The 113,467-nt window shown below is 74.1% G+C and carries 90 protein-coding genes and 1 pseudogene (1 of these 91 only partly in view); 46 read left to right on the top strand and 45 right to left on the bottom strand.

The features are described from left to right. Positions 1 to 98 precede the first annotated feature (98 nt). Together IF01_RS0128050 and IF01_RS0128045 are read right to left on the bottom strand one after the other, a co-directional pair. Complete coding sequence (locus IF01_RS0128050; RefSeq protein WP_030396348.1) at positions 99 to 494, bottom strand: aggregation-promoting factor C-terminal-like domain-containing protein; 396 nt, start codon at positions 492 to 494, stop codon at positions 99 to 101. Between the two features lie 519 nt (positions 495 to 1,013). Next, positions 1,014 to 2,528 carry a carboxyl transferase domain-containing protein gene (locus tag IF01_RS0128045; RefSeq protein ID WP_030396347.1) on the bottom strand — a complete coding sequence of 505 codons (1,515 nt, stop codon included), beginning with the start codon at positions 2,526 to 2,528 and terminating at the stop codon, positions 1,014 to 1,016. Between the two features lie 215 nt (positions 2,529 to 2,743). Between IF01_RS0128045 and IF01_RS0128040 the strand changes: the two genes are divergently transcribed. Beyond that, positions 2,744 to 3,292 (top strand): hypothetical protein, encoded by a 549-nt coding sequence (locus IF01_RS0128040; RefSeq protein ID WP_030396346.1) that lies wholly within the window; start codon positions 2,744 to 2,746, stop codon positions 3,290 to 3,292. A gap of 33 nt (positions 3,293 to 3,325) precedes the next feature. Here IF01_RS0128040 and IF01_RS0128035 read toward each other — a convergent pair whose 3' ends face one another. Next, complete coding sequence (locus IF01_RS0128035; protein ID WP_030396345.1) at positions 3,326 to 4,063, bottom strand: CbiX/SirB N-terminal domain-containing protein; 738 nt, start codon at positions 4,061 to 4,063, stop codon at positions 3,326 to 3,328. Positions 4,064 to 4,083: 20 nt separating this feature from the next. After that, positions 4,084 to 5,229 carry a uroporphyrinogen-III synthase gene (locus tag IF01_RS0128030; RefSeq protein ID WP_030396344.1) on the bottom strand — a complete coding sequence of 382 codons (1,146 nt, stop codon included), beginning with the start codon at positions 5,227 to 5,229 and terminating at the stop codon, positions 4,084 to 4,086. A gap of 343 nt (positions 5,230 to 5,572) precedes the next feature. On the opposite strand from IF01_RS0128030, the gene nirB reads away from it, so the two are divergent. Genes nirB through IF01_RS0128015 form a run of 3 tightly spaced genes read left to right on the top strand, consistent with a single transcriptional unit; the run spans position 5,573 to position 9,965 of the window. Next, entirely contained in the window at positions 5,573 to 8,191 is a 2,619-nt protein-coding gene (gene nirB / locus IF01_RS0128025) for a nitrite reductase large subunit NirB (RefSeq protein ID WP_030396343.1), read from the top strand. Next, entirely contained in the window at positions 8,188 to 8,598 is a 411-nt protein-coding gene (gene nirD, locus IF01_RS0128020) for a nitrite reductase small subunit NirD (RefSeq protein WP_063764313.1), read from the top strand. The genes nirB and nirD overlap by 4 nt, the downstream gene beginning before the upstream one ends. Next, the gene (locus IF01_RS0128015; protein ID WP_030396341.1) at positions 8,595 to 9,965 is read left to right on the top strand and encodes an MFS transporter; all 1,371 of its coding nucleotides are present in this window, start codon (positions 8,595 to 8,597) and stop codon (positions 9,963 to 9,965) included. Before nirD ends, IF01_RS0128015 begins: the two co-directional genes overlap by 4 nt. Positions 9,966 to 10,021: 56 nt before the next feature. Here IF01_RS0128015 and IF01_RS0128010 read toward each other — a convergent pair whose 3' ends face one another. After that, positions 10,022 to 11,107, bottom strand: a complete 1,086-nt coding sequence (locus tag IF01_RS0128010; protein ID WP_030396340.1) for a type 2 periplasmic-binding domain-containing protein — start codon at positions 11,105 to 11,107, stop codon at positions 10,022 to 10,024. Positions 11,108 to 11,326: 219 nt separating this feature from the next. On the opposite strand from IF01_RS0128010, the gene IF01_RS0128005 reads away from it, so the two are divergent. The 4 genes from IF01_RS0128005 (at position 11,327) to IF01_RS0127990 (ending at position 17,994) form a co-directional block, all read left to right on the top strand. Continuing rightward, positions 11,327 to 12,067, top strand: coding sequence for a TetR/AcrR family transcriptional regulator (locus IF01_RS0128005; RefSeq protein WP_063764312.1), 741 nt, complete (start codon positions 11,327 to 11,329; stop codon positions 12,065 to 12,067). A 151-nt stretch (positions 12,068 to 12,218) separates the two neighbouring features. After that, positions 12,219 to 12,773, top strand: a complete 555-nt coding sequence (locus tag IF01_RS0128000) for a universal stress protein (RefSeq protein ID WP_051756342.1) — start codon at positions 12,219 to 12,221, stop codon at positions 12,771 to 12,773. Further along, positions 12,770 to 13,132, top strand: a complete 363-nt coding sequence (locus IF01_RS44355; RefSeq protein ID WP_051756340.1) for a hypothetical protein — start codon at positions 12,770 to 12,772, stop codon at positions 13,130 to 13,132. Before IF01_RS0128000 ends, IF01_RS44355 begins: the two co-directional genes overlap by 4 nt. A 137-nt stretch (positions 13,133 to 13,269) precedes the next feature. Then, positions 13,270 to 17,994, top strand: coding sequence for a caspase family protein (locus tag IF01_RS0127990; RefSeq protein ID WP_030396336.1), 4,725 nt, complete (start codon positions 13,270 to 13,272; stop codon positions 17,992 to 17,994). Positions 17,995 to 18,242: 248 nt separating this feature from the next. Here the strand turns inward: IF01_RS0127990 and IF01_RS0127985 are convergent, their stop codons facing one another. The 3 genes from IF01_RS0127985 to IF01_RS0127975 all read right to left on the bottom strand — a co-directional run bounded on the left by IF01_RS0127985 (position 18,243) and on the right by IF01_RS0127975 (position 21,783). After that, positions 18,243 to 19,901, bottom strand: a complete 1,659-nt coding sequence (locus IF01_RS0127985; protein WP_051756366.1) for an alpha/beta hydrolase — start codon at positions 19,899 to 19,901, stop codon at positions 18,243 to 18,245. A gap of 52 nt (positions 19,902 to 19,953) precedes the next feature. After that, positions 19,954 to 20,814: an alpha/beta hydrolase family protein gene (locus IF01_RS44350; protein WP_051756338.1), complete on the bottom strand. Its 861-nt coding sequence runs from the start codon at positions 20,812 to 20,814 to the stop codon at positions 19,954 to 19,956. A gap of 75 nt (positions 20,815 to 20,889) precedes the next feature. Next, positions 20,890 to 21,783: an IclR family transcriptional regulator gene (locus IF01_RS0127975; protein ID WP_051756336.1), complete on the bottom strand. Its 894-nt coding sequence runs from the start codon at positions 21,781 to 21,783 to the stop codon at positions 20,890 to 20,892. A 320-nt stretch (positions 21,784 to 22,103) separates the two neighbouring features. Between IF01_RS0127975 and IF01_RS0127970 the strand changes: the two genes are divergently transcribed. From IF01_RS0127970 to IF01_RS0127955, 4 genes are all read left to right on the top strand, one after another. Then, the gene (locus IF01_RS0127970; RefSeq protein WP_030396332.1) at positions 22,104 to 23,414 is read left to right on the top strand and encodes an extracellular solute-binding protein; all 1,311 of its coding nucleotides are present in this window, start codon (positions 22,104 to 22,106) and stop codon (positions 23,412 to 23,414) included. A 37-nt stretch (positions 23,415 to 23,451) separates the two neighbouring features. Next, positions 23,452 to 24,429 (top strand): carbohydrate ABC transporter permease, encoded by a 978-nt coding sequence (locus IF01_RS0127965; RefSeq protein ID WP_030396331.1) that lies wholly within the window; start codon positions 23,452 to 23,454, stop codon positions 24,427 to 24,429. Then, entirely contained in the window at positions 24,426 to 25,274 is an 849-nt protein-coding gene (locus IF01_RS0127960) for a carbohydrate ABC transporter permease (protein ID WP_030396330.1), read from the top strand. Before IF01_RS0127965 ends, IF01_RS0127960 begins: the two co-directional genes overlap by 4 nt. A gap of 241 nt (positions 25,275 to 25,515) precedes the next feature. Then, positions 25,516 to 26,052, top strand: a complete 537-nt coding sequence (locus IF01_RS0127955; RefSeq protein ID WP_030396329.1) for a nucleotidyltransferase domain-containing protein — start codon at positions 25,516 to 25,518, stop codon at positions 26,050 to 26,052. 50 nt (positions 26,053 to 26,102) lie between these two features. Here the strand turns inward: IF01_RS0127955 and IF01_RS0127950 are convergent, their stop codons facing one another. Further along, positions 26,103 to 26,750: an alpha-ketoglutarate-dependent dioxygenase AlkB gene (locus tag IF01_RS0127950; RefSeq protein WP_030396328.1), complete on the bottom strand. Its 648-nt coding sequence runs from the start codon at positions 26,748 to 26,750 to the stop codon at positions 26,103 to 26,105. A gap of 669 nt (positions 26,751 to 27,419) precedes the next feature. On the opposite strand from IF01_RS0127950, the gene IF01_RS0127945 reads away from it, so the two are divergent. The 4 genes from IF01_RS0127945 to IF01_RS0127930 all read left to right on the top strand — a co-directional run bounded on the left by IF01_RS0127945 (position 27,420) and on the right by IF01_RS0127930 (position 29,977). Next, positions 27,420 to 27,803 carry a hypothetical protein gene (locus IF01_RS0127945; protein ID WP_030396327.1) on the top strand — a complete coding sequence of 128 codons (384 nt, stop codon included), beginning with the start codon at positions 27,420 to 27,422 and terminating at the stop codon, positions 27,801 to 27,803. Beyond that, positions 27,800 to 28,936, top strand: coding sequence for a hypothetical protein (locus tag IF01_RS0127940; protein ID WP_051756334.1), 1,137 nt, complete (start codon positions 27,800 to 27,802; stop codon positions 28,934 to 28,936). Before IF01_RS0127945 ends, IF01_RS0127940 begins: the two co-directional genes overlap by 4 nt. A gap of 82 nt (positions 28,937 to 29,018) precedes the next feature. Beyond that, the gene (locus IF01_RS0127935) at positions 29,019 to 29,411 is read left to right on the top strand and encodes a roadblock/LC7 domain-containing protein (protein WP_369826319.1); all 393 of its coding nucleotides are present in this window, start codon (positions 29,019 to 29,021) and stop codon (positions 29,409 to 29,411) included. A gap of 191 nt (positions 29,412 to 29,602) precedes the next feature. After that, positions 29,603 to 29,977: a hypothetical protein gene (locus IF01_RS0127930; RefSeq protein WP_030396324.1), complete on the top strand. Its 375-nt coding sequence runs from the start codon at positions 29,603 to 29,605 to the stop codon at positions 29,975 to 29,977. A gap of 157 nt (positions 29,978 to 30,134) precedes the next feature. Here the strand turns inward: IF01_RS0127930 and IF01_RS45980 are convergent, their stop codons facing one another. From IF01_RS45980 to IF01_RS48540, 7 genes are all read right to left on the bottom strand, one after another. Further along, complete coding sequence (locus IF01_RS45980) at positions 30,135 to 31,262, bottom strand: NUDIX hydrolase (protein WP_078880364.1); 1,128 nt, start codon at positions 31,260 to 31,262, stop codon at positions 30,135 to 30,137. A 90-nt stretch (positions 31,263 to 31,352) separates the two neighbouring features. Then, positions 31,353 to 32,168 carry a hypothetical protein gene (locus IF01_RS45975; RefSeq protein ID WP_244215648.1) on the bottom strand — a complete coding sequence of 272 codons (816 nt, stop codon included), beginning with the start codon at positions 32,166 to 32,168 and terminating at the stop codon, positions 31,353 to 31,355. A gap of 13 nt (positions 32,169 to 32,181) precedes the next feature. Then, positions 32,182 to 33,162, bottom strand: coding sequence for an SGNH/GDSL hydrolase family protein (locus tag IF01_RS0127915; protein ID WP_078880363.1), 981 nt, complete (start codon positions 33,160 to 33,162; stop codon positions 32,182 to 32,184). A gap of 185 nt (positions 33,163 to 33,347) precedes the next feature. Then, the gene (locus tag IF01_RS0127910; protein WP_030396320.1) at positions 33,348 to 34,538 is read right to left on the bottom strand and encodes a glycosyltransferase; all 1,191 of its coding nucleotides are present in this window, start codon (positions 34,536 to 34,538) and stop codon (positions 33,348 to 33,350) included. Next, positions 34,535 to 35,848, bottom strand: a complete 1,314-nt coding sequence (locus IF01_RS0127905; protein WP_030396319.1) for a glycosyltransferase family 4 protein — start codon at positions 35,846 to 35,848, stop codon at positions 34,535 to 34,537. The genes IF01_RS0127910 and IF01_RS0127905 overlap by 4 nt, the downstream gene beginning before the upstream one ends. 133 nt (positions 35,849 to 35,981) lie before the next feature. Beyond that, the gene (locus IF01_RS0127900) at positions 35,982 to 36,185 is read right to left on the bottom strand and encodes a YegP family protein (protein ID WP_030396318.1); all 204 of its coding nucleotides are present in this window, start codon (positions 36,183 to 36,185) and stop codon (positions 35,982 to 35,984) included. A 151-nt stretch (positions 36,186 to 36,336) separates the two neighbouring features. Then, complete coding sequence (locus IF01_RS48540; protein WP_030396317.1) at positions 36,337 to 36,519, bottom strand: hypothetical protein; 183 nt, start codon at positions 36,517 to 36,519, stop codon at positions 36,337 to 36,339. 255 nt (positions 36,520 to 36,774) lie between these two features. Here IF01_RS48540 and IF01_RS0127890 point away from each other — a divergent pair, with 255 nt between their 5' ends. The 3 genes from IF01_RS0127890 (at position 36,775) to IF01_RS0127880 (ending at position 42,022) form a co-directional block, all read left to right on the top strand. After that, entirely contained in the window at positions 36,775 to 38,412 is a 1,638-nt protein-coding gene (locus IF01_RS0127890; RefSeq protein ID WP_030396316.1) for an FAD-dependent monooxygenase, read from the top strand. A gap of 125 nt (positions 38,413 to 38,537) precedes the next feature. Beyond that, positions 38,538 to 41,774, top strand: coding sequence for a DEAD/DEAH box helicase (locus IF01_RS0127885; RefSeq protein ID WP_030396315.1), 3,237 nt, complete (start codon positions 38,538 to 38,540; stop codon positions 41,772 to 41,774). A 5-nt stretch (positions 41,775 to 41,779) separates the two neighbouring features. Beyond that, complete coding sequence (locus IF01_RS0127880; RefSeq protein ID WP_030396314.1) at positions 41,780 to 42,022, top strand: hypothetical protein; 243 nt, start codon at positions 41,780 to 41,782, stop codon at positions 42,020 to 42,022. Positions 42,023 to 42,053: 31 nt separating this feature from the next. On the opposite strand, the gene sph is transcribed toward IF01_RS0127880, so the two are convergent. Continuing rightward, positions 42,054 to 43,091, bottom strand: a complete 1,038-nt coding sequence (gene sph / locus IF01_RS0127875; RefSeq protein ID WP_051756330.1) for a sphingomyelin phosphodiesterase — start codon at positions 43,089 to 43,091, stop codon at positions 42,054 to 42,056. A 72-nt stretch (positions 43,092 to 43,163) separates the two neighbouring features. Beyond that, positions 43,164 to 45,260, bottom strand: coding sequence for an MMPL family transporter (locus tag IF01_RS0127870; protein ID WP_037781315.1), 2,097 nt, complete (start codon positions 45,258 to 45,260; stop codon positions 43,164 to 43,166). Between the two features lie 329 nt (positions 45,261 to 45,589). Here IF01_RS0127870 and IF01_RS0127865 point away from each other — a divergent pair, with 329 nt between their 5' ends. Continuing rightward, entirely contained in the window at positions 45,590 to 47,008 is a 1,419-nt protein-coding gene (locus IF01_RS0127865; RefSeq protein WP_030396311.1) for a lamin tail domain-containing protein, read from the top strand. 76 nt (positions 47,009 to 47,084) lie between these two features. Here the strand turns inward: IF01_RS0127865 and IF01_RS0127860 are convergent, their stop codons facing one another. After that, the gene (locus tag IF01_RS0127860; RefSeq protein WP_030396310.1) at positions 47,085 to 48,071 is read right to left on the bottom strand and encodes a deoxyribonuclease IV; all 987 of its coding nucleotides are present in this window, start codon (positions 48,069 to 48,071) and stop codon (positions 47,085 to 47,087) included. A 235-nt stretch (positions 48,072 to 48,306) separates the two neighbouring features. On the opposite strand from IF01_RS0127860, the gene IF01_RS0127855 reads away from it, so the two are divergent. Both IF01_RS0127855 and IF01_RS0127850 read left to right on the top strand, forming a co-directional pair. Further along, positions 48,307 to 49,404 carry a right-handed parallel beta-helix repeat-containing protein gene (locus IF01_RS0127855; protein WP_030396309.1) on the top strand — a complete coding sequence of 366 codons (1,098 nt, stop codon included), beginning with the start codon at positions 48,307 to 48,309 and terminating at the stop codon, positions 49,402 to 49,404. A 74-nt stretch (positions 49,405 to 49,478) separates the two neighbouring features. Further along, positions 49,479 to 50,510, top strand: a complete 1,032-nt coding sequence (locus IF01_RS0127850) for a methyltransferase (protein WP_030396308.1) — start codon at positions 49,479 to 49,481, stop codon at positions 50,508 to 50,510. A 98-nt stretch (positions 50,511 to 50,608) separates the two neighbouring features. Here IF01_RS0127850 and IF01_RS0127845 read toward each other — a convergent pair whose 3' ends face one another. Together IF01_RS0127845 and IF01_RS0127840 are read right to left on the bottom strand one after the other, a co-directional pair. Beyond that, positions 50,609 to 51,349 (bottom strand): class F sortase, encoded by a 741-nt coding sequence (locus IF01_RS0127845; RefSeq protein ID WP_030396307.1) that lies wholly within the window; start codon positions 51,347 to 51,349, stop codon positions 50,609 to 50,611. A gap of 139 nt (positions 51,350 to 51,488) precedes the next feature. Beyond that, on the bottom strand, positions 51,489 to 51,914 hold the full coding sequence (locus tag IF01_RS0127840; RefSeq protein ID WP_030396306.1) for a hypothetical protein: 426 nt from the start codon (positions 51,912 to 51,914) through the stop codon (positions 51,489 to 51,491). 251 nt (positions 51,915 to 52,165) lie between these two features. On the opposite strand from IF01_RS0127840, the gene IF01_RS0127835 reads away from it, so the two are divergent. From IF01_RS0127835 to IF01_RS0127795, 9 genes are all read left to right on the top strand, one after another. Continuing rightward, positions 52,166 to 52,618 carry a PPOX class F420-dependent oxidoreductase gene (locus tag IF01_RS0127835; protein WP_030396305.1) on the top strand — a complete coding sequence of 151 codons (453 nt, stop codon included), beginning with the start codon at positions 52,166 to 52,168 and terminating at the stop codon, positions 52,616 to 52,618. A 136-nt stretch (positions 52,619 to 52,754) separates the two neighbouring features. Further along, the gene (locus IF01_RS44335) at positions 52,755 to 53,711 is read left to right on the top strand and encodes a hypothetical protein (RefSeq protein WP_030396304.1); all 957 of its coding nucleotides are present in this window, start codon (positions 52,755 to 52,757) and stop codon (positions 53,709 to 53,711) included. A gap of 382 nt (positions 53,712 to 54,093) precedes the next feature. Next, complete coding sequence (locus IF01_RS0127825; RefSeq protein ID WP_030396303.1) at positions 54,094 to 55,461, top strand: MFS transporter; 1,368 nt, start codon at positions 54,094 to 54,096, stop codon at positions 55,459 to 55,461. Between the two features lie 71 nt (positions 55,462 to 55,532). After that, entirely contained in the window at positions 55,533 to 56,903 is a 1,371-nt protein-coding gene (locus tag IF01_RS0127820) for a hypothetical protein (RefSeq protein ID WP_030396302.1), read from the top strand. Positions 56,904 to 57,161: 258 nt separating this feature from the next. Next, positions 57,162 to 60,356 carry a non-ribosomal peptide synthetase gene (locus tag IF01_RS0127815; RefSeq protein WP_030396301.1) on the top strand — a complete coding sequence of 1,065 codons (3,195 nt, stop codon included), beginning with the start codon at positions 57,162 to 57,164 and terminating at the stop codon, positions 60,354 to 60,356. Further along, on the top strand, positions 60,353 to 61,600 hold the full coding sequence (locus IF01_RS0127810; protein ID WP_244215647.1) for an acyl-CoA dehydrogenase family protein: 1,248 nt from the start codon (positions 60,353 to 60,355) through the stop codon (positions 61,598 to 61,600). The genes IF01_RS0127815 and IF01_RS0127810 overlap by 4 nt, the downstream gene beginning before the upstream one ends. A 39-nt stretch (positions 61,601 to 61,639) precedes the next feature. Next, positions 61,640 to 63,541 (top strand): non-ribosomal peptide synthetase, encoded by a 1,902-nt coding sequence (locus tag IF01_RS0127805; protein ID WP_030396299.1) that lies wholly within the window; start codon positions 61,640 to 61,642, stop codon positions 63,539 to 63,541. A gap of 77 nt (positions 63,542 to 63,618) precedes the next feature. Then, a complete protein-coding gene (locus IF01_RS0127800) occupies positions 63,619 to 65,559 on the top strand; it encodes a non-ribosomal peptide synthetase (protein ID WP_063764311.1) in 1,941 nt (646 codons plus the stop codon). Then, positions 65,556 to 68,438, top strand: a complete 2,883-nt coding sequence (locus IF01_RS0127795) for a condensation domain-containing protein (protein ID WP_030396297.1) — start codon at positions 65,556 to 65,558, stop codon at positions 68,436 to 68,438. The genes IF01_RS0127800 and IF01_RS0127795 overlap by 4 nt, the downstream gene beginning before the upstream one ends. A gap of 166 nt (positions 68,439 to 68,604) precedes the next feature. On the opposite strand, the gene IF01_RS0127785 is transcribed toward IF01_RS0127795, so the two are convergent. The 7 genes from IF01_RS0127785 to IF01_RS0127755 all read right to left on the bottom strand — a co-directional run bounded on the left by IF01_RS0127785 (position 68,605) and on the right by IF01_RS0127755 (position 74,040). Beyond that, positions 68,605 to 68,934 (bottom strand): TcmI family type II polyketide cyclase, encoded by a 330-nt coding sequence (locus IF01_RS0127785; RefSeq protein WP_030396296.1) that lies wholly within the window; start codon positions 68,932 to 68,934, stop codon positions 68,605 to 68,607. Positions 68,935 to 68,973: 39 nt separating this feature from the next. Continuing rightward, positions 68,974 to 69,429 carry an SRPBCC family protein gene (locus IF01_RS0127780; protein ID WP_030396295.1) on the bottom strand — a complete coding sequence of 152 codons (456 nt, stop codon included), beginning with the start codon at positions 69,427 to 69,429 and terminating at the stop codon, positions 68,974 to 68,976. A 1-nt stretch (position 69,430) separates the two neighbouring features. Then, complete coding sequence (locus IF01_RS0127775; RefSeq protein WP_030396294.1) at positions 69,431 to 69,691, bottom strand: acyl carrier protein; 261 nt, start codon at positions 69,689 to 69,691, stop codon at positions 69,431 to 69,433. An 80-nt stretch (positions 69,692 to 69,771) separates the two neighbouring features. Continuing rightward, entirely contained in the window at positions 69,772 to 71,013 is a 1,242-nt protein-coding gene (locus IF01_RS0127770) for a beta-ketoacyl synthase N-terminal-like domain-containing protein (RefSeq protein WP_030396293.1), read from the bottom strand. Between the two features lie 5 nt (positions 71,014 to 71,018). Next, positions 71,019 to 72,278 (bottom strand): beta-ketoacyl-[acyl-carrier-protein] synthase family protein, encoded by a 1,260-nt coding sequence (locus IF01_RS0127765; protein ID WP_030396292.1) that lies wholly within the window; start codon positions 72,276 to 72,278, stop codon positions 71,019 to 71,021. Beyond that, positions 72,275 to 72,709, bottom strand: coding sequence for a cupin domain-containing protein (locus IF01_RS0127760; RefSeq protein WP_030396291.1), 435 nt, complete (start codon positions 72,707 to 72,709; stop codon positions 72,275 to 72,277). Before IF01_RS0127760 ends, IF01_RS0127765 begins: the two co-directional genes overlap by 4 nt. Positions 72,710 to 72,873: 164 nt before the next feature. After that, positions 72,874 to 74,040, bottom strand: coding sequence for a SchA/CurD-like domain-containing protein (locus IF01_RS0127755; protein WP_030396290.1), 1,167 nt, complete (start codon positions 74,038 to 74,040; stop codon positions 72,874 to 72,876). Positions 74,041 to 74,343: 303 nt separating this feature from the next. Between IF01_RS0127755 and IF01_RS0127750 the strand changes: the two genes are divergently transcribed. Further along, a complete protein-coding gene (locus IF01_RS0127750) occupies positions 74,344 to 75,969 on the top strand; it encodes an FAD-dependent oxidoreductase (protein ID WP_030396289.1) in 1,626 nt (541 codons plus the stop codon). A gap of 108 nt (positions 75,970 to 76,077) precedes the next feature. On the opposite strand, the gene IF01_RS0127745 is transcribed toward IF01_RS0127750, so the two are convergent. Further along, a complete protein-coding gene (locus IF01_RS0127745; protein WP_369826326.1) occupies positions 76,078 to 77,637 on the bottom strand; it encodes an APC family permease in 1,560 nt (519 codons plus the stop codon). Positions 77,638 to 78,065: 428 nt separating this feature from the next. On the opposite strand from IF01_RS0127745, the gene IF01_RS0127740 reads away from it, so the two are divergent. After that, positions 78,066 to 79,382 (top strand): DUF2254 domain-containing protein, encoded by a 1,317-nt coding sequence (locus IF01_RS0127740; RefSeq protein ID WP_030396287.1) that lies wholly within the window; start codon positions 78,066 to 78,068, stop codon positions 79,380 to 79,382. 88 nt (positions 79,383 to 79,470) lie between these two features. Here the strand turns inward: IF01_RS0127740 and IF01_RS0127735 are convergent, their stop codons facing one another. Together IF01_RS0127735 and IF01_RS42355 are read right to left on the bottom strand one after the other, a co-directional pair. After that, a complete protein-coding gene (locus IF01_RS0127735) occupies positions 79,471 to 79,782 on the bottom strand; it encodes a hypothetical protein (protein ID WP_030396286.1) in 312 nt (103 codons plus the stop codon). Beyond that, positions 79,779 to 80,147, bottom strand: a complete 369-nt coding sequence (locus IF01_RS42355) for an SAV_915 family protein (RefSeq protein WP_037781310.1) — start codon at positions 80,145 to 80,147, stop codon at positions 79,779 to 79,781. Before IF01_RS42355 ends, IF01_RS0127735 begins: the two co-directional genes overlap by 4 nt. 235 nt (positions 80,148 to 80,382) lie before the next feature. On the opposite strand from IF01_RS42355, the gene IF01_RS0127725 reads away from it, so the two are divergent. The 3 genes from IF01_RS0127725 (at position 80,383) to IF01_RS0127715 (ending at position 83,663) form a co-directional block, all read left to right on the top strand. Continuing rightward, the gene (locus tag IF01_RS0127725; RefSeq protein ID WP_030396284.1) at positions 80,383 to 80,865 is read left to right on the top strand and encodes a helix-turn-helix domain-containing protein; all 483 of its coding nucleotides are present in this window, start codon (positions 80,383 to 80,385) and stop codon (positions 80,863 to 80,865) included. Beyond that, positions 80,858 to 81,310: a DUF4180 domain-containing protein gene (locus IF01_RS0127720; RefSeq protein WP_078880361.1), complete on the top strand. Its 453-nt coding sequence runs from the start codon at positions 80,858 to 80,860 to the stop codon at positions 81,308 to 81,310. The genes IF01_RS0127725 and IF01_RS0127720 overlap by 8 nt, the downstream gene beginning before the upstream one ends. Positions 81,311 to 81,440: 130 nt before the next feature. After that, positions 81,441 to 83,663, top strand: a complete 2,223-nt coding sequence (locus tag IF01_RS0127715) for an NADP-dependent isocitrate dehydrogenase (RefSeq protein WP_030396282.1) — start codon at positions 81,441 to 81,443, stop codon at positions 83,661 to 83,663. A 99-nt stretch (positions 83,664 to 83,762) separates the two neighbouring features. Here the strand turns inward: IF01_RS0127715 and IF01_RS0127710 are convergent, their stop codons facing one another. Beyond that, positions 83,763 to 85,241 (bottom strand): MFS transporter, encoded by a 1,479-nt coding sequence (locus IF01_RS0127710; protein ID WP_030396281.1) that lies wholly within the window; start codon positions 85,239 to 85,241, stop codon positions 83,763 to 83,765. Between the two features lie 142 nt (positions 85,242 to 85,383). On the opposite strand from IF01_RS0127710, the gene IF01_RS0127705 reads away from it, so the two are divergent. Next, on the top strand, positions 85,384 to 86,091 hold the full coding sequence (locus tag IF01_RS0127705; RefSeq protein ID WP_037781307.1) for a TetR/AcrR family transcriptional regulator: 708 nt from the start codon (positions 85,384 to 85,386) through the stop codon (positions 86,089 to 86,091). Positions 86,092 to 86,190: 99 nt separating this feature from the next. Here the strand turns inward: IF01_RS0127705 and IF01_RS0127700 are convergent, their stop codons facing one another. The 4 genes from IF01_RS0127700 to IF01_RS0127685 all read right to left on the bottom strand — a co-directional run bounded on the left by IF01_RS0127700 (position 86,191) and on the right by IF01_RS0127685 (position 88,848). Beyond that, positions 86,191 to 87,159: a cytochrome c oxidase assembly protein gene (locus tag IF01_RS0127700; protein WP_030396279.1), complete on the bottom strand. Its 969-nt coding sequence runs from the start codon at positions 87,157 to 87,159 to the stop codon at positions 86,191 to 86,193. 261 nt (positions 87,160 to 87,420) lie between these two features. Further along, the gene (locus IF01_RS0127695; protein WP_375341004.1) at positions 87,421 to 87,663 is read right to left on the bottom strand and encodes a hypothetical protein; all 243 of its coding nucleotides are present in this window, start codon (positions 87,661 to 87,663) and stop codon (positions 87,421 to 87,423) included. A 58-nt stretch (positions 87,664 to 87,721) separates the two neighbouring features. Further along, positions 87,722 to 88,642, bottom strand: a complete 921-nt coding sequence (locus tag IF01_RS0127690) for an oxygenase MpaB family protein (protein ID WP_078880359.1) — start codon at positions 88,640 to 88,642, stop codon at positions 87,722 to 87,724. After that, positions 88,636 to 88,848 carry a hypothetical protein gene (locus IF01_RS0127685; RefSeq protein ID WP_157855369.1) on the bottom strand — a complete coding sequence of 71 codons (213 nt, stop codon included), beginning with the start codon at positions 88,846 to 88,848 and terminating at the stop codon, positions 88,636 to 88,638. The genes IF01_RS0127690 and IF01_RS0127685 overlap by 7 nt, the downstream gene beginning before the upstream one ends. A 398-nt stretch (positions 88,849 to 89,246) precedes the next feature. On the opposite strand from IF01_RS0127685, the gene IF01_RS0127680 reads away from it, so the two are divergent. The 3 genes from IF01_RS0127680 (at position 89,247) to IF01_RS0127670 (ending at position 92,240) form a co-directional block, all read left to right on the top strand. Beyond that, the gene (locus IF01_RS0127680) at positions 89,247 to 89,678 is read left to right on the top strand and encodes an SRPBCC family protein (RefSeq protein ID WP_030396275.1); all 432 of its coding nucleotides are present in this window, start codon (positions 89,247 to 89,249) and stop codon (positions 89,676 to 89,678) included. A 68-nt stretch (positions 89,679 to 89,746) separates the two neighbouring features. After that, positions 89,747 to 90,475: an SDR family NAD(P)-dependent oxidoreductase gene (locus IF01_RS0127675; protein ID WP_051756329.1), complete on the top strand. Its 729-nt coding sequence runs from the start codon at positions 89,747 to 89,749 to the stop codon at positions 90,473 to 90,475. A gap of 250 nt (positions 90,476 to 90,725) precedes the next feature. Further along, complete coding sequence (locus tag IF01_RS0127670; protein WP_030396273.1) at positions 90,726 to 92,240, top strand: cryptochrome/photolyase family protein; 1,515 nt, start codon at positions 90,726 to 90,728, stop codon at positions 92,238 to 92,240. A gap of 148 nt (positions 92,241 to 92,388) precedes the next feature. Here IF01_RS0127670 and IF01_RS45970 read toward each other — a convergent pair. Next, a pseudogene (locus IF01_RS45970) lies at positions 92,389 to 92,599 on the bottom strand (NAD(P)-dependent oxidoreductase); the annotation flags it as partial. Positions 92,600 to 92,667: 68 nt separating this feature from the next. Here IF01_RS45970 and IF01_RS50295 point away from each other — a divergent pair. Then, positions 92,668 to 97,458: a hypothetical protein gene (locus IF01_RS50295; protein WP_244215646.1), complete on the top strand. Its 4,791-nt coding sequence runs from the start codon at positions 92,668 to 92,670 to the stop codon at positions 97,456 to 97,458. Positions 97,459 to 97,477: 19 nt separating this feature from the next. Beyond that, complete coding sequence (locus tag IF01_RS0127660) at positions 97,478 to 98,311, top strand: hypothetical protein (RefSeq protein ID WP_157855368.1); 834 nt, start codon at positions 97,478 to 97,480, stop codon at positions 98,309 to 98,311. Positions 98,312 to 98,432: 121 nt separating this feature from the next. On the opposite strand, the gene IF01_RS45960 is transcribed toward IF01_RS0127660, so the two are convergent. Then, the gene (locus IF01_RS45960; RefSeq protein ID WP_078880357.1) at positions 98,433 to 99,818 is read right to left on the bottom strand and encodes an NAD(P)-dependent oxidoreductase; all 1,386 of its coding nucleotides are present in this window, start codon (positions 99,816 to 99,818) and stop codon (positions 98,433 to 98,435) included. A gap of 350 nt (positions 99,819 to 100,168) precedes the next feature. Here IF01_RS45960 and melC1 point away from each other — a divergent pair, with 350 nt between their 5' ends. Together melC1 and melC2 are read left to right on the top strand one after the other, a co-directional pair. After that, positions 100,169 to 100,579 carry an apotyrosinase chaperone MelC1 gene (gene melC1, locus IF01_RS0127650; protein WP_030396269.1) on the top strand — a complete coding sequence of 137 codons (411 nt, stop codon included), beginning with the start codon at positions 100,169 to 100,171 and terminating at the stop codon, positions 100,577 to 100,579. 82 nt (positions 100,580 to 100,661) lie between these two features. Then, a complete protein-coding gene (gene melC2 / locus IF01_RS0127645; RefSeq protein WP_030396268.1) occupies positions 100,662 to 101,489 on the top strand; it encodes a tyrosinase MelC2 in 828 nt (275 codons plus the stop codon). Positions 101,490 to 101,630: 141 nt separating this feature from the next. Here melC2 and IF01_RS0127640 read toward each other — a convergent pair whose 3' ends face one another. The 7 genes from IF01_RS0127640 to asnB form a co-directional block, all read right to left on the bottom strand. Then, positions 101,631 to 102,656 (bottom strand): 6-phosphofructokinase, encoded by a 1,026-nt coding sequence (locus IF01_RS0127640; RefSeq protein WP_030396267.1) that lies wholly within the window; start codon positions 102,654 to 102,656, stop codon positions 101,631 to 101,633. A gap of 368 nt (positions 102,657 to 103,024) precedes the next feature. Then, positions 103,025 to 103,753 carry a type 1 glutamine amidotransferase gene (locus IF01_RS0127635; protein WP_030396266.1) on the bottom strand — a complete coding sequence of 243 codons (729 nt, stop codon included), beginning with the start codon at positions 103,751 to 103,753 and terminating at the stop codon, positions 103,025 to 103,027. Positions 103,754 to 103,817: 64 nt separating this feature from the next. Further along, positions 103,818 to 105,080, bottom strand: a complete 1,263-nt coding sequence (locus IF01_RS0127630) for a MurT ligase domain-containing protein (protein ID WP_030396265.1) — start codon at positions 105,078 to 105,080, stop codon at positions 103,818 to 103,820. Between the two features lie 425 nt (positions 105,081 to 105,505). Beyond that, positions 105,506 to 106,918 (bottom strand): GNAT family N-acetyltransferase, encoded by a 1,413-nt coding sequence (locus IF01_RS0127625; protein ID WP_051756325.1) that lies wholly within the window; start codon positions 106,916 to 106,918, stop codon positions 105,506 to 105,508. 89 nt (positions 106,919 to 107,007) lie between these two features. Further along, positions 107,008 to 108,444 carry a pyridoxal phosphate-dependent decarboxylase family protein gene (locus tag IF01_RS0127620; protein ID WP_037781304.1) on the bottom strand — a complete coding sequence of 479 codons (1,437 nt, stop codon included), beginning with the start codon at positions 108,442 to 108,444 and terminating at the stop codon, positions 107,008 to 107,010. Positions 108,445 to 108,621: 177 nt separating this feature from the next. Continuing rightward, positions 108,622 to 109,764, bottom strand: coding sequence for a hypothetical protein (locus tag IF01_RS42350; protein ID WP_149030576.1), 1,143 nt, complete (start codon positions 109,762 to 109,764; stop codon positions 108,622 to 108,624). A 209-nt stretch (positions 109,765 to 109,973) separates the two neighbouring features. Further along, entirely contained in the window at positions 109,974 to 111,824 is a 1,851-nt protein-coding gene (asnB, locus tag IF01_RS0127610) for an asparagine synthase (glutamine-hydrolyzing) (RefSeq protein ID WP_030396261.1), read from the bottom strand. A gap of 211 nt (positions 111,825 to 112,035) precedes the next feature. Between asnB and IF01_RS0127605 the strand changes: the two genes are divergently transcribed. Next, entirely contained in the window at positions 112,036 to 112,320 is a 285-nt protein-coding gene (locus tag IF01_RS0127605) for a hypothetical protein (protein ID WP_030396260.1), read from the top strand. 42 nt (positions 112,321 to 112,362) lie between these two features. Continuing rightward, a protein-coding gene (gene glmS / locus IF01_RS0127600) for a glutamine--fructose-6-phosphate transaminase (isomerizing) (protein ID WP_030396259.1) crosses the window boundary here: on the top strand, positions 112,363 to 113,467 show its 5' portion. Its footprint extends 722 nt past the window's final position; 1,105 of the gene's 1,827 nt are visible here — the first part of the coding sequence; the start codon lies at positions 112,363 to 112,365; the stop codon falls past the right edge of the window.

Raw genomic sequence — 113,467 nt, 5'->3', positions numbered from 1 at the left:
CGGCTTCGCCAACTCCCACAACCCGTCCGGAACGATCCAACTCCACGTACCCCGCCCCATGCCTCGATCAACGAGCCTTCACCACATAGGACACGGTCTTAGTACCAGTGGTGGTTCTGCCAGAAGGTCCAGGCGGCGTTCGGGCTGCCGTAGCGGCTGTTCATGTAGTCCAGCGCCCAGCGGATCTGGGTGGTGGCGTTGGTCTTCCAGTCCGAGCCGTGGGTGGCCATCTTGGAACCCGGCAGCGCCTGCGCCAGGCCGTACGCACCCGAGCTCGGGTTGGTCGCGGTCACGTTCCAGCTGGACTCGTGGGAGATGATCTGGCTGAACGAGGAGAGCTGGTTCGCCGGCACGATCTGCGCGGCGATGGCCTGCGGGGAGGCGGTCGCGGCGGACGCGGTGGCCGGCATGACACCGGCGCCGATGGCGGTCAGACCGGCGGCACCGGCGAGAAGAGCAGCCGAGGTACGCATACGAAGCTTGAAAGTGGGCATGAAGAACAAGACCTCAATCAGGTTGGGCCGGTGCTCGCCCCGCCCGGACCGTGGCCGGACAGGGGCCGTAACGGTCGCGGGGCGCGCATCGGCAGTAGTTCGTGAAGAGCCGTACTCCGGTGGGACAGGTACCGGGTACGGCTGGCGACGAGAGCCATTGTTGGCAGACGGGATCGGCCATCGCCAAGACCCCTCCGCTACGACGCCGCGTCGTAGCGGTCTCGCGCGCCGTCGATTCGAAGGCCGCTCGCGGGCGCTTCTGACCTGCGCCGATCCCGCGTCCGCACCGCACCGGCCGTGAGCACTACCGGCCGTCGTGCCGACGGATTCCTTGTGAGCGCACTCACCGTTTGAACGCCGCCCCCGTCACCCAGGGCCGTGCCGTCGGCACGCCACGTCGCCGTTGATCTGAGACCGGGACCACAGGGCCACGGTTCGAAGCCTGCGTTCCTCGAAGCCCGCCGCCTTCGGAGCCCGTCCTCCTCGGAGCCCGCCGCCTCCGGAGCCCGGCCTCGGTCCTCAGACGACGAGGTCGCCCAGGCGGCGGTGGCGGGTGGTGCGGGCGGCGAGGCGCTCGGAGGTGGGGGTGGCCGTGAGGGTCGCGAGGGCGGTGGAGACGGCGTGGCCGAGGCGGGCGCAGAAGGCGGCGGGCTCGTCGGCGGCGTCGGGAAGTTCGGGGATCACGGTGTCGACCAGGCCGACGGCGGCGAGGTCGTGGGCGCCGATGCCCTGGGCGCGGGCCAGCTCGGGGGCGTGCGAGCCGTCCCGGTGGACGATCGCGGAGGCGCCCTCCGGGGGGAGCGGGGCGAGCCAGGCGTTGTCCGCGGCGAGGACGCGGTCGGCGGGGAGGAGGGCGAGCGCGCCGCCGCCGGAGCCCTGGCCGAGCAGCACGGCGAGAACGGGCGTGCGCAGGGAGAGGAGGGTGGTGAGGCAGTGGGCGATCTCCACGGCCACGCCGTCCAGCTCCGCCTGGACGGAGAGTTCGGCGCCCGCCGTGTCGACGACGGTGACGAGGGGGAGACCGAGCTGTTCGGCGAACCGGGCGGTGCGGCGGACGGAGCGCAGGTCGGCGGCGGTGAAGGGGCGTTCCTGGGCGCCGGCCCGGCGCTGCTGGCCGACGACCACGGCGGGTTGGCCGTCCAGCACGGCGAGGGCCCGGACCAGGGCTCCGTCGCGGCCGCCCGGGGAGTCGAGGAGGACGAGTTCCTCGGTGGTGCGGCGCAGCAGTTCGCGGGTGCCGGGGCGGTCAGGGTGCCGGGTGCGGAGGACGGCCTCCCAGGCGTCGGGCCGTTCGGCGGGGGTCGGGGGGACGGGAGCCGGAGGAACGGAGGAAGAGGAAGGAGAAGGGGAGGGCAGGGCGCGGCGGGTGAGTACGGACAGCGAGCGGCGCAGTACCTCCCGCAGTTCCTCGGGCGCGACCACCGCGTCCACCAGGCCGCGTTCGGCGAGCGTCTCGGCGCGCTGCACGTCGGCCGGCAGCTGGACGCCCCGCAGTTCCTCGTACACGCGCGGGCCGAGGAAGCCCAGGCGGGCCCCCGGCTGGGCGAACACCAGGTGCCCGAGGGTGCCCCAGGAGGCGAAAACCCCGCCCATGGTGGGGTTGCGCAGATAGGTGAGGTACGGCAGTCCGGCCGCCCGGTGGGCCTGGACGGCCGCGGTGATCCGCAGCATGCACAGGAACGCCGCCGACCCCTCCTGCATCCGGGTGCCACCGGAGACCGGGAGGGCGATCAGCGGGAGCCGGGCGGCGGTGGCCTGTTCGACGGCCCGGGTGATCCGTTCGGCCGTGGCCACGCCGATCGACCCGCCGAGGAAGCCGAACTCGGAGGCGATCAGGGCCGCTTGTCCCCCGCCGATCCGGCCGATGCCGGTGACGACCGCCTCGTCGATGCCGGTCCGCTCCCGGGCGCGGGTCAGACTCGCCCGGTACTCGGCGTCGCGAGGCTCGGTGGTCACCGGATCGTCCCAGCTCACGAAGGAGCCGGGGTCGACCAGCAGTCCGATCAGCTGATGTGCCGTGAGGGACATGCTCATCTGCTCCACCCCATCGTCCGGTCCGAGTCCGTGCCGAGTCCGTGCCGAGGAAGATCACCCTAGGGGGCGGGGAGAGCGCGGTGGGGGATTGGGCGCCGGGTGTGAGGAGGTCGACAGCCCGGGGGAGGCCGGGGGACGGGCCTCCCCCTGGCGGGGGAGGGGGATCGGGCCCGCGCACGATCCCGGGGGGACCGGCAGGGGCGGAGGGTGGGGACATGACCACGACGGACATGACCACCAGCGCGACGGCCCCGAGTGCGACGACCCCGAGTACGGCGACCACGGGTGCGGCGAACCCGACCACCGAACGGCCCGTCCCCGTCTGGGCGCTGCGCACCGCACGGGCGCTGCCCCTGCTCGCCCTGCCGGTGTGCCTGTGGAGGCTGCCGTTCGGGTTCGGGTTCCAGATGGGGATGGACATGCCGCGCGAGGACCTCCCGCTCTGGGTGACGGTGCCCTACGTCCTCACGCTGAGCCTGCTCTCCGAGGCCTTCGCGCTGCTCTGCGCCGGGCTGGTCCGGCCGTGGGGCGAGCGGGCGCCCGCCTGGCTCGTGGTTGCCGCCGGGACGGTGGCGGGCGGCGCGTTCACGGCGTTGACCGTGCAGTGGGTCCTCACCACCTTCGAGCTCGCGGGTTTCCACGAGGTCGGGTTCGTCAACGGCTGGTGGCGGGCGCTGGCCACGGTGGTGAGCGGGCTGTTCGTGCTCTGGGGGCCGCTGATCCTCGCGCTGACGTACGCGTACCACCGGCGGCGGCGCGCCTGACGGTTCCCCGACGGCCGACCGCCAGCCGGACGGTCAGCGGGCGACGGCGAGTGGTTCGACCCGGGCCCGGGCCTCGTCGTAGCGCAGGGCGACCAGCCGGGCGAGCGCCTCGTGGATGCCGAGCGGGGCGCTCGTCCAGCGGGCGCCGGTGGCGGCGGCGCGGTCGGCGAAGAAGCCGGGCGCGAGCAGATGGGTGGCGACGGCGACGTGGCGGTGGCCGGCGGTGTGCAGGGCGGCGACCGCCTCCTGCGGGGTCGGGCGGGCGGCGGACAGGTAGGCGGGGACGACCGGGTTGCCGTCGCCGAGGCGTTCGGCGAGCAGCTCGGCCGTCCGCGCGGTGTCGGCGTTGGCGGCCGGGTCGGAGGAGCCGGCGGCCGCGAGGACCACCGGCCCCGCGCCGGCCGGGCGACCGGCCGCGGCGAGGCGTTCGGCGAGCGCGGCGGCCAGCAGCGGGTGGGGGCCGAGCGCCCGGGCGAGCGGAAGGCGGGTCAGTCCGGCGGCGGCGAGCGCGCCGGGCAGGTCCACCCGCAGGTGGTAGCCGCCGCCGAGCAGCAGCGGGACCAGCACGGCGGCCCGCCCGTCGAGGGCGGCCAGTGCCTCCGGGAGGGAGGGCCGGGCGAGGTCCAGGAAGCAGCAGCGGACGTCGAGGCCCGGGCGCAGCGTCCGGACCCGGCGCAGCAGCGCCCGGTTCGCGGCGACTCCGGCGGCGGAGCGGCTGCCGTGCGCGACCGCGAGCAGGACCGGCCGGCTCCCGTCCGAGGGAGGACGCACCCCTGCAAGCCCCGCCCCCATCAGGCCGCCGCCAGCCGGTAGCCGCGCTTGGGCACGGTGCGGATCAGCTTCCCGTGCGGCCCGAGTGCCGCCCGCAGCCGCCCGACCGCCGCCTCCACGGCGTGCTCGTCGGCGGCCGCGTCCGGCCAGGCCGTGCGCAGCAGGTCGGCGCGGCTGAGCACATGCCCGGGGCGTTCGGCGAGCGCGCGCAGCACGGCGGCGCCGCGCGGGCTGAGCAGCCGGCTCTCCCCGTCGACCAGGGCGGCGTTCCCCTGGAGGGTCAACCGGGTGCTCCCCAGGTCGAGTTCGCGGCGGCCCCGGCTCGGCAGGGTCTCCGCGAGCAGCCGGACCAGCGAGCCGAGCCGGCCGCGCTCGGGGAATTCCACGGGCAGGCCGAGGTCGGCGAACGGCCGGGCGCAGAGCGCGCCGACGCAGACCGGCAGGACGTCACCGCGCAGCGCGTCCAGCAGCGCGTCGCGCAGGCCGTCGGCGGCGGCCGTCTCGACGAACGCGCTGACCGCGGGGGCGCTGGTGAAGGCGAGGGCGTGGACCTGGCGGCGGACGGTCTGTTCGACCAGCCGCCGCACCGGGGCCGGGTCGTCCGGCGGGGCCCAGCGGTAGACCGGGACGGAGATCACCTCCGCGCCGCGTTCGCGCAGCGCGGCCGCGAAGTCGTCGAGCCGCACACCGTGTTCCTGGACGGCGATCCGTCGGCCGGCCAGCGGGCGGGCGAGCAGCCAGGTCAGCAGTTCGTCGGTGGCCTCGGAGCCGGGGGAGAAGCCCTCGCCGAGGCCGCTGGCCCGGACGGCACCGGTGGCCTTGGGGCCCCGGGTGAGGACGACGGCCCGCCGGCACGCGTCGGCGAGGGCGGCACCCCGGCCCCAGCCCTCGGCGGCGCTCATCCAGCCGCGCCAGCCGACGCCGGTGGTGGCGACCACGTAGTCGAGCGGCCCGGTCAGGCAGGACTCGGTGGCCCGGCGCAGTGCGAGGTCGTCGGCGAGCGGCATGATCCGCAGCACCGGCGCCTCGACGACCTGGGCGCCGCGCCGGGTGAGCAGCGCGGTCAGCTCGTCGCGGCGGCGGGCGGCGGTCACCCCGATCGTGAAGCCGGTGAGGGGCCCGGTCCGCGGGGTGGGGCGCGGTCCGGTGAGGGTGGTTGTTGCCATGGCCGAAAGGGTGCGGGCCGCTCGTTACGGGCTGATTGCCCGTCCGTCTCCCCGGAGTTAGCGAAGCGGCCGCTCCCGTTACGGGGGATGTCCGAAGCCGCACGTCGGGCGGTGCCGGGTGTGAGGCAGGCGTACCGCGGGCGCAACACGGCGGACCCGGCGGCGAAACGACCACCGGCGAAATTTCTCGGCACGACCCCGGGGCACCGGTGAGCGGGACCACCGAACCCGAACCCGAACCCGAACCCGAACCCGAACCGGCCCCCGCCCCCCGACCCCGCCTCTGCCTCCACACCCCACAACCAGCCCGCCCCCAGCCCCCGCACCACCCGAGGAGTCACGCATGACGTCCCACCCGGCCGAGCCGCCCGAGCCGCCGCTGGACCTCGTCCTGGTCGGCCACGGCATGGTCGGCCAGCGCTTCCTGGAGGCCTGGACCGAGCAGCCCGGCGCCCGGCGCCGGCGGGTCACCGTGCTCGCCGAGGAGCCCCGCCCCGCCTACGACCGCGTCCACCTCAGCTCCCTCTTCGACGGCCGCACGCCCGAGGACCTCACGCTCTGCCCGCCCGGCTTCCTCGCCGAGCACGGCATCGAGCTGCGCCTCGGCGACCCGGTGACCGCCGTCGACCGCGCCGCCCGCACCGTCACCACCCGCTCCGGCGCCCGACTGCGCTACGACGACCTGGTGCTGGCCACCGGTTCGGCCCCGTTCGTGCCGCCCGTGCCCGGCCGGGACGCCGCCGGCTGCCACGTCTACCGCACCGTCGAGGACCTCGACGCGATCCGCGCCGACGCGACGAGGGCCGTGGTGGCGGGCGGCGGCACCGGCATCGTGGTCGGCGGCGGCCTGCTCGGACTGGAGGCGGCCGGCGCGCTGCGGGCGACGGGACTCACCACCCACGTGGTCGAGTTCGCCCCCCGCCTGATGGCCGTCCAGGTCGACGAGGGCGGCGGCCGACTGCTCCGGCGCAGGATCGAGGAGCTCGGTGTCACCGTCCACACCGCCGCCGCCGCGAGCGGGGTCGCCACCGGCCCGGACGGCGCGGTGCGCGGCCTGCTCCTCTCCGACGGCCGCGAACTCGCCGCCGACCTGGTGGTGTTCTCCGCCGGCGTCCGCCCCCGCGACCGGCTTGCCCGGGACTGCGGCCTGGCGGTCGGCCCGCGCGGCGGCATCGTGGTCGACGAGCACTGCCGCACCGAGGATCCGGCCGTCCTCGCCATCGGCGAGTGCGCCCAGGCCGCCGACGGCCGGGTCTACGGACTGGTCGCCCCCGGCTACCAGATGGCCGAGACGGCCGCCCGCGCACTCGCCGGCCGGCCCGGCCCCGGCTTCACCGGCGCCGACACCTCGACCAGGCTCAAACTGCTCGGCGTCGACGTCGCCAGTTTCGGCGACCCGCACGGCACCGCCGAGGGCGCGCTCGACGTGCTCTACAGCGACGGCCGGCTGGGCGTCTACCGCAAGCTGGTGATCGGCGCCGACGGGGCCCTGCGCGGCGGCGTCCTGGTCGGCGACACCGACGCCTACGGCACCCTGCGCGCGCTGGCGACGGCCGGCCGCCCGCTTACCGTCCCGCCCGAACAGCTGGTGCTGCCCGCCGGGTCCGCCGCCGCCGGCCCGATCGCGCTGCCCGACGACGCGGTGCTCTGCTCCTGCCACAACGTCACCCAGGGCGCCGTGCGCGCCGCCGTCCACGAGCAGGGCTGCGAAAGCGTCGCCGCCGTCAGGAAGTGCACCCGGGCCGGCACCGGCTGCGGCAGCTGCCTCAAGCAGCTCACCACCGTCGTCACCGAGGAACTCGCCGCCACCGGGGCCGAGGTGGGGACCGGCCTGTGCGAGCACTTTCCGCAGAGCCGCGCCGAGTTGTACGAGATCGTCCTGGTCACCGGCATCACCACGTTCTCCGCGCTGGTCGACCGGCACGGCACCGGCGAGGGCTGCGACATCTGCAAGCCGACCGTCGCCTCGATCCTGGCCAGCCTCTCCAACGGCCACATCCTGGACGGCGAACAGGCCGCCCTCCAGGACTCCAACGACCACTTCCTCGCCAACCTCCAGCGCAACGGCTCCTATTCGGTGGTGCCCCGGGTGCCCGGCGGCGAGATCACCCCGGACGGCCTGATCGCGATCGGCGAGGTGGCCCGCGACTTCGGCCTCTACACCAAGATCACCGGCGGCCAGCGGATCGACCTGTTCGGCGCCGGGGTCGACCAGCTCCCCGCCATCTGGGCCAGGTTGGTGGAGGCCGGCTTCGAGTCCGGCCACGCCTACGGCAAGGCGCTGCGCACCGTGAAGTCCTGCGTCGGCGAGACCTGGTGCCGCTACGGCGTCCAGGACTCGGTCGGCCTGGCCATCGAACTGGAGCTGCGCTACCGGGGGTTGCGCTCCCCGCACAAGCTCAAGTCGGCGGTCTCCGGCTGCGCCCGCGAGTGCGCCGAGGCGCGGAGCAAGGACTTCGGCATCATCGCCACCTCCGCCGGCTGGAACCTCTACGTCGGCGGCAACGGCGGCACCACGCCCCGGCACGCCGACCTGCTCGCCGCCGACCTGGACCGCGAGACGCTGATCCGCACCGTCGACCGCTACCTGATGTTCTACATCCGCACCGCCGACCGGCTGGAGCGCACCTCGGTCTGGCTGGAGCGGCTCGACGGCGGCCTCGACCACCTGCGCGCGGTCGTCCTCGACGACGCGCTCGGCATCGCCGCCGAACTCGACGCCCTGATGGCCCGCCACATCGATTCCTACCAGGACGAGTGGGCCGCTACGCTGGCCGACCCGGACCGGCTCCGCCGCTTCGCCTCCTTCGTCAACGCTCCCGGCACCCCCGACCCGGCCGTCACCTTCGTCCCCGAACGCGGCCAGATCCGCCCCGCCCGCCCCGACGAGGACGGCCACGTCCTCCCCGCCCCCGCCCCGGTCCTCGTGGCCGGACCCCGACTGGAGGTGCTCGCCAAGTGACCGTGGAGATCCACGACGGCACCCGCTGGCAGCCCGTCTGCAGCCTCGACGACCTGCAACCCGGCCGCGGCGTCGCCGTCCTGCTGCCCCCCGCCGACACCCAGGTGGCCCTGTTCCTCGACCGCTCCGGCGCGCTGTACGCCGTCGACAACCGCGACCCGTTCAGCGGCGCGCACGTGCTCTCCCGCGGTCTGCTCGGCAGCCGCTCGGGCCGGCCGACGCTCGCCTCGCCGATGTACAAGCAGACCTTCGACCTCATCGACGGCCGCTGCCTGGACGAGGACACCGCCCCCGACGGCACCCCCGCGGTGCTCCGCCGGTGGCCGGTCCGCGCCGCGGCGGCCGACTGCGCCGCGGCGGCCGACTCCCCGAACCCTCGGAACTCCCGGAAGGAGGAGCGGGCATGACCACCGCCCTCGGCACCCGACCGGCCCGGCGGACGGCCGGCGCCCCCACCCTCACCCACTGGGACCCGGAGGACCGCGAGTTCTGGGAGCGCACCGGTGCCCGTACGGCCCGCCGCAACCTGATCCTGTCCGTCCTCTCCGAGCACATAGGCTTCTCGGTCTGGAGCCTGTGGTCCGTCCTGGTGCTCTTCCTCGGCCCGCAGTACCACATCGACCCGGCCGGCAAGTTCACCCTGACCGCGCTCCCCACCGCGCTCGGCGGACTGCTCCGGCTGCCCTACACCTACGCCGTGGCCCGGTTCGGCGGCCGCACCTGGACAGTGGTCAGCGCGCTGCTGCTGCTGGTCCCGACCGGCCTGGCGGCGCTCGTCCTCACCCCCGGCGTCTCCTACGGCACCCTGCTCGCGGTGGCCTGCGTCGCCGGTGTCGGCGGCGGCAACTTCGCCTCCTCGATGGCCAACATCAACTCCTTCTACCCGCACCGCCTCAAGGGCTGGGCCCTCGGCGTCAACGCCGGCGGCGGCAACCTCGGCGTCCCCGCCGTGCAGTTGCTCGGCCTGCTGGTGCTCGCCACCGCCGGCGCCGCCCACCCCCGGCTGCTGCCGCTGATCTACCTGCCGCTGATCCTGGCCGCCGCCGCGCTCGCCTGGCGCCGGATGGACAACCTGCCGACCCCGCCCCGGGAACCCGGCGCCCCCGCCGACCGCTCGCTGCGCGAGGTCGCCCGCGACCCCTACGGCTGGGCCGTCTCCACCCTGTACATCGGCACCTTCGGCTCGTTCATCGGCTTCGGGTTCGCCTTCGGCCAGGTGCTCCAGGTGCAGTTCCACGACCGCTTCGACACCCCGGTCAAGGCCGCCGCGCTCACCTTCCTGGGCCCGCTGCTCGGCTCCCTGCTGCGGCCCGTCGGCGGCAGGCTCGCCGACCGCTGGGGCGGCCCCTGGGTCACCCTGGTCACCTTCGTCGCGATGGGCGCCGGCACCGCCGTCGTCCTGGCCGCCTCCCGGGCCGGCTCGCTGCCGCTCTTCCTCTCCGGCTTCATCGCGCTGTTCGTGCTCAGCGGCATCGGCAACGGCTCGACGTACAAGATGATCCCCGCCCACTACGAGGGCCGGGCCCGCCTGGCCGTCGCTGACGGCGCCGACCCGGCCGCCACCGAGGCCACCGCCCGCCGCCGCACCGCCGCGCTGATCGGCCTGGCCGGCGCGATCGGCGCCTTCGGCGGGGTGCTGGTCAACCTGGCCTTCCGGCAGTCCTTCCTCAGCACCGGTACCGGCGACGACGCCTACCTGGCCTTCCTGGTCGCCTACCTGTGCTGCTCCGCCCTCACCTGGGCCGTCTGGCTCCGCCCGGGCGCCCGGCGCTGAGCGGGACGCCGTCGGCCCCGGGCACGGTGTGCCGTGCCCGGGGCCGACGACGCGCGTCAGTTGTGGATGTTGGAACCGCAGGCACCGGTCGGCAGCGGGAGGAAGCCGCGGCCGCGGAGGGTGGCCGCGCCGTTCCGGCAGATCCACCCGTTCTGGCCGAAGACGGCGCGCAGCGCGGTGCCGTGCGCGTCCGTGCTGTTCCACTCGGTGGCGCGCACCGTGTTCCAGAGAACGTTCCCGTACTTGGTGCTGACGAACACGGACTGGATCCGGCGGTTCACCGGGTCCAGCGCCGAGATCCCGTCGATGCCGCGCACGGTGAGCACACCCGGGTCGTCCCCCGGCCGGGTGTGCCCGTAGTACGCCTGGTCGACGTAGCGGCCGACGGAGTAGGGCACGAGGGCGCCGGGGTCGTGCAGGACCGGGTCGGTGCCCTGCTCGCCGCGCTCGACGACCCGGACGCAGGAGCGGTCCCCGAAGGAACCGAGGTACGAGGGCTGGTAGTTGATGGCGCGGAGGAAGAAGCTGGACGAGTCCATCGGCGCGCCGTCGACACCGTTCCGGTCCACGAGAAGGTGGCCGGCCAGCACCGGGACGATGGGGGCATCGGGCAGCGCCGGGTCGATCTGCCGCCAGTTGGTCTTGTAGCAGTTGTAGATGTCGGACAGCTGGGTCGTGGTCAGGTTGGCCGGCGCGTACCCGCCGGCCGGGGCGGCCCAGCTGATCGCGTCCTTGGCCATGGCCACGAACAGGTCGGAGGTGGGGTCGGAGATCTGCGGCACGCGGGAGCTGCGGGCGAAGTCGACCGTGCGGCTGGTGGTGGAGTTCAGGGCGATGACGCCCGCGTTGCTCCGGTCGGGTCGGCCGATCGTGTCCGCCCCGGTCTTGGGCGTGATCTGCCGGTTCCCGGTCGAGTCCCAGCTGTACAGCCGGGGCGAGGTGGTGTCCCCGGCGGCGGTCAGCGCGGCGTTGTAGTCGGTGGAGAGCTGGTTGAGCACCGCCTCGGAGATTCCCGACCCCACCCCGACGAGGTCGGTCGCGGCCGGCTGCGGCGGGTCGGCGAGGGCGGGGGTGGTGACGGCGAGGGCCAGTGCGGAGGCCAGGGCGAGGGCCGAGGCGGCCCGGGCGGCGAGGCGAAGCATGGGGTGGACTCCCGGTCGGGGGACGGTGCGGTCATCGGCATCCTGGAGCCGCCCGTCCGGCGCCCGAAAGCCCCCAGGACCCTGGGATGCGCGGCGTCACGGCAGGTCGGGCCCGCTCCTCCGGCCCCCTCACCACCACCTGTTCTTCCTCCGGTGGTGCCCAGGCCACCCGTCCGGGGCCGGGCGGGCGGCGGCCTCCCGCGTTGTTAGGGTCGGGGCATGGCAGTGAGCAGGACGGGCCTCGGCGCTCTTGACGGTCCCGGTGGTTCCGGCGCTCCCGGTGGTGGTCCTCGTCCCCCCGCGCGGTTGCGGCTCGACGCGCGGCGCAACCGCGACCTCCTGCTCGCCACCGCCCGCGACCTGTTCGCGCGGCACGGGCTGGAGGTGCCGCTCGACCAGATCGCCAAGGAGGCGGGCGTCGGCAACGCCACCCTCTACCGGCACTTCCCGACCCGCCAGGCCCTGGTCGGCGAGGTCTTCGCGAACGCCGCGAACCTGCTCGCCGAGGCCGTGGACGAGGCGCTGGCCACCGAGGACGCCTGGAGCGCGATCGAGTGCTACTTCGAGCGGATCCTCGAACTGGTCGCCGCGGACCGGGGGATCAACGACCTGGTCACCCGGGCCGTCCCGACCGTCCCGGGGCTGCTCGGGATCAGTCGGCGCAACGCCGCGACGGTCGGCTCGCTGGTCGCCCGCGCGCAGGAGCAGGGCACCATGCGCGCCGACGTCACCACCATGGACCTGCTGTTCGTGTTCGGCGCGCTCTGCCGGGTCCTGCCCGCGGCCACCGAGCTGCGCCCCGACCTGTGGCGCCGCCACCTCGCGCTGCTGCTCGACGGCTTCCGCACCCGGGCCGCCCACCCGCTGCCCGTCCCGCCGGTCGGCGAGGAGCGGTTGGACCGGATGTTCGCCGAACTCTGGGCGGCCGACGCACGGGCGGAGGCGCCACCCACTGCCTGACCGCCCCCGCGTCAGGAACCCGTACGGACCGGCCCCGCCCGCGTCAGAGCTCCGTCAACGAACCGCCCCTCTGCCCTCCGCCGGGCTCGGCTGGCACCGACGACACCGGTCATCAGCGACCGGTGACCGGTTCGGAAGGACGGACAGCGCCATGGTGGACGAGCCGACAGCCCTCCCCAACGGGTCGTGGGCGCCCGAGGACGACGGCCGGGGTCGGATCGTGGTCGGCGTCAGCGGCTCGCTCGGCAGCCTCGCCGCCCTGCACCGCGCCGTCGCCGAGGCCCGCCGGCTCGATGCCGAGGTGCTCGCCGTGCACTGCTGGACCCCGGTCGGGGGCGAGTTCGGCTACCGCCGGTCACCCTGCCCGCCGCTCCTCTCCGCCTGCCGCGACGCGGCCGCGACCCGACTGCGCGAAGCCCTCGACCAGGCCTTCGGCGGCACCCGGCCGGGCGTGCGGCTGCGTAGCGTCGCCGTCCGCGGCGAGACCGGGCAGGCCCTGGTCCGCTGCGCCGACCGACCGGACGACCTGCTCGTCCTCGGCGCCGGCCCCCGCGGCCTGCTCGCCCGCGCCCTGCACCCGTCGATCACCGCCTACTGCGTCCGGCACGCCACGTGCCCGGTGCTCGCTGTCCCGAAACCGCCGCTCCAGCGCGAACTGGAGGCCATGGAGCGCCACCCCCGGACCCGCCTGACGGTGACGGTATGACCGCGCGCCTCGTCCCCTCGATGTCCGCCGCGGTCGCCCTCACCGCGTCCGCCGCCCTGCTGCCGGCCCTCGCGCTCCTCGGCGAGCTCCGCCCCACCTGGGTCGCGCTCGCCGCCTACGCCGCCCTCTGTGCCGCGGTCGGCGGCCGATCCCGTCCCTCCGCCGCCGCGCTGATCGGCCCGGCGGCCTGGCTCTTCCACAACGGCTTCGTCGAACACCGGCACGGCGCCCTCGACCTCGCCGCCCCGGCCGCCGAGGCCGCCCACGTCCTCGTCCTCACCGCGGCCGCCCTCGCCGCCGCCCTCCTCACGGCCCCGCGCCGCCCGCGCCCCGGCAGGCGGTACGACCTCGCCGCATGACGACTCGGCGGCCCCGGCGGAGCGACCTATGATGTGTCATCTCGCTGACAGCCGCCGGGGATGGGGAACGCGTTGTTCGAGCAGGCGAAGCATGCGGTCGTGACGATCGACCCGCCGGCGCGGACGACGAGCGGACGATGAAGGGATCCTTCCGGGCACTGCTGATCGGCGTGCCGAAGTACCGCGACGAGCACATCACCGACCTCCCGTTCGTCCGGGACGACCTCGCCGAGCTGGAGGAGGCGCTGTCCTCGGCCGGCTACGAGGTGGTCGTCCACGAGCCGGACGAGACGGACCGGGAGGGCATCGACGCCGCCGTCGAGACCTTCTTCCAGCAGGCCGCTGCCGGTCAGACGCTGCTGGTCTACCTCAGCGGCCACGGCATCCACCACGACGGCACCGACTACCTGGTCCCCAAGGGGGCGCTCACCAGCGCCCGGGACTTCCGCGGCAAGTGCCTGGCGCTCGACTTCGCCCCCTACGTCGAACAGAGCCTGGCCGGCGATGTGGCCGTCCTCGTCGACGCCTGCCGCGAGGGCATCGTCATGCGGGAGATGGCGCCGAGCAACGCCGTCGGCTGGTCCGAGGCGCAGGTCCGCCGGGTCGGGAAGCGGCACTACTGCCACGTCTACGCCTGTTCGCCCGGCGAACGCGCCCGCTACGCCACGGCGGGCGGGACCACGTTCAGCCTCTTCTCGCGGGCGCTCAGCACCGTGGTGGCGAGCGAGACCGGCCCGCGCACCCTCGCCGACCTCCAGGAGCAGCTGCAGACGGCCGTGGACGCGCTCACCGGCGAACACGAGTGCCCGCGCCAGCAGGTCAGGGTCCGCGCCGAGGGCGGGCTCGACGGCTTCGTCCTGTTCGAGCGGCCGGACCGTGAGCCCGTCGGCGCGGCGGGGGAGCACCCCTGGGTGGTCCGGGCCCGGGAGCACCCGGCCTGGCGGCAGGTGGCCGACGGCCCTGGCGCCGAGGCGATGCACACGGCCGTGACCGCCCTGGTCGAGCGGCTCGCCCCGCTCGCGGCCGTCGACGAACGGGCCCTGGCCGAGGACCCGTGGCGGCTGACCGACCTCGCCGAGCGGATGTCCGGCCGGTTGGGCTGGCTGCTGTCGAAGGTCCTCAACGCCGAGAAGCTGGCGCTCGCCCCGGCCGAGGCGGCGCTGCTGGTGGCCGCGCCCTTCGTCCACGTGGCCTGCGCGAACCGGGTCGCGGTCGAGGCACTGTCCGTCGGGCCCACCGACCTGGCACCGGTCGCCTCCCCTGCCCCGCTCCGGGCCGGCTACGAGCAGTTCGTCACGGGCCGCGCGCGGCTGGTCCGGCGCGCCGCCCAGGCCGAGCGCTGCGGGGACCGGGCGGGGGCGGCGGGCATCGCCTGGTGGCTGTTCCGCCAGTGGCTGGCGGGCAAGCCGGGCGGCCACCACGAGAACGTCCTGACCGCCCTGCGCGGACCTGTCGCCGCGCTCACCGAGCACCTCACGGCACCCGGTGACCGGGACCTGGTCGCCGAACTGTTCGCCCTGGACGCCCTCCCGAGCCTGCTGCGCTCGCTCCGGACCTCCTACGACACCACCGCGAGCCGCCCGGTCCGCCAACTGGCCGGCGCCACCGAGGCGGAGCAGTACGTCCGTGAGGAACTGCTCGGCGCGCTGCTCGCGGTCGCGCACCAGCTGGCCGTCGACCCGCTGCGACTGCCGGACGTCGTGGTCGAGCACCTGGGCATCTCGTACGCGGTCGACCTCGCCGAACTGCACGGGACGATCCAGGGCGCGCGTTGGGACCCGCGCGGCCGGACCAGGGTGCTCACCGCCGCCTGCCACCACCCGGCGGTCGGCCTGGCGCTCCGCCAGCACGCCGCCGGGCTGGACACCCTGCTGGGCGCGATCGACCTCCACGCCGGAACCGACCCCCAGCTCGCCCCGCTCCAGGACCTGCCCGTCCACGCGACCGCCGACCAGGTCCACGCCGCCGCGGACGAGCGGGGCCGGCCCATCTACGAGTCCACCGACCTGCGGTTCCGGCTCGCGGACGACCGGATCCAGGAACTCCTGATGGGGGAGCAGCTCTACGGCGACCAGGCGCTGGCGATCCGCGAGCTGTACCAGAACGCGCTCGACGCCTGCCGCTACCGGGACGCCCGCACCACCTACCTCCGCCGCCGCGACCCGCACGTGCCCGCGTGGACGGGCCGGATCGACTTCCGCCGGGGCGTGGACGAGCGCGGCCAGGCCTACCTGGAGTGCCGGGACAACGGCATCGGCATGGGCGAGCGCGAACTGCGCGAGGTGTTCTCGTACGCGGGCATGCGCTTCGCCGACCTGCCCGAGTTCCTCGACGAGCAGGCGGCCTGGCGGGCCGAAGGTATTGAGTTCCACCCGAACAGCCGTTTCGGCATCGGGGTGCTGAGCTACTTCATGATGGCCGACGACATCTCCGTCACCACCTGCCGCCTGGACCGCGACGGCCACCCCGGCGACCGCCTCCAGGTGGACATCGCGGGCCCGGGCTCGGTCTTCCGCATCCGCAATCTGGGCCGGGGGCACGATGCGGGGACGGTGGTCCGGCTGCACCTGCGGAACCCGGGGACGGCGCCGTCGTGCACGGATCTGCTGGGGCGGCTGCTGTGGATCGCGCCCTACAACGTGACGGCGGAGGACTCGGGGGAGCGGCTGGAGTGGGCGGCGGGGGTGCTGTCGCCGTTCGCGCCGCTGGGCGCGGAGGACCCCTACGGCGACAAGGCCGTGCGGGCGAAGGGCGCGCGGGTGGCCGCCACGGACCGGGCCGACGTGTGGTGGACCGGTTCCTGGGGAGCCGTCCTGGCCGACGGCCTCTGGGCGGGCCTGCGGTTCTACGGGGCCGTGATCGACCTCAGCGGTACGCAGGCGCCCAGGCTGACCGTCGACCGTACCCGGACCCTGGGCTACGACCGGGCCCATGCGCTCCGGTTGCTGCACGAGCAGATCCCAGCGCTGCTGCGCGAGGGCTGCACGATGCTCGACCGCCAGTGGCTGTCCGCGTTGGTCGACCATCACCCGGTTCTCGCCGACGCCGTTCTCGAAGCGGCGGTTGCCGGGAGGTACCGGCCGTGGCTCGTGGGCGGGAACGAGGTGGACATCACCGTCCTCGGCTGCTTCCCCTCGGACTCCCGTCTGTGGGGGGACAGCGGACAGCAGCCGGTGGTGCCGGCCCTGGTCATTGACAGGCCCGGGATGCCGGAGCCCCTGATGAACTGGCGGACGCTCTGCTGGGCCGCCGCCGGTGGTGTCTCCGGGGTGACCGTGGCGGGCGGGAACGTGCCAGTGGTTGCCAGGCCCACCGACGAGGGTCTCCTGCGGTGGAGTCTCCCGGAACCCCGTGAGGATCGGTCCTGGAGCCTGCGGACCGCCGACTGGATGGATCCGGCGGAACCGGTGCCGCTGGGGCACGTGCTCTCGGTCGCCCGGTGGGCGAGCCGCGACCCCGCCGAGGTGGCCGCCAGGTTCGCCGAGCTGGGGTACTCCCTGAGGGAGGGCCAGTCGGTGCCGGACGAGGTTCTTGACGACGACCTCGCGCTGCTGAGCCGCCGCGTCAACGGACGGCCCCCCTGGCTCGATGCCGCCGAGCCGGTGCCGCTCGGGCATGTCCTTTTCGCCGCCAAGCAGTTGAAATGGTCGCCGGAGGCCGTCGTCGGACGGCTCGAAGCGCTTGACGTCGGTCGGACCGACCACCTGGTCCTCCCGCTGCCTCCCGGTGCCGAGAGCCTGCTCGTGCCCGAGTCGGGGCAGGACCCGAGATGGCTGTCGCCCGGGGCACCCGTGCCGCTCTGGAAGGTGCTGGTCGTGGCAGAGGCCACGAGCCGTCGGCCGCAGGAGGTGGTCGACGGTCTGGCCGCACTTGGACACCCCTTCGAGGGAACGGTGGTGCCGGACACCGTCGAGGACGACGACTACATGCTGCTGAGTCGCTATCTCGCGCCGGAAGGGCCGTGGCTGGACACCGGTGAGGCAGTCACGGCCTGGCACGTGCTCGCGGTCGCCTCCGAACTCAATCGGGCACCGGCGGACGTCGTGGCCAGGCTGCGGGAGCTCGGCCACCGAGTGGCGGACGGTGTGCGGATTCCGTCGGTCCTGGACGATGACGACCTCCTCCTGCTCAACGGCTACGAGGACGACGAGCACGACTACGAGCTGAACTCGCTCGGTGCCTTGGCGCCGATGGGCCATGTCCTCTGGTGCGCGGTCGAGTTGGAGTGGTCACCGGCGGCGGTGGCCGAGCGGCTGGCACTGCTCGGGCATCCCCTGTCGGAGGGCGCCGCAGTGCCGGACCGGGTGCTCTCGGACGACCGACTGGTCCTCAGCGCCGACCTCGACTGGCGCGGGCCGTGGCTGCTGCCCGACGAGGCGGTGCCGCTGGGGCACGTCCTCCGGGCCGCGAGCAGGCTGGACTGTTCACCGGCCGAGGTCGCGGCCCGACTGGCGAGCTTCGGCCACTGTCTGCCGGAGGGCGTCGGGCTGCCCGATGCCGTGGATTCCGAGGACCTGCTGATGCTCAGTGAACGGCGGGACGGTCAGGCGCCATGGCTGAAGCCGGACGAACCGGCGGGGATCTGGCATGTCCTCGCTGCTGCTCGTGATCTGGAGGTGCCGCCGAGCGAGGTCGCGGCGCGGTTGGCCGTGCTTGGCCATCCGCTTCCGCCGGGCATGGCGGCGTCACACGGTGCCGAGTCCTTCAACCTGACCAGTAACGACCTCTGGTCTGTTCCCGACCGGCCGTTGTCCCTGGCCGACGTGCTTCGGTTGAGCGGTGAGCGCCACTCCCCGGCCGACGTCGCCCGCCGCCTCCAGGACCTCGGCTTCACGCTCGCCGGCGACGTCGTCTACGAGTGACCCGCAGTCACCCGCCCTTTCCCCGTGGTTCGGACACCCGTTCTGACCTGGTAGTGTTCTTCCTGTCGCGAGGGAAACGAACAGAATCCCCCGTCAGGCGTCAGCGGTGCTACCAGAGCACGTCCCGCTTTCAGCGGGGAGAGTCCGTGCAACCCGGGCCTGGCGCTCCATGGTCGAACGGGCCCGGTACCTTCCCAGGTACCGGGCCCGTTCGCGTTTCCGTCATAGTGCGCCCGTTCGGCGCGCCGTCAGCGGAGCACGCCCCGGACGGCCTCGGGGTCGGTCGGGGAGAGCGGGGCGGCGTCGGGCGAACCGGCCGCCCCGGTCAGGGACTTGGCGGCCGGGGGCGGGGTCACGAAGACCGGGGCGGGCTCGGCGCCGGGGGCGCAGGTCTTGGCGATCCGGCCCTTGCCGCCGGGCAGGCTGCCGTCGCGGAGGTAGGCGGTGAAGGTGTCGTCCAGGCACGCGTTGCCGTGGAACAGGATCTCGTGGAAGCTGCCGCCGTCCTGGACGACGAGCTTGGCGCTGGGCAGCGCGTCGCGCATGGCGAGCCCGCCCTCGTAGGGGGTGGCGCCGTCCTCGGTGGACTGGAACAGCAGCACGGGCGGCAGGCCCTTGCCGGTGATCTTCAGCCGGCCGGCCCGGTTGCCCTCGTACGGCCAGAACATACAGGCGGCGTTGTACCACATGTTGTTGTAGGTGTAGAAGGGCGCGACCGCGTCGACCTCGGCCTGGTCCTTCTTCCAGTACTCCCAGTCGCGCGGCCAGGCGTTCTCGGTGCACTGGACCGCGTTGTACGCGGGGAAGGAGCCGTCGTCGGCGCCGGGGGCCGCGTAGCGGTTGTAGGCGATGGCGAGCGGCCGGGTGTCGTGCTGGGTGACGTACGCGGAGAGCACGGTGGCCATCCGGGGCCAGCGGAGGAAGTTGTAGCCGCCGCCGTAGAAGGTGTCCTCGAACTCGGCCGGTCCGATCTTCCCGACCGCCGGGGCGGCGTCCAGCGGGTCGGTCCGAAGGGCGGCCTCGACCTGGTCGTAGGCGCGCTGGATGTCGGCGGGGTCGGTGCCGAGGTGGTAGACGGAGTCGGCCTTGGCGGTCCAGGCGGTGAACGCCTCGAAGCGGCGCTGGTGCTCCTTGTCCTGGAGCTTGTTGTGCTCGTACCAGGTGGTGGTCGGGCCGACGATGCTGTCGAGCACCATCCGGCGCACCCGGGACGGGAACAGCTGTCCGTAGGTGGAGCCGAGCGAGGTGCCCCAGGAGCCGCCGTAGAAGTTGATCTTCGGCTCGCCGAGTGCGCGCCGGATGCTGTCCATGTCGCGGGCGTTGTCGACGGTGGTCATGTGGGGGAGCAGCCAGGACCAGTCGGCCGCGCAGTCGGAGGCGTAGCCGGCGGCCTTCTTCAGCCAGGCCTTCGCGGTGCCCTGGTCCGGCTGGTAGTCGGGGCGTTCGGCGTCGAAGTAGTCGGGGTCGCAGACGACATGGGGCTCGCTGCCGTTGGTGCCGCGCGGGTCGAAGCCGATCCAGTCGTAGGTGGAGGCGACGTCGGCCGGGATCTGTCCGGAGATGAAGGCGGGCATCCAGAGGCCGGAGTTCCCCGGGCCGCCGGGGTTGAGCAGGATCGGGCCCTGGCGCTTGTCCTTGGGCGCGGTGGCCGGGAGCCGGTTCAGCTTGATCCTGATCTTGCGGCCGCGCGGGTCGGAGTAGTCCACCGGGACGTCGAGCATCGCGCACTGGAGCGTCGGTGCGGCCGGGTCCTCGCAGGAGCTCCAGGCCAGGGTGCCCTGCCCGGTGTCGGACAGCACGCTCCGGTCGTCGAGCCCGTCGGCCCCGGGCTCGACGCCGACGGCGGCGGCGCCGCCGAGGACGGCGATGGCGGTGGCGGCGGACAGTAAGGTGATGACTTTTCTCATGGTGAGCATGATGTGATATGTGCAATGTCACAGCCACTCAGCTGGCATGACGTTATGAAGCTGTGACGGCGCGGCGGTTCGGCGACGGCGGCCGTTCGTGGTCCGGCGCATCCGCTCCGACCTGGTAGTGTTCTTCCTGTCGCGAGGGAAACGAACAGAATCCCCTGTCAGGCGTCAGCGGTGCTACCAGAGCACGTCCCGCTTTCAGCGGGGAGAGTCCGTGCAACCCGGGCCTGGCGCTCCACGGTCGAACGGGCCCGGTACCGGCGACGCAGTGTCCGAGGGCCGGGTCGTACTCGGTCAGGACGACCCCGGCGTGGTCGGTGTCGAGCTGGAGGAACTCGGCCGCCGGCGTCAGCAGGGCGGTGTCCAGGGCCCGGGTGGTGTCGGCCGGGACGAGGTCGTCCCCGGTGCCGTGGACCAGGAACAGCGGGACGGGGGAGGGGCGGTCGGCGAGGGCGGTGAGGGGTGCCTCGCCGGTGGTGACCGCCGGGCGGGCGTAGCTGGAGGCGATCCCGACGGCCGCGGTGGGGCGGCGGTCCTCGGGGAGGTCGCGCCGGGTGGCGACGGCTATCGCCTCCCGGCCGGACATCGACCAGCCGGCCAGGACCAGGCCGAGCGCGGGGTCGCCGCCGTGGTCGGCGGCGTGCCGGTGGGTGTACTCCAGCGAGGCCAGCAGGTCGGCGCGGCCGCTGTCCTCCGCGTCGGAGCGCCAGTCCGGGGTGAGCACCAGCAGGCCGTGCCCGGCCGCCTCCCGGGCCAGCGGGGCGAGTTCGAACCGGGAGTCGGGGGCCTTCCCGTGCCAGAGGAGGAGCACGGGCCGGGGCCCGGCGGGGCCGGCCGGCGGGCGGTGGACGTCCAGGAACCGGCCGGGGGCGTACTCGACGGTCTCGGCCGGGGTGGTGACGGACATGGGTGGTTCTCCTGCGATTCGGGCGGGTGTTCCGGACTGGTACTGTTCTTCCTGTCGCGAGGGAATGATCTCTCGTCAGGCGTCAGCGGTGCTACCAGAGCACGTCCCGCTTTCAGCGGGGAGAGTCCGTGCAACCCGGGCCTGGCGCTCCACGGTCGAACGGGCCCGGTACCCGCGGGAGATCCGCAGACCGACCTGGGCGACCACCGGGCCGAGCGAGCGGACCCGGGCGGCGGTCATCCGGGAGGTGAGGCCGGAGACCGAGAGGGCGGCGGTGACCTCGCCGGTGTGGTCGAAGATCGGGGCGGCGACGCAGCGGACCTCGGGCTCGTTCTCGCGGTCGTCGATGGAGTAGCCGCGGGCGCGGATGCGGGCGAGGTCGGCACGCAGGCGGGGCTCGTCGGAGATGGTCCAGGCGGTGACCGGGCGCAGCCCGGCCGCGACCACCTCGGTGACGGCCTCCTCGGGGAGCCAGGCCAGGATCGCCTTTCCGGTGGCGGTGCAGTAGGCAGGGGCCCGGCTGCCGACCCGGGAGGCCATCCGGACGTTGGTCTCGTCCTCGACCTTGTCCAGGTAGACGATGCCGGGCGCCTGCCAGACGGTGAGGTGGACGGTCTCGCCGGCCTCGCGCTGGAGGCGGCGCAGGTGCTCGGCGGCGACGCTGCGCAGGTCGAGGGTGGAGAGGTAGGCCTGGCCGAGCCGGAGCGAGCCGTGGCCGAGCCGGAACCAGCCGGTCTCCCGGTCGCGGTCGAGCAGGTGCTCGTCGAGCAGCGGGCCGGTCAGCCGCAGCACGGTCGACTTGTTGAGGTCGAGCGCCTCGGCGAGCTGGGCGAGCGGAACGCCGCGCCCGTCGCCGTGGTCGCGGACGTAGCCGAGGACGGACAGTGCGCGGCGCAGCGAGGAGGACTGGTTGCGCTCGCCCGCCGCCTTCCGCGGTTTCCCGGTGGTGGCGGCGGTCTGCTCCGTCATCGGTCCGTTCCCCTCTCGTTCCGCCGTCCGACTGCGGCGGTTGTCGAACCGTACCCCCTACGGGCATGCGGGCCGCGTTTTCGATACAGCGTTGTGCACTGCAAAACTTCCCGAATCGGCTCTTGTTGGTCGTCCGCGCACCCGCCTAACGTCCCTGGCATCGAGCAGGCGACGCCGCCCAGACGAGCGGCCGCACTGCCGTACCCACCCGCGTCACCACCCCCACATCCACCATCGGCCCCGGTCAGGGCCTGCTGCGACGTGCCCGTCCGCGACGGCGCGTCCCGGCGGCAGCTGTCGGGAGGGGAGGCTTCCCACCCATGCGCATCGTCAGACGGACCACCGCGGCCGCCGTTCTCGCCGCCACCTGCCTTGCCGCCGCCGCCTGTTCGCCCGGCACCGCCGTCCCGGCCGGCGAGAAGGCCGCCGACGACAAGAGCGGCACCCTGCAGGTCTGGCTGTACAACGAGGCCGGCAACGCCGCCAAGGAGGCGGTGGTCGCCAAGGCGGTCACCGAGTTCCAGTCGGCCCACCAGGGCGTCACCGTCAACGTCAGCTACATCGACACCGACGCCTCGGCCCGCGCCGCCAAGATGAAGGGCGCGTTCAACGACCCCAGCAGCGCCCCGGACCTGGTCGAGTTCGGCAACACCGACCTGCCCGGCTACGTCGCGGCCGGCGGCCTCGCCGAGATCGGCGCCGACCTCGACAAGTGGGCGGACAAGGGCGACCTGGACCCGGCGATCGCCAAGACCGCCGTGCTCGACGGCAAGACCTACGGCCTGCCGTGGTGGGTCGGCGTGCGCGCGCTGTACTACCGCACCGACCTGTTCACCGAGGCCGGACTGGCCGCGCCGACCTCCTACGACGAGCTGGTCGCCGCCACCCGGAAGATCCACGCCGCGCACTCCGACACCTTCGGCATCGCGATCGGCGGCAAGTACACCTTCGGCGCGCTGCCCTTCGTCTGGGACGCGGGCGGCGACATCGCCGCCAAGGACGGCGACAAGTTCAAGGCGGCGATCAACTCGGCCGCCTCGCAGACCGGGGTGAAGCGCTACACCGACCTCTTCGACGAGGCCGGCTGCCCGGCGCAGCAGTGCGCCGACCTCACCGGCGGCAAGACCGTCGACCTGTTCGCGGCCGGCAAGGCCGCCATGGCGATCCTGCCCAACTCCAGCCGCAGCAAGGTGGACGCGGGCGCGGCCAAGGACAAGTACGCGGTCGTCCCGCTGCCCGGCGCCAAGGCCGGCAGCATCGCCCCGGCCTTCGCCGGCGGCAACAACCTCGGCGTGATGAAGGCGGCCAAGCACCGCACCCTGGCCGTGCAGTTCGCCCAGCTGCTGGCCGGCCCCGGCTACCAGGAGCAGATGTACGACGCGATGGGCAACCTGCCGACCCTGAAGTCGGTCAACGCCAAGGTCGCGGCCAAGGACGCCTTCCTGAAGCCGTTCACCGACACCATCGCGGCCGGCACCCGCTTCGTCCCGCTGGACCAGGCCTGGGCGCAGATCGACGCGCAGGCCGTCATCCCGACCATGCTCCAGCAGGTCGTCACCGGCAAGGCCGACGTGGCGAAGGCCTCGGGCGACGCCGCCACGCAGATCACCTCGGCCTTCGCCGCCCGCTGAGCCCGCCCCCGGGGAATCCAGAGAGCAGGTCCCGCACGTGTCCGCACCCACCACGACCGCCCCGGCGGCGCCGCCCTCCCCGAGCGGGCGGCGCCGGGGCGCCGCGGCGGCCGCGCCCCCGCGCGGCCGCCGCCGTACCCCACTGCTGCTCCTGCTGCCGGCGGCGGTCGTCATGATCCCGCTGGTCGCCTACCCGATCTACCAGCTCGGTCTGCTGTCCGTCCTGAACTTCGGGCAGGCGCAGGCCTCCGGCGGCGTGCCGACGAGCTTCGTCGGCCTCGGCAACTACCGGAAGATCCTGAGCGACGGGCAGTTCTGGTCGGTGCTGTCGCAGACGCTCGGCTTCGCCGCGTTCTGCGTGGTCGCCACCCTGGCCGTCGGCGCCACCCTCGCGGTGCTGCTGACCAGGGTGGGCCGGGTGCCCCGACTGGTGCTGACCACCGCCGCGATGGCGGCCTGGGCGGCGCCGGCGATGACCGGCTCGACGGTGTGGAGCTTCCTGTTCGACACCAACCTCGGTCTGGTCAACAAGACCCTGGTGGGCATCGGCCTGGACGGCTTCCACGAGTTCAACTGGTTCTACGACAAGTGGACGGCCTTCCTGATCGTCGGTGCCGTCGTCGTCTGGCACTCCTTCCCGTTCGTCATGGTGACGCTCTACGCGGGCATCAGGGCGATCCCGGCGGAGGTGCTGGAGGCGGCGGCGCTGGACGGCGCCAACACCTGGACCACCTTCCGCCGGATCACCGCCCCGATGCTCCGGCCGATCCTGACCATCGTGGTGATCCAGTCGGTCATCTGGGACTTCAAGGTCTTCACCCAGATCTACGTGATGACCGAGGGCGGCGGCATCGCCGGCCAGAACCTCGTCCTCAACGTCTACGCCTACCAGAAGGCCTTCGCCTCCTCCCAGTACGGGCTGGGCGCGGCCATCGGCGTGATCATGCTGCTGGTCCTGGTGATCCCGACCGTCCTCTACATCCGCTCGCTGCGCAGGACGGGGAACGAACTGTGAACGCCCGTAGCCGCTGGCGCCTCGGCGCCAACACCACCGCCCTCCTGGTGGCCGTCGTCACCGCCTTCCCGATCTTCTGGATGGTGCTCTCGGCCTTCAAGCCGAAGGGCGAGGTGCAGTCGCTCGACCCCCGGCCGTGGACGGCCCACCCCACCCTGGAGAGCTTCCGCCAGGTGCTGAGCGTGGACGGCTTCGGGCGGTACTTCGTCAACAGCCTGGTGATCGCGCTGTCCGTGGTGGTGCTCTCCGCGCTGGTGGTCTTCCTCGCGGCGGTCGCGGTGACCAGGTTCAGGTTCCGTTTCCGCACCACCATCATGGTGATGTTCCTGATCGCCCAGATGATCCCGGTCGAGGCGCTCACCATCCCGCTGTTCTTCATGTTCCGCGACGCGGGCCGGTTCGCGCCTGGCATCGGCCTCAACACCCTGGCCTCGCTGATCCTGGTGCAGCTGGCCTTCTCGCTGCCGTTCGGGATCTGGATGATGCGGGGCTTCGTCGCCGCGGTGCCGGTGTCGATCGAGGAGGCCGCGCAGATCGACGGCGCGAGCCGGACCAGGATCCTCTGGACGGTGCTGCTGCCGCTGGTCGCCCCCGGGCTGGCCGCGACCAGCGTGTTCTCCTTCATCGCGGCGTGGAACGACTTCGTCTTCGCCAAGACCTTCATCATCAGCGCGACCGAGAACCAGACCCTGCCCTCCGCGCTGCTGGTGTTCTTCAAGCCGGACGAGAACGACTGGGGCGGCATCATGGCGGCCTCGACGCTGATGACCGTGCCGGTGCTGATCTTCTTCATCGCGGTGCAGCGCAAGCTGGTCTCCGGGCTGGCGGGCGCCGTCAAGGACTAGGTCCTCTCTTTCGGATCACGCCAGGCGGTCGCCGCCGGAGCACGCACCTCGCCGGCTTGTCGTCGGTCGCCGATGCTCCGCATGGACTCCCTCCTCCGCACCGCCGATGCACGCACTCCAACGACGCCCGCTCGTCCGACGTGATCCGAAAGAGAGGGCCTAGGTGCTGTTCTTCGGCGGAAATCGCCGCGACGGAGGGGCTGCGGCGGGTGTAGCGTCCGGGCCCGTGGAGGTGGGGTCCATGGACCGGGAACGTGCCGACGGGCAACTCGCGCAGATCGCCGAGACGGTGGGCCTCGCCCGCCGTCTCGGCACCCGTGTCTGGCTGCGGGGCGGCTGGGCGATGGACTTCTTCCTCGGTGGGCCGACCCGCGACCACGAGGACATCGACTGGTTCGCCCCGGCCGCCGACGCCGCCGCGCTCGCCGTCGGCCTCGGCGCCCTCGGGTACACGCCGCTGGAGGGCGTGCCGCCGGAACAGCAGCTGGACTTCGTCAAGGACGGCTTGGAGTCGAGCTTCGCCCTGGTGGACCTCGCGCCGGACGGCCGGGTGCTGGTGGCCGGCGGGCCCTGGGCCGGGACGGCCTGGCCGGCCGGGCTGCTGGACGGGCCGCCGGGGCGGATCGACGGGCTGGTCTGCCCGGTGGTCGCCGCCGAGGCGCAGATCGAGATCAAGCGGATGATGCCGGTCTGGGACCCGCGTCGCCCCCGGCGGGCGAAGGACGCCCAGGACATCGCCCGGCTGCGGGCGGCGCTGGCTGCCCCGGCGCGGGCGTAACGCCCGCAGGGCCCGGCGCCGGACCCCGGCCCCGGACCCCGGCGCCGGTCTCAGGAGACGCCGCGCGGCCGGAACTGGACGCTGATCCGGGGCCCGGCCGGCCGGGCCGTCTTGGGTACCGCGTGCTCCCAGGTCCGCTGGCAGGAGCCGCCCATCACCAGCAGGTCGCCGTGCCCCAGCCGGTGCCGGACCACCGGCCCGCCGCCGCCCCGGGGCCGCAGCAGCAGGGCCCGGGGCTCGCCGACCGAGAGGATCGCCACCATGGTGTCCTCGCGTTCCCCGCGGCCGATCCGGTCGCCGTGCCAGGCCACGCTGTCCCGGCCGTCCCGGTAGTAGCAGAGCCCCAGGGTGCGGAAGGGCTCGCCCAGTTCGGGCCGGTAGTACCCGCTCAGCGCCGCCCGGGCAGCGCCCAGCACCGGGTGCGGCGGCGGGTCGTCCTCCCGGTAGGAGGCGAGCAGCCTGGGGACGTCCACGGTCCGCTCGTACATCTCGCGGCGCTCGGCCCGCCAGGGCACCTCGGCGGCCAGCTGTTCGAACAGCCGGTCGGCGCCGTGCAGCCAGCCCGGCAGCACGTCCACCCAGGCGTCGGCCCCCAGGATCTCCCGGCGCACGCCGGTCAGCGGCCCGAGGGCCGGCCCGGCCGGGCCGGGGTCGTCGAACAGGGACGGCTGGAGGTGGACGGCGGCGGTGGTGCTCATGGCTCCAGCCTACGCCTGGAATCGAACATGCATACGAATAAGAGGGTGGGTGAGGATCGGGGGCGGGGGTCGGTGAACCGATTTCTGACCAGGCGCGATCGCCTGCTAATGTTCATCCCGTCGAAAGGAAACGATCTTCGCGCAGCGGGGATCGGATCGGATCGAGCAGGCGTCAGCGGTGCTACCAGAGCACGCCCTACTTTCAGTAGGGAGAGTCCGTGCGACCCGGGCCTGGCGCTCCAACGGAAGCGGTCGTCCCCCTCGGGGGGCGGCCGCTTCTTCGTGCTGCGCCGGAGTGGCCCCGGCGGCCCGGGTGCCTTCGGTCGGTCCGGACGCCTTCGGTCGGTCCGGACGCCTTCGGTCGGTCCGGACGCCTTCGGTCGGTCCGGACGCCTTCGGTCGGTCCGTGGATCGTTCGTTCGTATCGCGTACGGGCGTCCGGGCAGCGGTAATGGCGGGCCTCCAGGGCTGACGATGCGTCAAAGGATGGCCGAAAACACCGGGTTGTGGTGTGAATATGCCATTGGAATGTTCGTCGTACGAGTTCCGGCAGTAGCCTTCCGTGTCGAACCCGCCACTCGTGGTGGCGGTCCGGTCGGCGTCCGACGGCCACGCCCTGCGCCGTGGCCTGCGCCGCTTCCTCCCCCGAACCCCTCCGAAGGAGCCCGAGTGCCGGGTATCGACGAGTGCCTGTCCCAGGCGATGGCCATCGCCGGGGCCCGCGCCGCCGGTCTGATCGACTGGAGCAGCGGACTCGCCCTTGGCAGCGTCGGAGTCAGTCCGACCGGCGACCACGACACCACGGCGGCGGAGGCGACCGACCTGGTCCGGGCGGCCGTCGAGGGAGCCACCTTCACCGCGGCGGAGGACGGCAAGGCACCGTTGCAGGACATCATCCTGACCGCGGGCCGCAGTTACCACCTCCTTTGCTTCATCGATACCGTCTTCGACAGCCGCCTCGTCCTGCACCTCTGGCTGGACCGGGCCGAGGGCAACCTCGCCGGCGCCCGCTACCGGCTCCAGTCGCTCGCCGAGGAACTGGTGCTCGGATGACGAACCCCGTCACCAGCGACCCGGCCGCCACCGTCGGCACCCAGGTCGGCTTCCGGCCACCGGCCGGCCCGGTCGCGCCCGTGCTCCCGGTCGCCGTCGACCCCGGCTGGACCCCGGGCGCGGCCGTCGAACGGCTCGCCGCCGAACGGGCCACCGGCGCCCTGCGCGGCCCCGCCGGAACCGTCTACCTGGTCGACGGCCTGGTCACCCACGCCGAGTCCCACCGGGCCCCCGACCTCGCCACGCTGCTCACCACCAGCGGACGGCTCGATCCGGACACCTGGCAGGAGGCCGTCCACCGCTTCGGCCCGTACGCCCGGGTCGGCGAGGCCCTGGTCGAACAGGGCCGGCTCACCCGCGGCGAACTCGAACTCTGCCACCTCGGCACCCTCTACGACGCCGCCTGCTTCCTGCTCGACACACCTGCCACCCTCGCCTCCTGGACCTTCGCCCCGGGCATGCGGCACTGGCTCGGCCCGGTGGCCGCGGTCGGCGCCCACCGGCTCCGCCGCGAGGCCGAACGCCGGCGGCACCTGCTCGACCGGATCTGGCCCTCGGCGCAGCTCGACACCGTGCCGCTGCGCCGGACCGCCGCCCAGGCCCCCGCCCCCGGGCGCCACGCCCGCCGGGTGCGTCCGCCGACCCGGCGCCAGTACGAGCTGCTCGACCGCGCGGACGGCCGGAGAACCGTCGCGGAGCTGGCCCGGCTGTTCGGCCGGTCCGCGTTCGCCACCACGGCGGACGTCCGCCGCCTCGCCGCCGCCGGACTGCTCGCCGGTCCCGGGGCCGGCACCGCTCCCGGAGCCGGCACTGGCTCCGGCGTCGGAGCCGGGTGCGCGGCGGGCGTCGCGCCGGGGGTCGGGCCGGGCCCGGGCGTCGGGACGGTCGGCGCGGTGCCGGTGCCGAGGGGGCCCGGCGGTCTGCACCGGCGTGTTCCCGGCGCGGCGCTCGCCGCGCTCACCGGCCGCGCGGCGGCTCCGTCGGCTCCCGCGGCTCCGCCGCTGCCGACGGTTCCGTCCGTACCGGCGCAGGCCGCGTCCGGGCCGCGGACCACCGCCCTCCCGCTCACCGCCGCCGATCCGGACACAGCTCTGCTGATCCGGGTCCGAACCCTTCTGGAGGCCAGACTTTGAACCACTCTCCGCCCGCGACGCCCCCCGCACGGCCATGAGGCGGGCGCTCAAGCAGCGTGTCGGAAGGAGACAACTGATCGCCTTGGAGACCGAGCTGCTGGCCGAACTCCGCGCCATCAAGCACCGGGTACCGCATCTCGCCGGCGGTCTGGTGGCCAGTGTGGACGGCCTGTTGGTCGCCCACGACACCCACGGGACCGAGCCCTCGGGCCTGGCGGCGATGACCGCGGCCTCGCTCAGCCTGGCCCAACGGCTCGCCGACAGCACCGGCCAGGGCGAGTTCCGGGAGTCGCTGGTCCGCGGTGAGCACGGCTATGTCGCCACCTACGCGGCGGGAGGGAGCTGCGTGCTCACCCTCCTCGCCCACCCGGACGCGAACGTCGGCCGCCTGCACCTGGAGGCCCGCCGTTCCGCCCAGCGCATCACCGCGCTCCTGAACGACACCCTCCTGCCCAAGGACGCCCGGGAGTACTGACACCCGCCCCGGGCTCCCGGCGGGCCGATTCGTCGACCTGCCGCCGTACCGACCTGCTGCCCTACCGACCTACCGCTGTACCGACATACCGACGTACTGCCCTACCGACCCATCGACGTAGCGACCCACCGACGTACTGACGTACCGACTTTTTCGGCGTACCGACGCACCGACGAACTGGAGACAGTGACATGACCGACGCCGCAGGCGCGCTCAAGCAGGCCATGACCGTGATCGAGGGCGCCATCGGCGCGGCCCTGGTCGACTACAACAGCGGCATGGCGCTCGCGACCCTCGACGGCCCCGGCGGCTTCGACCTCAACGTCGCCGCCGCCGGCAACACGGACGTGGTCCGGGCCAAGATGCGCACCATGGACATGCTCGGCCTGGGGGACGGGATCGAGGACATCCTCATCACTCTCAGCAGCCAGTACCACCTGATCCGCCCGCTCACCGGCCGCAGCGGCAAGGGCCTCTTCCTCTACCTGGCGCTGGACAAGGGCCGGGCGAACCTGGCGATGGCCCGCCATCAGCTCGTCAAGATCGAGGCCGAGCTGGAGGTCTGACCGGCGTCCGTCCGGCGGCCCTACTCCTCGGTGACCGTACTCCCCGGCGGCCGACCGGACCGAGCAGTGGTCCGGTCGGCCGCCGGGGCGGTGTCGTCCGCGGGCCGCACCCGGGACCGGCGGGACGCCGCCCGCCCCGGGGCCGGACCAGGACGGCTCAGCCGGCCGGGTACCCGCCGACCAGTTCGGCCGGGCCGCCCGGCCGGTTCCGTGCCGCCAGCGCGGCCGCAGTCCGCGCCCAGAGTGCGGGCGCCAGCAGTGCCCGCGCCTCCGCCGGCGCGCAGAGCCGCCACTCGACCAGCTCCTCCGGGGCCAGCACGATCGACGAGAGCAGTTCCTCACCCACCGTGCCCCCGTCGAACAGGTAGACCAGGCGGGCGGTGTCGCTGTCCGCGGCCGGATCGGCCGCCCGCCCCGGCATCCAGTCCAGGGCCAGCAGCCGGCCCGGCTCGCAGGACCAGCCCAGCTCCTCCCGGACCTCCCGCCGGGCCGCCGCCCGGGGCAGCTCCCGGTCCGCCTCGACACCGCCGCCCGGCAGCGTCCAGTGCGGTACTTCGCCGCCCGGAAGGTCCCACGGCCGCAGCCGGACCAGCAGGACCCGGCCCTCCCGGTCGGTGAACACCGTCCGTGCCTTGGCCCGGACCCGGGGGAGGCCGGCGTAGTAGGCGTCCCGGTCCAGCGGTGGCGGCGGGTCATCGGCCGGCGGTCCGCCCGCTGTCGGCGGCCACTGCGCGGACAGCTCCGACAGCCCCGCCGGGCCGGTGTACTCCGGGACCGGGCCGGGCGTCAGCACCTCGAGGACGTGCCCGACCGGGTGACCGTCCTCCAGCTCCAGCGGCCCGGCCGCGCGGGGCGCCCGCAGACAGGCCGTCACCCGCCGGGAGAGCCGCGGCGGCAGCGCGTGGCCCGCCTGCTCCGGCGTCAGCCAGGCCCAGCCGCCCACCTCGGCCCGGTCCGGCGTGAACGCCGCCGCCTGCTCCGGCGTCAGCGGCTCGGCCCAGTACAGGTGGGCGGCGATCGGCGGACGGTGGTCGTCCAGCGTCCAGTCCAGGCAGGCCAGCGGCCCCAGCCGGGGCGTGAAACCCAGCTCCTCCTCGATCTCGCGCACCGCCGTCCGCCGCGGCGAGCCGTCCTGCGGGTCCCAACCCCCGCCCGGCACCGCCACCGGGTGCCTCCGGTTGTACGGCAGCCGCACCACCAGCACCCGCCCCCGCCCGTCCGGGAACAGCACCCCCGCCGCCGCCAGCAACTCCTGCCCCGAAGCCCTCGAAGCCTCCGCCGCCATCCGTACCCCCTTCGTCCGTCCGGTCACGTGTCACGACACCCCGCCCCACCGCCCCGGTTCCCCACCGCCCCGGTTCACCCCTGCCGCGAGTCAGGTCGCGGTGGGGGTGTGGCGTGTTGCCGCGAGTACGGCCATCGTCCGGAGTTTCGCGAAGTAGACGGCGCAGTAGGCCGAGTCGATCAGGGGCACGATCCGGTCGAGGTCTGCGATGCACGCCCAGAGCCTGGCAATGAGACCGTCGTCGAGCCTGCCGTTCAACTCCCGCTGGACCAGGCCGGCCACGTCGGCGTCCAGGAGGGCCAGCTCCACACCCTCGATGTCCACGCCGCGGAAACTGTCGGGGTACGGGGCGCGCAGGTGTTCCTCCCACAGCCGGGCGAGTCGGTCCCCGGGCTGTCCTCGGCCCACATCGGCGGCTGCCGTTTCCGCCGCAGCCGGTGGGCGAAGGAGCAGAGAAACCGCCTCGAAGACGGCACGCACCATGGCGACGGCCATGGCCGGGCGGAGCGCGGCACTGGTCACGGTGCCCTGCGCGAGTCGGTCGCGCAGTTCCTGTCCGCGATCGAGTTCGGCCGCGAGTTCGGCCGGGACGAGCCCTGCGTCGCGGGCCCGCTCGATGAGCACCGGGAGCGGTCCGTCGACGCCCAGGCGCCCGGCAAGCAGGTGCTCCAGGGCGAACAGGGAATGCGTGACGGCGACGGTGGCGAACTCGTACCGGTAGTAGGAGTGCCGGATGAGCTCGCGGGACGTTTCCAGTGCGCTCATGACGTACATCCACGCGTCGGCGGGCAGCACCAGGTCGGCCACCAGGGCGTCCATGCCGGCGAAGTCGAGAACGATGTCGCGGGCACGCGGGTCCGGTGCGGGCAGTGGGAGCGGGCCGGGGAGCGGCGGCAGGGTGTTCACCGGTGCAGTCCTGTCATACGGACGCGCTCGGTGGCAACGGATTTACCCGGGGCGGTTGTTGACCCGGCGGCCCGGGGAGGGCGGCGAGGGCGGTGGTGGTGGCCCGGGTCATGCGGTGGTCCTGGCGGTCGGTCGTGCCGCGCAGGCGGGCGAAGCCCTCGACGGCGGCGAGGGCGAGCAGGCCCGGGAGGAGGTCGGTGCTGCGGTCGAGGACCCAGCGGGTGCCGCGGGTGGCCATCCACCAGAGGTCGGCCAGGGTGCCGGGCGGGGGTTCGGCCGGTGCCGGGGTGGGGGCGGGGCCGAGGGGGTGGTCGGTGGTGGCGAGCAGGTCGTGGAACCCGCGGGCGATCAGGTGGTGGCCCTCGGCGCTCGGGTGCAGGCGGTCGACGCTGAGCAGTCGGCGCTCCGCCGTCCACGGCAGCTCGGCGAGGTGCAGGTGGACGGCGTGGTGGCGGACGGCGAGCGCGTGCACCACGGTGTTGACCGCGCGCATCCGCCGGGCGAGCGGGCGGGCGAGCGGTCTGGGCAGCCGCAGCAGGGTGCCCGGGTCCGGCAGGCAGGCCGTCAGCACCACGGCGCCGCTGTCGGTGAGTCGGCCGAGGACGGTGTCGAGGGCCAGGGTGGTGCGCTCCACGTCGAAGCCGGACCGCAGGGTGTCGTTGCCGCCCGCCACCACGGCCGCGAACTGCGGGCGCAGCGCGAGGGCCGCCGGCAGCTGCTCCGCGGTGAGGTCGGTGGTGAGCGCGCCGCTGCGCGCGAGGTTGGTGAACTCGACCCCGGTCTGCGGCGGGGCCAGCGACCGGGCGAGCAGGGCCGCCCAGCCGCGCCATCCGTCGGCGATCGGGTCGCCGATGCCCTCGGTGAGGGAGTCGCCGAGGGCGACGAACCGCACCGCTTCGCCGGTCGTTCGCCCGCCCGGGCGGGCCGCTCCCCGTGCGGCACCGGGTACGGTGCCGCCTCCGCCGTCCCCGTCCACCGCCGCGATCGTGTTCATCGCACCTCCCACCGTTCCCGGGCCCTCCGGCCCGGCCGTTCCCTGCCGTTGTTGTGCCGACCTGCTGTCGTGCTGTCCCGTTGTCCCGCTGCTCCGTTGTGCGTCGGAGTGGGAAGTCGGCGGGATCGACTTCCCACTCCGCCCGACGCCCGACGCCCGACTCCCGACGCCCCGCGCCCGGTGCCTCAGCCGGCCGTGACCGGGGCCGCGCCGTGGGCGGCGAGGAAGGCCGCGACCGCCGTCGGCCAGCCGTAGCGTTCGGCCCGGTCGCGGGCGGCGGCGCGGCGGGCCGGTTCGGGGCGGGCGAGGAGTTCGCGCACCGCCTCCGCGAAGCCCGCGCCCGTCGGCTCGGCGGCCACGCCGGCAGTGCCGACCAGTTCGGGCAGGGCCGAGCCCCGGTTGACCGCGACCGGGGTGCCGCAGGCGAGCGCCTCGAGCGCGGCCAGGCCGAAGGTCTCCACCGGCCCCGGCGCGAGCACCACGTCGGCGCAGCCGAGCAACCGGGCGACGGCCGCCCGCCCGGACAGGTGGCCGAGGAAGTGCACGGGCAGTCGGCGCCGCGCGGCGGAGGCCGCGAGCCGGGAGCGCAGCGGCCCGGTGCCGGCCACCGCCAGCACGGCCCCGGCCCCGGCCCCGGCCCTGGCACCGGCCCCGATCCCGATCCCCGGCCCCGTGGAGTGGAGTGCTTCCAGGGCGTCGAGCGCGAGCTCGGGGCGTTTCTCGGTGGAGAGCCGGGAGCAGAGCACCAGCAGCACCTGGTCCGGGTCCGCGTACCGGGCGCGTTCGGCGGCCCGGGCGTCGTCGTCCGGCGGGCGCAGGGTGGCCAGGTCCACTCCGAGCGGCGCACGGGCGAGGTTCCGTACGCCCAGGCGGCGGAATTCGGCGGCGGCCCAGTCCGTCGTGCAGATCACCGTGTCGTAGGACCGGGCGGTCCGGCCGTTGAGCCGGTTCGCGGCGGCCCCCGCGACCGGGCCGGGCAGACCCCAGGTGCGCAGCAGTCCGACGGCGCTCTCGTGCGAGACCATCGCGGAGCGCACTCCGTGCCGCCGGGCCCAGGCGCCCGTCCAGCGCAGCGTGGTGCGGTCGGAGACCTCCAGCCGGTCGGGGGCGAGCCGTTCGAGTTCGGCGGCCACCGCCCGGCGGTCGGTGAGCAGCCGGTAGCCGCCGCTGCCGGGGAGCACCGGGCCGGGCAGGGTGACGACCAGCCCCTGCTCGTCCTCCTCGACGGCGCGGCGCTCCCCGGGCACGACGAGTACGGGGGTGTGCCCGGCGGCCCGGTAGCCCGCGCCGAGGTGGCGCAGCGCGGTCCGCAGTCCGCCGGAGACGGGGGTGACGAAGTTGGCCACCCGGACGATCCGGAGCGGGCCGGTGGTCATGCGGGCAGTTCCTCCGTCAGCGGGGCGGTCGGCGGAGCGGTCGACGGCGAGGTCGGCGGTGCAGTCGGCGGCAGCGAGGTCGGGACGACGACCGGTGGCGGGACGGGGCCTGCGGTCGGGGCCGCATCCACCACGTCCGCCCCCGCCACGTCCGCGACCGCCACCCCGCGGTGCTCCGCCAGCACCTCGGCGTAGTGCCGCAGCAGCAGGTCCCCGACCGCCTCCCAGGTGCGCGCCGTCACCTCCGCCCGCCCGGCGCGCCCGTACGCGGCCCGCAGCTCCGCGTCCCCGGCCAGGGCCGTCACCGCCCGGGCCACCGCCGCGCCGTCGCGGGGCGGGACGAGCAACCCGGTGCGGTGGTGCGCCACCAGGTCGAGCGGTCCGCCGGCGGCCGGGCCGATCACCGGGACGCCGCTGGCCATCGCCTCCTGGATGGTCTGGCAGAAGGTCTCCAGCGGACCGGTGTGCACGAACACGTCCAGGGTCGCGAAACATCGGGCCAGTTCCTCGCCGGTGCGCCGGCCGAGGAAGACCGCGCCCGGCATGGCGGCCTTCAGGCCGGGAGCGGAGGGCCCGTCACCGATGACCACCACCCGGACGCCGGGCAGCGTCGCGGTCTCGGCCAGCAGGTCCACCCGCTTCTCCGGCGCGAGCCGCCCGACGTACCCGACCAGCACCTCGCCGCCGGGGGCGAGCGCCCGGTGCAGCGCCTCGTCGCGGTGGCGGGGGTGGAAGCGGGCCGAGTCCACGCCGCGCGGCCACAGCTGGACCCGGGAGACCCCGTGCGCGGTGAGGTCCTGGGCGGCGGGGGTGGACGGCGCGAGGGTCCGGGCGGCGAGGCCGTGGACGGTGCGGATCCGGTGCCAGGCGGCGGCCTCGCCGAGCCCGCGCCCGGCCCGGTAGGCGTGCGCGTACCCGGCCAGGTCGGTCTGGTAGACGGCGACGATCGGCAGGCCGAGCCGGGCGGCGACCTGCGCGCCGCGCGCGCCGAGCACGAACGGGCTGGCCAGGTGGACCAGGTCGGGCCGGTGGCCCTGGATCGCGGCGGCCAGCTGGCGGCTCGGCAGCGCGATCCTGACCTGCGGGTAGCCGGGCAGCGGGACGGAGGGCACACGCACCACCGGCAGCTCGTCCGGCACGCCGCCGGCGCCGAAGGTGTGCGAGGGGCTCTGCGCGCCGCGCGCGGGCGCCGGGGTGACGACGAGCGGCTGGTGTCCCCGGCGGAGCAGGTGCTCGGCGGTCCGCAGCACGCTGTGGGCGACGCCGTTGACCTCGGGGGGAAAGGACTCGGTGACGATGACGACACGCATGCCAGTGTTCTGTCCGGGTCCGGCGTGCAGGCGGCCAAAGGGATCTGTCGTACAAACGAACGCGGGTCGGCGAATTGTGCCACCGACCCGCGTCCCGCCCTCCCGGGGGCATCAGCGCGACGTCACCGAGACGTCAACGAGCCGCTCCGGCCGCTCCGGCGGCCGTCTCCTTCAGCTCCGCGTAGGGCGCGAGCTTGCGGATCGACTCGATGCTCTTGAGGCAGTCGTCCCGGTTCTCCTGCGGGTCGCCGGTCACCACGACCGTGCCGTTGCTCGCCTTGAGTCGGAACCGGTGCATGCCACTGTCGTCGGTGTACAGCTCGAACTTGCCGGCCATGGAGTGTTCGCCTTTCCTTCGGTGACCCCCTCGCAACGCAACGTAGGGGCAAATCCCTTGCCGCGCATGTCAGATGAGGCATCAGGGGGCTACTCCGAACGGGGCCGGGGGCTTCGGCCGGCCGTCGACGGTCCGGCCGGCCCCGGTCCGGTCAGTCGTGGTAGAGGGTGAAGGCGGCCGCCTCGATGGCGTCGGCCGCGGCGTCCCCCAGGAAGAGCCGGCGCAGCAGTCGCACCACGTCGTCCAGGGACACCTCCGCCTCCACCTGCACCCGGATCCGCGAGTCGCTCCGCACCTGGCGAACGATGTCGTTCTTCGACAACTCCCTGCCCATGACTGCTCCCTCGATCGGTCCTCCGTCGCGGTCGGTTCCCCGCGCCGTCGGTGCCGAGCGAACCACCTCACCGGGTGCGGGACTCGGTCAGCTGAGGGAAAGCGCCGGGTCCGGTCGCGACCGTTCGGAACGTGCCGCCGCGGGGCCGTCGCGGGGACGTCGCCGTGCCGTCGCGCCGGTGGCACGACTGGCGGGGCCCCGAACCGTCGGCGCAGGCTGGGAGGGGGACGGCTCGGGGACCGAGGAGCACGGTTCATGGACGACACCGGGACGGAGGTCCTGGTCGTGGGCGCCGGACCGGTCGGGCTTACGGCCGCCGCCGAACTGCGCCGCCGCGGCGTCGGGTGCCGGATCGTCGACCGGCTGGACCGGCCGCAGCCGTACGCCAAGGCCGTCGGCATCCAGCCCCGCACCCTGGAGGTGTGGGAGGCGATGGGGCTGGTCGGCCGGGTCCTCGACGAGGCCGTGCCGCTGCTCGGCCAGCTCGTCTTCGTCGACGGCGAGCCGGGACCGCGGCTGGAGCTGGAGCTGCCCGCCGAGGTGCCGTACCGGTTCGCCGCGCTCCCGCAGGACACCACCGAGCGGCTGCTCACCGAGCACCTGGCCGGCTTCGGGACGCGGGTCGAGCGGGGCACCGAGCTGCTCGGCCTCGACCAGGAGGACGACCACGTCCGCGCCGAACTGGCGACCCCGGACGGTCCGGCCGTGCTGCGCGCGCGGTACGTACTGGGCTGCGACGGCGCGCACAGCCGGGTCCGCCGCGCGATCGGCGTCGACTTCGCGGGCGACGCCTTCCCGGAGCGGTACATGCTCGGGGACGTCGAGGTCGACTGGGACCTGCCCGGGGGCTACGGCGTGCGGTGCCTGCGCCGCACCGGTGACGGCGCGCCCGACGACGTGCTCGTCTGCATCCCGCTGCCGGGGCGCCGCCGCTACCGGGTGTCGATGCTGGTCCCGTCCGGTCCGGAGGACGCGGCGGACGGCGCGGACGCCGGGGAGGTCACCCACGGACTGGCGGGCGGACGGGGGCCCGGAGTGGCGGACATCCAGGCGGTGCTCGACCGGCTCTCGCCCCGGCCCGCCACGGCGGGGGCGCTGCGCTGGTCCTCGGTCTTCCGGATCAGCCACCGGCTGGCCGACCGGTACCGGGTCGGGCGGGTGTTCCTGGCCGGCGACGCCGCGCACATCCACCCGCCCACCGGGGCCCAGGGCATGAACACCGGCGTGCAGGACGCCCACAACCTGGCCTGGAAGCTCGCGCTCGCGCTGCGCGGGGCCGCCGCCGACGGGCTGCTCGACAGCTACCACGCCGAGCGCCACCCGGTCGGCGCGGAGGTGGTCGGCCGCACCGTGCGGCACGCCCGGGGCGAGGCGGACGCCGACGACCTCACCACGGTGCTGCTGCGCCAGGCCCAGCTGCTGGTGAACTACCGGGGCGGACCGCTCGGTGGCGGGGACGACGCGACCGGCGCCGGACCGCGGGCCGGGGACCGCGCGCCCGACTGCACCGGGCTGGAACGGCCGCTCACCGCCTTCCCCCAACGGCTGTTCGACCTGGTGCGGGCCGGCCCGCACCACGCGCTGCTGCTGTACACGGACGCCGGGCCCGGCGGCACGGCGCGGGCGGAACACCTGCACGCGCTCGCCGACGCGGCCCGCGCGGCGGCACACGGCCTGCTGGACGTCCACGCGGTGCTGGCCGGGGACGCCCCGGCGCCGCCCGAGGGGCTGCTGCTGCCGTACGCGCGGGACGCCGCCGGATCCTTCCGCACCGCCTACGCCCCGGCCGACGGCGAGGCGTTCCTCGTCCGCCCGGACGGCTACCTGGCCACCCGGCTGCCCGCCCCGACCCCCGCCGCCCTGACCACCCACCTGCGCCGCACCTTCCGGTAGCCGACAGCCGACAGCCAGGGCGACAACCAGGGCAGCCGCGCCGCAGGTCAGGTGCCCTCAGCGGGCGTTGTCGGAGGCACCGCCTAAGGTGGGAGACCCGTCCCGTCGAGAGGTGCCGCCCGCCGATGTACGCCCTGCACGCGCTCTGGCGAGCCGACGGCCGGCTCGCCGTCTGGGCGGAGGACGCGGCGGTGTACCGGGGTGATGCGTACGAGCCCGGGGACCGGGCCGACCGGGGTGGCACGGCGCACCCGTTCGCCTGCCCGGCCGGGGAGGTGGCGCGGCTGCTGGGGACGGTCGGGCCGGGGCTGGGGTGGCTGGCCGAGCAGGCCGTCGAGCGGTGGACGGGGCTGCTGCTGCCGAGCCTCGGCGGGCGGCCCGCGGCGTCGCCGGACCTGCCGGTCGGGGCCGGCCCGCGCGGGGTGGGGCTGAGTCCGTGGCGGGTGCCCGCGCTGCTCTTCGACCGTTCCCAGGCCGCCCAGCTGCTCGGCGCGCTGCACGATCCGCACTGGCCGGGCGCCACCGTGCAGCTGCCGGACGGCACGCCGGCCGAGCTGGCGTACGGCGCCTCGGTGCGCTGGCTGGCCGCCGTGCACGATCTGGCCTGGCGGCTGGTCGGGCGGGGGCGGCTGCTGCCGGTGCCGGTCGAGGAGGCGGGGGAGTGGTACGCCCGCTGGCGGCCCGCGCCGGACGCGCCGGCCCGCCGGGAGTCGGCCGCGCTGGTCGCGGGCTGCCCGCCGGTGTGCCGGGCCGAGTACCCGGCGCCGGCCTCCACCGACGGCAGGCCCGGCAGGCCCGGCACGGCCGACCGGACCGCGCCGCCGACCGCCGCCGCGCTGTTCACCGGGGTGCTCGACGCCCTGGTCGACCAGGAGGCCCGGGTCGCGCTGGCCGAGCTCGATCCGCCCGCGGAGCCCTTCCTCGCCGCCCTGCACTCGCCCGACGGACGGCTCGGCCAGGAGCCGCCCACCGGACTGCCCGAACGGCTCGCGGCCTGGCAGTCGGCGCGCCCGGCGGACGGGCCGCTGCGGCTCGACTTCCGCCTCACCGAGCCGCTCGGCCACGACGCCGACCCGGACGTCGCCGGCCCGGCGGTCGACGACCGTACGGACCCGGACGCTGCCGACTCCTGGCGGCTCGACCTGCTGGTCCGCGCCGTCGACCGCCCGTCCCTGGTGGTCCCGGCCGCCGCGCTGCGCCCCGGCGCCCGCGACCCGGCCCGGGAGGCGCTGGCGGACGCCGTCCCCGCCGGGGCCGGCGATCCGGTCGAGGCGTTCCACGAGGAGCTGGCCCGCGCCGTCCGGGTCGCCCCGGAGCTGCGCGCCGTGCTCACCGGCACCTTCCCCACCGAGGCCCGGCTCGGCCGGGCCGGCGCCCTGCGCTTCCTGCGCGAGGACGCGCCCGCGCTCACCGCCGCCGGCTTCGGCGTGCTGCTGCCCGCGTGGTGGCAGCGCCGCCCCCGGCTCGGCCTGGTCCTGACGGCGGGTGCGCCCGCCGACGGCCCGGCCGCGGTGCGGCGCGCCGCGCAGGTCGACCGGGACGCGGTGCTGGACTTCGAGTGGCGGCTCGCCCTGGGCGACATCACGCTGACCGAGCGGGAGTTGGCCGACCTCGCCGCCGCCCAGCAGGGCCTGGTCCGGCTGCGGGGCCGCTGGGTCGAGGTGGATCAGGCCCAACTCGCCGTCGCGGTAAGGTTTCTGGCCGAGCACGGCAGCGGGACCATGGCGCCGGTCGAACTGCTGCGGCTGGCCGTGGACGACGGCGCGGTGGTGGACGGCCTGCCGGTCACCGAGGTGCGGGCGGCCGGGCCGATCGGCGATCTGCTGGCCGGCCGGCCGGGCCCGGCGGACCGCGTCCCGGAGCTGCCCGAGGGCTTCACCGGCACCCTCCGCCCGTACCAGCGGCGCGGGTTGGCCTGGCTGGACGCGCTCGGCCGGCTCGGCCTCGGCGCCGTCCTGGCCGACGACATGGGCCTCGGCAAGACGGTGCAGACGCTGGCCCTGCTCGCGCTGGAGCGGGAACGCGGGGCCCGCGGCCCGGTGCTGCTGGTCTGTCCGATGTCGGTGGTCGGCAACTGGCGCCGGGAGGCCGCCGCCTTCGCGCCCGGCCTGCGGGTACACGTCCACCACGGCCCCGACCGCACCGCGCCCGTCCCGGCCGCGCCCGGCGACGGCGCCGGCGCCAGCAGCGGCACCGGCCTGGACGGCTCCGCCGACCCCGCCGACCTCCCCGACCTGGTCATCACCACCTACGGGGTGGTCCAGCGGGACGCCGCCGAGCTGCGCCGGATCCACTGGCGGCGGATCGTCGCCGACGAGGCGCAGCACATCAAGAACCGTTCGGCCCGGCAGTCCAGGGCGCTGCGCTCGCTGCGCTCCGGCCCGCGGATCGCGCTCACCGGCACCCCGGTGGAGAACCGGCTGGCCGATCTGCACGCCGTACTGGACTTCGCCAACCCGGGCCTGTTCGGCAGCCCGGAGTCGTTCCGGGAGCGGTTCGCCAACCCGGTCGAGCAGACCGGCAGCGTGGACGCGGCGGCCCGGCTGCGGCGGGTCACCGGCCCGTTCCTGCTGCGCCGCCGCAAGAGTGATCCGCAGATCGTCCAGGACCTGCCCGCCAAGCAGGAGTTCACCGTCAGCTGCTCGCTGACCGCCGAGCAGGCCGGGCTCTACCGGGCGGTGGTCACCGATCTGCTGGAGCGGCTGGGCGGATTGCGCGGGGTCGAGCGCAAGGGCGCGGTGCTGGCGGCGATCGGGCGGCTCAAGCAGGTCTGCAACCACCCGGCCCAGCTGCTGCACGACGGCACGGCGGTGGCGGGGCGCTCGGGCAAGGTGGAGCGGCTGGTGGAGCTGCTGACGGAGGCGCTGGCCGAGGGGGACCGGGTGCTGGTGTTCACCCAGTACGCCGAGTTCGGTGCGATGCTCCGGCCCTATCTGCGGCGGAAGTTGGGCGAGGAGGTGCTCTATCTGCACGGCGGGGTGCCGCGCGGGCGCCGGGACGCCATGGTCGAGCGCTTCCAGTCGCCGGACGGGCCGCGGGTGTTCCTGCTGTCGCTCCGGGCGGGCGGTACCGGGCTCAATCTGACGGCCGCCAACCAGGTGGTGCACCTGGACCGCTGGTGGAACCCGGCGGTCGAGGACCAGGCCACCGACCGCGCGCACCGGATCGGGCAGCGCCGTGACGTGCAGGTGCGCCGGCTGGTCTGCGCGGGCACGGTCGAGGAGCGGATCGACGAACTCCTCACCGCCAAGCGGACCCTGGCCGAGGCGGCGCTCGGCGCCGACGAGCAGTGGCTGGCCGAGCTCCCGGCCGAGCGGCTGCGCGAGCTGCTCACCCTGTCCGCCGACTCGATCGGAGCGTGACCCCGATGACCCCTGCGACCCCTTCGGAGCGTCCGCCGGAGTACCGCCCGGACCGCGGCGCGGACCGGCCGCTCGCCGAACTGCTCGACGTCTACTGGCACGGCCGGGTGCCGACCCCGGTCGACCCCGGGCGGGACGAAGCGCCCACCGCCCTGGACGCGTTGGGCCCCTCCGGGATCACGGTGCGCGGCCGCCCGCTGGAGGCCGGACTCGCCGCCGCCTACCGGCGGTTCACCGGGGCCGGCTGACCCCGGTGGACCGCCGTGCGGTGCCGACGGCTCAGCCCGCCGTGACCGGGTAGTGGTCGGACAGGTCGTTGTAGGTGTAGCTGGTGCCCCAGCTGCTCACCGTCCAGGGCGCGCTGTGGAAGCGGACCACCGAGTTGGTGTAGGCGGCCGGGCGCGCGTGGTCGGCGCGGTAGAGGACGTAGTCGAGGTCCTCCTTCGGCTCGCCGGGGTAGCGGTAGGCCGCGATCGAGTTGTCCGCGGTGTCGAAGGAGTTGACCCAGCCGTCGCGGGTGGTGGCCGGTGCCACACCCGCGTTGGCCAGCAGCGACGGGTACTCGCTGCCGTGCGAGTCGATGTTGAGGTCTCCGGCGAGCACGATCGGCTCGGCGGCCGGGATGTTCTTGGCGTCGACGAAGGACTTCATCGCCTTGAGCTGGGCGGCCCGGACGGTGGCCGGCTGGCCGGCCGAGCAGCCGGAGTCGGTGGACTGGAGGTGGGTGCCGATCACGTGGGTGCGCACGCCGTTGACGTTCAGCACGGCGTAGACGAAGCCCTTGTTGGACCACCAGTCCGCCCCGCAGGCGTCCTTGAAGATGTACTGCTCCTTACGCAGGACGGGCCACTTGCTGAGCAGGGTGACGCCGCCGTCCTCCGGCGTGGTGGAGCTGTAGCTGCCGTAGGTGGCGTCCCAGCCGCTGGTCGAGCGGCCGACGACCGGGGTGTGGTACGGGTACTGCGCCGAGGCCTGGGCCACCAGGGCGTCGGAGGCGGCGTTGTCGAAGGCCTCCTGGAGCACCACGACGTCCTGGCCCTGGAACACGTCGGCGGCCGGGATGGCCTTGGCCCGGTAGTCCTGGCCCCAGTTGGGGTAGAGGTTCTTGCTCATCAGGAAGATGTTGTACGTCAGCACCTTGAGCGGCGCGACCGTCGGCAGCGCGGCGGTGGCGCCCTGCGAAGCGGCGGTGGTGCTGCCCGCCGCGGGGGCGGCGAGGGCGCTCGGCGCGGCGGCGAGCGGGGCGAGCAGGGCGGCGGCAGCGGTGCACACCGCGGCGAGGCGCGCGCCGGGGCGGCGCGTGGAGGGAGTTGGCATGTGCGCAGTGAAGCGAGACCGGGCCACGCTCGTCCAGACAGTGAACGATAACCATATGAACTCATTGGTAACTTAAAGCTGTCTGGCCAACTCCTTCTCGGGCGGAGGAACTTGTCCGGACAACGCGCTCGGCCACCACATGTGCCGGTCCAGGTCGACGGTCAGCGCGGTCACCAGGACGGAGCGCACCACCAGGGTGTCCAGCAGCACGCCGAGGGCCACCGCGAAGCCGATCTCGGCGAAGCCCACCACCGGCAGGGTGCCCAGTACGGCGAAGGTACTGGCCAGGATCAGGCCGGCCGAGGTGATCACACCGCCGGTCGCGGCCAGTCCGGCCACCGCCCCCCGCCGGGTGCCCTGCTGCACGGCCTCCTCGCGCACCCGGGTCATCAGGAAGATGTTGTAGTCGATCCCCAGCGCCACCAGGAACACGAAGACGAACAGCGGGAAGGAGTTGTCCTGCCCCTCGAAGTGGAAGACGTGCTCGAAGAAGAACGCGCTGATGCCCAGCGCCGCCGCGTAGGAGAGGACGACGGTGGCGATCAGCACCAGCGGCGCGGTGACCGCCCGCAGCAGCAGGGCGAGGATCACCAGCACCACGCCCAGCACCAGCGGGATGATGGTCCGGTTGTCGGAGGTCGCGGCCCGGCCGGCGTCCAGGATCACCGCCGTCGAACCGCCCACCTGGGCGTCCGCGTTCGGCACGGCGTGCACGGCGGTCCGCAGCCGGTCCACGGTGTCCTTGGCGGCCTGGCTGTCCGGCGGGTCGGTGAGCGTCGCCCGGAACAGCGCCCGCCCCTCGTGGAACGTCGGCTCCGTGGTGCTCGCGATCCCGGCCGTGGCCCGGGTCGCCTCGCGGACCGCGCCGCTCTCGGCGGCCGCCGAGACGACGGTCAGCGGCGCGCCGGTGCCGGCCGGGAAGTGCGCCTCCAGGGCCTGCTGACCGACCACCGAGTCCGGTGTCCCGGTGAAGCTGCCGGCCGTGCTGAGCCCGGTGGCGTTCAGCGAGACCAGTCCGACGCAGCAGGCCGCCAGGACGAGCCCGGTGCCGATCCACACCTTGCGCGGCCGCCGCGCGATCCACTCGCCGACGTGCGCCCAGCGTCCGGAGCGGGTCGGCTCCGGCGTGCCGAAGGCGGGCTTCACCGGCCAGAACACCCAGCGACCGAGGATCACCAGCAGTGCGGGCAGCAGGGTCAGCATCGCGACCAGCGCCACCAGGACGCCGATCGCGCAGACCGGGCCGAGGCCGCTGGTCGAGTTCATCTCCGCGACCAGCAGGCAGAGCATCGAGGCGACCACGGTCGCGGAGGAGGCCAGGATCGCCGGACCGGCCCGGTGCAGGGCGAAGGCCATCGCCTCGTGCCGGTCCTCGTGCCGGCGCAGCTCCTCCCGGTAGCGGGCGGTCAGCAGCAGGGCGTAGTCCGTCCCCGCACCGAGCACCAGCACGATGAGGATGCCGGCGCTCTGGGCGTTGACGGTCAGTCCGGCGTGGTCGGCCAGCAGGTAGATCACCGCCTGGGCGACCACCAGCGCCCCGGCCGCCGAGAACAGCGGCAGCATCCACAGCACCGGGCTCCGGTAGGTGAGCAGCAGCAGGACGATCACCACGGCGACGGTGGCGGCGAGCAGGGTGGAGTCGATGCCGGCGAAGGCCTCGGCCTGGTCGGCGCCGACCCCGGCCGGGCCGGTGACATGGGTGGTCATGCCGAGGCTGTTCTCGGCGGCGGTGGCGCGCAGGCTGTCCACCGCCGGGCGGAGGTCCTGCCAGCCGCCGGTGCCGATGTCCACCGACACGATGGTCTGCAGCGCCTGGCCGTCGGCGGACTCCACCGGCCCGGTCACCGGGCCGACCACGTGCGGGGCGGAGGCGAAGGCCCGGGCGTCCTTGACCGCCTCGGCCTTGTCGGCGGGCGTGATGCCGCCCTCCCGGACGTAGACCACCACCGCCTGGGCGGTGTCCACCGGCTGGAAGGCGCGCTGCTCGTCGAGCACCTGGGTGGACTCGGCGTTGCCGGGCAGCCAGCTCGACGCCTGGTTGTCCTCGACGTCGGTGAGCTTGCCCGCCAGCGGGCCCGCCACCACCAGCAGGACCAGCCACAGGGCCAGCACCACCCACTTGCTGCGGCGTCCGCACGGCAGCTCGGCCAGTCTCCGGGTCGGGCTCATCGGGGGACCACCGTTCTCGGGGCTGCGGCGGCGCGGGTCGGCACCACGCGTCGGCATCGTCCGCTCCAGCCTGGCACCGGCCCCCGGACCCGGCAGCCCGAGCGGCACCGGCGGGCCGCCGACCGTGTGGCGACCGGTCCCCGGAGCCGCTCCGGACCCGGGCCCGGTGGGTCGGGTGGGGCGGGGGCGCGCGGACGGTGCGGGGGTGGTCCCGGCGTGCTGTGGTTCTTCCGTCGTTCACACCGCGCTCGCCTCCCGGCGTCGCTGCGTTGGCGGGCCACCGGGACGGTGGTGGCGCCCTGTCAGCCCTTCCCCCCAGGACGGACATCGTGACCGCATCGCGCGCACCGCGTCGACGCCGCAGCCTCGCCCTCCTCCTCGCCACCGCCCTCGGCCCCGTGCTGGCCACCGGCGTGCTCGGGGCGTCCCCGGCCGCCGCCGCGCCGGCCGACGACATCCGGATCAACGAGGTGGTGACCACCGGATCCGTCAACGACTCGATCGAGCTCGTCAACAAGGGCACCGCCGCCGTCGACATCTCGGGCTGGGTCCTCAAGGACGACAACAACAGCTCCAGCTACAAGGTCGCCGCCGGCACCACCCTCGCCGCCGGCGCGTTCAAGGCCTTCGACGTCCACAACGCCTTCGGCCTCGGCTCCGCGGACAAGGCCCGGCTGTACCTGCCGAACGGCAGCACCCTGGTCGACAGCTTCACCTGGAGCACCCACTCCGCGCCGTCCTGGTCGCGCTGTCCCGACGGCACCGGCGCCTTCGCCCAGGCCCAGCTCACCCTGGGCGCGGCCAACAGCTGCGGCTCCGGCGGCGGCACCCCGGTGGCCTGGCCCGGTAGCAGCAGCATCGCCACCGCCGACGCCTCGAACGTCTTCGGGACCGACCTGAGCGGTCTCTACCAGGACGGCGGCGTGCTGTGGGGCGCGCAGAACTCCGGCAAGCTCTGGCGCCTGCTCCCCGACGGCTCCGGCGGCTGGACCCCCGACACGGCCTCCGGCTGGAGCTCCGGCAAGACGCTGCGCTTCCCGGGCGGCACCGGCAGCCCCGACAGTGAGGGCGTGACCGTCACCTCCGCCGGGGCGGCGGGCGGCGTCTTCGTCTCCAGCGAGCGCAACGGCGACGCGTCCGGCACCAGCCGGCTGTCCGTGCTGCGCTACGACGTGAGCGGCACCGGCAGCACGCTGACCGCCACCAAGGAGTGGAACCTCACCGCGAGCCTGCCCGCGGTCGGCTCCAACCTCGGCCTGGAGGGCATCACCTGGGTGCCGGACAGCGCGCTGACCGCCGCCGGCTTCAAGGACGAGTCGACCGGCGCGGCCTACGACCCGGCCGGGTACGCCGCCCACACCGGCGGGGTGTTCTTCGTCGGGGTCGAGGGCACCGGCGCCGTGCACGGCTTCGTCCTCCAGGACAGCGGCAGCTTCACCAAGGTCGCCTCGATCAGCACCGGCCTGGCCGGGGTGATGGAGGTCCAGTGGGAGCCGCAGACCTCGCGCCTGTGGGTGGTCTGCGACGACACCTGCAACGGCCAGCACCGCACCCTGAAGGTCAACGCCTCCGGCGCCTTCGCGACGACCGCCGTCTTCAACCGCCCGACCGGGATGTCCAACCTCAACAACGAGGGCTTCGCGATCGCCGGCGGCGCCGAGTGCGTCGGCGGCAGCAAGCCCGTCTACTGGTCCGACGACAGCAACACCGGGGGCCACGCCCTCCGCAGGGGCACCATCACCTGCTGATCCGGGGACAGCCGTCCGCCCCGCGGCCCCGAGCCACCCGGCTCGGGGCCGCGGCCGTTGCGGTCGTAGCTTGTCCTCACACCGGCAGCGGGCCGGTGGCGGCGCGGGAGCGGAGCCGCTTCAGGGCGGTGATGTCGAGGGTGTGGCCGGCGCCCTCGCCGCCGTGCTTGCGGTCCGGGGTCTCCACGATCAGGGGGACGCCGGCCGTGGCCGGGTGCTCGAAGAGCTCGCGGAACGGTTCGGCGCCGATCAGACCGGCGCCGATGTTGGCGTGCCGGTCCTTGCGGGCGCCGACCGCGTCCTCGGAGTCGTTGGCGTGGATCAGCCGCAGCCGGCCCGGCCCGGCGGCCTCGACCAGCGCGTCCAGGGTCGCCCGGACGCCGCCCGGCGCCGCCAGGTCGTGGCCGGCCGCGAAGGCGTGGCAGGTGTCCAGGCAGACCCCGACCTTCGGGTGCCCGTCCAGTGCCTCCATGTACCCGGCGAGGTCCTCCATCCGCGCGCAGAGCGAGCTGCCCTGGCCGGCCGTGGGCTCCAGCAGCAGCCACGGCGCGTCCTCGCCGAGCGCGTCGAGCTCGTCCAGCAGCCGCCGCACGTCCTCGCGGACCTGGGCCATCGCCTCGGCCCGCCGGGAGCCGCCGCCCGGGGCGGAGCCGACCGCCGACCCGGTGTGCAGCACCACGCCGAGCGCGCCGATCGCGTGCCCGCGCCGCAGCGAGTGGCGCAGCGAGTCGGCCGAACGCTCCCTGGTCACCGGGTTGTCCGAGCCGAAGTTGATCAGGTACGGCGCGTGCACGTACGCGGGGACCGCCCGTTCCGCGCAGGCCGCCCGGAACTCCGCGTCCTGCGCCGGGTTGCCGGTCGGCGTCGCCCAGCCGCGCGGGTTCGCGACGAACACCTGCACCGTCTCGGCGCCCACCCGCCCGGCGTACGCGAGGCCGGTGCCGGCCAGGCCGCGGCCGGCCACCGGCACGTGGGCGCCGATCGGGTTGCGGAGGTCGGCGGCGGTCTCGGCTGCGGCGGTCCCGGCCGCGGGGGTGGCGGCTGCGGCGGTGCTGGTGCTCATGGCCCCGAGCATGGCACGCCGACGGCGGACCGCCGTCGGCCGGGCCGGTGCCCCCGACCGGCCGACGCCCCGTCAGCCCGGCAGCCCAACCCTGGTGGCGGGGCCTCCCGCCCGCCCCTAGCGTCGGTTCGGCCGACACCCACCGGCCGTCACCTCCCGACCACCCCGCGTCATCGTGCCGACGTCCCCGCGAGCGCGCCCCCGCGTCGGCGCGTCAGAAAGCAGGTCACCACTCATGCCCACGCGACGGGTCCACCACCTCGCCGCGGCCACCGCCGCCGCCACGACCGCCCTGACCACCGTGCTCACCGCCGTCGGCGCCGCGCCCGCCCGCGCCGCCGGCGACCTGCACCTGGTCCGGCCCGGCGAATCGATTCAGCAGGCCGTCGACGCGGCCCTGCCCGGCGACACCGTGCAGCTGCTCCCCGGCGAGTACCGGGGCAGCGTCCGGATCACCACACCCGGCCTGACCCTGCGCGGCGCGGGCCGGGACAGCGTGCTGCTGCCCGCCGACGCATCCGCCCCCGTGCCCGCCGACGGCGCCGCCGTCTGCGCGGCCGCCGGCCACGGCCTCTGCGTGGCCGGCACCGACGACCGGCCGCTCGCCGGCGTCACCGTCGAGGCGCTCGCCGTCACCGGCTTCCGCAAGAACGGCATCAGCGCCTCCGGCACCACCGGGCTGACCGTGCGCGCCACCTTCGTGCACGACAACGGCCAGCAGGGCATCAGCCAGGAGAAGTCGACCCGGGGCGTGATCACCGCCAACGAGTCCACCCGCAACGGCCAGTCCGGCGTCTTCCTCGCCAACTCGGTGGACAGCGAGGGCGGCGCCCTCTCCGCGGACGGCACCCTGGTCAGCGCCAACCTGCTGACCGACAACCGGGTCGGCGTCACCGTCCGGCGGCTGCGCGACCTGAGCGTCGAGCGGAACCGGATCCACGGCAACTGCGGCGGGGTGTTCGTCGTCGGCGACGAGGGCGTGCCCCGGGCCGGCGCCCTCACCGTGACCCGCAACCAGGTCGTCGCCAACAACCGCTACTGCCCGCCGAACCCCCGGCTCGACCACATCCAGGGCGCCGGGATCGTGCTCACCGGGGCCGAGGAGACCTCGGTGACGGAGAACGAGGTCCGCGACAACGTCGGCGCCTCGCCGTTCTCCGGCGGCATCGTGCTCGTCCACAGCGTGGTCGGCGTGGCCAACGCCCGCAACACCGTCGCCGACAACCTCGTGCTCGGCAACGGGCCGGCCGACCTGGCCGACCGCGACACCGGCACCGACAACTCCTTCGCCCGCAACCAGTGCGCGGTCTCCGAGCCGGCCGGCCGCTGCTGACCGGCTCCCGGCCCGCGCCCCCGGAGCGCGTCCTCACCTCCACCGACCCCCGCAGAAAGCAGAGACCCGGCCCCATGACCACCGCACCCGCCACCACCCCGCAGGCAGCCATGCGCCTGCGGGAGCTCGTCTTCGGCGCCGCCTGCGCCGCCGCCGTCCGCGCGGCCGCCCGGCTCGGTGTCGCCGACGCGCTCGGCGACACCCCCACCCCCGTCACCGACCTCGCCGCCGAGCTCGGTACCGAGCCCCGCCAGCTGCGCCGCCTGATGCGCGCCCTCACCTGCTACGGCATCTTCGAGGAGCTCGACGGCGACCGCTTCACCCACACCGACATGTCCCGGCTGCTGCGCGAGGACGCGCCGAACAGCCTCCGCTACATCTCCCTGTGGTGCACCGAGCCGTGGACGTGGGAGGCCTGGCCGAAGCTGGACGAGGCGGTGCGCTCCGGCCGCAACGTCTTCCCCGAGCTGTTCGGCAAGGAGTTCTTCGACTACCTGCACAGCGACGCGGGCGAGTCCGCCAGGGTCTTCGACAAGGCGATGACCACCTCCAGCCGGCAGTCCGCGGCCGACTTCGCGGCCTACCTCGACCTCACCGGGATCGACTCGGTGGTCGACATCGGCGGCGGCCAGGGCCATGTCCTCGCCAGCCTGCTGGAGAAGCACCCGGCGCTGCACGGCACCCTGCTGGACCTGCCCAAGGTGGTCGCGGGCGCCGACGCCCGGCTGCGCGAGGGCGGCGCCTTCGCCGACCGGGCCCGGCTGGTCCCCGGTGACTGCCGGGAGGCGATCCCGGTCGTCGCGGACCTCTACATCATCAAGAACATCCTGGAGTGGGACGACGCGAGCACCCGCCGCACGCTGGCGAACGTGGTCGCCGCGGCCCGCCCGGGCGCCCGGGTCGTGGTGGTCGAGAACCTCGTCGACGACAGCCCCTCGATGCGCTTCACCACCGCCATGGACCTCATGCTGATGCTCAACGTCGGCGGCGCCAAGCACTCCGAGGCGAGCATGGTCCGGCTGATGACCGAGGCCGGGCTGGAGGTCCGGGAGGTGCGCGCGGTCAACCCGTACCTGCACGCCTTCGAGGCCGTGGTGCGCGGCTGACCCCGGTCCGCCGGAACGACACGGCCGCCGGTCCCCTTCCGAGGGGGGACCGGCGGCCGTGTCGTGGGTGCGTGCGGGTGGGCGTCGCGGGGCGGGGGTCAGGCCTTGCGGCTGGACTCCAGGTGCGCGAAGACCACCACGTTGTCCAGGTAGTCGCGGCGCTTCTTGTCGTAGGTGCCGCCGCAGGTGATCAGCCGGAGCTGGGCGTCGGGCGTCTTCCCGTAGACCTTCTGGTCGGGGAAGGCGTCCTTGGCGAAGGTCTCCACGGCGTCCACCGAGAACACCGCGACCGTGCCGTCCGCCCGCCGGACCTCCACCTTGTTGCCCGGCAGCATCAGGCTGAGCAGCAGGAACACCGCCGGGCCCTTGGTGGTGTCGACGTGTCCGGCGACCACCGCGGCGCCGCGCTCGCCGGGGGTGACGCCGTCGCGGTACCAGCCGACCAGGTTCTTGTCGTCCGGCGGCGGGGCGTTGAGCTGGCCGGCGGGGTTCAGGGTGAGCTCGGTGAAGGGGGCGTCCACGTTGAGCTGCGGGATCCGCAGCCTGGTCGGCTTGGAGCGCTTCAGCGGGGCCGCCGCCTTGACCGGCGCGGCGGGTGCGGGGGCCGCGGCCCCCGCGGGTGCGGTGGGGGCCGGGGAGGCGGGGCCGGGGGCCGCGGGGGACCCCGTTGCCGGTCCCGGTGCGGCGGACGCGGCGGCGGCCGGGGGAGCGGCCCCGGCGGCCGCCGCGTCGTCCGCCGGGACGCTGTCCACCGAGTTGTAGATCAGCAGCAGACCGACCGCGGCCGCGCCCATCCCCGCGCGCAGCAGCCGGGACGTACCGGGGATCAGACCGGCCATCGTCGTTCGTACTCCTCTCAGCGGCCCGCGCTCGGGTGCCGCGGGCCGGACACGGCGGAGCGCCGCCCCGCACGCCCCCGCCGCGACCGGCGCGCTGGGCGCGGGCCACGACGGGGGAGGCGACGGGAACGGCGCGCGGTCAGATGGCGGCGTCCGCGGTGCGGCGGCCGCGGCGCAGGGCGATCGCGCCCGCCCCGAGGCCGCCGAGCAGCAGCACCGCGCCGGAGGCGAGGCCGCCACCGGAGAGCGCCAGCCCGCCGCCGCCGGTGTGCACGCCGCCGTGCGGGGTCTTCTCCTCGCCCTTGGCCTCGTAGCCCTTGCCCTCGGAACCCTTGCTCTCCGAGCCCTTGCCCTCGGAGCCCTTGCTCTCCTCGGTGCCGGAGGAGCCCTTCTGCTTCTCGTCCCAGGTCTTCTGGCCGTCGGGGGAGGCGGCCTTGTCCTGCTTCTCCTGCCAGGTGAGGTTCTTGCCCTGGTCGGCGGCCCCGTCGGCGTAGGCGAGCGGGGCACCGACGGTGAGGGCGGCGGCGACGGCTGCTCCGGCGAGCAGGGTGCGTGCAGAACGCATGATGATGATCCTTCCGGCGCGGTACCGCGATCGCCGACACATCGTCGGGCGGGGGACTCGCGGAGAGGGCGCCTGATTCACCGTCAACCACCCTGGCGCCCGCTGCCACCGGAGGGCGGCAGCCCCGGCCCGGTGGGTGACCCCTTCGGGTGGAGTCCCGGGCGTGTTCACCCGAGTGCCCTGGGCGATCCGGGTGAGGTGCGTGTACGAGGGGCGCGAGTGGCGCCCGGGCGGCCGGGCAGACTCGGCGCATGGTCGAGATCTCGAAGGACGTCCGTGAGCGGATCGAGGCGGGGCACATCTGGTACGTCGGCACGGTCAACGCCGACGGCTCGCCGCATGTGAGCCCGATGTGGGTGGCGATGGAGGGGGACCTGCTGCTGTTCAACACCTCCGTGGGGCGGGTCAAGGAGCGCAATCTGCGGCGGGACCCGCGGGTCTGCCTGTCGCTCGCCGACCCCCGGGACCCGTACGACCGGGTGCAGATCCGGGGGCGGGCGGTGCGGTTCGTGGAGGGCGAGGAGGCCGTCCGGAACATGGACCGGCTGGCGCGGACGTACCTCGGCGTGGAGCGGTACGGCTGGGGCATCCCGGGGGAGCGGCGGGTGGTGGTGCTGGTCGAGCCGACCAGGATCAGCCGGGTGGTGGGCGTCGAGCCGCTGCCGCCGGGCGCCCCGGGGAGCGGACCGGCCGGTCTCGGCTGAGCCGTCCGCCCTGCTCGCCCTGCAACGCCCTGCCCTGCCCGCCCTGAGCGGCCGTTCCCCGAGGTGGCGGCCCCGGGGAACCGGTCGGCCGGGGCCGCGTCTATCTTGAGGGGCCACGGACACGAGAGGGGCGCACATGGGCACGGCCGGTCGGAAGGTGGCCGCCGCGGCGGCGACGGGCGCGCTGCTGGCGGCGTTGGCCGCCTGCGGTTCCGGGAGCTCCACGAGCTCCGAGAACGCGGCGAAGGGCACGGCGGGCGCGTCGGCGAGCCCCGGGACGACGGCCGGCGCGGCCACCGGGGGCACCGGCACGCCCTCGGCGGCGGCCGGCTCCGGGAGCGCCACGCCGTCGGGCGACGCGGCCGGTGGTGCGGCGGCCGGCGGTACCCCGGCGGCCGGGGCGACCGGTCCGGGCGCGGCCACTCCCGGCGCGGCGACGGCGGGCGGTTCGTCCGCCGGTACGGCGGGTACGGCCGGCACCGGTTCCGGCACCGCCGGGGCCGCCACCGGGGGTGCTTCGGCCGGTGGAGCGGGTGGAGCGGGTGGCACCGGCGGGGCCGGACAGCCGGCCACCGGGCCGGACTCGGACACCGCGCTGCTCGACTCCGCCCTGGTCGCCCTGCTGCTGCCCGACCAGAAGGCGATGACCGGCTGGGAGGAGGAGAAGCGACGGGTCGACACCGCCGACCACGCCACCACCTGCACGGCCGCCGCGCCCTGCAAGGGCAAGCCGCTGAGCGGCACCGCGAGGTTCGCCTCCGGCGAGGTGGTGGTGCGCTTCGGCGTCGACACCCTGCCCGGCCGGGCGCAGGCCCAGGACCGGTACAAGGAGGCGTACGGCGCCTACGCCGACGCCACCAAGTACGGCCCGGCCGACATCGGCCTGCTGGGGACGGAGAGCCGCGCGTACCAGGGCCAGCTCGCGGGCCGGGACGGTGTGGCGATCGTGCTGCGCGCCGGCACGGTGGTCGCCACCGTCACCACCGAGGGCGGTCCGGTGGACCCGGCGGGCACCCGGAGGCTGGCCGCGATGCTGGTCGCCCGGATCGAGCAGGCCCAGGCGGGCCGCACCCCGGACGCCGCCCTCGGCTAGCCCGTCCCTTTCAGCAGGCCCCGCGGCCCCCGGACCGACCCCGGTCCGGGGGCCGCGTGCGTGTGCCGATATCACGGCCGCACCACCGCCAGGTGACGGAAAGTCAGCACTCCCCGGGTTCCGGCCAAGTTGAGGGCGGGCGTCCGCTGGCTGAAATCCATGGTCCGAATAGCGGACACCCGAGTGGACATCCCGAACGGGAAGACCGGTCGGCGCGACGCCGCTGGTCGTGCCTGCGGGTGGCCGTTCCGGCCCCTCGCGACCGGATAAGGAGCAGGTGAGGGAAGGCTCAGCGAGCGGTGGTATCCGGCCGATTCGGGCGGGGGCCGGAATCCGGCCAGCCGGTTGCCCTGTAGCGAATCGGTAACCGAGGGTCGTACTGATGAACGAAACGCCTCACCTGCCCAGTACCGGTCCGTCGGCCCGCCGCGACTTCCGCCTCCTGCTCTCGGGGGCCGTCGCGGCGCAGGCGGGCAGTCAGGTCACCCTGGTCGCACTGCCCCTGGTGGCAGTGGTGGAACTCGATGCCACGCCCTTCCAGGTCGGCCTGCTGACCGCCGCCGAGACCGCCGCCTTCCTCCTGGTCGGCCTGCCCGCCGGCGCCTGGCTGGACCGGATGCGCAAGCTGCCCGTCCTGGTCCGCGCCGACGTGCTGCGCTGCCTCGCCGTCGGCTCGATCCCGCTGGCCGCCGCGCTGGACGTGCTCAGCCTGCTCCAGCTCTACCTGGTGGCCCTGGTCACCGGGGTGGCGACGGTCTTCTTCGACGTCGCCCACCAGTCCTTCCTCCCGGTGCTGCTGCCCGGCGACCGCCTGGTGGCGGGCAACGGGGCGATCGAGACGGTCCGCTCCTCGGCCCAGATCGCCGGACCCGGCCTGGGCGGCGGACTGGTCCAACTGCTCGGCGCCCCGCTGGCGATCGTCGCCGACGCGTTCGGCTTCCTCGTCTCGGCGGCCCTGCTCGCCCGGATCCGGGCCGAGGAGCGGCTGCCCGCGCCCGAGCCCGGGCGTTCGCTGCGCGCCGAGGTCGCCGAGGGCCTGCGGTTCGTGCTGGGCCACCCGCTGCTGCGGGTGATCGCCGCCACCACCGCGGCGTCCAACCTGTTCAGCGCGGTGCTGATGGCCGTGCAGACCGTCTTCTGGGTGCGGGTGCTGGACCTCTCGCCGGCCGCGATCGGGGTGCTGCTCTCGGCCTCGGCGGTCGGCGGGCTCGCCGGTGCGCTGTGCGCGGGCCGGCTCGCCGCGCGGATCGGGCAGGCCCGGCTGATCTGGCTCGCCCCGCTGCTCACCGGCCCGTTCGCGCTGCTCTGGCCGCTGGCCGACGGGGGCGCGGGGGCGGTGCTGTTCGCGATCGGCGGGGTGGCGGTGCTGTTCGGCGCGGTGGTCTACAACGTCGCCCAGGTGAGCTTCCGGCAGAGCCTCTGCCCGCCCCGGCTGCTCGGCCGGATGAACGCCACCATGCGGTTCCTGGTCTGGGGCACCCTGCCGCTCGGTGCCCTGCTCGGCGGCGCCGTCGCCGAGCAGGCCGGTCCGCGCGCCGCGCTCTGGCTCTGCGCGGCGGGCTTCCTGGTCGTGCCGGTGCCGCTGCTGTTCTCGCCGCTGCGCGGGATGCGGGACCTGCCGTCCGCGCCGCCGGAGGACGGGGGCGCGGACCCGGCCCCCGCCGCGGACCTGCCGCCCGCAGCGGACGGGGACCCGGCCGCCGACGGTGCCGCCGGGCGCGACGCCGCCGACGCCGGAAGGGCCCGCTGAACGCGCCGCCCGACCGGGCCCGGAACCACGCCGACCCACCGACGTCCCGAACCGAAAGCGGAGACCCTCCCGTGCACTCCAGCATCACGGCCGCCTACCTGACCCGCTACCGGTCCCTCGCCTCCGCCGCCGGGACCGGCCCCGACCCGGCACCGCTGCTCCCGCTCACCGGGGCCCAGCGCCGCTTCCTGATCACCCGCCACCGCGACCGGCTGGCCCGGACGGACATCGTCCCGCTGTTCTTCGCCTTCCCCCGGGGCACCGTCGACCTGGCCCGGCTGCGCCGCGCCGCACTGCGGCTGGCCCGGCAACACCCGGCGCTGCGCGGCGAGTTCACGGTGCTGCGGGGTACGCCGGTGCTGCGGCTCGGCGAGCCCTCGGTCGAGGTGGCCCGGGTGCCGGTGGAGCCGTCCGACCCGGCCGCCGGCGGGGTTGCGGTCGACGGAGCCGGCGTCGCCGCTGCCGGGCTGCCGGACGGCCCGGCCCGGGCGGCACTGCTGCGGGCGCTGCTGGACTGGCCGACCGACGGACCGGCGCTGCGGCTGCTGCTGGCGGCCGGACCGCAGGACGAGGAGGAACTGCTCGCCGTGGCCCTGGACCACGCCGCCTGCGACGAGCAGTCGCTCGGCCTGGTCACCGAGGGGCTCGGCGCCGCCTACGCCGACCCCGACGGCGGCGAGAACGCCCCCGGCGCGGGGCAGGCCGAGGCCGTCGAGACCTACCGGGCGGCGGTGGAAGGCCAGTTGGACGCCGAGGCGCGGGCCGCGAGCGAGGCCGCCCAGCGCCACTGGGCCGCCCGGCTCGGCGCCCTCGCCGACGCCCCGGAGGGGGCCGCCCCGGCCGGGGCGGCCCGGTCGACCGGTATGGCCGTGGACCGGCTGCCCGCCGTCACCGGCGCCGCTCGGAGCGGAGTCTTCCCGGCCCTGCTGGACGCCGTGGCCGCCGCCGCCCACCGGCTCGACGACGGCGACCGGGTGCTCGCGCTCGGCTACCCGTGGGGCGGCCGCCCCGCCGACACCGCGCCCGTGCTCGGCTGCTTCCTGAACACCCTGGTCCACCCCGCGCCGCCCGGCCCGCCCCGCCCGCTCGACGCGCTCGGCGCCGACTGGTGGGACGACCTCGACCACGCGGACACCCCGTACGACGAGGTGGTGCGCGCCGCCCGGTCCGCCGGGGCGAGCTGGTCCGGCGCGCTCGACGGACTGCTCACCTTCGAGGACCTGCACCGCCGGCCGCCCCTGGTGCTCGGCGGGACCGCCGGGCGCGAGGTCCACCTCGCGGGCCGTCCGCTCGCCGCGCCGATCGCGGTCTCCGCCTCGCACGGCGAGGACCTCCTGGTCCGGCTGGCCTGGGACCGCGAGCGCTACTCGGACGCCGCTGCGGAGGCGGCCTTCGCGGTGCTGCTCGCGACCCTGCGCCACCACCTCGGCGCCGGGGCCTGACCCGCCGGGCCGTTCCGGCCCCGGACCGCCGCACCCGCCGACTGCCGCACCCGCCGGTCGGCCGGTCCGGCACGACCACCCCTACCTCCTGACTCACCCCGAACCCGCCCCGACCTCCCGACTCACCGAGATCAACCCCGACCCACCTCGCCGGGCCCGCCACCACCCCCGGCGGGTCCCGGCCCGGGGCAGGCCCCACAGTGGCCGCCCCGAGCTGTCGAACCGAATCAACAACCCGACACAACCTGGGAGTTGCCCATGTTCGCACTCTCCTCCTCGCAGGAGATCGTCTGGCTGCACGAGCAGATGCAGCCCGGCAGTCGCGCCTACAACTTCACTGCCGCCCTCGATCTCTGGGGGCCGCTCGACACCGACGCGCTCCGGGCCGGCCTCACCGCCGTGCTCGCCCACCACCCCGGCCTGCGGCTCGAACTGGTCACCCGCGCCGAAGGGTTGCCGCTCCAGCGGGTCGGCGCCCGGACCGAGCCGCGGCTGCGCACCAGCGACCTGAGCACCGGGGCGGACCCCGAGGCCGCGTTCCGGACTCTGCTGGCCGCCGAGGCCGAGGAGCCGCTGGACACCACCGACGCCCCGCTGCTGCGCTGGCACTTGGTCCGGATCGGCGACGACCACCACCGGCTGATCCACGTCGAGCACCATCTCATCCACGACGGCCACTCGTTCGCGATCCTGCTGCGCGACCTCTTCACCGTCTACCGCGCCCACGTCCTCGGCGAGGCCGGTGCCGTCGCCCTGCCTGCCGCGCCCTCCTACGAGGAGCACGTGCACGCCGCCGAAGCCGTCCGGGACGCCGGCCGGGAGAGCGGACTCGCCTTCTGGAAGCAGGAGTTGGCGGACGCCCCGCTCGACCTCGCGCTGCCGGGCCTGGCCCGTCCCGGGGCCCGCCGCCGCCACCGCGGCGGCCAACTGCGCCAGTCGATCGGCGCCGACCTCGCCGAGCGGCTGCGCGAGCGGGCCAAGGCCGACGGCCACACCCCGTTCTCCACCCTGCTCACCCTCTTCGCCGAACTGCTGCGCCGGCACAGCGGCCACCGGGAGCTGATGGTCGGCACCGCCGTCGGCAACCGGCCGCCCGGTTTCGAGGGCACCGTCGGGATGTTCGTCAACACCGTGCCGCTGCGCCTGCGGCTGGACCCGGCCGCGCCCGGCACCGAGGCGGTCGACGAGGTGACCGACACGCTGTTCCGCGCGCTGCCCCACCAGGACGTGCCGGTGCAGGAGTTGACCCGTGCGCTCGGGCGGCACACCAGCGGTGCGGACAACCCGCTGTTCAGCGTGATGTTCAGCGCGCACGACGCGCCGCTGCCCGATGTGCAGGCCCCCGGCCTGGAGGTCTCGCTCTACGAGGGCTTCAACACCGGCACCACCCGCTTCGACCTCGACCTCGTCCTGCTGCCCGACGACCGCCGGGTGGTCGGCGAGAAGCACGGCGCGGCCGGGATGACCCTGGTCTGGGACTACGATGCCGACCTGTTCGGCGAGAGGATCGCCACCCTGCTGTCCGAGCGGCTGCTCGACCTGCTGCGCGGCTACCTCGACGGCCCGGACGCCCTGCTCGCCGACCTCGCGGTGGCGCCCGCCACGACCGGCGCCACGACCGGCGCCACGACGGACGCGGAAGCCGCCGCCGAGGCGCTGCCCGAGCCGGCCGGCCTCGACCCGGCCGCAGTCCACGACCCCACCGCGCTCGCCCTGCTCGCCGGTTCCGAGCGGCTGAGCTACGGCGACCTCGACCGCCGGGTCGGCGAACTGGTCGAGCGCCTGCGCGCCGCGGGGGTGACCCCCGGGCAGCCGGTCGCCACCGTGCTGCCGCGCGGCGTCGACAGCGTCGTCGCCCTGCTCGCCTGCCTGCGCCTCGGCGCGGTCCACGCCCCGCTCTCCGCCGAGGACCCGCAGGCCAGGCTGGCCCTGCTGCTGGAGCGGCTGGCCCCGGCCCTGGTGCTGGCCACCCGGCAGAGCGCCCTCGCCCTGCCCGCCGACACCACCCCGGCCCTGCTGGACGGCCCGGCCTTCCCCGAGGCCCGCCCGGCCGCCGTGCTCGAAGGCGCCGCCTATGTGATCCACACCTCCGGCTCCACCGGTGTGCCCAAGCCGGTCCTGGTCGGCCGCACCGCGCTGGCCCGGTACCTGACCGCCGTGACCGCCCGCTACGGCCTGGGCCCGGCCGACCGGGTGCTGCTGTTCGCCCGGCCGTCCTTCGACGTGGCGCTGGAGGAGGTGCTGCCCTCGCTGGTGGCCGGCGCCGCCCTGGTGCTGCCGCAGCGCGAGGTCCCGACCGGGCCCGAGCTGGTCGCCGTGCTGGCCGCCCGCGGCGTCACCGTCGCCAACCTGCCGACCAGCTACGCGCTCGCCGTCCGCGAGGACCTGCGCGAGGCACTGGCGGACGGCCGCTGGGCGCCGCGCCTGCTCGTGCTCGGCGGCGAGCGGCTGCCGGCCCGGGCCCTGCGCGGGCTGACCGGGGGCACCGCCGTCACCGTCCTCAACGCCTACGGCGTCACCGAGGCCACCGTCACCTCCACCGTGCACGAGATCACCGAGGCCGACCTGGCCCCGGCCGCCGCCGAGGACCCGGCAGTCGAGGCTGCCGAAGGGACCGACGACACCGCCGAGATCCCGCTCGGCACCGAACTCCCCGGCGTCCGGATGCACGTCCTGGACACCGGCGGCCAGCCGCTGCCGCCCGGCGCCGTCGGCGAACTCGCCGTCGGGGGAGCGGCCCTGGCCGACGGCTACCTCGGCCTGCCGGAGATCACCGGCGCCCGCTTCCCGGCCGTCCCGGCCCTCGGCGGCGAACGCGTCTACCGCACCGGCGACCGCGGCTTCCGCGACCTCGACGGACAGCTGCGCTTCCTCGGCCGCCAGGACAACCAGGTCAAGCTGCGCGGCTTCCGGATCGAGCTGGAGGAGATCGAGGCCGCCGCCTCCGCCGAACTCGGCGGTCGCTCCTGCGCCGTCCTGCTGCACCGGGACGACAGCGCCGGACCGCGCCTGCTCGGCTTCCTCGACGGCGGCCCGCAGCCCGACCAGGCCGCCCTGCACGCGGCCCTGGCCCGGCGGCTGCCCGCCGGTCTCGTCCCGGCGAGCTGGACCGCGCTCGACGCCATGCCGCTGCTGCCCGGCGGCAAGCCGGACCGGACGGCCCTCGCCCGGCTGGCCGCCGAGGCACCCGTGGGCGCCCCGCCCGAGGCGGCCCCGTCGGCCTTCACCGACCCCGCCCAGCTGCTGATCGCCGAGGCCTGGCGGGAGGTGCTCGGCCACGACCGGTTCGCCCCGGACTCGCACTTCTTCGAGGTCGGCGGCCACTCGCTGCTCGCCGCCCGGCTCGCCGCCTGGCTGGAGCCGCGCCTCGGCAACCGGCCCCCGCTGCGCACCCTCTTCCAGCACCCCGTCCTGGCCGACCAGGCCCGCGCCCTCACCGGAGCCCAGCAGTGACCCTCACCGCCCCCGGCCCCGCCGCCGCCCGTCCCGCCGCGGCCGTCCGTCCCGCCACCGGCACCGGCCTGTCCGCGCCCTCCGCCGTCCTGGAGGCCGAGCACCGCGAACTCGTGGCCGCCTTCGAGAGCTTCGTCCGCCGCGAACTCGAACCGCTCGCCGCCGAGTTGGCGGAGTCCGCCGAACAGCCGCCGGCCGACCTGCGGACCTACGTCCGCAAGCGCTCCGCCGCCCTCGGCTTCTACGCCGGCGACTACCCGGAGGAACTCGGCGGCTCCGGCATGCCGTTCACCGCCGTCGTGCTGCTCCACCACGCCGCCGGGCGCAGCGGCTGCCCGCTCGCCCCCTACGCGCTGGCCGGCTCCGACGGGCCCAGCCCGCTGCTGCGGCACGGCACCCCCGAGCAGATCGAGCGCCACCTGGTCCCGCTGGTGCGCGGCGAGCGCACCCGCTGCCTCGCGCTCACCGAACCCCAGGCCGGCTCCGACGCGTTCCGGCTCACCACCACCGCCGTCCGCGACGGCGACGGCTGGCTGCTGAACGGCCGCAAGACCTTCGTCAGCAACGCCGACCGCGCCGACCTCGCGCTCGTGGTCGCCGCCACCGACCTCGGCGACGGCGCCGGTCCGACCGCCGGCGCCACCGCCTTCGTCCTCCCGATGGACCACCCCGGGCTGCGCATCGGCCAGCGCTACGAGGGCATGTCCGGGGAGCCGCTGTTCGAGCTGGTGCTGGACCGGCTGCACGCCCCGGCGGCCGCGGTGATCGGCGGCGAGGACGGCATCGGCGCCGCCACCGGGCTCGCCATGGACAGCCTCTCCCGGGGCCGGCTGGTCGTCGCCGCGATGTGCGACGGCATCGCCGAGTACGCGCTGCGGCTCGGCGTCGAGTACGCCCGCGAGCGGCAGGCCTTCGGGCAGCCGATCGGCGACTACCAGCACATCCAGGACCACCTGGTCCGCACCCGCGCCGAGGTCGAGGCCGCCAAGCTGCTCACCCTCGCCTGCGCCCGGCTGGTCGACGAGGGCACCGAGGCGCCCGAGAACGCCGCGCTCGCCAAGCTGACCTCCTCCGAGACCGCCGTCCGGGCCGTCGACCGCGCGCTCCAGGTGCACGGCGCCACGGGCTGGGTGCGGGGCCACCCGCTGGAGTACCTCTACCGCTACGTCCGGATGACCACCATCATCGAAGGGACCTCCGAGGTCCAGAAGGTGATCGTGGCCCGGGCCATGGGCCTGGGCTGACCCGTACCGACCATCCATCGACGTCCGGAGGACCCCGTCATGACCACCATCCAGGACCGGCCCCTGTCCGGGCTGCTGCCCGGCCTCTCCGTTGCCTACGGCCGCCCGCACCGCGACGGCGCCGTGCTCGACCTCTTCACCAGCTGGGCCCGCCGCACCCCGGACGCGCCCGCGCTGATCGACGGCGGGCTCACCCTGAGCTACGCCGAACTCGACCGCCTCGCCGACGCGATCGCCGGGCAGCTCGCCGGGCGGGTCCGCCCCGGCGACCTGGTCGGCCTCTGCCTCGACCACTCCGCGGCCCTGGTCGCCGCCACCCTGGCCGTCGCCCGGATCGGCGCCGTCCACCTGCCGCTCGGCCCGCGCCCCGGCGAGCGCCGGCTCCGGGCCGTCGCCGAACAGCTGCGCCCCGCCTGCCTGATCGGGGACCCGGCGCTGCTGCCGCCCGCCCACCGGGACGGCCGGCACCACCCGCTCACCGCCCCGGGCGCCACCGGGATCGTGGCCGCCTTCGCCGAGTCCGCCGACGGTGCGGGCGCGGACGGTGCGGGAGCGGACGGCGCGGAGGCCGTCCGCGCCCCCAGGGGCACCCAGTACACCGTGCTCACCTCCGGCTCCACCGGCCTGCCGAAGGCCGTCGCCGTCGGGCAGACCGCGCTCGGCGCCCTGCTCACCTGGTACCGCGAACTGACCGGCCTCGGCCCCGGCGACCGGCACAGCCTGCTCATCGGCGTCTCGTTCGACCCGCACCTGATGGAGCTGTGGGCCGGCCTCACCTCCGGCGCGGCGCTCTGCGTCGCCCCCGAGGCCGTCCGCTGGGACCCGGCCGCGCTCACCGACTGGTGGCGCACCGCCGGCATCACCGTCGGCGTGCTGCCCACCCCGCTCGCCGAGCCCGTGCTCGACCGGCCCTGGCCCGCCGACCTGCCGCTGCGCCACCTCACCGTCGGCGGCGACCGGCTCCGCCGCACCCCCGGCCCGGACGTCACGGCGACCGTCCACAACGCCTACGGCCCGGCCGAGGCGACCGTCACCACCACCGTGCACAGCATGGCGCCGGGTGCCGAGCACGGCGCCGGTGCACCGCCGATCGGCCGGCCCGTCCCCGGCGCGATCGTCCTGGTCACCGACGAGAACGGCCGGCCGCTGCCGCGCGGCGAGGCCGGCGAACTGCGGATCGGCGGCCAGGGCCTGGCCATCGGCTACCTCGACGCGGCGCTGACCGCCGAGCGCTTCGTCTCCGCTCCCGACGACCTCGACGGCACCGACCGGGTCTACCGCACCGGCGACCGGGTGCTGATGCGCGCGGACGGGGTGCTGGAGTTCCTCGGCCGACTGGACGACCAGGTCAAGGTCAGCGGTGTCCGGATCGAACCGGCCGAGGTCGAGGCCGCCCTGGAGCGCGACCCCCGGGTGCGGCGCGCCGCCGTGGTCGCCCGCCCGGCCCCGGTGGGCGGCGCCCAACTGCTGGCCTTCGCCCAGCCCGCGACCGAGGGCGCCCCGGTGGACGGCGCCGAACTGCTGGCGGCGGTGCGGCCCTGGCTGCCCGAGCAGGCGGTGCCGAGCCTGCTGCGGCTGGTCGACGGCTTCCCGCTGGACGCCAACGGCAAGATCGACCGGGCCGCGCTGCTCAAGGCCGAGGAGGCCGAGGCCCAGCAGGACGCCGAGCGCTCCGCCGGGTCCGGGGCCGACGGGGCCGCCACGCCGACCGAGCGGACGCTGCTCCGGATCTGCGCCGGCCTGCTCGGCCGGACCGACCTCGCCCCCTCGGACAACTTCCTGGACGCGGGCGGGACTTCGGTCACCGCCGCGCGGCTGCTGGCCGCCCTGGAGGAGGAGTTCGAGGTCCGGCTGCGGGCCCCGGCGCTGCTGCGCCAGCCCGATCTGCGCGCGGTGGCCCGGCTGGTCGACGAGCGCCGTCCGGGCGCCGCCGCGGGCTGACCGGCCGCCCCTCCCTCCCGCCCACCGTCGCACGGCGCCCCGGCCCACCGCCGGGGCGCCCGGAAGGCTGACCTCCTATGACTCCCTCCCGCTCCACCGCCGGTCCCGCCGCCGCTCCGGCCGCCGACGTTCCGACCGCAGGCGCCGCCACCGTCCCGGCGCTGGTCGCCCGGCAGGCCGCCGAGCGCCCCGAGGCGCTCGCCGTCACCGACGGCACCACCACCCTGACCTACCGCGAACTCGTCGACAACGCCAGGCGGTTGGCCGCCGAGCTGACCGCCCGCGGGGTCGCCCCCGGCAGCGCCGTCGGCGTGCTCTGCGCCCGCGGCAGCCGGATCGCCGTCGCCCACCTCGCCGTCTGGTGGGCCGGCGGCCATGTGCTGCCGCTCGACCCGGCGTACCCGGCCGCGCGCCTCACCGCGATGCTCGACGACGCCGCCGCCCGGCTCACCCTCGGCGACAAGGCGCTGCTGGCCGAACTCCACCTGGCCGAGGACCGCTCGCTGGTGCTCACCGAGACCGGCCCCACCGGGACCGGCGACGACGAGCACGGGCCCGCTCCGGTCGACCCGGACCCGGCCGCCGCCGCCATCGTGTACTTCACCTCCGGCTCCACCGGGCGCCCCAAGGGCGTGCTGGTGCCGCACCACGCCGTCACCGGCCTGGTCACCGCCGCCGACGGGGTCCTGCTGCGGCCCGGCGACCGGATGCTGGTCCGCACCTCCGCCGGCTTCGACCTCTCCACCCTGGAACTCTGGGGCCCGCTGGCCAACGGCGCCGCGCTCGCCGTGCCGACCGCCGAACGCCCCAGCGCCGAGGAACTCGCCCGCGACGTCGAGCGGTTCGGCGTCACCCACGCCGTGCTCGCCACCGCCCTGTTCCACCAGCTCGCCGCGCGCGGCTCACGGATCTTCGGTGTGCTGCGGCACGTCGTCGTCGGCGGCGAGGCGCTCGCGGCCGAGCACGCCGGCGCCGTGCTGCGGACCTACCCGTGGCTCGAACTGGTCAACGGCTACGGCCCGACCGAGGCCACCACCTTCGCCACCCTGCACCGCGTCCGGCCCGCGGACTGCGCGGGCCCGGTGCCGATCGGCCGCCCGTTCGGCGGCACCGGCGCCGCCGTCCTCGACCAGGACCGCCGACCCGTCCCGGACGGCACCCGCGGCGAACTCTGGCTGACCGGACGGCTGGCGCTCGGCTATCTCGACCGGCCCGAGCTGACGGCCGAACGTTTCGTCGAACTCCCCGGCCTGGGACGGGCGTACGGCACCGGAGACCTGGTCTCCCGGCGGCCGGACGGCACCCTCGACTTCCACGGCCGGCTGGACGATCAGGTGAAGGTGCGCGGCTACCGGATCGAGCCCGGCGAGGTCGAGCACGCGCTGCGCGGCCTGCCCGAGGTCGCCGAGGCGGCCGTGGTGGTGCGCCGCGCGGGGCGCGAGGACGCCGCGCTCACCGCCTTCGTGGTCGCCGCCGAGGGCGTCCGCCCGGCGCCCGAGTCGCTGCGCCGGCAGCTCGCCGAGCGCCTCCCGGCCCATCTGGTGCCGACCGCCTGGACGGTGCTGGACGCCCTGCCGCTCACCGGCAGTGGCAAGGTCGACCGCCGGGCGCTGGCCGCCGAGGAGGAGCCGGTCGGGTCCGCCGGGTCCGCCGTCCAGCCCGCCTCCGAGTCCGCCGCCCTCGGCCCGATCGAGCAGGTCGTCGCGGCCGCCTGGTCGCGCGCCCTGGAGACCGAAGTGACCACCCCCGACGCGGAGTTCTTCGCCCTGGGCGGCCATTCGCTGCTCGCCATGTGGGTGGTCGACGACCTCCGCGAGGACCTGGGCGTCGAGCTGCCGCTCGGCGACTTCCTGAACCGGCCCACGGTGGCCGGCCAGGCCGCCCTGATCGAACGCGCCCTGCTCGCGGCCGATTCCGCCGGGTCCGCCGGTTCCGCCGATTCCGCCGGGTCCATCAACGCGACCGGGGCGGCCGACCTCGTGACCGCCGGCGCCCACCCCCAGGAGTCCACCCGATGACCGCCCCGATCGACCAGGCCGAACTGCTCCGCCGGGCCCGCGGTCGCAGCAGGACGCCCGCGCCCGGCACCCCGGCCGCCGGCCCGGTCCCGCGCGCCACCGGCCCCGGTCCGGCTCCGCTCTCCCACGCCCAGCAGCGGATGTGGCTGATGGACCGCCTCGGCCAGGGCGGCCCCCGCTACCACGTCCCGCTCGCCACCCGGCTGCGCGGCCCGCTGGACCGGGACGCCCTCGCCGCCGCCCTGACCGGCCTCACCGACCGCCACCACATCCTGCGCACCCGCTACGGCCACCAGGACGACCGGCCGCACCAGGAGCCCGCACCGCCCGCCCCGGTCCCGCTCCCGGTCCGGGACGCCACCCCCGAGGAGGCCGCCGCCCTGCTGCACGCCGAGGCGGCCCGCCCGTTCGACCTCGCCGCAGGGCCCGCCCTGCGCGCGCTGCTCCTGCGGCACGCCCCGGAGGACCACACCCTGCTGATGACGGTCCATCACATCGCGATCGACGGCGGCTCGCTGCCCGTCCTCGCGGAGGAACTCGGCGCCCTGTACGCGGCCGCCGCCGAAGGCCGCCCGGCCGGCCTGCCCGAACCCGAGCTCCAGTACGCCGACTACGCCCGCTGGGAACGCGTCCGCGACGACCGGCTCGCCGACGCGGCCGCCGCCCGGGCCGCCCGGCTCACCGGCGCCGGCCCGCTGCCGCTGCTGCGCCCCGTCCCGCCCGGCACCCCCGAGCGCCGCGCCGTCCTGCACAGCGCCCCGCTCACCGCCGACACCATGGAAGGACTGCGCCGGCTCGGCGCCCGGCACGGGGCGACCGCGTTCACCGTCGTCCTGACCGCCGCCTTCGCGGCCCTGCGCGCCGCCACCGGCGGCTCCGACCTGGTGCTCGGCTGCGCCGGAGGCCACCGCGCCCGGCCCGAACTGCGGCGGCTGATCGGCCTCCAGGTCAACACCCTGCCGGTCCGCGCCCGACTGCCCGAGCCCGACGGCGACCCGCTGTTCACCGAGCTGCTGGCCGTCGTCCGCACCGCCCTGCTGGACGCCCAGGAGCACCACGAGGTGCCCTTCGACCTGGTCGTCGAACGCCTCGGCGCCGCCGCCCGGGGCGCCGACGGCACCCCGCTGCTCGCCGTGAGCTGCGATCTGGTCCACCCGGCCGAGCCGCTGGCGCTGCCGGGCCTCGCCGCCGAGGCGGTGGAGGTCGACCTCGGGCTCGCCAAGTTCGGCCTGACGCTGCTGGTCGAGGACGGCCCGAGGCCGCGCTGCCTGCTCCAGCACGACCCGGCCGTCCTGGACGGGGCCACCGCGGGCCGGCTGCACACCGTCTTCGCCGAACTGCTGACGGCCGTGGCCGCCGACGCCGACCGCCCGCTGTCCCGCCTCCCCGGCGAGCGCCTCCTCGACGAGCCGGTAGGGGAGCGGCCGGTCGGTGAGCAGCAGGCCGGCGACCACCACCCCGCCGTCGCCGCCCTGCTCGCCGACCCCCGGGTCACCGACGCCGCCCTGCACCTCGCCGAGCACGGCCCCGCCCTCGCCTACGCGACCGTCAGCGGCCCGGTCGCCCCCAGCGGCGCCGAGCTGCGCGCCGCCCTCCGGCGCCGGCTCGCGGATCCCGCCGCGCTCCCGCACGCCGTCACCCTGCTGGACCGCATCCCGCGCCGCTCCGACGGCGCCCTCGACCCGGCCCGGCTCCCCGGCGCGCCCACCGCGCACCTGGACACCGTGCGCGACGTGTTCGCCGAACTGCTCGGCGCCCGGCCGCCGGCCGAGGGCGACTTCTTCGGCCTGGGCGGCCACTCACTGGTGGCCGTGCAACTGGCGGAGCGGCTCCGCGCGCGGCTCGGCCTGCCGCTGACCGGCCTGGACGTGCTGGAGCGGCGGACCCCGCGCGCCCTGGCCGCCCTGCTGGCCGAGCGCGCCGCCGAACGCGGCAGCGGCGCCCGCCGCACCGCCGCCGGCACCGGGACCGCCCCCGCCGCCCGGGCCGGGACGGTGCTGCTCACCGGCGCCAGCGGCGGCGTCGGCGCCGCCCTGCTCCAGGAACTCCTCGCCCAGGGCCGCCCCGTGCGGGCCCTGGTCCGCCCCGAGTCGGCCCATCTGGTGGCCGGTGCCGGGGTGGAGGTCGCCGAGGGCGACCTCGCCGACCCGGACAGCCTGCGCCGGGCCGTCGAGGGCGCGGAGACGGTGATCCACGCCGCCTGCACCTTCACCGAGCACGCCGTCGACCTCGCCGCCATGCGGATCCTGGTCGAGGGCTGGCGCGGCACCGGCGGTTTCGTCTTCGTCAGCAGCATCGACGCCTACGGCCGGCCGGAGCCCGGGGAGGTCGCCGAGGGCGGCCCCTCGGCCGGACCGCTCACCCCGTACGGGCAGGCGAAGCTCGACTGCGAGCGGATCCTGCTGGACGCCGCCGCGACGGCGCCCGGCCCGGTCTCGGTGGTCCGCTCGCCGATCGTCTGGGGCCCGCACCGGCGGCTGCGCGACCAGCTCCGCTGGGGCGCCACCGGCGCGCTCTACCAGGCCGCACTGGCCGGCCGCCCGATCCTGCTGCCGGAGCCCTCGGCCGGGTGGGCCGGGGCGAGCTGGGTGCACTCCGCCGCGCTGGCCCGGGCGGTGACGGCGAGCCTCGGCGACGCGCCCGGCCGGATCGTCAACGCCGTCACCGGCCACGTCTCCTGGGCCGAGTTCACCGCCGAACTGGTCCGGCTGCTCGGCTCGTCGAGCACCGTCGCGCACGGCCCGGACGCCGAGGCGGAGCTGCTGCGCCCCTGGTCCTACCGGGCCGACGCGCTCGCCGGGCCGCTGGCCCCGGAGCCCGGCGAGGACTGGCGCACCGTGCTCGCCGCGATGACGGCACAGCCCGCCGGGACGCACTGACGGCACAGCCGGCCCGGACGCACCGGCGCTCCGGCGGCGGCGCACGAGCCGCCCGCACGAGCCGCCCGCACCACCCGCCCGCACGAGCGGACACCCCGGGGCCCGAGGCCCGCGGGGTGTCCGCTCGTCGTGTCACGTCATGTCGCGTCGTGTCACCGGTGCACGCTCAGCCGCGGCGCTCCCAGCGGTAGAACTCGCGCGCCATCGCGTCCTTCGGCCCCCGCCAGGTGGCCGGGTCGTACGCCTGGACGTAGGCGGTCAGCGTGTCGCTGAGGGAGCGGAACTCGGGGTGGCCGACCACCTGGGCGACGGCCGGTCCGGGCGGCCGGTCCGCCTCGATGAGGTGCAGGTACACATCGCCGAACTGGAACAGGCTGCGCCCGGTGACGCCGATCAGGTGGGGGAGTTCACCCCGGTTGTCGGAGTCGGCGAAGGCCTCGGCGATCCCGGTGGCCGCGTCGGGCTTCATCCGGGCGACGATCAGCGCGCGGTGGATCCCGGTGGTCCGGTTCTCGGTCGTGGGGGAGGTCATGGCTCAGAGCTCCGCGGCCTTCTTCTCGACCTTCTCGCGGATCAGCTGCATCTGGATCCGGGAGTTGCGGTTGATGTGGTTGACCATGCCGTCGTCGTCGACGGGCGCGGTGGGCTTCATCGCGAAGTCCTGCACCCAGCGCATCCGGGTGCCGGACGGCACCTCCGAGTACTCCCAGTGGATCTCCATGAACTCGAACGGGCCGGGTTCGACCCGCCGGGCCCGCACCGCGAGCTCGGCGCGGTCGGTGGTCCGCTCGGAGACCCAGCTCCAGACCTTGCCGTCGTCGTCCGGGTGCATGGTCAGCCGGAAGGTGACCCGGTCGCCGTCGCGCTCCAGCACCTCGACGGAGGCGTACTCGCTGAACAGCTGCGGCCAGTTCTCCAGGTCGTTGGTGATCTCCCAGACGAGGTCGAGCGGGGCCGCGATGACGATCTCGTTGTCCGTGTGTCCGGGCATCTCAGGCACCCGCCTTCGCGGTCACGGCGGAGTTCACCAGGGCCAGGAACTCGGCCGGGGTCTTGGCCGACTCCGCGCCGTTGGTGACCTTCACTCCGTGCCGGTTCTCCAGCTCGCCGACCACGCCGAGCAGGCCGAGGGAGTCCACGCCGAACTCGTCGAAATCGGCTCCGGGCCGCTCCAGTTCGACCGGGTCGATCTCGACGCCGGCCCGGGCCCGGATGAGTTCCGCGAGTTCTGGATAGTTGAGGGTGTTGCTCACGGGGGTGTCCCTTCGTAGCGAGCTAGTGGTTGAGCGGTGGAGCGTGGGGCGGGCCGTGGGCGGGCGGACCGGCGGCGGGGTCAGTCCGGTTCGCCGCGCCGCAGCACCAGCGCCGAGTTGGAGCCCATCAGCCCGCGGCTGAGCACCAGGGCGGTGCGCAGTTCGGCCGGGCGGGCGCGGCCGGTCACCAGGGCCAGGTCGTGGGCGACCTCGGTGACGTTGGGGGTGGGCGGCAGGACGCCGTCCTCCATGGCGAGCACGGCGGCGACCGTGTCCAGCGGCGGTGCGCCGCAGTAGGCCCGCCCGGTACCGGACTTGGGGGCGGTGACCGGGACCCGCTCGGCGTAGGGGCCGAGCGCGTCCGCCAGCGCGAGTGCCTCGGCGCGGTCCGCGGCCGGGATGCCGAGGGCGTCGGCGAAGACCACGTCCACCTCCTCCGGCGAGATCCTGGCCCGGTCGAGGGCGATCCGGATCGCCGCCGCCAGGCCCTCGCGGGACTCCGCCCAGCGGGAGGCGCCGGTGAAGGTGGCGCCGTGCCCGGCGACGTACGCCCGGACCGCGGCCCCGCGCCGGCGGGCGGTGGCCTCGTCCTCCAGCAGCAGCATCGCGCCGCCCTCGGCGGGGGCGAAACCGGCCGCGTCGGGGGAGAACGGCAGGTAGGCCCGGTCGGGCCGGTCCACCAGGCTCAGTTCGGGGTAGCCGAGCTGGCAGACCATCGAGTACGGCGCGAGCGGGGCCTCGGCGGCGCCGACCACCACCGCGTCGGTGCCGTGCACGACGGACCGGGCGGCGTGCGCGATCGCGTCCAGTCCGCCGGCCTCGTCGCTGGCCACCACCCCGCACGGGCCCTTGTAGCCGCCGCGGATCGACACCTGGCCGGTGCTGGCCGCGTAGAACCAGGCGATGGACTGGTAGGGGCCGACGAACTGCGGTCCCTTGCCCCACAGTTGCTGGAGCTCGCCCTGGCCGAACTCGCCGCCGCCGGAGCCTGCCGCGGTCACCACTCCGACCGCGTAGGGGTGTTCGGGATCGGCGACGAATCCGGCGTCCGCCACCGCCTGGTCGGCGGCGGCCATCGCGTAGTGCGTGAACCGGTCGGTCTGCACCAGGTAGCGGCTGTCGATGACGGCCTGCGGGTCGAAGTCCCGCACCTGGCCCGCGACACGGAGCGGGAGGTCCGCACAGCCCTCGCGCGATATCCGGTCGAGGACGCTCACGCCCTGCCTGGTGGCCTTCCAGAAGGCATCGGCCCCGACGCCGTTCGGTGCCACCACACCCAGGCCGGTGATCACCGCCCGGCGTTCCTGTTGACGTGACGTCATGGATCTCACCCCGTTCTCGTGAGCACGACGGCGGACTGGAATCCGCCGAAGCCGCTGCCGACCGAGAGGATGTGGCGCAGCGGGGTCTCCCGGGCGGTGCGCGGCACGTAGTCCAGGTCGCACTCCGGGTCGGGTGTCTCGTAGTTGGCGGTCGGGGGCACCACGCCGCGGTCCAGCGCGAGGGTGCAGGCGACCACCTCGATCGCGCCGATCGCGCCGAGCGAGTGCCCGACCATCGACTTGATCGAGCTCATCGGCGTCCGGTAGGCGTGCTCGCCGAGCGAGCGCTTCACGGCCGCCGTCTCGTGCCGGTCGTTCTGCTTGGTGCCCGAGCCGTGCGCGTTGACGTAGTCGACGTCGGTGCGGTCGACCCGGGCGTGGGCGAGTGCCTGGTCGATCGCCCGGGACATCTCCAGCCCCTCCTGGGTGAGGCCGGTCATGTGGTAGGCGTTGCCGAAGGTGGCGAAGCCCCCGATCTCGCCGTAGATCCGGGCGCCGCGCCGCCGGGCGTGCTCCAGCTCCTCCAGCACCAGGACGGCGCCGCCCTCGCCGAGCACGAAGCCGTCCCGGTGGGCGTCGAACGGCCGGGAGGCGTGTGCCGGGTCGTCGTTGCGTTCGCTGGTGGCCTTGATGGCGTCGAAGCAGGCGACGGTGATCGGCGAGATCGGCGAGTCCGAGGCCCCGGTGATGCAGATGTCGGCCCGGCCGTCCTCGACCGTCTGGAAGGCGTAGCCGATGGCGTCGAGGCCGGAGGTGCACCCGGTGGAGACGGTCTGCACCGGTCCGTGGGCGCCGGTCCGCTCGGCGACGGCGGAGGCGAGCGTGCTGGGCGCGAAGGCCCGGTGCAGCTGCGGTTCGGCCAGCCGGTGGTCGACGTCCCAGCGGGCGCCGCCGGCGCTGACCAGGGCGTAGTCGTGCTCCAGCCGGGTGGTGCCGCCGACGGCGGTGCCGAGCGAGACGCCGATCCGCCACGGGTCCTCGGCGGCCAGGTCGAGTCCGGCGTCGCTGATTGCCTCGTCCGCCGCCACCATCGCGAACTGGACGTAGCGGTCGGCCCGTTGGACTTCGTCCGGGCCGAGCCCGTGGGCCGCCGGGTCGAAGTCGCACTCGGCGGCGATCCGGGAGCGGAACCCGGCGGGGTCGAAGAGCGTGATGCCGCGGGTCGCCGTCCGCCCGGCGGTGAGGAGGTCCCAGAACGCCGGGACCCCGACCCCACCGGGCGCGACCACGCCGATTCCGGTGACGGCGACCCGTCGGCGGTTCACGAAGCCACCTTGGCGTGTTCCGGCGGCCCGGCGTTGACCGCCGTCCCGGTCTCCTCGGTGTCCACGTGGCCGAGTTCGGGGCGCGGCGCCAGCGGGCCGAGGTGGAAGACCATCTTGGCCACGGTGTCGCCGACGTTGCGGAACCGGTGGCGCATGTTGATCGGGATCATCAGCCCCTGCTCGGGCTTGAGGATCCGGGTCTCGTCGTCCAGGTCCACCTCCAGGTCGCCGGTGACGACGAAGACGAACTCCTCGGAGTACGGGTGGTAGTGCTCGCCGATCCGCTCGCCGGGCTGCACGATGGCCAGCCCCATGAACCCGCTGGTGGCGCCGCAGGTGGCCGGGGTGAGCATGGCGCGCAGGTCGCCGCCGCGCCGGCGGTTCTCCGGGGCCTCGGAGACGTTCACGATCCGTGGGTACTGCGTGGACATGGTTTCTTCCTTCTTGCCGGGTGTTCCACCGGGTGGGCCGCCGGGTGCTGCCGGGCGTGCCGCCGGTGCTGCCGTGTTCTGCCGAGTGCTACCTGGTTCTGCCGGGGTTCCGGCCGGCGCCGCCGCGGTCGGCGACGCCCGGGCCGGGTCGGACCGACTGGGTGTCAGGCGTCCTGCGAGGTGCGGTCGGTGACCGGGTTCATGGCGCGCGCGGCGAGGAAGGCGCGCAGTCCGGCGTCGGTCCGCAGGTCGACCTCGGGGCCGAGGTCGAGCAGCCGGCCCAGGACGGCGGCCTCGCGCTCGCCGGCGATGCCGAGTGCCGCCGCCGGGTCCGCCTCCGGCGGCACCCGCAGGTCCACCAGCCGGACCACCACGTCGTCCCGGTGGAACACGGTGCTGGTCGCGACCGGTCCGGTCGGGTCGACGGTGGCCAGCTCGTCGTACTCGGCGAGGAGGTCGGTGACCGCCTGGCCGTTGCCGGGCTTCACCGGGTACAGCACGGCGTGCCGGTGCGGCCGTCCGGCGGCCGGGGTGCCGGCCACGGCCTGGTTCTCGGCGGGCAGCGCGGCCCGGGCGAAGAAGGCGCGCGCGGCCTGCGGGTCGCCCAGCTGGCGGGCCTCCTCCAGGTGCGGGTTGATCGCCTCCTCGACGGCCCGGACCTCGGGCTGCATGGCGACGTGCCGCAGCGCGTCGCCGAGGCTGCCGATCACCTCGACCGCGCGGACGACGCGGTTGCCGTGCATGAACAGCGAGGTGCGGCGCAGCCGGGTGGTCGAGTCGACCTCGGCCCGGGGGGAGGCGTAGCCGGACAGGATCCGGGCCACCTCGGGCTCGCTGCCGGGCTTCACGGTGAAGGTGAGCGCGTGCCGCACCACGCCGTCCGGGCCGGGGTCGGCCTTGGGCGGGCCGGCCTGTCCGGCCGGGGCGGTGCGCGGCAGGCCCTCCGGCACGTCGGCCGGGGCCCGGGTGCCGGTGGCGCCGGCGGCGGAGGTCTCGCGCAGGATCGTGTAGCGCATCGAGCGGAAGGTGTCGCTGACGCAGCCGTGCATCGGCTTGACCATCTCGCGGTGGGCCGGGCTGTCCACCCACTGCAGGAAGGTCTCCTGGTCCTCCCACTCACTGGTGATGAGCCACTGCCGGGGGTCGTTGATGGACTGGCAGAGCTGGTCGCTGACGTGGCCGGGCACGGTGGCGACCTGGTGGCGGAGCTGCTCGTAGACGTCCATGAAGCGCTGCTGGGCGCCGTCCTGGATCTCCAGCATCAGCACTACTCGCAGCCGGGTGTCGGAGGCGGAGTGCTGCCGCGCGGGCGGTTCGGACAGAGTCGTCATGATCCACTTTCTGCTTCTGGGCCGCACGCGTCGGGGGCCGCGTGCGGCGGCTCCGGTGCCGGAGGGGCTGGGCGGCCTCCGGCGGGGAGGGGTGCTGGGGTGGCGTCGGCCACCAGGTCTGAGGTCGATCGTGCGCGGTGCTCCCGGGTGGCGCGAGCCATGCGGGCCATCCGAGCGATGAAGCGCCAGAACGGCCCCGGCGCGGGGGACGGTAGGACCGGGCCGCCGTGTCCGCGGGCCCCTCCGAGGGTCGCGCCGAGCCCCGCATTCGGCCCCGAACTCCCGTACAGGCTGGAGCAATTGATGAATCCGAAGGTGGACGACCGGGTACCGGTCCTGATCGTCGGCGGCTCGTTGGTCGGGCTGTCGGCCGCACTCTTCCTGGGCCGACTGGGTGTCAGGCACCTGCTGGTCGAGAAGCACGCCGACACCTCGCGTCACCCGCGTGGCCGAGGCAACAACGTCCGGACGATGGAGCTGTACCGGGTGGCCGGCATCGAGGCGGCGATCCGCGAGGCGGCGTCCGTGCTGGCCCCGAACCACGGCATCCTGCAGGCCCCCTCGCTGACCGGCGAGGAGCAGGAGTGGCTGTTCCGCGAGATCGACCCCGGCGGGCGGCTGGCCCGCTTCAGCCCCAGCTCCTGGTGCCTGTGCAGCCAGAACGACCTGGAGCCGGTGCTGCGCCACGCCGCCCGGGACCTGGGCGCGGACATCCGCTTCGGCACCGAGCTGCTCTCCTTCGAGCAGGACGACGAGGGGGTGACGGCGCTGCTGCGCAGCCGGGAGACCGGGGAGGAGCGGACCGTCCGGGCGCAGTACCTGGTCGCGGCGGACGGCCCGCGCAGCCCGGCCCGCACCGCGCTGGGCATCGGCCAGACCGGCAAGGGCGAGCTGTTCCACAACGTCAGCATCACCTTCCGGGCGAAGCGCCTGGCCGAGGCGGTCGGCGACCGCCACTTCATCGCCTGCTACCTGACGAACCCCGAGGCGGACGGCGCCCTCCTGCCGGTCGACAACCGGGAGGAGTGGGTGTTCCACGCGCCGTGGCACCCGGAGCACGGCGAGCCGCTGGAGGCGTTCACCGACGAGCGCTGCGCCCGGCACATCCGGGCCGCCGTCGGGATGCCGGAGCTCGACGTCGAGGTGACCGGCAGGGCGCCGTGGCACGCGGCCGAGCGGGTGGCCGAGGGCTACTCCTCCGGGCGGGTGTTCCTGGCCGGGGACTCCGCCCACGAGATGTCCCCGACCGGGGCGTTCGGCTCGAACACCGGTATCCAGGACGCGCACAACCTGGCCTGGAAGCTCGCCGCGGTGCTCTGCGGCTGGGCCGGCCCGGGGCTGCTGGACACCTACGGGCAGGAGCGCCGCCCGGTGGCGCGGGTGACCAGTGAGCGGGCCTCGGCCCGGTCCGCCGAGCACAGCCACCCGGGCTACGCGGTGGTGCCGGGTGTCGGCCGGCAGGCCGGGGTGCTGGCGGTGGCGCTCGGCTACCGCTACCCGCAGGGCGCGGTGACCGGCACCGACCCGCAGGGCGCGGTGGTCCCGGAGGCCTTCGAGTCGGCGGGCGAGCCGGGCAGCCGGGCGCCGCACCAGTGGCTGCTGCGGGCCGGGGTCCGGCTCTCCACCCTCGATCTGTACGAGCAGACCATGGTGCTGCTGACCGGTTCGGCGGGCACCGCCTGGCAGGAGGGCGCCCGCCGGGCGGCGGACCGGCTGGCCGTCCCGCTGGAGGCGTTCCGGATCGGCCCGGACGGCGAGGACGACCTGGCCCCCGAGCCGGGCGAGGACTTCGCCGCCCTGCACGGCATCGGCCCCGACGGCGCCCTGCTCGTCCGCCCGGACGGCTTCGTGGCCTGGCGCGCCCAGGGCCCGGTGGAGGACCCGGCCGGGGAGGTCGAGCGGGCCCTGCGGGAGGTGCTCTCGCTGTAGTCGGACCGGGACGACCTGCAGTCCGACCGTACGACGTGTCGTCCGGCCGGGACGACGGACGGGCCCGCCGGTGCGTACCGGCGGGCCCGTCGTGCTGGGTGGCGGGGGTCAGTGGCCGCCCGCGTCGACCACCTCGACGTCCTCGATGTTCTTCTCGATGACCTCGGCGGGCAGGGCGACCCGGATCGCCCAGAAGTAGATCGCCAGCGAGAACGCGGCGACCGCGGCCATGTCCCACCACATCGGGATCCGGCCGGTGCCGTCGCCGAAACCGCCCTGCCAGGAGACCAGGCCGAGGCCCAGCAGGTAGACCGGCAGCCACTGGGCCGCCCGCAGGTCCAGGCGGGGGGCGTTCGGCAGGCCCTTGCGGGTCGCGTAGAAGGCGTAGCTGCCGAGCAGGCCGTAGCCGACCACGATGGCGATGCCCAGGCGGGAGAGGGTGTGCCAGCCGGACCAGTAGATGATCAGGCTGGAGACCACGAACGAGGCCGGGGCGATGATCGCGCCGCCGGGCAGGCGGTAGGAGCGCTCGCGGTGCGGCAGCCGGCGGCGCAGCGCGCCGAAGGCCAGCGGGGCGCCGGCGTACATCAGCACGCTGGCGGAGACGATGAAGCCGACCAGCTCCTGCCAGCTCGGGAAGGGCAGGAAGCAGATGACGCCGGTGACGAACGACATGACCAGGCCGAACCACGGGGTGCCGCGCTTGTCGACGCGCTCGAAGAGCTGCGGCGCGTAGCCGTTCTTGCTCAGGCCGTACGCGATGCGCGAGGTCGACGTGGTGTAGATGAGGCCGGTGCCGCCGGGGGAGACGATGGCGTCGAAGTACAGCACCCAGGCCAGCCAGCCCAGGCCGACCACGGTGGCGAGGCCGGCGAACGGGCCGTCGATGCCGGGGAAGTCCAGCTTGTCCCAGCCGTTGGCGAAGGAGGCGGCGGGCAGCGCGGCGATGAAGACGACCTGGAGCAGGACGTAGATGACGGTGCCGATGGCGACCGAGCCGAGCACCGCGCGCGGGATGTCGCGCTTGGGGTTCTTGCTCTCGCCGGCCAGCTGGATCGCCTGCTCGAAGCCCAGCAGGGCGAAGATGATGCCGCTGGCGCTGACCGCGGTGAGCACGCCCTTGACGCCGAACGGGGCGAAGCCGTGCGAGCTGAAGTTGGAGCCGTGGAAGTTGGTCACGGCGAGCACGAAGATCGCGAACAGCGGGACGAAGATCTTCAGCCAGGTGGTGGCGCTGTTGGTGCGGGCGAGCACCCGGACCCCGAGGAAGTTGACCGCGACGAAGAGGCCCATCAGCAGCACGGCGACCACGAAGCCGCTGGCGGTGAGGGTGCCGTTCTCGTTGAGGAGGCTCTTCGCGAACTCCCAGTGCCCCGCGTAGCCGATCATCGCCTCGACCTCGATCGGGGCGACGGTGGCGGCCTGGAGCCAGGAGAACCAGCCGAACGACATGCCCGCGAGGCCGCCGAAGGCGTAGTGCGGGTAGCGCGCCGTGCCGCCGGCGACCGGGAACATGCCGCCGAGCTCGGCGTGCACGAAGGCCAGCAGGACGATCGCGACCGCGCCGATGCCCCAGGCGACGATCGCCGCCGGGCCGGCGACGACGACGGCGTTCTTGGCTCCGTAGAGCCAACCCGAGCCGATGATCGATCCGACCGAGGCCCACATGAGGCCGATCAGGCCGACCTCGCGCCGGAGCGAGCGGTGGGTGGTGGTGCCGGTGGTGCCGGTGCTCGATCCGGGCGGAGAGAGCTGGTTGAGGGAAGCCATGCGCAATCTCTCTGTGCTGTGGGAGCTCCGGCTGTACGGAGCGCGGAGAGTTGCCACACAGTAGGCGTATTCATAGACCTCTGCACAGATTTCATTACTGAATGTTTACCTACTTCGCGGGATATTCCCGCAGGTAGGAGGCCATGTGTTCATGTGCCCGTTACGTGACTCGTGAGTAGTTCCGCTATTTGAGCGCGAATTGAGCCTCGGTCCGTACTCGTGCAATATGGACGGCATCCCGGTTTATAGAAATCGGTCGGAGTGCATAGAAATACCGGCGCGTGGCGTGCCGGGGGCTGCCGCGTGCGGGCACCTAGCCTGGGGCGATGACCGACCGCCAGACCGGGCCGCGGCCGCCGGTCCGCTACCGACCGCTCTCCCCGCTGCGCGAGCACCTGCGCGAGTCGTTCTGGTTCGCCCCGCTGCTCGCCTGCGTCGCCGCCGTGCTGCTGGCCGGGCTGACCGCCGAGCTGGACGAGGCGGTGGTGAGCCAGAGCGTCGCCGACACCGGCTCGGTGGACGAGCTGCTGCGCTTCAACAGCGCCGCCAAGTCCGTGGTCTCCACGGTGAGTTCGGCGATGCTGACGTTCATCGGCGTGGTCTTCTCGATCTCCCTGGTGGCCCTGCAGATGGCCGCCAGCCAGTTCAGCCCGCGGGTGCTGCGGCTCTACGTCCGCAGCCGGCTGACCAAGGCCGCCTTCTCGGTCTGCCTGGCCACCTTCCTCTTCGCGCTGCTGGTCCAGTTCAGCTACGACGACTCCACCGACCCGGCCAAGCTCACCTCGGTGCCGGTCTTCTCCAGCGTGGTGGCCGTGGTCCTGGTCGTGCTCAGCCTCGCCCTGTTCGTGCTCTACGTGCAGTCCACGATGCGGCTGCTGCGCGTCCCGCACGTGATCGACCGGGTGGCCAACGAGTCGATGGCCGTCCTGCTCCAGTACCGCCTGATGCCGGCCGAACCCGCGCCGCCCGCACCCGCCGAGGCGTACACCCTGCTCCACGAGGGGCGCTCCGGCGTGCTGCGGGACGTCAACATCGGACGGCTGCTGCGGATCGCCCGCAAGCACGACGCGGTACTGCACCTGGTGCCGCGGATCGGCGACTTCATCGCCCCCGGGACCCCGATCGTCCGGGTGGCCGGCGAGCGCCCGCCGCGCTCGCGGCGGATCGCCCAGGCGCTCAACGTCGGCGTCGACCGCACCATGCACCAGGACCTGAGCTTCGGCTTCCGCCAGCTCGTGGACATCGCGATCCGCGCGCTCTCGCCCGCCGTCAACGACCCGACCACCGCCGTGCAGGCCGTCGACCGGATCCACCAACTGCTGGCGACGCTGCTCCACGAGAGCTTCGGCGACCTCTGCCACCGCGACCGGCACGGTGCGGTCCGGCTGGTCGAACCGGTGCCGGGGTGGTCCAGCATCGTCGACCTCGCCTTCACCGAGATCCGCCTCTGCGGCGCCGGCCACCCCCAGGTGACCCGTCGCCTGACCGCCGCGCTCGACGACCTGCTGCGCATCGCCCCGGACCTACGACGGCCCGAACTCCTGGAGCAGCAGGTCCTGTTGGTCCGCGCGGTGACCCAGGAGCAGGGCGACCCCGAGGTCCGTGCCTTCGCCCTGCGCCCGGACCGCCAGGGCATCGGCTGAGCGGCCCGGGCGCCGCGACGCGGGGTGACCCGGGGGCCCGGGGGCTCGGGTGCACCGGCCCGGGCCCCCGGGGGTTCTCGAGGGGGCCTCAGGGCACCGGCCGCAGGGTCGGCCGGGCCGGGACGAGGGCGCGGAGCACCAGATCGACGTGGACATGGGCCGCGCCGGCCCGGAGCAGGGCGGCCGAGACGGCGCGCAGCTCCTCCGGTCCCGTGCAGGCCAGCCGGAGTTCCAGGTCGGCGCCGCCGGCCAGTGCCAACCCGCTCTGCACCGCCGGGAGTTCGGCGACCAGCCGGTCGAAGTCGAGCGGGACGGGCCCGAAGCTCACCCGGGCCAGGGCCTGGAGCGGCCGGGCCGGCTCGGGCCGGGGTGCCTCGGGAACCAGATGGAGTGCGCTCACCGGCGCTGCAGCTGCGCACCGGACCGGGTGGTGGGACGCCCGGCCGCCGGGCGGGCGGCGCCGTCGGCGGACGGATCGCCAGGAGCCGCCGTGACGGCCGGGGCGACGGCCGGGGAGACGACCGGCGCGGCGACCAGTCGCGGGTCCAGGACGAGCTCGTCGACGCCGAGCGGCGCGGTGAGCGCCCGCAGCGCCGGTTCGCCGAGTTCGACGGCGGCCTGCTCCGGGCCGAGGAGCTCGGCGAGCGCACCCGCCGAGCTGAAGCCGACGGCGCAGCGGCGTCCGTCGCGCAGGCGGAAGAGGCGGAGGGAGGTGGTCCGTCCGGTGACGGTGACCGGGACGTGCCAGACGACGACGCGGGCCATGCGGGTGCTCCCGAGTGGTGGAGAGGGGCCTGCCGGAACTGCACCTCCGACGCTAGGACCGTCGCGGCCGGAGGGAGAACCTTCCTGACGCAGCGTTGACCGAATGCAGCGCCGCGTTGACGAAGTCCTGACGGTCGGGTGCACCGCTCATCGGACGCCCTTCCCTATCCTTCCGTATCCTTCCCTGTGCCATAGTGGTTTGCGTAACGAAGCGACAAGGCGAAGGAGGCGGCCGGTGCCGGAGCACCCCCCGGAGTACTTCTCGGTCGAGCAGGTTGCCGAACTGCTCGGACTGCACGTCCGGACGGTCCGCGGCTACGTCCGCGACGGCAGGCTGCGGGCCACCAGGATCGGCAAGCAGTACCGGATCGCCCGCCGCGACTTCGAGTCCTTCGCCGGGGGCCCCGGTTCCGACGGCCCCGACGCCACCTCCTCCGGGTCCGAAGGCTCGCCGCCCGCGGCACCGGGACCGCTGCACGCCGAGGCGTCCGCCGTGGTGCAGATCGACGGCATCGGCCTCCGGGAGGCCGCGCGGCTGTCGAACACCCTGCTCGCGGCGGTCTCCGGCCCGCGCGGCGGGGGTGTGCCGCTGCGGATCGAGACGCTGCACAACGAGGAGCGCTCGACCCTCAAGGTGATCGTCCTCGGCGACCCGGCCGACACCGCCGAGCTGCTCCTCCTCATCCACACCCTGACCACGGAGAACCGCCATGTCTGAGCCGCTCCCGACGCCCGCCCCCGCCTCCGCCCTCGCCGCCCCCGTGCCCGCGCCCTCGGCTGCCCCTTCCCCGGTCGTGGTGCGGCTGTCCGCCGACGGCCCGGTGGTCCGCGACCCGCGCGACGGCATGGACCTGCTCGGCGAGGCCTTCGCCGAGGACGCCGAATGGCTGGTCGTGCCCGCCGCCCGGTTCGGGCCGGAGTTCTTCACCCTGGGCACACGACTCGCCGGGGAGGTCACCCAGAAGTTCGCCCAGTACCGGGTCGGCCTCGCCGTGGTCGGCGACCTCTCCGCGTACACCGGGGCCAGCGGCGCGCTGCGCGACTTCGTCCGGGAGAGCAACAGGGGCCGCCAGCTGTGGTTCCTCGCCGACGAGGCCGAGTTCGACGCCCGGATCGACGCGCTGCGCGAGGCCCGGAACGGGGCCTCCCGGCCCTCCCGGTGACCTGTTCGGCTTGCCCCGCGAGGGCATCGGGCCGACCGTGGAGCTGATCCGTGCCGGGGGGAGGTGGAGCGGAGGGCCGGTCACGAGATATCTTGACGTCAAGACGTTGGAGACGTGAAGCGGAGTACCGATGACTGACTCGACCATCATCTATACGCACACCGACGAGGCGCCTGCCCTGGCAACGTACTCGTTCCTGCCGGTCGTCCAGGCGTACGCCTCGACCGCGGGCGTGAAGGTGGAGACGCGCGACATCTCCCTCGCCGGGCGGATCATCGCGAGCTTCCCGGAGCGTCTGACCGAGGACCAGCGGATCGGCGACGCCCTCGCCGAGCTGGGCGCCCTGGCCAAGACCCCGGGTGCCAACATCATCAAGCTGCCGAACATCTCGGCCTCGATCCCGCAGCTCAAGGCCGCCGTGGCCGAGCTGCAGGCGCAGGGCTACGCGCTGCCGGACTACCCGGACGACCCGCGGACCGACGAGGACAAGGACGTCCGCGCCCGTTACGACAAGGTCAAGGGCAGCGCCGTCAACCCGGTCCTGCGCGAGGGCAACTCCGACCGCCGCGCCCCCGCGTCGGTCAAGAACTACGCCAAGACCCACCCGCACCGCATGGGTGCCTGGTCGGCCGACTCCAAGACCAATGTCGCCACCATGGGCGTGAACGACTTCCGCTCCACCGAGAAGTCGACCGTGATCGGCGAGGCCGGCGCGCTGCGCATCGAGCTGCTCGCCGAGGACGGCACCACCACCGTGCTGCGCGAGTCGGTCCCGGTGCTGGCCGGCGAGGTCGTGGACGCCTCGGTCATGCGCGCCGCCGCGCTGAACGAGTTCCTGGCCGCGCAGGTCGCCCGCGCCAAGGCCGAGGGCGTGCTGTTCTCGGTGCACCTCAAGGCCACCATGATGAAGGTCTCGGACCCGATCGTCTTCGGCCACGTGGTCCGGGCGTTCTTCCCGCAGACCTTCGCCAAGTACGGCGCGGCCCTGGTCGCCGCCGGTCTGAACCCGAACAACGGCCTCGGCGGCATCCTGGCCGGCCTCGACGCGCTGGAGAACGGCGCCGAGATCAAGGCCTCCTTCGAGGCCGAGCTGGCCGCCGGTCCGGCGCTCGCCATGGTCGACTCGGACAAGGGCATCACCAACCTGCACGTGCCGAGCGACGTCATCGTCGACGCCTCGATGCCGGCCATGATCCGCACCTCCGGCCACATGTGGGGCCCGGACGGCCAGGAGGCCGACACCCTGGCCGTGCTGCCGGACAGCAGCTACGCCGGTGTCTACCAGGCCGTCATCGACGACTGCCGCGCCAACGGCGCCCTGGACCCGGCCACCATCGGCTCGGTCCCGAACGTCGGCCTGATGGCCCAGGCCGCCGAGGAGTACGGCAGCCACGACAAGACCTTCGAGATCGCCGCCGCCGGCACCGTCCGCCTGGTCGACGCCGCCACCGGCGAGGTCGTCCTGGAGCAGGCCGTCCAGCCGGGCGACATCTTCCGCGCCTGCCAGACCAAGGACCTGCCGATCCGCGACTGGGTGAAGCTGGCCGTCACCCGCGCCCGGGTCAGCGGCGACCCGGCCGTCTTCTGGCTGGACGAGACCCGCGCCCACGACGCCGTGCTGATCGAGAAGGTCAAGGCGTACCTGCCGGAGCACGACACCACCGGCCTGCGGATCGAGATCCTGGCCCCGGTCGAGGCCACCACGTTCTCGCTGGAGCGCATCCGTCGCGGCGAGAACACCATCTCGGTGACCGGCAACGTGCTGCGCGACTACCTGACCGACCTGTTCCCGATCCTGGAGCTGGGCACCAGCGCCAAGATGCTGTCGGTCGTCCCGCTGATGAACGGCGGCGGCCTGTTCGAGACCGGCGCCGGCGGCTCCGCCCCGAAGCACGTCCAGCAGCTGGTCAAGGAGAACTACCTGCGCTGGGACAGCCTGGGCGAGTTCTTCGCGCTGGCCGCCAGCTTCGAGCACCTGGCCCGCACCACCGGCAACGCCCGCGCCCAGGTGCTGGCCGACACCCTGGACCGCGCCACCGGCACCTTCCTCAACGAGGACAAGTCGCCGAGCCGCCGCCTCGGTGGCATCGACAACCGCGGCAGCCACTTCTACCTGGCCATGTACTGGGCCCAGGAGCTGGCCGGCCAGACCGAGGACGCCGCCCTGGCCGAGGCCTTCGCGGGCCTCGCCAAGACGCTGACCGAGCAGGAGGCGGCCATCGTCGAGGAGCTCGTCGCCGTGCAGGGCACCGCGGTCGAGCTCGGCGGCTACTTCCAGCCGGACCCGGCCAAGGCCGCGGCCGTGATGCGTCCGTCGAAGACGCTCAACGAGGCGATCGCCAACCTCGGCTGATCCCACCCGCACCGCGCACGACCCGGGAGGCCCCGGGAGTCCGTACCGACGGACTCCCGGGGCCTCCCGGCGTTCCACCGCCCGGGGGCGGCGGCGGGTTCAGTGCCCCTCGCCGTCCGGGCGGGCCTGCCGGGGCAGCAGGAAGGCGATCACGAAGGCCGCCGCGAGCAGCGCGGCGACCAGGCCGTAGGTCAGGCCGGCCGCGTGCCCGAAGCCGTCGGTGCGGGCCCAGCCGAAGAAGGCGGTGCCGAGCAGGGCGACACCCATCGAGCCGCCCAGCTGCTGCTGGGCGTTGAGGACACCGGAGGCGGAGCCGGTCTCGGACTCCTCGACCCCGGCCAGCGCGATGTCGAAGAACGGGGCCATGATCAGGCCGAGGCCGAGGCCGGCCAGGGCGAGTGCCGGCGCCAGCTGCCAGGACGTGAGGCCGTCGGCGCCGTCCACGGTGGCCCACAGGCCGAGCGCGCCGGCGGCGGCGAGCACCATGCCGAGGTGCAGCACCCGGCGGCCGTACCGGGGAGCCAGCAGGGCGCCGGAGAGCACGGCGCCGACGACCACGCCGATCGAGAGCGGGATCATCGACAGTCCGGCGTGCAGCGGTGTCCAGCCCAGGCCGAGCTGGAGGTGGAGGGTGAAGACCAGCATCAGGCCGGAGAGGGCGGCGAAGAAGACCAGCCCGGTGGCGAGAGCCGAGACGAAGGCCCGCTTGCCGAAGAGCGAGGGCTCGATCAACGGGGTGCCGCCGCGGCGCAGGACGCCGCGCTGCTGGACGGTGAAGAGCCAGGCCGTCGGCACCGAGGCGGCCATCGAGAGGAAGGTCCACAGCGGCCAGCCGAGCTCGCGGCCCTGCACCAGCGGGTAGACCAGCAGCAGGACGGCCACGCCGAGCAGGAGCACGCCGACCGGGTCGATCCTCCCGGTGCCGGTGTTGGTGCCGGCACCCGGCATGCTTCGGGTGGTGCGGTCGGCGGGCAGGATCCGCCCGGCGGCGAACACGGCGAGCAGGCCCACCGGCAGGTTGATCAGGAAGACCGCCCGCCAGCCGAGGCCGAACCAGTCGGCCCCGGTGAGGTAGCCGCCCAGGGTCGGGCCGAGCACCGAGGAGAGCCCGAGGATCGGGCCGAACAGGCCGAAGGCGGCGCCGAGCTCCTTGGGCGGGAACATCGCCTTGATCAGCCCCAGCCCCTGCGGGATGAGCAGCGCCGCGAACAGGCCCTGCACGGTGCGGGCGGCGATCAGGGTGCCGGCGCCGGGCGCGGCCGCGCAGAGCACCGAGGCGAGGGTGAAGCCGGCCGCGCCGAGGACGAACAGGCGCTTGCGGCCGAGGAGGTCGCCGAGCCGGCCGCCGGTGATCAGCAGGACGGCGAAGGCGAGCGTGTAGGAGGCGGTGATCCATTGGATCTGGGCGTCACTGCCGCCGAGGTCCTGCCGGACGGCGGGGGCGGCGACGCCGACGATCGTGGTGTCGAGGAGGTCCATCACCTCGGCGGCGAGGATGACGGCGAGTCCCGCCCAGCGCAGCCGGTAGCCGGTGGACGGCGTTCCGGTGGGCGCGGGCGGGGCGATCTGACTGGTCATGGGGAGGTCTCCGGAGCGAGAGCCAGTGACGAACGGCGTTCGTCATCACGAACACTGTTTTCTTGAACGAACAGTGTTCTCCCATGGAACGGTGTTCGTGTCAAGTACTGTGGGTCCTGTCACCGACCACGAAGGAGCCCCCATGACCAGTCCCGCCCCGCGCTCCGGCTGGCCCGAGCACTGGCAGGACAGGGAGCGGGCACCCCGGCGGCAGCCGCTGAGCAGGGAGCGGATCGTCGAGGCGGCGCTGCGGATCGTCGACACCGAGGGCATGGACGCCCTGAGCATGCGGCGGGTCGGCCAGGAGCTCGGCACCGGCGCGGCCAGCCTCTACGCCCACGTCGGCTCCAAGGAGGAGCTGGTCGAGCTGGTCCTCGACCTCGCCTACGCCGACATCGAGCTGGAGGAGGCCGACCCGGCCCGCTGGGAGGAGCAGATCAAGGGCCTGCTGCGGCGCTCCCGCGAGGCGCTGCTCTCGCACCGGGATCTGGCCAAGGCCGCCGTGGTCGCCAACGTCCCGATCACCCCGCACGCGATGGACATCGCCGAGGCCATGCTCGCCATACTGCGGGCCGGCGGCCTGGACGAGCAGACCGCCGCCTACGGGGTCGACCTGCTGGGCCTGTACACCACCGCGACCGCCTTCGAGGCCTCCACCCGGGGCGGGGGCAACACCGAGGAGTTCACCGAGCGGATCCACGACTACTTCGCGACCATCCCGACCGAGCGCTATCCGATGATCACCTCTTTGGCCGCCGCGCTCACCCGCAACGTCGGCGACGAGCGCTTCGAGTTCGGCCTGGACATCCTGGTCGCCGGCCTCGCCCGGCAGTCCCCGCGCGGCGCCTGAGCCCGGGCCCCTCCGGAGGCGACAGGGCCCGGGCACGACGGAGCCCCCGTCCGTGATCGGACGGGGGCTCGTCGAAGGTCTGCCGCCGGTGCGGCCGGATCAGCCGGCGTCGGCCGCCGGTCGCCGGTTGCGCTGGTCCAGCGAGGCCAGGTAGGCGTTGTACGCCGCCAGCTCGGCGTCACCGCTGCGGTCCTCGGCGCGGTCCCGGCGGCGCGAGAGCCGCTCCTCCGAGCGCATCCACTGGTAGACCAGCGCGATCAGCACGATCGCGGTCGGGATCTCGCCGAACGCCCAGGTGATGCCGCCGGCCAGCTTCTGGTCCGCCAGGAGGTCGGTGCCGGGCGGCGCCCCTTCGGTGGTGAAGGTCTTGACCAGCTGGTGGTTGGCCATCATCACCGCGACGCCGAAGAAGGCGTGGAACGGCATGCCCATGAACAGCTCGATGATCCGCATCACATGGCCCGGCCGGTGGGGGCCCGGGTCCACGCCCATGATCGGCCAGAAGAACACCAGCCCGGTCGCCAGGAAGTGCACCATCATGGCGATGTGCCCGAGCCGGTACTGCATGAGGAAGTCGAACAGCGGGGTGAAGTAGACGCCGTACAGGCTCGCGATGAACAGCGGGATGGTGAAGCCCGGGTGCGAGATCACCTTCACGTAGGTCGAGTGCAGCAGCGCCACCAGCAGCTCGCGCGGCCCGCGCGGACGCCCCTTGCCGGCCGGCCGCAGCGCGCGCAGCGCCAGGGTGATCGGCCCGCCGAGCAGCAGCAGGATCGGCGACAGCATGGAGAGCACCATGTGCTGGATCATGTGCGCGCTGAACAGCACCATGCCGTAGTCGTTGAGCCCGGTGCAGGTGACCAGGATCACCGAGCCGATGCCCAGCACCCAGGCGACCGTGCGCCCGACCGACCAGCTGTCCCCGCGCCGCCGCAGCCGGACCACGCCGAGCAGGTACAGCGCGAGCCCGGCCAGGGCGGCCGCCAGGAACACCCAGTCGGGCGACCAGGTGAGCACATTGGAGAGCGTGAAGGGTCCCAGCTCGGTCATCCCGCCGTGGTGGTGCATGCCTGACATTCCGTCGCCCATCGGCGGGTCCTGCTTTCCGTCCTCGCGGTCCCTGGCTGGGTCCGGTTCGCCCGTTTTGCTTCGTCGTACAGCCTAGGCGGGCCTTACCCCGGCCGGCCCCCCGGCCCCCTGCCGGAGGGCTCAGCCCTTGGGAACGAGAGTGTTGCCGTTGGTGCGGCCGGCGGCGAAGTCGTCGACGTTGCGGACGGTGGCGTCGATGATCCGGCCGACGGCGGTGCGGGCCCGCCGTCGCCGTCGTCGTCAGGTGTCGGAGTAGCCGAGGTCGCCGATGGTCCAGCTGCTGATGTCCTCGATGGCGATGCGGTACATGCCGCCGGTGTGGGGCAGCGCGAAGTCGCCCTGAAGGATCTTCGCCCGGTGGAGGTGCAGGTGGGTCGGCCGTGCCGGTGGGCCGTCGGCGGGCGGTGCGAAGAGGGCGGCGAACGGCTTCAGGTGCTCCGAGGTCTGGAGGACCTCCGCCACCCGCTCCCACCACAGGGACACCGGCGCGAGCCTGCCGGTGATCACCCCCGGACCCGGCACGGCCCGGCGACCCGTCGGCTCAGGCCCGGCCGTCCGGCGATGGCATGGCCCAGCGGATCGTCCGTACCACCATCGCCCCCAGCGGGCCGGCCGCCGCGTCGAGCCCGGCGGAGGCCGGGAGTCCCAGCAGGGCACGGTAGCGCGGCTCGAGGAGGGCGAGTGCCGAGGCGCAGAGCGCGCCGTGGGCGGGGCGGGCGACGAGCGGGATCGGCGGACGGAGCAGCAGGAAGCGAGCGGCGTCCTCCGCGGCGGCGGTCGCCGCGAGTTCGGGGTGGAACGAGCGGAGGACCTCGGCGAGTTCGGTGCGGGTACGGGGCGGTTCGGGGACGCCGAGGTCGGTGGCGACCAGGGCCATGTCGGCCACGTACTCCTCGCAGCCGGCCGGGTCCAGAGGCGTGGCGCCGTACTTCTGGTGTGCACGCAGGAAGCAGTCGGTCTCGGCCGCGTGCACCCAGGCGAGCAGGTGCGGGTCGTCGGCCCGGTAGGGGACGCCTTCGGGGGTCGTGCCGCGGATGCGGGCGTGCACGGATCGGACCCGGCCGATGGCGGCGCGGGCGTCCTCGTCGGTGCCGAAGGTGGTGACGGCCAGGAAGGTGCTGGTGCGTTGGAGTCGGCCCCAGGGATCGCCGCGGTAGCCGGAGTGGGCGGCCACCGCGGCCATGGCCACCGGATGCAGGGACTGCAGCAGCAGGGCGGCCAGTCCACCGACGAACATGGAGGCGTCGCCGTGAACCACCCGGATCGCCCGGCCCGGGCCGAACCGCCGCGGTCCGGGCCGGGTGTGGATCCGGGCCCGCACCGCCGGGCCGTCGGGCCCGGCGATCCTGGCGAAGAGCGCATCGCCGAGCCGGCGGCGGCAGTCGGTGGGGCAGGTCGCGCTGCGCCGCGGCCCGTTAGCGGTTCCCTCGGCGGTCGCCCGGCCTGGGGCGGGGTTCACCATCCCGCGATGCGACCGACGGCGAAGGCCGCGACCGCGAGTGCCGTCACCAGGATCAGGGTCAGGGGGATCCACCCGGGCCAGGCGTCGTGGAGCTCCACGGCCTCGGGCACCGAGATCGCGTGGCAGGTGGACGCCTCGCACTCCGGCGTCTCGGTGGGCGCCGGTCCTGCGACGGGCTTCCTCGACACCGGTTGCTGTGTTGACATGACGACTCCTCAGTAGCGCGGGTCGGAGCAGGCGGAGGTGCTGTCGGGGGCGTGGGCGATCCGTACGGGGCGCCGGGTGCCGCCTGCTCGGACAACCCCGGTTCCCGGCGGCCCCGGTTCTCGGCGGCCCACGCCGGTCGGGCCCGGCCGAACCGCCCGGTTGGCTCGCGCGAAGGGCCAGGGTTCGGATGCTCACGTGTCCACCGTGCATCGTTTCAGGGCTGGAGGCACACTCGCAGCGTTTGTGCACCGCCTCGTCCTCGTGGTGCCCGGCCCGGCAGCCGGACCGTACGGCGGGAGACGGCCGACGCAATCCGCAGCGGCGTTCCGGAACGAAGCCACGAACGAAGCCACAACGGGCCGGCAGTCGGCCGGTCCGCGGACGGCGGGAGAAGCTCATGGTCAGAGTGCTGCGCACGGTGACCCTCGACCGGGCGGCGGACGAAGTGCTGCGCTACCTCGCGGACTTCGGCAACACCGAGCAGTGGGATCCGGGCACGGTGCGGTGCGACCGCCTGGACGGCGGTCCGGTCGCCGAGGGTTCCACCTGGCGCAACGTCTCGCGTTTCCGGGGGCGGGAGACCGAACTGCTGTACCGCTTGGAACGCCTCGCTCCCGACCGGCTGGTGTTCGTCGGACGCAACCGCACCGTGACGGCGACCGACGACATCACCGTACTGGCGGCCGGCGCCGGCGCCGTCCTCACCTATCGGGCCGAGCTGAGGTTCAACGGCCTCGCGCGGCTCGCGGCGCCCCTGCTCCGACGCGAGTTCGAGCTCCTGGCCGACGCGGTCGCCGCGCGCCTGCCAGTGGTCCTCGCCGGCACGTGACGACACCGGGCCGGGCCGACACCGGGCCGGGCCGACACCCGCCGAACCCGAAACGCCGGAGGTCCTTCGTGGAGATCGTGGATCTGAAGCTCCTGGTGGTCGGCGCCTCCGGTGCCATCGGCGGCGAGCTGGCGGCGGCAGCCGCGGCACGGGGCGCCCGGGTGGCGGTGGCCGGCCGGGATCCGCAGCGCCTGGCCCACGCCGCCCGGCGCGCCCGCGCCGGTCCCGGTCTCGTCTTCGACGCGTACGACCTCGAGGGGGGCCGCGCCCTCGGACCGAGGGCGGTCGAGCAGCTCGGCGGCCTTGACGCCGTCCTGGTCGCGATCGGCGCGGTCGCGTTCGGGCACTGCTCGCAGCTGGGCCCGGAGATGGAGGAGCACCTGATGACCGTCAACGCCCTCGCCCCCATGGCGGTGCTCGAAGGCGCACTCCCCCTGATCGGCCCGGGCGGGTCCGTCGGGGCGATCACCGGCGTGATCGTCGACCGCCCGCTCGGCGGCGCCGCCGCATACCGGGCCTCCAAGGCCGCGCTGTCGGCCTGGCTGGACACCGCACGTGTCGAGTACGCCCACCACGGGGTCTCGGTCCTGGACGCACGTCTGCCCCACCTCGACACCGGCTTCGCCGACCGGGCCCTGGCCGGCTCCGCCCCTCCGCTCCCGCCCGGAGCGGACCTGGACAGCTGGGTCGGCGCCGTCCTGGACGCCCTGGTCCAGGGCGCGGCCGTGCTGGCTCCGTCCGGGCGGCGGGGCGAACCCGCGGCCTCGCCGCCCACGACGGCCGGGCGCGTCCGGTGAACACCGGGCGCACACCGTGGCGGCAGGCGGCCCCGGGGCGGGCACCCGGCCGGGACTCACCGGGAGTACCCGCCGGCCGCTCGGCGCAACGCTGCGCGAACGCTGCGGATCGGCCGGACCGTTCGGGCCGCCGATGCTGGACGTTGGAGGCGTCCGCCTCCCCGTCGGAGAAGGGGGTCGTCATGGACCTCGGTGACGGGCCTCCCGCGGACCACCGCTCCGTTCGGGCGGGTCGCGCGGGAGCGGCCCGGTGAGCGGGCCCCGGCCGCACTGGCTGTTCGGGGACCAGCTCGGCCCGCACTTCCTTGCCCCGCACGGGCCCGGACCGGATCCCGACGCGCCCGTGGTCGTCGTCGAGGCCCGGTCGGTGTTCCGCCGCCGGCGCTTCCACCGGGCGAAGGCCCACCTGGTGCTGTCCGCGATGCGGCACCGGGCCGCCGAACTCGGCGAGCGGGCCCGCTACGTCCGGGCGGAGACCTACCGGGAGGGGCTGCGGCAGGCCGTGGGGGAGAGCTCCGTCACGGTCTGCCACCCGACGTCCAGGGCGGCACTCGGTCTGGTCACGGCGCTGCCGCGGGTGGAGGTGCTCCCGCCACGCGGCTTCCTGGTGCCGTTCGGCGACTTCCGCCGCTGGGCGGACGGCCTCGGCGGGCGGCGGCTGCTGATGGAGGACTTCTACCGGCGGGTCCGCAGGGCCGAGCACCTGCTCCTGGACCCCGGCGGGGAGCCCGTCGGCGGCCGGTGGAACCTGGACGCCGACAACCGGGAGCCGCCGCCGCGCGGGAGGTCCGTCCTGCCCGTGCCGCCGCCCCTGTGGCCGGAGGAGGACGAGATCGACGAGGAGGTGCGGGCCGACCTCGACCGCTGGGAGCAGTCCGGCGAGGTGCGCTTCGTCGGACGGGACGGCCCCCGCCGCTTCGCCGCCACCCGCGCCGAGGCCGTACAAGCGCTGGAGCACTTCGCGACCGCCCGCCTGCCCCACTTCGGTCGCTGGGAGGACGCCGTCCTGGCGGCCGACCCGTGGATGGCGCACAGCCTGCTCTCCGTCCCGCTGAATCTCGGCCTGCTCGACCCGGGCGAGTGCGTGCGCCGCGCCGAGGACGCCTACCGCTCCGGGGACGCGCCGCTCAACAGCGTGGAGGGGTTCGTCCGGCAGGTGGCCGGGTGGCGCGAGTACGTCTGGCAGTTGTACTGGTACCTCGGTGAGGACCACCGGAACCGCAACGCACTCGGCCACCGCACCCCGCTGCCCGACTGGTTCGCCGAGCTGGACGCGGACGCGGTACGGGCCCGCTGCCTCTCCCGCGTGCTCGCCCAGGTCCGCGACACCGGATGGACCCACCACGTCCCGCGGCTGATGGTGCTCGGGAACTGGGCCCTGCAGCACGGCTACGACCCGGCCGCGGTCACCGACTGGTTCCACCGCAGCTTCGTGGACGGCTACGACTGGGTGATGGTCCCCAACGTGATCGGCATGTCGCAGTACGCCGACGGCGGCACCACGACCACCAAGCCCTACACCTGCGGCGGCGCCTATCTGAACCGGATGAGCGACCTCTGCCGCCCGTGCGCCTACCGGCCCGGTGACCGGACCGGGGAGCGTGCCTGCCCGTTCACGGCCGGCTACTGGTCCTTCGTCCACCGCCACCGCGCACTGCTGGCCGCCAACCACCGCACCGCCCGCGCCGTCGGGGGGCTCGACCGGCTCGGCGACCTCCCCGAGCTGCTGGCGGCCGAGACCGCCCGCGGGAGCGCCGCCCCCTGACGGCCCGGGGCCCCGCCGTGCGGCCCTGCCGTACGGCGGACGGTCCCCCGGGTCGACGTCCGGCTCCACTCCGCTGGCGACAGCCGCCGGATCACCCGTCGGGTGCGAGGCTCGTGCAAAAGTCCCTGACGGTCGTCGGTTCCGGTGCGTCGGTGAAGAAGACGCCGGTCTCCTCCTCGTAGACGTCGAGGCCGACGCCGGAGAGGTGTCCGGCGCGGAGGACCTCGACGAGGGCGGCGCTGTCGACGAGGGGCGGCGGCGTCGATGAGGTGGTGGGTGGAGGGCAGCAGGGGGACGTGGAGGCTGACGAGGTCGGCGCGGGAGAGGAGTTCGGGGAGTTCGGTGTAGGTGAGGCCGAGTCGGCGACGGCCTGTCCCGCATGCCCGGCTCCCGCCCGGGCTTCAGCCCGCACTTCGGCTGTGGCTCCGTGGCCGCCCTCGACGCGGACTCCCTCGCCTACCTGACCATCCGCGAAGGCGAGGACGACGCCGACCGCTTCTGGGAGATCGGCGTCATCGGCCACGGCTCCCGCGCCGCCGACCTCGCCGAGCACCTCGTCACCGAGATCCGCGCCTGGCACGACGGCTGGGGCAACACCGCACCGGAGCCCGGGTTCCGCATGGCCGTCGGCGACGCCCGCGACCGGTTGACGGCCACCGACCCGCGCTTCGTCATCGACAAGCCCTACAGCCAGCTCGTCGTCGACTGGCCGCGCAAGGGCCTCCGCCGTCGGCTGGGAACCCAGTACCTCGCCTCCGGCCGCAGAGGCCCGGTCCGCGCCAGTGTCCTCCGACCGCGAAACGCGTTGTGGTCGGTCGACGAGAGTGGTGGGCTGACACGACTCTGTCTCCATGAGCCCAGTTTGAGGCCCTTGCCGTTCACGCTGCGCCGGTCCGGCGGAGGCTCTGGCTGTCCAACACACATATGCTGGCCCGGTCAGAACGGTTTGCTGCATGGGAGTGGCGTGCGCAGGGCGATTGTCAGTGGCATCTCAACGTATGGGCCGACGCAGCCTGACGACTCCGAGCCTGACGGCTCTGAGCCGGAACCATTGGATCCGCTCGGGTTCGTCTCCGACCGCACGGAACTGGTTGCAGAGTCGCTCGCCGCGCTTGGCTTCTCCATCGACGGCGGCCGGCCGCACGTCGACGTCGCATCGAGCGAGCTGCTTGGACGGTTGAACCGTGTGAGCGACAGCGCAGGCGGCGGCCAGGTTGTCATCCATCATGTCGGCCACGGCCTGGTGGGCCGAGGCGGCTCCCTGCTCCTGCCAGGTCGAGACTGGGCCCAGAACAGGTCCGGCGCGACCACGATCGACGTAGACGCCTTGATCAACAGGTTCGAGGAGAGCCCCGAAGGCCCCGATGTCCTGCTGCTTCTGGACGTCTGCCAGGCCGGCAAGGCGGCCCGGGCCCAAGTGCGCATGATGATGGACGATTCCGACCGCAAGGTGTGGGTTGTCGGCGCCGCGGGCCACGGCTCGGCAGCCTTCGACGGCAGGTTCAGTCAAGCCGTCGCCACCACGCTGCGGGGGCTCGCCAAAGGGGCGCTGGACGTCCACCCTTCCTTGAAGCACGTCCCTGTGCGGGTGTTCGCCGCCGAAGTGCAGCGTGAGCTCGACCGACTGTGTGTCATGGAGGGAGCCTCGGTTCCTCAGAAGCTCGAAATGACACCACAGTTCCACCCGTTCGACAGCGCGCCGGCGTTCTTCTGCAATCCCTGGTACCGGACCGAGTACACCGACACCGTCCTGGCCGTGCGCGAGAGCGCACTCGGGATGTTTCTGCGAGACCTGGACCCCGCCTTCGACCCTGTCCACTACTTGAGCCGCGCGTCCGGCGATCCAGACCGAAGATCGGCGACTGGGCAGTGCTACTTCACAGGCAGGGAGCAGCAGCTGGAGGAGCTGACGACGTGGTTGGAGGACACGACAGGGAGGCACGGCAACCTACGGGTGGTGACTGGCAGTCCGGGTGTCGGAAAGTCCGCGCTAATCGGCATGTTGGTCTGTGCGGCCCATCCGAGACTGCGTCCTCTCGCAACCGGGATCACGTCCCGGGTTCACCCCGACCGGCTGCCGTCCCTCAACCATCGTTTGATAGCCGTCCACGCACGTGGCCTGTCCCTCAACGAGGTCATCGACTCGCTTGCCCGCCAGCTCGATATGGAGCAGCCACTCGGCCGGCGATGGAACCCGCGGGACTTCTGCTTCGAGGTCATCAGCAGGGAGGCCGGTGTTCCGGCGGTGGTCCTGGATGCCCTGGACGAGGCGACGGAGCCCGAGGCGATTCTCAATCACCTCCTCATCCCACTCGCCACGATGAAGGGCCGCCATGGCGGGAACGGATGCCGACTGCTGGTCGGGGTGCGTCCCTGGCAGCAGTTCGAGCCGCTCCTCGCTGCGGCTCGAGAGAGCGAGGGCGGACTCGTCAACCTCGACCAGGTCCCTCTGGAACGCGTGAGGGAGGAACTGGCCGACTACGTGAGGGCACTGCTCGCCGGATCTACCGTGTACGGCGTCCCCGAGTACCGAACCCTCCGTACTGAGGCGGCCAGCATCATCGCCGATGCGCTGAGCATGGCCGACATGGGCGGCAGGTTCCTGGTAGCAGGACTCTACGTCCAACTGCTGACCGCGCTTCCCGTTGAGCAGATGAGTACCGCCACGGTAGCGGCCCAGGTGCCACGCTCGCTCGGCGACGTATTGGAACTCCACCTTCGTGAACTCGGCCCCGGGCAGTTGTGGTTGCGGCCCGTGCTCGCCGCGCTCGGTCGCGTCAAGGGAGAAGGTATGTCTCGGCGGTTGCTCGTCCACGCAGCCCGTGCCTTCGGCCCTGGCTCCGCTGCATCGCCAGTGCCTCGGGCGGAAGCCGCCATCGAGGAGGTGCTGCGCCTTGTCACTTTCTACCTCCGTACGACCGCGGGACCAGACGGACTGACCGTGTACCGCTTCTTTCATCAAGCGCTCGCAGACCACATGACGCTCCATCCGTACGGCCGCAGCGATCCCATCGCGCCCGCGGCGGTCGCCAACCGCGTGTACGAGGCTCTCCTCGACTCCGAACGCCCCTCCCCGCTCCACCGTCCGAACTGGCGCAACGCCGAGCCCTATCTACTGCGGCACCTGCTCGAGCACGCGACCGAGGCGGGACGGGCCGATGAGCTGGTACTCGACAGCGAGTTCCTGGCCCATGCCGACCCGCGACATCTGGTCCCGCTGCTGGACGGCGCGGACAGCGAAGCCGCACGTCTCATGGCCGCCGCCTACCGCACCAGCGGTCCCCACCACCTGACCGCCTCGCCCTACCAGCGCCGGCAGCTGCTCAGTGTCGACCTCGCTCGATGGGCCGATCTGCGGGCATCGGTGGACGTCATGCACCATCCGGACGCACCGCCGCCCGCATGGGCCTGCACCACGGCGACCGGGTCCGGGGTCTACACCAGCTACCTCGGCAGCCTGCAGGGGCACGAAGGTCCAGCGAGCAAGCTTCTCGTCGCCAAGACATCGGAGAGGCTTGTTGTCTCACTGGGCGAGGACCGCTCCGTACGAGCGTGGAACCTCACCGCTTTCGAGCAGCAGGCGTACGCCGACGCCGACGCTGACGCGATGGACACGATCGTGATTGGCGGCGAGGAGGTCGTGGTCACCCTCACTCTTGAAAGCGGCCAGATTCGGCTGTGGGACTTGCCTTCGCTGCGACCGCGAGGCCGCGCCCTCAGAGACGCGGACCGATTGGTGACCGAGATGCACACCTATCCGGCAACGCACGGGCCTTACCTGGTCACCCGGTCAAGCGGCGGTGTCGTACAGATGTGGGACCTCGAAGAAGGAGTGGTGCTGGGGAAGAAGGGGATCCGAAAGCCCAGTCCGGTGGAGATTTCCACGGAGGCGCTCGAAGGCCAGGCCCTCGGTCTGCGGTTCACCGGCAAGAGGAAAGGCGTGGAGACCCTCATCTGGGACATGGAGGCCCGCAGGTTCATCGGATACACCCCTGTAAAGCCAGAACCACCGGCCGACACGGACGACCCGGAAAGGGAGGTCTTGGACGACCTCGAGGACGAGATATGGGACGAGCTTCGCCGACTCCATGTAAGCGCGAGTGGACTCAGGCGTCTGAGTCGTGGCCGCACCAACCGCCCACTCCCTCGACGTCGGCAGAAGTCCGCCCCTCAGGAACCGCCGGTGGACGAGATCGCGCAACAGACCGCGTCCCTGCTCCCGTCCCCCTCGGCCGCGTTCGTCACGATGGAGGTCGGCGGGGATCACACGGTGCTGGTCGCGCAGCCTGACGGGTCCATCCATGTGTGGCGTCTCATGCCCGGGGCTGCCGCCACTCGCGTGAAGGTCGTCGGACACAGCAAACCCGTTGTGGAACTGACGCATGTCCAGGACCGGGCGGTCAGCAGGGGTGCCGACGACACGGTGCTGCACTCTGGCGCTGTCCTCCGAGTGAGCGGCCTCAGTTCCATCTGTGCCGCGGTAGTACCGGACATCGGTCCTGTGGTCCTCGCAGCCGGTGTTCAGGGACGCCTGAATGTCGTGGAAGGCTGGGGTCAGAAGACGCCGAAGACCAGGAGGATAGCGCGGTACCGGAACCGCGTTACACGGATCCTGCCTGTGGGCGATGCTTGCTTCATCACCTCGGCCGCCGGACGCCTGCGCTACTGGAAGCTAGTTGCGGAGGCGGGGCAGTACAGCTCGGAGACCTTGTGGTCCCTCCGGCTCCCCTCCGCAGTCACCGCGATGGCGCCCCTGCCAAGTGGTCTGCTCGTGGCAACGGCACAGGACGGGACCGCCCTCATCGAGTGGAGGAGCGGTGGGCGAATCCTGTCTGTCCAACCACCGTCGGCTGACCACCGTGTCGTGGAGCTGGCCGCGACAGCAGCAGGCGTGGTAGCCCTCTCGGAGAACGGCTCCTTGGAACTGTGGGACCTGGTTCCGCGCAAGGCGCCGACTACGCTCAGCCGCGGAGTCGAGCACTTGGCCAACGATGCCACCTGCGTCGCCGCGGCTCCTGATGGAGGGAGACCTCTCATCGCGACAGGGCACGGCGACCGGTCCCTGCGCGTTCTCGATGTCGAGACCCGGCGGGTGCTGGGGCCGCCGATGTGGCTACCCGACACACCGCGCGCCGTGACCTGGATCAGCTCGCGGCGCCTCGCAGTCAGCTGCGGCCCGGACGTTGTAGAGCTCGACTGGTTGATAGAAGGACAGTGAACGCGCAATGGCCTCACAAGTGAACCGGATCGTCGCCGTGCACGGCATCGGCAACTACCGTCCGCACCAGACACCGGAGGACGCTGCGGAGTCCCTGCGAACGACCTGGACGCGGTCCCTGCGCGAACCGGCCGATCTGCACACCGCGTACTACGCTCATCTGCTACGGCCGACCGGTGTCCAGAGTGCCGGGAACTCGCAGCTCGGTGGGGCGGACATCGACGGGCTGACCGGCCCCCAGGCAGCCATGCTGTCCGACTGGCTCAACGCCTACGGAGTCCCGGAGCAGATCGCCCAAGGCCGGTTGACCCGCGCGATGCGTCAGGAGCTCAGCTGGGTCGCGGAGCGCAGTGGCAAGCCCTTCAACGGTCTCTTGCGCTTCATGGCCCGCTTCGTACGGGAGGTCGCCTGGTACCTTGAGCACCCCGAGCGCAGGACCGCTGCCCGTGACCACGTCGCCGCGACCATCGCGCGCGTCCAGCCTCGCGTCATCGTCGCGCACTCTCTCGGCAGCGTCGTGACGTACGAGGCCCTCTGGAGTTCGGCCGCCTCGTCCGTTCCCATCGAATTGCTGGTGACGGTGGGCTCGCCGTTGGCGCTGCCGGGAGCTGTTCTCGACCGGCTCGATCCCGCACCGGTCGCCGGACGGGGACGACGGCCACCCGCTGTCGGGCGCTGGATCAACATCGCGGACGTAGGCGATCTCGTCGCTGTCCCCCGACTGCTCACTCGGGCGTTCGACGGCATTGAGGAAGACATCGAGACGAGCATCGCACCCGTAGACTTCCACACCCTCGGCAACTACCTGGCGTGTGAGGCCATGGAGAAGGCGCTTCTCTCAGTCGCCAGGTAATCAGCTCGTCAGCCATGCCATCGCCGTTCTGACGGCAACGGCCATCGGTGGCGCAGCGGCGTGCGCAGCCGATGGCTGGGGACTGCAACGGTGCTTACCGTGACTGCGCTTGGGTTGGCGGTCACCTCGGCACCCTTGTCGAACACCTCGACCACCGTGGTGCGGCCGGTGACTTCGATGACTTCTCCCTGCTGGTCCCGCTGATAGAAGCAGACCTTGCTCCGGGGCCCGAGGACCCCCGAACGCAGCCGGACGTAGGTGACTTCTCGCCGGCCCAGCCGCGTTCGATCTTGAACACCGTCCCGCTCAGTGGACACGTCCGCGCCAACTCGTGGCGGTCGCCCGAAAGGAGACGCGTGATCCCGTCGATCAGCTCGGTGGTCCCCGTGCCGGTCACGGCTGAGCCGAAGAACACTGGAGTGACCCGAGCCGTGCAGGTCTGCCTGGCGAGCTCGGCGAGGTACTCCTGCTCGCCCAGGGCCTTCTCATCGTCGAGGTAGCGCGCCAGGAATGCTTCGTCGTGATCGCCGAGCAGTTCCGCGAGGTCCGCGGTGAAATCCTCCTCGCGCACGCTCCGGGCGAAGGACCAGGCCTGTGCGGTGCCGAGCCGCTCCACCCGGCTCATCGAGACCATGGCGGGCGCGAGTTGCGACCCTATGGACTTCAGCAGGTCGTCGTGGCGCGCGCCCATCCGGTCGACCTTGTTCACGAAGATCAGGACCAGCATCCGCATCGCGACGAGCGTGTGCATCAGCAGACGGGTCTGGGCCTGGATGCACTCGACGGCCGAGACCACCAGGACCACACCGTCGAGCACCCCGGGGGCCCTCGTCACCTCGGAGATGCAGTGAGGGGCGGCGGCGTCGATGAGGTGGTGGGTGGAGGGCAGCAGGGGGACGTGGAGGCTGACGAGGTCGGCGCGGGAGAGGAGTTCGGGGAGTTCGGTGTAGGTCATGCCGAGGTCGAGGCAGGCGGGGTTGGGGGCGATGTCCCAGCCGAGGAGTCGGGTGCCGAATCCGGCCGCGATGCGGGCGAAGCATTCGCCGATCTTGCCGGTGCCGATGACGCCGACGGTCATGCCGTGGATGTCGCGGCCGAGCAGGCCGTCGAGGCGGAAGTCGAACTCGCGGGAGCGGTTGGCGGCGCGGGTGAGGCGGCGGTTGACGGCCAGGGCCAGCGTCCACGCGTGTTCGGCGACGGCGTAGGGGCTGTAGTGGGAGACGCGGGCGACGGTCAGGCCGAGGCTTGCCGCGGCGTCGAGGTCGATGTTGTTGAAGCCGGTGGAGCGCTGGACGACCAGCTCGGTGCCGCCGGCGGCGAGGACGGCGAGGGTGCCGGCGTCGAGTTCGGCGTTGACGCTGCTGCTGACCACCGGGTACCCGGCGGCGAGCGGGGCGGTGTCGCGGTTGAGGAAGACGGAGAGGCAGCGCAGGGCGTGCCGGCCCGCGAAGGCCTTCTCCAGCAGCGGTCGCTCGTCGGCCTGTACGCCGTACGCGAGGATCTCCATCGCCTGGTCCCTCCTGGGTCCGTCCGGTCCGTTGCGCTCCTCCGGTCACGCTAGGGCGCCTTCGCCCGGTCCCGCCAGGCGGACGCCGCCGGGGTGGCCGTCGGGTGACTGCTGGGCGGCCGCCGGGGTACCCGCCGGTGTGATCGGTGCGTGTTCGGCACGTGACAGAAAATGACCGAATTTATACGCAACCCTACGTACCCCCGCCGATCGGCTGTTCCGTAGGTCAACAAGGCTTGCGACCATCGAAACGAGTGATTCGATCAAGGAATCACCTTCGTTTAACGATTAACCAATCGTTCGTGAACAGTGCCCGAACCACAGCCCCGGGCACTCGAGGGGGTACCACCATGTCCGAAGACACCCATGCCACGGAGCTGACGCGCCGACGGATGCTCCAGGGGGCCGCGGCCGCCCTGACCGTCGCCACCGGCACCGTCGTGATCGGTCTCGCGGGGCCCGGCGGCGGGGCCGCCACCGCCGCGGACCCGGGCGCGTCCGACAGCTTCGACGAGGTCTTCCAGGGCCGACGGATCCAGGGCCGCCCGGCCGACGGGGGGAGCCACCACCACGGGGGCGGCGCCGGCACCGGCTACGAGGTGCGGATCGACGGCGACGAGCTGCACATGATGCGCAACGCCGACGGCACCTGGATCAGCGTCGTCAACCACTACCAGACCTTCGCGACGCCGCGCGCGCTCGCCCGGGCCGCCGTCAACGACCTCCAGGGCGCGACGCTCGTCCCGATCGTCACCGCCTGATTCCGGCCACCGGCCCACCGGCCGCATCCGGCCCACCCGGCCACCCGAGACCGACAGACCACCACCACCAGAGGGGGGACTCATGGGAGTCCGCAAGAACCAGGCGAACCTGACGGCCCAGGAGAAGCGCGCCTTCGTCAACGCCGTGCTGGCACTCAAGGCGAACGGCGGCTACGACCCGTTCGTCACCACGCACAACCAGTTCATCGTCAGCGACGTCGACAACGGCGAGCGCACCGGGCACCGCTCGCCCTCCTTCCTGCCCTGGCACCGCCAGTACCTGCTGGAGTTCGAGCGGGCGCTGCAGGCCGTCGACCCCAGCGTCAACCTCCCGTACTGGGACTGGACCGCCGACCGCACCGCCACCGCCGGCATCTGGGGCGCCGACTTCATGGGCGGCAATGGCCGCAGCAGCGACGGCCAGGTGACCACCGGTCCGTTCGCCTTCTCCGGCGGCAACTGGCGGCTCAACGTCAACACCGACAGCCGCACCTATCTGCGCCGCCAGCTCGGCACCGGGGTGGCGCAGCTGCCCAGCCGGGCCGACACCGAGTCGGTGCTCGCCATCACCACCTACGACGCCGCGCCGTGGAACAGCTCCTCGGCCGGCTTCCGCAACAACCTGGAGGGGTGGCGCGGGGTCAACCTGCACAACCGGGTGCACGTCTGGGTGGGCGGCCAGATGGCCACCGGGATGTCGCCCAACGACCCGGTGTTCTGGCTGCACCACTGTTTCGTCGACAAGCTGTGGTCCGAGTGGCAGAAGCGCAACCCCGGCAAGACCTATCTGCCGACGGCCGGCACGCCCGACGTGGTCGACCTCAACGAGCGGATGAAGCCGTGGAACACGGTCACCCCGGCCGACCTGCTCGACCACAGCGGCACCTACACCTACGACACCGGGTTCTGATCGGTTGACCGGCTGACCGGTTGATCGCTGATCGCCGCCGGTCCGGTTCCGCTCCCGGCGGGGCAGTCGCCGCGAACGGCCCCGGCCCCCGAGACTCGCGCTCTCGGGGGCCGGGGCACCGGACGTACAGGGGGCGGGCGGTCAGATGACCGTCTCGGCCTCCAGGTAGCGGTCGGCCGGGACGGTCTTCAGCTCGGCCACCGCCTCGGCCAGCGGCACCAGGTTGATGTTGGTGCCCTGGAGGGCGGTGATGTGCCCGAAGGCGCCCTTGTGGACGGCCTCCACGGCGTGCCAGCCGAAGCGGGTGGCGAGGACCCGGTCGTAGGCGGTCGGGGTGCCGCCGCGCTGGGTGTGGCCCAGGATGACCGGACGGGCCTCCTTGCCGAGCCGGTGCTCCAGCTCGCCGGAGAGCTGCGTGGCGATGCCGGTGAAGCGCTCGTGGCCGTAGATGTCCTTGCTGCCCTCCTCCCAGTGCATGGTGCCGGGCTCGGGCTTGGCGCCCTCGGCGCACACCACGATGGCGAACTTCTTCTGGCGGTCGAAGCGCTCCCGGACGACCGCGGTGAGCTTCTCGATGTGGAACGGGCGCTCCGGCACGATGATCGCGTGCGCGCCGGCCGCCATGCCCGCGTTGAGGGCGATCCAGCCGGTGTGGCGGCCCATGACCTCGACCACCATGACGCGCTGGTGCGACTCCGCCGTGGTCTTCAGCCGGTCCAGCGCCTCGGTGGCGACCGAGACGGCGGTGTCGAAGCCGAAGGTGACGTCGGTGCAGGCGATGTCGTTGTCGATGGTCTTCGGGACGCCGACGATCGGCAGGCCCGCGTCGCTCATCAGCTTGGCGGCCTTGAGGGTGCCCTCGCCGCCGATCGGGATCACCGCGTCCAGGCCGAGGTCCGCGCAGTACTTCTTGGCGCGCTCGACGCCGTCGCGCAGATGGCTGGGCTGGACCCGGGACGACCCGAGGATGGTGCCACCCTGGGCCAGGATGCCGCTCACCGAGTCGAGGGTCAGGGGCCGGTGGTGCCCTTCGAGGAAACCGCGCCAGCCGTCCTCGAACCCGATGATCTCGTCGCCGTGGTCGACCACCCCCCGGTGGACCACGGACCGGATCACCGCGTTCAGGCCGGGGCAGTCACCGCCGCTGGTCAGCACTCCAATACGCATTGCTTTGCAACTCCCGAGCAGAACCGAGGAACGGCCGGACTACAGGCTGGGACGACGGACCGCCACCACGACAGGCCGTACCCGCGCCGGGTGGGCGCGGAGGTGACCGTCGGGTGAAGGACCGGCCGATTCGGACAGAACATCCGAAACCGGCCGTGGAGTCGAGCATACGGCGCCTGCGTCCGGCCGGGCAGGAGCCGACGCGGGAGCGGCGTCGTCGACGCCCCCGCGTGGAAATGCAGCCTGCTGCCGAGGAGGGTGTGCAGCCGGCAGCCCCGGGACGGGGCAGCCCCATTGTCGTACGTCCCGGCCCGCCCGGGGAGCCCATGACCGCATCGCGGGCACCGGGCGGACGGACCGGGGGAGTACTACGCGGGGCGCGTCGTGGCCGCGATGCGCTCGGCGCGCAACGCGTCGTACCAGGTGGTGTCGGCCGGCGGCAGGGCGTTCACGTCCAGCGCCAGCTTGAGCAGCATGTCCGCGACGGCGGGGTTGCGCGCCAGTACGGGGCCGTGCAGGTAGGTGCCGAAGACGGTGTCCCGCCAGGCGCCCTCGGTGCCGTCGCCGGTGCCGTTGCCCCGGCCAGCGGTGACCCGGGCCAGCGGCTTGACGCCCTGGCCGAGGTGGGTCACGCCCTGGTGGTTCTCGAACCCGGTCAGCTGCGGCAGGCCGAGCTGCGGGTCCACGTCGGCCAGCACGTCGCCGACGCAGCGCTCGCCCTCGCCGCGGGTGGTCCACACGTCCAGCAGGCCGAGGCCCGGCTCGCGCTGGCCGAGGTCGTTGACGAACTCGTGGCCGAGAATCTGGAAGCCGGCGCAGACCCCGAGGATGATCGCGCCGTTCTCGGCCGCCCGCACCAGCCCGGTGTCGTTGCGCAGCCGCTCGGCGGCCAGCCGCTGCGGGCGGTCCTCGCCGCCGCCGATCAGGTAGATGTCCCCGCTGGTGGGCACCGACTGGTCGGAGCGGACGTCGATCCGGGTCACGTTGAGATGGCGCTGGCGGGCCCGGCGCTCCACGACCAGGGCATTGCCCCGGTCGCCGTAGGTGCTGAGCAGGTCGGGGTAGACCCAGACCACGCGCAGGCTGCTCTCACTCATCCTCGAAGGCCTTCCATGACGTACGTGCGGTGGGCTGCTGGGGGCTGCGGGTGCCGTTCCGGCATCAGCCGGCCACGACCTTCCGCAGCTGCTGGAAGGCGGTGTAGTTGGCGATCGCCTCGATCCGGCCGGGCGGGGCCATCCGGACGGCCTGCTCCAGCGAGTCCACGACGTGGAACTGCAGCCCGGCGACCTCCAGGCGCACCGCGAGGTCCAGCTTGCGCTGGCCCAGCACGAAGACCGGGTGCCCGGCCAGCCGCTCGTAGTCGACGTCCCACAGCCAGGAGGTGTCGGTGCCGTCCGCGTCGAGCGCGTTGACCGAGAGCACCACCGGGGTGGGCGGGCCGTCGATCAGCGAGAAGGTCTCCAGCCAGCCAGCCGGGTTCTTGGCCAGCAGCAGCCTTATGTCACGGCCCTGGTACTGCACCACGTCGTAGCGGCCGGCGACCGCGCTGACGCCGCGCATCCGCTCCAGGGCGACCTGCGGGGAGACGCCGAACACGGCGGCGACGGCGGCCGAGCTGGTGGCGTTGGCGAGGTTGGCCCGGCCGGGCAGCTGGAGCTGGATCGGCCAGGCGCCGCGCTGCGGGTCGATCACATGGGTGCCCTGGAGCGCCCAGTGCGGGTTGGGTCGCCGGAAGCCGCACTCCTGGCAGAACCAGTCGTCGCCGGGGCGCTGCATCACACCGCCGCAGGCGGGGCAGGACCAGGCGTCCTCCTTCCACGCCTGTCCGGCGGCCACCCAGACCACCTTCTTGCAGGAGGAGGCGGCCCAGGTCACCAGCGGGTCGTCGGCGTTGGCGATCACCACGGCCTCGGTGTCCTGGAGGCCCTCGCGCCACTTCTCGGCCATCATCCGGGTCTCCGCCGCGCGGTCGAGCTGGTCGCGGGAGAGGTTGAGCAGGGCGATCGCCTTGGGCCGGGTGTCGCGGGCGACGCCGGCCAGGTACTTCTCGTCGACCTCGATCACGCCGAAGCGGGCCTCCGAGCCGCCGGCCAGGGCGGAGGTGATGCCGGCCGGCATGTTGGCGCCCAGGGCGTTGGAGACCACCGGGCCGGCGGCGCGCAGCGCCTCGGCGATCAGGCGGGTGGTGGTGGTCTTGCCGTTGGTGGCGCTGACCAGCACCACGTCCAGGTGGTCGGCGAGGGTGGCGAGCAGATCCGGGTCGAGCCTGAGCGCGACCTTGCCGCCGATCACCGAGCCGCTGCCTCGGCCGGCCTTGCGGGACACGGCGGCGGCCACCTTGCCGGCGGTCACCGCGATCTTCGCGCGTGCCGGCAGCGAGGCGTCGCGTGCGCCTGTGGGCTCCGATTCGGTGCCTGCCATGCTCAGTGGTTCCTCCTTGCTGCGGCACCGCCCGGGGGCCGGACTACGGGCCGTCGGGCGGCGGGGACGGGATCAGCCTACCGACTCCGCCGCCCGGCTCGACGCCCCGGACCCCGTGCCGCCTGCTGCGACGCCCCGGGAGCGGCGGTCCGGGAGGTCCTGACGCGAGGTCAGGATCGGCGGTGTACGGACGGGCCGTTCGCCGTCGGGGACGCGTGAGCGGGGTGCGGCGGTTCCGCGCGCGCCCCGGGCCGGGCGGCGCGGGGGCCGCCCGGCCCGGGGCCGGTGAGGTTCTTGGTGAGGATGTGGTGAAGAAATGACCGGACGATTACCGGACCTGTCCGATCTGCTCACCGGTACGGCTCGATCGCGGGGTCGCGCGGCCCCGCGGACAGCCTGTGAGCGGTTCTGGGGACGCTCCGTTCTCAGCGGCCCGGACGGGTCTGCCAGGGCACCGGGAGCTCCTCGGCGGCCTCCGCGAGATGGGCGGTGATCACCAGGGTGCCCTCGTCCACCTCGTAGTCGAGCGGCGCCGCCAGCCGGCGCATGGTCGCGATCAGCCCGGTGTTGGACGACTGGGTGACCGCGTACACCGTCTCCACCCCGGCCTCCAGGGCCAGCGCGGACATCCGCCGCATGAGGTCCAGACCCAGCCCGCGCCGCTGCCAGGCGTCCTCGACCAGCACCGCCACCTCGGCGCTGTCGTCGTCCCACATCAGGTGCCCCAGGGCGACGATCCGCCCGTCCGCCGTCTCCACCGCCAGGGCCTGCCCGTGCCGGGCGTCCAGCAGGTGGTCCAGGTAGCGGTCGGCGTCCCGGACCGGCCCGTGGTAGCGCTTGCGCAGGGTCTCGGGGGAGCAGCGGTGGTGCATCGCCAGCGCGGCCGCCTTGTCGGCCGCGTCCGCGCGCCGCACGGTCAGCTCGGCGCCGGCCGGCACGCTCAGCCGGGCCCGGACGTCCGGGACCCGGGGGCCGAGCAGGGTGTCCAGCTCGACCAGGGCCTGCGCCCGGGCGAACTCGGTCGGGGTGAACGGCAGCTGCGGGCGGGTGAGCTCGATCAGTTCGCCCGAGGGGACGGGCAGCCGCATCACATGGCCGTCCACCCCGGCGGTGCCGCGCGCGGCCGCCCCCGGGTACTGCCGGATGCTGCACTGCCCGAAGAGCTGGCGCAGCGCGATCGGCAGCTCCGCGGCGTCCAGCGCCGTCCGGGTGGCGAGGGCCAGCACATGGGTGGGCACGTCCACCAGGTCGTGCGCGTCGGCCGGGCCGGTCCAGATGTCGTGCCCGCCGGCCCCGGCCACCAGCGCGGTCAGGTCGGCCCGGTTGAGCGAGCGCGGCGCGCGGACGAAGAACTCGTCCACGGCGCCGGTCGGCAGCGGGTGGGACTGCATCGAGACGATGTTCACCTGCCGCCCGGCGAGGGCCGCGCAGACCCGGGCCAGACTGCCGGGGGAGTCCTGCACGGTGGTGCGGACCCGCCACAGCGTGCTGCCCTCGAAGTCGTGCAGCGGTCCCCGCAGCGGCTCGGCCTCCGGCGCCCCCGGCGGCGCGGGCGCGTCCGGCGCCGGGGGGCCGTGCAGCTGGTGGCGGTGCGCCCACCAGGTGTGGAACAGCGCGGTGGCGAGCAGGGCGACGGCGGAGGCGCCGAGCACCGCCGGGCCGTCCGGCCCGTGCACCACGAGCTTGGCCACCAGGTCGGCGGCGGTCACCGAGAGGAAGACGGCGGAGAGCTCCACCGCGTCGCGCCGCCAGCGGTGGTTGCGCAGGCCGCGGCGCTGGGCACGGGAGGGGGTCGTGGTCGGATCGGTCGTGGGCGTCAGCTGCTCCGTGTGCTCCATGCCATCAATCTGCCGCTTCCGTGTTTCACGATCACGAATCCTCCGTGACCCCGCGGTTAATGGTGCCGTGACTCGATCACCGTCGGCGGTCACCCGGAGTGCTCGCGCCCGGCGGCCTTCACTTCGGCGAGCAGGACGGCGAGGTCCTCCTCGGTGGTGGCGGGGTTGAGCAGGCAGGCGCGGAGGATCTCGCGGCCGTCGAGGCGGGCGCCGGTGAGGAAGGCGCGGCCGCGGCGCTGCACGGCGGCGGGGAGCTCGCGGTTGAGGGCGTCGAGGGCGGCCTCGTCGGCCGGGCCGGTCGGGTCGGCGGGGCGCAGCCGGAACGCGACGATGGAGGTCTGGACCTCGGCGAGGAGTTCCAAGTCGGGGTCGGCGGTGACGAGTTCGCCGAGCCGGCGGGCCAGGGCGGTGGTCCGGGCGATGTCGGCGGCCAGGCCGTCGCGGCCCCGGTGGGCGATGGTCGCCCACACCTTGAGGGCGCGGAACGGGCGGGTCTGCTCGGTGCCGTACTCGGAGAACCAGCCGAGCTCGCCGGCCGCCTCGTCGCGCAGGTAGGAGGGGACGAGGCTGAAGGCGGCGCGCAGCTCGGCCGGGTCGCGGACCAGCGCGCAGCCGCAGTCGACCGGGACGCCGAGCCACTTGTGCGGGTCGAGGGCGAGCGAGTCGGCGCGGGCCAGCCCGGCGTAGCGGTGGGCGATCTCCGGGTCCAGCACGCCGAACGCCCCGTAGGCGCCGTCCACGTGCAGCCAGAGCCGCTCCTCGGCGCACAGGTCGGCGATCGGGTCGAAGGCGTCGACCGCGCCGGTGCCGACCGTGCCGGCCGAGGCCACCACCAGGAACGGCAGCAGTCCGGCGGCCCGGTCGCGGGCGATCGCGGTGCGCAGTCCGGCGGGGTCGAGGCGGCCGTCGGGGCCGGTGGCCACGACGCGCAGGTGCTTGCTGCCGAGGCCCAGCAGCTCGGCGGCCTTGCGGACGCAGGAGTGGGTCTCGCCGGTGACGTAGCCGACGAGTGGCGGCATCCCGGCCAGGCCGTCCTCGCGGACGTCCCACCCGGCGTCGCGGGCGGCGCGGTTGCGGGCGGCGGCGAGGCAGACGATGGTCGCCATCGAGGTGCCGGAGGTGAGCAGCCCGCCGCCGGCCGGGTGCGGGAAGCCGACCAGTTCGGCGATCCAGCGGACCACGGCCCGCTCCAGGTGGACGTCCGCGTGGTCGCCGCCGGCCGAGCTGGGGTTCATCGCGGCGGCGGCCAGGGTGGCGAGCACACCGGCCGGGGCGGGCGCGGAGTTCACCCAGCCGAAGAAGCGCGGGTGGCCGTTGCCCATCGGGTAGGGCAGGACGTCGCGGCCGACCGCGGCCAGCAGCTCGTCCAGCGGACGGCCGGCGGCGGGCAGCGGGGCGTCCAGCAGGGTGCGGCGGGCGGCGTCGTCCATCGGCTGCCAGACCTGGCCGGCGGCGAGCCCGGCGAGGTGGTCGGCGGCCAGGTCGGCGGCGGTGTGCGCGGCGGCGCGGAAGTCGTCGGAGGTCATGCGGTGGCTCCTGGTGGTGCGGGGCCCGGTGGCGCGGCGTCCTCGGCGCACCCGAACGCCGCGATCCTACGGAAACGGGCCCGCGCCGTGCGGCGCGGGCCCGGTATCCGGGATTCCCCCCGGTCCCGGTGGAGGGGATCAGCGGAGGGGGTCAGTGGGGGGAGCGGGGCGAGGGCGTCAGTCGAGGGAGGCGGAGAGCCCGCCGGCGGAGCGGCAGTAGCCCTGCATCTCCTTGTCGGAGAACTTGGCGCAGAGCCGGCCGGCCGCACCGCCGTCCGTGTAGTTGACCGTGTAGTAGCTGACGAGGCCCTCGGCGCAGGCCTTGCGCTGCCAGCCGTCCGCGGCGGTGGCGCACTGCTGGGCGGCCCAGTCCTCGCGGTCCAGGTTGTACTTCATGGTGCGCGAGCCGACGCCCCGGCTGCAGTCGACCGCCCCGCCGGAGGCCTTGCCGTTGAGGCACCACTTCAGTGCCTCGGCGTACACCTCGGGGTGGTTCGGGTAGTCGTGCGAGGAGAGGTAGAAGGTCGGCGCGTAGAAGAAGCAGGCGGACTGGAACAGCGCCGGCTGGTCCTTGCACGGGTACAGCGGGTCCTGGGCGAGCTTGTCGGCGGGGAGGTTGGCCTTGGCCTTCTCGTCCTCCTCGTCCGGGCCGAAGAGCTGCATGAACAGGCCCTCGGAGCAGCGGATCCGGTTCTGGTCGGTGGTGAACTTGTTGCACAGCTCGCGCGCCTTGGCGACGTCCTGCTTGGCGACGAACATGGTGCCGTGGCCGACGCCGTGGATGCACGGGCCGCTGTTCTTGGGCGCGCAGAGCTTGACCAGGTCGGTCTCCGGCTGGGCGGAGGCGTTGAGCATCTCCTCCACTGCGCCGTGCAGGTAGCCGGCCGCGCAGGTCTCGTGCGGGAAGGAGATGACCTTCTGGAAGTCGGCGTTGAACCGCTTGACCGCCGCGTGCCCGAGCTCGTGGGCGATCGGGTGGCAGAACCGGACGGTGTACGGCAGCTGCTTGGTGATCCGGTCGAGGTCGGCCAGGGCGACGCCGGGGTCGCTGGCGTCCATCTCGGCCATCAGCTTGTTGCGCAGCGTCGAGCGGGTCCACACCGCCGGGTCCCCGGTCGCGGTGGCCGACGCGGCCGGCTGCCCGGTGCCGGCGGGCGCGGCGCCCGCCGTACCTGTGCTGCCCTCGGTCCCCGGGACGGCCGGGGCGACGGCCGCGCGGTCGGCGGCCTGCTCGGGCGTCCAGTCGGTGACGGCCACCGACCCCAGGCCCAGCACCCCGAGCAGCAGGGCGGTGAGAATCGCGAAGGCTCGCGGTTGCATGACGGAGATCCCCCGGCGGATCGAGACGGACGGGACGTTCCCCATCCTGACGGCACGGGTCTCGGATTCCGTGTTTTCGGCCGCCATTCGGGAGGTGTCGGCGACGCTATCGCACGTCCCGCCCGGTCAACGAGGCGGGTTCGCGGCGGGTCACCCTCCCCCGGGTGGCGCAACGGCGCACCACCCGGGGCACTCGGCGCAACCGGGGATCAGAGCTCCAGCGACACCTGGTACTCCGTCAGCCAGGCGTTCAGGTCCAGGGCCAGATCCGCCGCCAGCCGGACCGTCTGCGGGTCGGTGTCCGGGGCGAGCGCGTCGGCGAGTTCGCGGCGGTCGAGCAGGGCGAGGGCGGGGGAGCCGGGGTCGGCGGCCAGTGCGGCGAGTTCCCGGCGGAGCAGCTCCGGGTAGCGCGGGTCCTGGACGATCGGGTACGGGCTCTTCATCCGGTCGGCGATCTCGGCCGGCAGCACGTCCCGGACGGCGGCGCGCAGCAGGCTCTTCTCCCGGCCGTCGAAGGACTTCATCGTCCACGGCGTGTTGAAGACGTACTGCACCAGCCGGTGGTCGCAGAACGGCACCCGCACCTCCAGCCCGTTGGCCATGCTCATCCGGTCCTTGCGGTCCAGCAGGATCCGGACGAAGCGGGTCAGGTTGAGGTACGAGACCTCCCGCATCCGCCGTTCGAACGGGTCGGTGTCCGGCAGGTGCGGCACCTCGGCGAGCGCCTCCCGGTACCGGGCGCGGCGGTAGCCGGGCAGGTCGAGCTTGGCGAGCAGTTCCCGGTCCAGCAGTTGCTCGCGCGGGCCGGTGCCCGCGCCGCCGAAGCCGCTGACCGCGGTCGCCCACGGGAAGTCGTCCGCGTCGAGGGCCTTCGGGTCGTGGAACCAGCGGTAGCCGCCGAACAGCTCGTCCGCGGACTCGCCGGACAGCGCGACCGTCGAGTGCTCGCGCACCCCGCGGAAGAGCAGCAGCAGCGAGGTGTCCATGTCGCCGACGCCGCCCGGCAGGTCCCGGGCCCGCAGGGTGGCGAGCCGCTGCGCCGGGTCGGTGAGGGCGGCGCTGTCCAGCTCGATCACCGAGTGGTCGGCGCCCACGTGCCGGGCGAGCAACTCCGCGTACGGCCGGTCCGGGGTGGTGCGCACCGCGTCCGGGTGGAAGTGCTCGCTCTGCCCGGTGAAGTCGACCGCGAAGGAGCGGACCGGTCCGGCGCCCGCCGCGTCCAGGCTGCGGGCGGCCAGGGCGGTGACCGCGCTGGAGTCGAGGCCGCCGGAGAGCAGCGAGCAGAGCGGCACGTCGGCCTCCAGCTGGCGGTGGACGATGTCCTCCAGCAGGGCCCGGACGGTGCCGATCGTGGTGGCGAGGTCCTGGGTGTGCCGGCGTGCCTCCAGCGCCCAGTAGCGGTGGACCGAGACGCCGCCGCGCCGCACCCGCACCAGGTGGCCGGGCCGGACCTCGGCGATGCCCCGGTACGGGGTGAGGCCGGGGGTGCGGGTCATGGCGATCAGCTCGCGCAGCCCGTCCAGGTCGACCACCGGGCGGACCGCGGGGTGGGCGAGCAGCGACTTGGGCTCCGAGCCGAAGACCACGCCGTCCGGGGTGGGGTGGTAGTGCAGCGGCTTGACGCCCATCCGGTCGCGGACCAGCAGCAGCTCCTCGGTGCGGGCGTCCCAGACGGCGAAGGCGAACATGCCGTTGAGCCGCTCGGCGACGCGCTCGCCCCACTCCAGGTAGCCGCGCAGGACCACCTCGGTGTCGCCGCGGGTGCGGAAGCGGTGGCCGGCCGCCACCAGCTCGGCGCGCAGCTCGTGGTGGTTGTACACCTCGCCGTTGTAGCTGAGGGCGGCCAGCAGCCGGCCGTCGTGTTCGGCCGTCATCGGCTGGGCGCCGCCCTCGGGGTCGAGCACGGCCAGGCGCCGGTGGCCGAGGGCGGCGTGCCGCTCCAGATGGGCGCCGCCGTCGTCCGGGCCGCGGCAGAGCTGGGTGGCGGTCATGGCGTCGAGCACCTCGCGTTCGAGGGTCAGGTCGCGGTCGTAGGCGACCCATCCGGTGATCCCGCACATCAGCAAGCCTCCGGTTCTTTTGACACTCTTCCGATGCTCCCGCCCCCCTGGTCACCGCGTGACTCCCCCCGGTGTGTGAGCAGGTCATCACGCTACGTGGTCGCCCCGGTGCGGACAAGACCCCGATGCTGCGCCGATTGCCGCAGAATCCTGCCCGATTTCGGGCAGGATCTTTGATCTTTCCCGGGAGGGCGGCCTAGAGTCACCGACTGTGTCCAGCTCGACCGGTTCCTCGCACCCTCACGAAGACCTCCTCGCCCACCTCACCCGGACCAGCCCGCTCGGGCCCCGGGAGGCGGCGCGGGTGGTGGCGGAGGTGCTGGCGTACTTCTCCGAGACCACCGAGGAGTACGTCCGCCGCCGTCACGGCGAGCTGCAGGCGCGCGGCCTGACCAACGAGAAGATCTTCGCCCGGCTCGCCGAGGAGCTGCCCGCCCGCCGGGTCGCGGCCCCGGAGCTCTCGGCCCGCCAGCTGCGCCGGATCGTCTACGGCTGACGGTCGGCCGACCGGAACCACGGAACCAAGGAGTCCACCACCATGTGCGGAATCGTGGCCTACATCGGCCCCAAGGACGCGACGCCCTTCCTGCTGGAAGGCCTCGCCCGACTGGAGTACCGGGGCTACGACTCGGCCGGCGTCGCCGTCGCCGGACGCACCGGCGGCATCAAGGTCCGCAAGGTCAAGGGCCGGGTCGCCGACCTCGCCGCCGCCGTCCCCGCCCGGTTCAAGGGCTCCACCGGCATCGGCCACACCCGCTGGGCCACCCACGGCGTCCCCAGCGACGCCAACGCCCACCCGCACCTCGACAACGCCGAGCGGATCGCCGTCGTCCACAACGGCATCATCGAGAACGCCGACGAGCTGCGGGCCAAGCTCGCCGCCGACGGCGCCGTCTTCCGCTCCGAGACCGACACCGAGGTGCTCGGCCACCTGATCGCCGCCCACGCCGCCGAGGGCGTCGAGCTGGAGGAGGCCGTGCGGGCCGCCCTCGGCAAGGTCGTCGGCACCTACGGCATCGCCGTGCTCGACGCCGAGCAGCCCGACCGGATCGTGGTCGCCCGCAACGGCAGCCCGATCGTGCTCGGCATCGGGGAGAAGGAGATGTTCGTCGCCTCCGACGTCTCCGCCCTGGTCCGCTACACCCGCCAGGTGGTCCACCTGGAGGACGGCGAGCTGGCCACCGTCCGCGCCGACGGCTTCCGCACCTTCACCGAGGACGCCCGCACCACCCACCGCCAGCCGTCCACCGTGGACTGGGAGATCGACTCCTACGACACCGGCGGCTACGAGCACTTCCTGCTCAAGGAGATCCACGAGCAGCCCGGCTCGGTCGAGCGCACCCTCGGCGGCCGCCTCGACGAGCGGTTCGCCACCGCCCACCTCGGCGGCCTCAACCTGGACGCCCGCGAACTGCGCGAGATCCGCCGGGTCAAGATCCTCGGCTGCGGCTCCGCCTACTACGCCGGCGAGATGGGCGCCCAGCTGATCGAGGAGCTGGCCCGGATCCCCGCGCACAGCGAGCCCGCCTCGGAGTTCCGCTACCGCAACCCGGTGATCGAGGCCGACACCCTCTACATCGCGGTCAGCCAGTCCGGCGAGACCTACGACACGCTCGCCGCCGTCCAGGAGGTCAAGCGCAAGG

The organism is Kitasatospora purpeofusca (assembly GCF_000718025.1).
GTDB classification, from domain to species: Bacteria; Actinomycetota; Actinomycetes; order Streptomycetales; family Streptomycetaceae; genus Kitasatospora; species Kitasatospora purpeofusca.
The sequence above is the reverse complement of the archived record's forward strand: the minus strand, read 5'-3'. Positions and strand labels throughout refer to the sequence as shown.

Bases quoted from the DNA above. Each gene is read 5' to 3' on its own strand.
- IF01_RS0128050 (WP_030396348.1), bottom strand. From the start codon at position 494: ATGCCCACTTTCAAGCTTCGTATGCGTACCTCGGCTGCTCTTCTCGCC.
- IF01_RS0128045 (WP_030396347.1), bottom strand. From the start codon at position 2,528: ATGAGCATGTCCCTCACGGCACATCAGCTGATCGGACTGCTGGTCGAC.
- IF01_RS0128040 (WP_030396346.1), top strand. From the start codon at position 2,744: ATGACCACGACGGACATGACCACCAGCGCGACGGCCCCGAGTGCGACG.
- IF01_RS0128030 (WP_030396344.1), bottom strand. From the start codon at position 5,229: ATGGCAACAACCACCCTCACCGGACCGCGCCCCACCCCGCGGACCGGG.
- nirB (WP_030396343.1), top strand. From the start codon at position 5,573: ATGACGTCCCACCCGGCCGAGCCGCCCGAGCCGCCGCTGGACCTCGTC.
- IF01_RS0128015 (WP_030396341.1), top strand. From the start codon at position 8,595: ATGACCACCGCCCTCGGCACCCGACCGGCCCGGCGGACGGCCGGCGCC.
- IF01_RS0128010 (WP_030396340.1), bottom strand. From the start codon at position 11,107: ATGCTTCGCCTCGCCGCCCGGGCCGCCTCGGCCCTCGCCCTGGCCTCC.
- IF01_RS0128005 (WP_063764312.1), top strand. From the start codon at position 11,327: ATGGCAGTGAGCAGGACGGGCCTCGGCGCTCTTGACGGTCCCGGTGGT.
- IF01_RS0128000 (WP_051756342.1), top strand. From the start codon at position 12,219: ATGGTGGACGAGCCGACAGCCCTCCCCAACGGGTCGTGGGCGCCCGAG.
- IF01_RS44355 (WP_051756340.1), top strand. From the start codon at position 12,770: ATGACCGCGCGCCTCGTCCCCTCGATGTCCGCCGCGGTCGCCCTCACC.
- IF01_RS0127990 (WP_030396336.1), top strand. From the start codon at position 13,270: ATGAAGGGATCCTTCCGGGCACTGCTGATCGGCGTGCCGAAGTACCGC.
- IF01_RS0127985 (WP_051756366.1), bottom strand. From the start codon at position 19,901: ATGAGAAAAGTCATCACCTTACTGTCCGCCGCCACCGCCATCGCCGTC.
- IF01_RS44350 (WP_051756338.1), bottom strand. From the start codon at position 20,814: ATGTCCGTCACCACCCCGGCCGAGACCGTCGAGTACGCCCCCGGCCGG.
- IF01_RS0127975 (WP_051756336.1), bottom strand. From the start codon at position 21,783: ATGACGGAGCAGACCGCCGCCACCACCGGGAAACCGCGGAAGGCGGCG.
- IF01_RS0127970 (WP_030396332.1), top strand. From the start codon at position 22,104: ATGCGCATCGTCAGACGGACCACCGCGGCCGCCGTTCTCGCCGCCACC.
- IF01_RS0127955 (WP_030396329.1), top strand. From the start codon at position 25,516: ATGGACCGGGAACGTGCCGACGGGCAACTCGCGCAGATCGCCGAGACG.
- IF01_RS0127950 (WP_030396328.1), bottom strand. From the start codon at position 26,750: ATGAGCACCACCGCCGCCGTCCACCTCCAGCCGTCCCTGTTCGACGAC.
- IF01_RS0127940 (WP_051756334.1), top strand. From the start codon at position 27,800: ATGACGAACCCCGTCACCAGCGACCCGGCCGCCACCGTCGGCACCCAG.
- IF01_RS0127930 (WP_030396324.1), top strand. From the start codon at position 29,603: ATGACCGACGCCGCAGGCGCGCTCAAGCAGGCCATGACCGTGATCGAG.
- IF01_RS45980 (WP_078880364.1), bottom strand. From the start codon at position 31,262: ATGGCGGCGGAGGCTTCGAGGGCTTCGGGGCAGGAGTTGCTGGCGGCG.
- IF01_RS0127915 (WP_078880363.1), bottom strand. From the start codon at position 33,162: ATGAACACGATCGCGGCGGTGGACGGGGACGGCGGAGGCGGCACCGTA.
- IF01_RS0127910 (WP_030396320.1), bottom strand. From the start codon at position 34,538: ATGACCACCGGCCCGCTCCGGATCGTCCGGGTGGCCAACTTCGTCACC.
- IF01_RS0127905 (WP_030396319.1), bottom strand. From the start codon at position 35,848: ATGCGTGTCGTCATCGTCACCGAGTCCTTTCCCCCCGAGGTCAACGGC.
- IF01_RS0127900 (WP_030396318.1), bottom strand. From the start codon at position 36,185: ATGGCCGGCAAGTTCGAGCTGTACACCGACGACAGTGGCATGCACCGG.
- IF01_RS48540 (WP_030396317.1), bottom strand. From the start codon at position 36,519: ATGGGCAGGGAGTTGTCGAAGAACGACATCGTTCGCCAGGTGCGGAGC.
- IF01_RS0127890 (WP_030396316.1), top strand. From the start codon at position 36,775: ATGGACGACACCGGGACGGAGGTCCTGGTCGTGGGCGCCGGACCGGTC.
- IF01_RS0127885 (WP_030396315.1), top strand. From the start codon at position 38,538: ATGTACGCCCTGCACGCGCTCTGGCGAGCCGACGGCCGGCTCGCCGTC.
- IF01_RS0127880 (WP_030396314.1), top strand. From the start codon at position 41,780: ATGACCCCTGCGACCCCTTCGGAGCGTCCGCCGGAGTACCGCCCGGAC.
- sph (WP_051756330.1), bottom strand. From the start codon at position 43,091: ATGCCAACTCCCTCCACGCGCCGCCCCGGCGCGCGCCTCGCCGCGGTG.
- IF01_RS0127870 (WP_037781315.1), bottom strand. From the start codon at position 45,260: ATGAGCCCGACCCGGAGACTGGCCGAGCTGCCGTGCGGACGCCGCAGC.
- IF01_RS0127860 (WP_030396310.1), bottom strand. From the start codon at position 48,071: ATGAGCACCAGCACCGCCGCAGCCGCCACCCCCGCGGCCGGGACCGCC.
- IF01_RS0127855 (WP_030396309.1), top strand. From the start codon at position 48,307: ATGCCCACGCGACGGGTCCACCACCTCGCCGCGGCCACCGCCGCCGCC.
- IF01_RS0127850 (WP_030396308.1), top strand. From the start codon at position 49,479: ATGACCACCGCACCCGCCACCACCCCGCAGGCAGCCATGCGCCTGCGG.
- IF01_RS0127845 (WP_030396307.1), bottom strand. From the start codon at position 51,349: ATGGCCGGTCTGATCCCCGGTACGTCCCGGCTGCTGCGCGCGGGGATG.
- IF01_RS0127840 (WP_030396306.1), bottom strand. From the start codon at position 51,914: ATGCGTTCTGCACGCACCCTGCTCGCCGGAGCAGCCGTCGCCGCCGCC.
- IF01_RS0127835 (WP_030396305.1), top strand. From the start codon at position 52,166: ATGGTCGAGATCTCGAAGGACGTCCGTGAGCGGATCGAGGCGGGGCAC.
- IF01_RS44335 (WP_030396304.1), top strand. From the start codon at position 52,755: ATGGGCACGGCCGGTCGGAAGGTGGCCGCCGCGGCGGCGACGGGCGCG.
- IF01_RS0127825 (WP_030396303.1), top strand. From the start codon at position 54,094: ATGAACGAAACGCCTCACCTGCCCAGTACCGGTCCGTCGGCCCGCCGC.
- IF01_RS0127815 (WP_030396301.1), top strand. From the start codon at position 57,162: ATGTTCGCACTCTCCTCCTCGCAGGAGATCGTCTGGCTGCACGAGCAG.
- IF01_RS0127805 (WP_030396299.1), top strand. From the start codon at position 61,640: ATGACCACCATCCAGGACCGGCCCCTGTCCGGGCTGCTGCCCGGCCTC.
- IF01_RS0127800 (WP_063764311.1), top strand. From the start codon at position 63,619: ATGACTCCCTCCCGCTCCACCGCCGGTCCCGCCGCCGCTCCGGCCGCC.
- IF01_RS0127795 (WP_030396297.1), top strand. From the start codon at position 65,556: ATGACCGCCCCGATCGACCAGGCCGAACTGCTCCGCCGGGCCCGCGGT.
- IF01_RS0127780 (WP_030396295.1), bottom strand. From the start codon at position 69,429: ATGCCCGGACACACGGACAACGAGATCGTCATCGCGGCCCCGCTCGAC.
- IF01_RS0127770 (WP_030396293.1), bottom strand. From the start codon at position 71,013: ATGACGTCACGTCAACAGGAACGCCGGGCGGTGATCACCGGCCTGGGT.
- IF01_RS0127760 (WP_030396291.1), bottom strand. From the start codon at position 72,709: ATGTCCACGCAGTACCCACGGATCGTGAACGTCTCCGAGGCCCCGGAG.
- IF01_RS0127755 (WP_030396290.1), bottom strand. From the start codon at position 74,040: ATGACGACTCTGTCCGAACCGCCCGCGCGGCAGCACTCCGCCTCCGAC.
- IF01_RS0127750 (WP_030396289.1), top strand. From the start codon at position 74,344: ATGAATCCGAAGGTGGACGACCGGGTACCGGTCCTGATCGTCGGCGGC.
- IF01_RS0127745 (WP_369826326.1), bottom strand. From the start codon at position 77,637: ATGTGGGCCTCGGTCGGATCGATCATCGGCTCGGGTTGGCTCTACGGA.
- IF01_RS0127740 (WP_030396287.1), top strand. From the start codon at position 78,066: ATGACCGACCGCCAGACCGGGCCGCGGCCGCCGGTCCGCTACCGACCG.
- IF01_RS42355 (WP_037781310.1), bottom strand. From the start codon at position 80,147: ATGGCCCGCGTCGTCGTCTGGCACGTCCCGGTCACCGTCACCGGACGG.
- IF01_RS0127720 (WP_078880361.1), top strand. From the start codon at position 80,858: ATGTCTGAGCCGCTCCCGACGCCCGCCCCCGCCTCCGCCCTCGCCGCC.
- IF01_RS0127715 (WP_030396282.1), top strand. From the start codon at position 81,441: ATGACTGACTCGACCATCATCTATACGCACACCGACGAGGCGCCTGCC.
- IF01_RS0127710 (WP_030396281.1), bottom strand. From the start codon at position 85,241: ATGACCAGTCAGATCGCCCCGCCCGCGCCCACCGGAACGCCGTCCACC.
- IF01_RS0127705 (WP_037781307.1), top strand. From the start codon at position 85,384: ATGACCAGTCCCGCCCCGCGCTCCGGCTGGCCCGAGCACTGGCAGGAC.
- IF01_RS0127700 (WP_030396279.1), bottom strand. From the start codon at position 87,159: ATGCACCACCACGGCGGGATGACCGAGCTGGGACCCTTCACGCTCTCC.
- IF01_RS0127690 (WP_078880359.1), bottom strand. From the start codon at position 88,642: ATGGTGAACCCCGCCCCAGGCCGGGCGACCGCCGAGGGAACCGCTAAC.
- IF01_RS0127685 (WP_157855369.1), bottom strand. From the start codon at position 88,848: ATGTCAACACAGCAACCGGTGTCGAGGAAGCCCGTCGCAGGACCGGCG.
- IF01_RS0127680 (WP_030396275.1), top strand. From the start codon at position 89,247: ATGGTCAGAGTGCTGCGCACGGTGACCCTCGACCGGGCGGCGGACGAA.
- IF01_RS45960 (WP_078880357.1), bottom strand. From the start codon at position 99,818: ATGGAGATCCTCGCGTACGGCGTACAGGCCGACGAGCGACCGCTGCTG.
- melC1 (WP_030396269.1), top strand. From the start codon at position 100,169: ATGTCCGAAGACACCCATGCCACGGAGCTGACGCGCCGACGGATGCTC.
- melC2 (WP_030396268.1), top strand. From the start codon at position 100,662: ATGGGAGTCCGCAAGAACCAGGCGAACCTGACGGCCCAGGAGAAGCGC.
- IF01_RS0127640 (WP_030396267.1), bottom strand. From the start codon at position 102,656: ATGCGTATTGGAGTGCTGACCAGCGGCGGTGACTGCCCCGGCCTGAAC.
- IF01_RS0127635 (WP_030396266.1), bottom strand. From the start codon at position 103,753: ATGAGTGAGAGCAGCCTGCGCGTGGTCTGGGTCTACCCCGACCTGCTC.
- IF01_RS0127630 (WP_030396265.1), bottom strand. From the start codon at position 105,080: ATGGCAGGCACCGAATCGGAGCCCACAGGCGCACGCGACGCCTCGCTG.
- IF01_RS0127625 (WP_051756325.1), bottom strand. From the start codon at position 106,918: ATGGAGCACACGGAGCAGCTGACGCCCACGACCGATCCGACCACGACC.
- IF01_RS0127620 (WP_037781304.1), bottom strand. From the start codon at position 108,444: ATGACCTCCGACGACTTCCGCGCCGCCGCGCACACCGCCGCCGACCTG.
- IF01_RS42350 (WP_149030576.1), bottom strand. From the start codon at position 109,764: ATGCAACCGCGAGCCTTCGCGATTCTCACCGCCCTGCTGCTCGGGGTG.
- asnB (WP_030396261.1), bottom strand. From the start codon at position 111,824: ATGTGCGGGATCACCGGATGGGTCGCCTACGACCGCGACCTGACCCTC.